Origin of the sequence: Mycobacterium sp. 5-140-3-2 (assembly GCF_035666375.1) — a bacterium.
In the GTDB taxonomy this organism is placed as follows: domain Bacteria; phylum Actinomycetota; class Actinomycetes; order Mycobacteriales; family Mycobacteriaceae; genus Mycobacterium; species Mycobacterium intracellulare.
The window spans coordinates 5,079,507-5,194,249 of record NZ_CP142025.1 but is presented as its reverse complement, the minus strand read 5'-3'; the positions used below and the strand labels follow the sequence as shown (position 1 = coordinate 5,194,249).

The following is a 114,743-nucleotide window of genomic DNA, read 5'->3' as shown; positions in this document are numbered from 1 at the left end:
CGACCGGGCTGCGGACGAGCGTACTCACCTGTGCCGCAAGGTCTTCGACCATCGCCACGCCGCCGGGCCTGCGGGTGCCGTGCGCCACCAGGATCAGTGCCATGGGGATTCGTCCGGATGGTCGATCGCGAGCCGGTAGCCACGCTTGACCACCGTCGCGATGATGTTCTTGTCGCCCAGCGCCGTTCGCAGCCGCAGCACGGCCGTGTCGACGGCGTGGGGATCGTTGCTGTTGCCGGGAAGCACCCGCAACAGGTCGTTGCGCGCGACGACGTCGCCGGGGCGCTCCGCCAGCGCGCGCAGCGTCGCCATTCCCGATCCCGACAGGGACCGCGGCGAACCGTCGACCAGCACGCAGGTCCCGCGGATCTCCATCTCGTGGCCGGCCGCCCGGATGGTGGTCGAGCGAAGGGTCGGGAGCTCCTGGGCGATGTGACGGGCCAACGCCCCCAACCGCATTCGCTCGGGCGACGACGTGGGGACCCCGGCGCGGAGCAGGGGCTGCGCGGTGACCGGGCCCACGCACATCGCGTGCACGTCGCTGCGAAGTGCTTGCAGCAGTTGTTCTTCGACGCCCAACTCGCGGCTGCGCTCCAGCAGCGCCGCGCCCGCGGGCGCCGAGGTGAAGGTCACCGCGTCGAACTGCCGCCGGGCGACCGAGGTGACGAGTTGGTCGAAGTCGCCGCCGGCCGGCGTTGGTTTCCAGCGATATACGTGGATGGGGACCACCTGGGCGCCCGCGGACCGCAACCCGTTGAGGAATTCCGGGAACGGGTCCCAGGTGTCGGCCGCGCCGTGCAGCTGGACCGCGACCCGCTTTCCGGCGATATCCGATTCGAGCAGGTAGCGCAGGACCTCGCTCGACGATTCGGACCTGGGCGACCACTCCTCATGCAGTCCGGCGGCGCGCAAGGCGCCGGTCGCCTTCGGCCCGCGGGCCACGATCCGCGCCCGAGACAGGGACGCCAGCAACTGGGTGGCCAGTCCCCAGCCGTCGGCCGCGGCGACCCAGCCGCGGAAGCCGATGCCGGTGTGCGCCACCAAGATATCGGGAGGCTCGGCGATGACCGCTTCGGTGTGGCGGTGCAGTTCTTCGTCTTCGGGCAGCGCGATGAGGTTGATGGCCGCGGCGCTGGACACCTCCGCGCCGTTGCGGCGCAGCAACGCGCACAGCTCTTCGGCCCGGTTCGCCGACGTCACGGCGATCCGGTAGCCGGTCAGCGGCGCGGAGTCTGGTGGGGCCAGTTGGGGGGCCATATGAAGTGTGTATGCCTGCGACATTTCGGTTGCGTTACCGGGCAATTGCTGTGGCATTGCCCGTGTTGCGAGTCCGCTCACACACGGGCGGCCTCGGCTTCCGCCCGCGCCCCGGAGCGGCCCGGGGCCGTGACGGGACGCCGGACGTAGACCATCCAGGTCATGATCGCCGCGCCGACGTAGGAAGCCAAAAACGCCCAATACGCCGCCGTTTCGGTACCGGTGCTCAGGTAGGACTGCCGCAGCGCCAGGTTGATTGCCACGCCGCCGAACGCGCCGACCGCGGAGCAGATGCCGATCAGCGATCCCGACTGCGCGCGCGCCCAACGACGACGGTCGTCTTCGCTCATGGCCAGCCCGCGACTGCGGGCCTCGTAGACCGTCGGGATCAACTTGAACACCGACCCGTTTCCCATGCCGGACAGGACGAACAGCACCATGAAGCCGGCGACGCAGCCGATCATGCTGACGGAACGTGTTACGGCCTGCTGGTCCTCGAGGGCGCTGATGGTGACCAACAGCGCGGCCGCCAGGGTCATCCCGGCGAGGACGCCAAGCGTGACGCGGCTGCCGCCGATGCGGTCGGCCAGCCGCCCCCCGTAGATGCGCGCCACGGAGCCCAGCAGGGGGCCGACGAAGGCGACCTGGGCGGCGTGCAGCGCGGCGTGCTTGGCGGTTTCCCCGCTTTCCAGGAAGTGGACCTGCAGCACCTGCCCGAAGGCGAAGGAGAACCCGATCCAGGAGCCGAAGGTGGCGATGTAGAGCAGCGAGATGACGTGGGTGTCGCGCTCGAACAGGATCGAGCGCATGGTGCGCAGCTGGGTGCCGTGGTGGACGTTGTCCATGACCAACGCGGCCGCGATCCCCACGGCGACGAGCAAGACCAGGTAGATCGCGCACACCCAGTACGGGGCCTGGTGCCCGGCGGTGGCCAGCACCAGCAGGCCGATCAGCTGGATCACCGCGACGCCGAGGTTGGCGACGCCGGCGTTGACCGCCATCGCGGCGCCCTTGAGGCGCTGCGGGTAGAAGGCGTTGACGTTGGCCAGCGAGGCCGCGTAGTTGCCGCCGCCCAGCCCCGTCAGCGCGGCGCACAGCACGAAGAGCCACAGGGGCAGGCCGGGGTTGGCCAACAGGGCGATCGTGCCCGCCGTCGGGATCACCAGCACGAAGGCCGAGAACGTCGTCCAATTGCGACCGCCGAAGGCGGCGATGCCCAGGGTGTAGGGGATCCGGGCGCAACCACCGACCAGGGTGGCCACCGCGCCCAGCAGCAGCTTGTCGCCCGCGGAGAAACCGTAGACGGCGCCCGGCATGAACAGCGCCATGACGGGCCACAGCGTCCAGATCGAGAAGGCCACGTGGTCACCCGCGATGGTGCCGAGCAGATTGCGCCGGGCGATCTTCTTGTTCCCGGCCTCCCAGGCCGCCGCGTCTTCGGGATTCCAGTCCGCGATGCGATGGCTGCGGCGCGGCGAGATCACCTGGGCACGTTGGCATATGGACGCTGCGCGTGCGTGCATACCGATCCCTCTCTTTGGAAGCAGTTCGGGGTCTGGCCGGCGACGCGCGTGGGCGTCCCGCATGAAGGGGCATGCCCCGCCGTAGGTTTCCGATGCTCACATCTAGGACGCGAGCGGGTCAACCGGAATCGGCCGATATGGGCTGTTAGTTGATTACCAGTTATCTGGTAAGTCCCTGAAGGGTGCCGGCGCGCGCGAATGCCGATCGCCGCCAAGTGATCTCACGCCGGTGCGTCGGACTTTGTGAGCTGTCCTACAGTCGAACGCCGGAATTGCGTTAGCCGAACGGCCAACTCGCGACGCCGGCCCCGGCCACGGCGCCGACCGGGGTACGCGGCCGCGCCCAGTGCAGCCGCACCGACTGGCCGGGCCGCACCTGGGCGACCTTGTCGACGTCCTCGTCGATCACCACACCCACCACCGGATAGCCACCGGTGACGGGGTGGTCCGGACCGAGGATCACCGGTAAACCGTTGGGCGGCACCTGGATTGCGCCACGGGTGGCACCCTCGCTGGGCAGCTGCCGGTCCGGGTGGAGGCATTGCAGGGGACGGCCGACCAACCGCATCCCCACCCGGTCGCTGCGATCGGACGCCACCCAAGCGGTGCGCACCAGCGCGTCGGGGTCGAGGAACCAGTCGTCGCGCGGCCCGGGCACCACGGACAGCTCGACGACGCCGCCGGTGATGGCCGCCACCGGCGCCTGGTCCAACTCGGGGTAGTCCGCGGTGTGCTCGCCGATCGGCAGCCGGTCCCCGGCCCGCAGGGGTGAGGGCCCGATGGCCGACATGACGTCGTAGCTGCGCGAGCCCAGCACCGGCTCCACGCAGATCCCGCCGCGGACCGCGAGGTAGCTTCGCAGCCCCGCCCGCGGGGCGCCCAAAGAGATCACCTGACCGTCGCGCACGTGCTGAATGCTGTTGGTGCCGAACTCGATTCCGTCGACGGTCGGATCGGTGTCGGCGCCCGTCACCGCGATGTCGACGTCGCTGCCCCGGACCCTGGTCGCGAACCCGCCGAACGTCACCTCCACGGTGGCGCGGTCGTCGGGGTTGGCCACCAGCCGATTGGCCAGTTTGTGCGCTCGCCGGTCGGCGGCCCCGGACCGGCTGACGCCGAGGTGGGCCAGTCCCGGCCGGCCGAGGTCTTCGACGACGGCGAACGGCCCGGTGCGCAGGATCTCCAGGACTGCCACGACTGCCTCCTTGAATGGTGCGGCCCGGTTGGGCTAGACGGCCCGGAACTGAACCCACATGCCTTGCATCAGCAACGCAGGGTCCGGGCGCTGCAGGTCCCACAGGACCGCGTCGGTGTGGCCGATGAGTTGCCACCCGCCGGGGGATTGCCGGGGATAGATCGCGCTGAATTCTCCGGCGAGGGCGACGGATCCGGCCGGCACGGCGGTCCGCGGCTCGGGACGCCGGGGCACCCGCAGGCGCGGGTCGCCGTCGACCAGGTACGCGAAACCGGGTGCGAATCCGCTGAATCCGACCCGCCACAGGGTGGCGGTGTGGGCGTCGATCACCTGCGGGATGGTCAGCCCGGTGTGGCCGGCGACCTCGGCGAGGTCGGGGCCGTCGTAGACCACGTCGATCACCACGTCGGCGCCGCGCTCGGACGGGGCCGGTGGCGTGGCGGTGACGCGCATCGCGTGCAGCCTCCGGCGGACGACGCCCTGGCGGCGTGGGCCGTCCAGCTTCACCAGCACGGTGCGGGCGGCCGGCACGACATCGACCACGCCCGCGATCGGCTCGGAGCGCAGCGCGGCGGTCCACGCCAAAACCTCTGCGGCACTGCCACATTGCACCATCAGCGCCCGGTCGCCGTAGTCCAGGACGGTGTTGCCGGCCAGCTCGGTCGGCAGTTCGTGGGCCAGGTCGCCGCTAAGGTCCGTCACGCTCATTACTCGACGGTAACCCCGGGATCGGGGCTCGTGCGAGGGGCGGCGGCGGGATTTTCGAGCACTGCCAGAGCTGCCTTAGCAAACGCTCAAACAGCCAGGATGCGCGCGAGCGGCTAGCCCAGGATTTTGGCGAGCAGCGGGGGCAGTTGGTCGGCGACGAGGGGGTAGCTCAGCGGTGAGGCGAAGGCGATCGCGCCGGCTTGCTCCGCGGTGGTGAAGATGTGGCGGTTCTGCGCGGTGGTCAGTGACCCGGCCACCTCGGGGTCGGCCAGCAGGGCCTTCTGATCGTCGGGGTTGCGGGTCGTCCAGATCACCACGTCGGCCGAATCGAGCACGGACTTGATGTGATCGCGCGGGATGACGGCGCGCTGATCGGTGCCGAACGGTTTGATGGTGTCGGCGATGACCAGCCCCATCTGGTTCAGGAAATCCGTGCGCCAGCCCGCCATGGTGGCCACGACGGTCCCCTGCCACAGCGCGCCGTGCATCAGCAGCGCCTTCTTGCCGGTCCACTGCGGGTTTCTCTTGCCGACGTCGGTGAACTTCTGGTCGACACCGTCGACCAGCGACTTCATCTGGTCCGCCTGGAACACGGCCTGCCCGACGGCGGCGGCCTGCTCCTTCCACGGTTCGAAGAAGGCGTCGCCCCCGGATTGCGCGACGGTCGGGGCGATCGCGGACAGTTTCTGATAGGTGTCGGCGTCGAGGCCGGCGTTGACGGCCACGATCAGGTCCGGTTTCAGCCCAGCGATCTGGTCGACCGGGATGCCGTTGTCCAGGTTCAGCACCACCGGCCGCGCGCCGCCGAGCTTGGGCGCGGACCACGGCCAGACCGCGAACGGCTGGTCACCGAACCAGTTGGTCACCGCGATCGGCACCACACCGACGGCGAGGAGGTCGTCCTGCTCGGTGAAGCCGGCGCTGACGACGCGCTTGGGCGGCTCTTTGATGACGGTCTGACCGAACAGGTGGGTGAGGGTCACCGATCCCGGCGTGGCTCCCGGTGCGGTTTTGTTTGACGAGCACCCCGCCGAAAGCGCCGAGGACCCGGCCAGCGCGGCGACGCCGGAAGCCCCTGCGAGCTGCAAGAATCCCCGTCGATTCCATCCCTGTCGCATCGCGTGAGAGTATCGCGTTCCGCCACCCGGCGGCTCGCGTTGCAGAGTTCTGACAAACGCGCCGGCCCCGTTGCGATTTCTGCGTATCGCCCGCGTAACTGTGCACACCCGGACCGGTAACAGTGCCTCTCTAGCGTCAAGTGGTCACCGCCCGCGCCTACCCACAAGGGAGTCCCACCAGATGACCACGACCCTCAGCCCGGCATCGCAGCCCGCGCCGACGCGCGAGCGTCCTGCCGGACGGCACTGGATCGACGACTGGCGACCCGAAGACCCGGAGTTCTGGGAGGCGACTGGCAAGCCGATCGCCCGCCGCAACCTGATCTTCTCGATCTTCGCCGAGCACGTCGGGTTCAGCGTGTGGATGCTGTGGAGCATCGTCGTGGTGCAGATGACCGCGGGCGCGCACGGGCTGCCCGCCGCGTCCGGCTGGGCGCTGACCCCCAGCCAGGCGCTGTGCCTGGTCGCCGTCCCCAGCGGGGTGGGCGCCTTCCTGCGACTGCCGTACACCTTCGCGGTGCCGATCTTCGGTGGCCGCAACTGGACGACCATCTCGGCGGCGCTGCTGCTGATCCCGTGCCTGCTGCTGGCCTGGGCGGTGAGCCATCCCGGCATCCCGTTCGCGGTCCTGGTGGCGGTCGCGGCGACCGCCGGCTTCGGCGGCGGCAACTTCGCCTCGTCGATGGCCAACATCTCCTTCTTCTACCCGGAGAAGGACAAGGGCTGGGCGCTGGGCCTGAACGCGGCCGGCGGCAACGTCGGCGTCGCCGTTGTGCAGAAGATCATCCCGCCCGTCGTCGTCGCCGGCGGCGGGGTGGCCCTGGCGCGCGCCGGACTGTTCTACGTGCCGCTGGCCGTCGTGGCCGCCGTGTGCGCGTTCGGATTCATGAACAACCTGAGCGAGGCGAAGGCCGACGTGAAGCCGGTGTGGCAGTCGCTGCGCCACCCCGACACCTGGCTCATGTCGCTGCTCTACATCGGCACGTTCGGGTCCTTCATCGGCTACTCGGCCGCCTTCCCGACCCTGCTCAAGACGGTGTTCGGCCGCGGCGACATCGCGCTGACCTGGGCCTTCCTCGGCGCCGGCATCGGGTCGGTGATCCGGCCCCTCGGCGGCAAGCTGGCCGACCGGATAGGCGGCGCGCGCATCACCGCCGCCAGTTTCGCGCTGTTGGCCCTCGGGGCGGCGGCCGCGCTGTGGTCGGTGCGGGCGGTCAACCTGCCGGCGTTCTTCGCCAGCTTCATGTTCTTGTTCGTCGCCACCGGCATCGGCAATGGCTCGACCTACCGGATGATTTCGCGGATCTTCAAGATCAAGGGCGAGCTGGCCGGCGGCGATCCGGACACCATGGTGCGGATGCGGCGCCAGGCCGCCGGCGCGCTGGGCGTCATCTCCGCGGTGGGCGCCTTCGGCGGCTTCATCGTGCCGCTGGCCTACGCCTGGTCGAAGTCGGAGTTCGGCAGCATCGAGCCGGCGCTGCGCTTCTACATCGCGTTCTTCCTCGCCCTGCTGGGCGTCACCTGGTACTGCTACCTGCGCAGGCACAACGCGATAACCCGGGTCGGGATCTAGTTAGGGCTGCTGCTTGCCGCCGTAGTTGGCCCAGGGGCTGTAGTCGGCGATCAGCTCCTCCTGCGGCGGCCGCTGGTCCTCGGGAACGTGTTGCAGGTTGATCCGGATCCGGTACCAGATCGAGCTGGGCCCGCGCATGCCGTCGACGAGGACGTCGACCGGCTGCAGCCGCTCGGCCGCCGCCGGATGGCGGTCGCGCCAGGTGTCCAGCGCCGCCATCGCCTCGTCCTTGGTCTTGGTGCGGGCGATCTCGATCAGGGGCATCGAGGATTGACGCCGGCCGCCGGTGCCCTTGTCGCGCTTGCCCGACCCTTTGGGCGCCCGCTCGGGAGGCCCCATCTCCTCGGCCAGCACCAGCAACCGGTCGAGGTCACCGACCGCGTCGTCCATTCCCTCCCAGGGGTCACCGATCTCGGCGAACCGCGCGGGCACGGTATCGATGGTGAACGCCTCGGGCCGGCACCCGGCGACCTCGTCCCAGTGCAGCGGGGTCGAGACCCGGGCGTCGGGCGTCGCCCGCACCGAATAGGCCGAGGCGACCGTGCGGTCCTTCGCGTTCTGGTTGAAGTCGACGAACACCCCCTCGCGTTCTTCCTTCCACCACCGGCTGGTCGCCGCCTCGGGCACGCGCCGCTCCACCTCCCGGGCGACTGTCTGCGCGGCCAGGCGCACCTGGCGGAACTCCCAGCGCCGGGCGATGCGGGCGTAGATGTGGAAGCCGCGCGACCCCGACGTCTTCGGCCACGGGGTCAGGCCGTAGTCCTCGAGCACCTCGCGCGCCACCAGGGCGACGTCCACGATGCGCCGCCAGGAGACCCCGGGCATCGGATCGAGGTCGACGCGCAGTTCGTCGGGGTGATCGAGGTCGTCGGCGAGCACCGGGTGCGGATTCAGGTCGACGCAGCCCAGGTTGATCGCCCAGGCCAGCCCGGCGGCGTCGCGGATGACGGCCTCCGCCGCGGAAGTGCCTCGCGCGTAACGGAGTTCGGCGACGTCGACCCAGTCCGGCCGTTTCGCCGGCGCGCGCTTCTGGAACACCGCCTCTTCGGTGATGCCCTTGACGAAGCGCTTCAGGATCATGGGGCGCCCGGCCACGCCGCGCAGCGCGCCGTCGGCCACGGACAGGTAATAGCGGACCAGGTCGAGCTTGGTGTAGGGGCCCGATGTTTTGTGGCCGTCCGCGCGGGGGAACACGACCTTGTCCGGATGGGTGACGGTGACCTCTCGCCCGGCCACCTCCAGCAAAACCGGACGGGTCATGGGAGTTCATGTTAATTCGCCAGAATTTCTGGCCGTGCTGAGACGGACGTCACATATGGTGGATTCCATGCCTAACCTCCTCGGCCTGCCCGGCCAGGCCTCCAAAGCGGTAGCAAAACTGCACCAGTACGTCGAGCGCGGCTCCGCCGAACTGCACTACGTGCGCAAAATCTTCGAGTCGGGCGCGTTCCGGATCGAGCCACCGCAGAACTACGCCGCGATGGCGGCCGACATCTACAAGTGGGGCGAGTTCGGCATGCTGCCCGCCCTCAACGCGCGGCGCCATCCCGACCGCGCGGCGTGCATCGACGAAGAGGGCGAATTCTCCTACCGCGAACTCGACGAGGCGGCGCACGCGGTGGCTAACGGGCTGATCGAGAAGGGCGTCAAGGGCGGCGACGGCGTCGCCATCCTGGCCCGCAACACCCGCTGGTTCCTGATCGCCAACTACGGCGCCGCGCGGGTCGGCGCGCGCATCATCCTGCTCAACAGCGAATTCTCGGGTCCGCAGATCAAAGAGGTGTCCGAGCGCGAGGGCGCCAAGCTGATCATCTACGACGACGAGTACACCAAGGCCGTCAGCAAGGCCTCGCCGGAGCTGGGCAAGCTGCGGGCGCTGGGGACCAACCCGGATAGTGACGAGCCGTCCGGCAGCACCGACGAGACGCTGGCCGACCTGATCGAGCGCAGCAGCAAGGAGCCCGCCCCCAAGGCGGCCAGGCACGCCTCGATCATCATCCTCACCAGCGGGACCACCGGCACCCCGAAGGGCGCGAACCGTAGCACCCCGCCGACGCTGGCGCCGGTCGGCGGAATCCTGTCGCACGTCCCGTTCAAGGCCGGCGAGGTGACGTCGCTGCCGGCGCCGATGTTCCACGCGCTGGGGTATCTGCACGGCACGATCGCGATGTTCCTGGGCTCGACGCTGGTGCTGCGCCGCAAGTTCAAGCCGCCGCTGGTGCTGCAGGACATCGAGAAGTACAAGGTGACCGCGATGGTCGTCGTCCCGGTGATGTTGTCGCGGATCCTCGAAGCGGTCGAGAAGATGGACTCCAAGCCTGACCTGTCCAGCCTGAAGATCGTGTTCGTGTCGGGATCGGCGCTGGGGGCCGACCTGGCGGAGCGCTCGCTCAAGGACCTCGGCCCAGTGATCTACAACATGTACGGCTCGACCGAGATCGCCTTTGCGACCATCGCCGAACCCAAGCACCTGCAGTACAACTCGTCGACCGTCGGGCCGGTCGTCAAGGGCGTGCGCGTCAAGATCTACGACGACAACGGCAAGGAGCTGCCGCAGGGCGAGGTCGGCCGCATCTTCGTCGGCAACGCCTTCCCGTTCGAGGGCTACACGGGCGGGGGCAAGAAGCAGATCATCGACGGCCTGTTGTCGTCGGGCGACGTCGGCTACTTCGACGAGAACGGCCTGCTCTACATCAGCGGGCGTGACGACGAGATGATCGTCTCCGGCGGCGAGAACGTCTTCCCGGCCGAGGTCGAGGACCTGATCACCGGGCACCCCGACGTCGTGGAGGCCACCGCGATCGGCGTCGACGACAAGGAGTGGGGCCACCGCCTGCGCGCCTTCGTGGTGAAGAAGGACGGCGCGGACCTCGACGAGGACACCGTCAAGCACTACGTGCGCGATCACCTGGCCCGCTACAAGGTGCCGCGCGAGGTCATCTTCCTCGACGAGCTGCCGCGCAACCCCACCGGCAAGATCCTCAAGCGCGAGCTGCGCGAAATGGAGATCGAATAGGCCTCAGCGGCGTTCTTTGATGGCCCGGGTGATCTGGGCCGTGAGCTTCGGGTCGACCAGGAGCTGGTCGATCAGCGCGGTGAGCACCTCCTGCCCGGTCACGCGCGCGACGCCGAGCCGATCGGCCGCCTCGCGCTGCCAGATGTCGAGGGCCCGGTGAGTGGCGGCCGCCAGGTCGACGGTCCGGCGGGTCCGCTGGGTGCGCCCCGCCTGGTTGGCCGACGGCTCGCTGGCGATGCGCTGGCCGCGGGGCTGCCCGAGGCTGAGGCGCTCGGTCGGCGCGGCGTCTCCGGCGGGGCCGCCCGCCGGGGTGGGGGCGCGAAAGGATCCGGCGCTGGGTCCGTTGGGACTGGGCTTGAAGTTCACTTCGGTGTCTTCCTCCGTGAGTGCGGATCAGTAAATCAGCGCTCGTCGCCTATGTGTCAATACTGATTCTCTCACCGACGCCACCCTAAGTCGCGTCGCCGGGCCGCGGACGGCCCGGGTGGGACGCCGACGGATTTGCGCGCGGCTCCGCGACGCCGGATGCAGGCGAAAGAGCAAATTTCTGCAAATAGCTGACGCCGGTAAAAACGAGGCCAGGATTGCGGTGATCCGACGACTCGTGGACGGTAATCGCGGCGCGAATCAGTGGATCTGACAATGCGCATATTCGGACTTCAGTAAATACGGTAGGCTCGCGCAGTACATCAGTATACGGGCTATTACCTGCAGATATAAGCCGATCGCCGTGCGCCGGCTCAGTATTCGCGGATAAATGAATTGCGTAAATAGGGATTGATCATCGCGCGCTGGATTGGGCGCTATCACGTCATTGTTGCGCAATTCACACCGCGAAAGCCCCGAATTCGCTTGTTTGCTTAGAAATGTCCGGTTAGCGTTTTAAGCATCGATATCAAGTCTTTGAAAGGAGCGCCCTCGATGATCTCGTCAGCATCGTTACGTGGCGCGGCCGTAGGTGTTGTGGGCGCCGGAGCCGTGGCGGGCGCGCTGCTCTTCGGCGGCGCCCCCGTGGCTTCGGCCGCCCCCGGGCCGAGTCACTCCACAAGCTTCGCCAGTGCCGGGCCGCAGAGCGGACCGGGCTTCATTCCCGAGCGCCCCGGCGGTCGTGGATGGGGTGGCCATGATGGTCGGGGACATGGCAATTGGGGTCACGGCGGCTGGGGGCACGGTGGCTGGGTCCATGGGCCCGGCTACTGGAAGCCCCAGCACTGGTGGAACTGGTGGTGGTGACCACCATCTCCGCGCGGTAGCCGGCCATCACCGACACGCCAACCCTCGGGATGGACGGCCCGTGTATGGGGGGAACCATGCCGGCTTGACTCAGTCAGGCCGGCATGGCCCATTTCTGCGCCCGGTTACGGATCGCGCGGCAGGCCCAACAACCGTTCGGCGATGATGTTCAGCTGCACCTCGGACGTCCCGCCGTAGATGGTGGTCGCCCGGCTGGCCAGCAGGTACTCGCCCCATTTGCCGGGCAGTTGGTCGGTGTCGCCGATCGCGGCGTCGGTCCCGAAGGACGAGACCGCGAATTCGGCGTAACCCTGGCCGGTGCGCATCGACAACAACTTGGAGATCGCCGCCGACGGCATCGCGTCCCCGCCGGCCAGCGTCAGCAGCGTGGAACGCAGGTTCAGCACCTTGGCCGCATGGCCCTCGGCAATCAACTGACCGGCGCGGTGCTGCGCGACCTGATCGAACTGCCCGTCACGAACGAACTCGACGAACTGCGACAGCGTGGCCAGGAAGTTCGCCTCGCTGCTGCCGATCGACACCCGCTCCGCGGTCAGCGTGTTGCGGCTTACCTCCCAGCCCCGGTTCACCTCACCGAGCACGCACTCGTCGGGCACGAACACGTCGTCGATGTAGACGGTGTTGAACATCGCGTTGCCGGTGAGCTCGCGCAGCGGCTTGACGTCGACGCCCTCGCTCTTCATGTCCAGCAGGAAGTACGTGATGCCGCTGTGTTTCGGCGCGCTGGGGTCGGTCCGTGCGAGCAGCGCACCCCACTGCGAGAACTGCGCGGCGGTCGTCCAGATCTTCTGGCCGGTGATGCGCCACCCTCCGTCGGTCCGGGTGGCCTTCGTGGACAGGCCGGCCAGATCCGAACCCGCGCCGGGCTCGGAAAACAGCTGACACCAGATCATCTCGCCGCGGAAGGTCGGCGGCAGGAACCGCTGCTTTTGCTCCTCGGTGCCGAACGCCACGATCGACGGGACGATCCAGGTGGCGATGCCGGTCTGGGGCCGCTTGACCCGCCCGGAGGCGAACTCCTGCGCGATGATGATCTGCTCCACCGGCCCGGCCGCCCTGCCCCACGGCTTGGGCAGGTACGGCAGCACCCAGCCGCCCTCGGCGATGGCGACCTTGCGTTGCTCGCGCTCGATCTCCTTGAGCGCCGCCACTTCGGCCCGGATCTCCGCCCGCAGCTTCTCGGTCTCGGGATCGAGGTCGATGTCGACCGCGCGCATCCCGGTGGTGGTCGCTGTGTCGACCACCTTTTGCGGGTAGTCCGAGCTGCGGCCGAAGGAGGCGGCCAACATCAGCGCCCGGCGGTAGTACACGTTCGTGTCGTGCTCCCACGTGAAGCCGATCCCACCGTGCACCTGGATGCAATCCTGCGCGCACCGTTGAGCGGCGGCCGGCGCCAGCGTCGCCGCCACGGCGGCGGCGAACTCAACGTGGGAACCCGCGGTGTCCCAACGGTTTTCGCGGGCCTCGTCGATCGCGCGGGCGGCATCCCACACCGCAGCCGTGGCCCGCTCGGTGTCGGCGATCATCTCGGCGCACTTGTGCTTGATGGCCTGGAATTGGCCGATCGGCCTGCCGAACTGCTCGCGGATCTTGGCGTAGCTCGACGCGGTGTCGGTCGCCCAGCGCGCCACGCCGATGGCTTCGGCGGACAGCAGCGTCGTCATCAGCGCGTGCGCGGTGCCCATGCTCAGGTTCGTCAAGACGACGTCGTCGCCGACCTCCACGGCGTTGGCCCGCACGTCGGCGATGGGCCGCAACGGGTCCAGGCTTTTCACCGGCTCGATCTCGAGCTGGTCGGCGCGCAGCACCACCCACGCCTCGCCGCTGTCGATCGCGACGGGCAGCACCAGCAGCGACGCCTGCGCGGCGGCGGGGACCGCGCGGAGCTCGCCGCGGATCACCAGAGAACTGCCCTGCCGGGTGGCGGTCAGCGCGCAGCAATTCAGGCCGTAGGCGGCGATCTCGGCGCCGGATGCCAGCCCGGCGAGCGCCTTGGCGTCCGGGTCGTGCGCGGAGATCAACGCGCTGGCGATCGCGGACGGCACGAAGGGGCCCGGCACCGCCCCGTAGCCGAATTCCGCGAGCACAATGGCCAACTCGAGAACGCCGAAGCCCTGCCCGCCGACGGATTCCGCCAGATGAACGCCCTGCAGGCCCTGCTCGGCCGCGGCCTGCCAGTACGGCGGCGGGTTGCCGACCTCCGTCTCCATCGCCTCGTGCAGCGTCTCGGACGGGGCGATGCGCGCCACCAGCGCTCGCACGGAATCGGCCAGTTCTTGATGCTCGGGATTTATCGCGATCGGCATTGGTCGCCTTCCGTTGCTGCAGGACGCCGTCTCGGCCAAGTACCTTCCAAGCTAACAACCAGTCGGTTGGTTGACGACATCACCTACCGCCACCGCTTGCCGATCCATCCGGCGATGATGTCGGCCTGCTCGCTGCGGGCCCCGGGGGTGGTGAAGTAGTGATCGGTGTCCACCGAGGCCCGGGTCTTGTCGGCGCCGGCGAGGGCGTCGAAGATGCGTTGCGCGTCAGAGGGAAACACGCCGGTGTCGGCGTCGGCGTTGATCACCAGGGCCGGACACCGGACCCGGGCCAGGTGCGGCTCGGCCCGGGTCTGGGCCACCCGCAGGCTCCACATGCCCAGCCAGCTGCGCAGCGTGCACGCCGCCGCGATGCCGTGCGCCGAGCGGTTCGCCTTGGCCGGGACGCCCGCGTAGCACATGTTGGGCTGCCGTTTGGTCGGCTCGATGCCGGGATCGACCATGCGCGGGTCGGCCCAGGTGCGCATCACCGAAAACGGGCGATCGGAAAACCCCGCCGCGCGAACGCGTTTGAGCTCTCTTTCGGCCCAGTCGGTGATGGCGTGATTGCGCGCGACCTGCGCGCTGCGGTACCGGGCGAGGAACTCCGGGGTGTAGGGCGGCCCATTGCGCCCGTTGAACAGGTCGAGGTCGGCGTCGGTGGCGACGGGATCGTTCTCGTCGACGACGGCGGCGTCCATCCAGGCGGTGAGCACTTCGGGTCGCCCGGGATGGGCGGCGGTGGCCACGTAGCCGTCGGCGGGCGGCAACTCGGTCACCCCGGCCGCCGGGCGCATGCCTTCCAGCGGGGTCACGTTCGGCTCGACGGCCTGGGACTGGTAGGCGGCCATCAACGACCCTCCGCCCGAGTTGCCCAGCAGCACAACGGTATCCACGCCCTGCACCTCGCGCAGCCAGCGCACTCCGACCCCGATGTCCACCAGCGCGTGGTCGAGCAGGAAGCTGCTTTCGAAGCCGCGGAACCTGGTGTTCCAGCCGAGGAATCCGATGCCGCGAGTGGCCATGTAATCGGCGAGATAGTGCTCGGAGAAGTCGATCTGGTAGTGCGCGGCGATCATCGCCACCTTGGGCTTGCGTCCCACCCCCCGGTGATACAAACCCTGGCAGGGGTGCCCGCCGGCGCCGGCGCGCCCGGCCGTAGGCGACGGCAGCCCGACGAATTCGCGGATGACTCCGGCACCGGTACGACGAGTCAATTCAGCGGTCCCCCTCAGTGGCGTAGATGGCCCGGTAATAGATGTTGGCCAGGGTCTGGATGCAGGCCTCGTCGTCGGGTTCCCCGCAACGTGCCGAACCGAGCTGGACGTAGCAGAACTGGTTGAACATCGCCACGATCGCCTCCGCGATCAGCTGCGGGTCGTCGTCGCGGCAACGGCCCTCGGCCTGTGCGCGGCGGACCGATTCAGCGATGAAAGATATTGGTATCGAGCAGATTTCGGCCCAGTACTGGGCGAAGTCGTCGTTGATCATCGCCAGCTGTGACACGCTGATCACCTCGGCTAGCCGGTTGCGGTAGGTGTGCCAGTGCGCGGCGGCCGCCCCGTACGCGCGCTCGCGATCGGTCAACCCGTGCTGGGTCACCGACAGCGCGCGCTGGTTGGCCTCGTCGCGGAAGCGCAGCGCCCATTGGCGCACCATCGCCTCTTTGGACTCGTAGTAGTTGTAGAAGGACGCCGCCGAGCGGCCGGCCTCCGCGGCGATGTCGGCGATGGTCGTGGCCAGGACACCTTTGCGCGCGATGACCGTCCGGGCGGCCAGATCGATCGCGGCCTGCGTCCGCCTGCCGCGATGCGTGGGCAGCTCCGCGGGTGGCCCGCTCCGGTCAGCAGGGGATGCCGCGGTGGACACCTGCGCACCTCCCTGGGCCAAAACTGAATCTGATGTTAGATTCAGATTCGGATCTTGGCCAGGCTCATCGAGCCGGGAACCGAGGGGAGCCGCACGATGATCAAGCCGCACAACACCAACGCGGAATTCGAACTCGGCGGGATCAATCACGTCGCGCTGGTGTGCTCGGACATGGCCAAAACCGTCGACTTCTACAGCAACATCCTGGGCATGCCGCTGATCAAGTCGCTCGATCTGCCCGGCGGGGCGGGCCAGCACTTCTTCTTCGACGCCGGCAACGGCGACTGCGTCGCCTTCTTCTGGTTCGCCGACGCCCCCGACCGGGTGCCGGGCATTTCGTCGCCGGGCGCCATCCCCGGCATCGGCGACATCACCAGCGCGGTCAGCACGATGAACCACCTGGCCTTCCACGTGCCGGCCGAGAAGTTCGACGCCTACCGCCAGCGACTCAAGGACAAAGGGGTGCGGGTCGGGCCGGTGCTCAACCACGACGAGAGCCCCATGCAGGTCTCGGCGACCGTGCATCCCGGCGTCTATGTGCGCTCGTTCTATTTCCAGGATCCCGACGGCATTACCCTCGAGTTCGCCTGTTGGGTGAAGGAATTCGAAAGCGGCGACGCGAAGGCCGTGCCCAAGACCGCCGCGGACCGCCGGCCCCCGGTGGGCGCCGGTCGCTGATCGCGCCGCTGCTCCGCGAGTCGGAGAATGCTAGGTATGACCGACGGCATTTTGACCGACGAACAGATCGCCGCGCTTACCCCCGGGCAGCGCCGCGACCTCATCTCCCGGCTGGAGCGGCCCCTCGGCGAGGTCATCGACCCGGACTTCCTGGACCGCGTGCGCCGCGTCCGGCTGAGTCTGATGATCGGCGGCTCCATCGCGATGGTTCCCTGGCTGGGATACCTGGCGATGACGCTGCCCGAGAAGTACGTCGCCCACAATTGGCCGGTCACCTGGATCGGCTTCGATGTGCTGCTGGTCGCCTTCATGCTGACGACGGCCGCGCTGGGGTATCTGCGCCGCCAGCTGCTGGTCCTCGCCGCGTTCACCACCGGGGTGCTGCTGATCTGCGACGCGTGGTTCGACCTCATGACCGCGGGCCCCAAGGACGTGTGGCTGTCGGTGATCACCGCGCTGCTGATCGAGGTGCCGCTGGCGATCTTCATGATCTTCAGCGCCATGCGCATCCTGCGGCTCACCATGATGCGTTTGTGGCTGCTGCGTCCCGGCATGCGCCTCTGGGAGCTGCCGCTGTTCCCGTGAGGCGGTGCGGGTTTGGCCCGCGCACCGGCTCGAGGGCCGGACAACTGTATCCCGAGTTGCGGGCGTAGCGGGCCGAATCGGCGATAAGTCGTCGCGAATCGACCCCGCCCGGCGTGGCCAGGGCCGTTGAGGGGGAAAAGATTACTGCACCGCCGGCGATCTCGCGGCGGAATTCGAGTCTTGACAAAACCGCGAAATCTTCGCCTGCGTCAGCTAGCGTCCACAGCAGCGACATAGGGGTATGAGCGGCGGGGTAGTTCACCAACACAGGCGAAAGTCCGTCGGACAATTTCAAGCGCGACACACATCGACGATCCTCGAAAAGCCAAGCGCCAACCGTACTTCCAGCACCCCCAGACCGCCCCGCAAACGTCGTCGTCTCACAGCACAAGGACTCGAGGAAATGGTCGCACTCGGAAATATCAACGAATGGCACCCGCCGCACGGCCCGGTCACCATGTGGATGGCCGCACCAGCCGCACGCGAAGCGGCCCGCGCCGCACGGCGAAGCGACCTGGCGCCGAGTTACCAACAGAATCAACACCTCTGGGCCTCCTACCAAGGCAAGGCCATGAACCGCCAGCTGCCCCGTCTGATGATCGTCGCGTGGGACATCCCCGGCACCTGCGACATTGCGGCGATGACGGCGACGATCAACGCCCACGTTCGCCGCCAGGACACCTATCACAACTGGTTCGAGTACGACAACGGCACGTTCGTGCGCCGGGTGATCGACGATCCCGAAGCGATCGAGTTCGTCCCCGTGGCGCTGGGGCACAAGACCGCGGACCAAGTCCGCGCCCATGCCTTGACCACCACCCCGGACACCCTCGAGTGGGGCTGCTTCACCTACGGAATCGTCCAGCACGCCGACTATTTCACGTTCTACGCGAGCGTCGACCACCTGCACATCGACGGCTTGTCGGCCGCCCTCATCTTCCTCGACGTCCACCTGACGTATCAGGAACTCGCGCAGACCGGGCACCAGCCCGCCGGCCTACCGGAGATCCGCAGCTACCGCGACTACGTTGCGCGCCAACGCGAGAAGGCGGCGACGTTGACGCTCTCGTCGCCCGAGATCAAGGACTGGATCGAGTTCGCCCGCCACACCGACGGCGACTGGCCCAGTTTCCCGCTGCCCCTTGGTGACACGTGGTCCAGCACCAGAGGCGACCTGTTGACGGTCGAGTTGATGAATGCCGAGGACACGGAGTCCTTCGACGCCGCCTGCGTGGCGGCCGGCGCCCGGTTCATCGGGGGAGTGCTGGCCTGCACGGGCCTGGCCGAGCACGAATTGACCGGTAAGAAGACCTATCACGGGTTCACGGCCAAGGACACCAGGACACCGGGCGTCGACTCGATGACCGTCGGCTGGTTCGCCAGCCTGATTCCGATCACGGTGCCGACCGCCGGCGAGACGTTCGCCCAGGCCGCCCGGACGGCGCAGAAGTCGTTCGACGACGCTCAGCGCCTCGCCGACGTGCCGGTCGAGCGGGTGCTGGAGCTCGCCACCCCGGACGAACTGGGCATCAAGCTGCCCACGCAGCTGCCGATGATGTTGTCGTTCCTCGACTTCCGCAAGATCCCCCTCAACGGGTTGTGGGCGGAGACGAAATTCGGCACGTACGGCGACAGCCTGTCCCACGGCGGGGTGAACATGTGGATCAACCGCCAGGCCGCGAACACCACGGTGACGATGTCCTTCCCGGACAACGCGATCGCGCGGGAGTCGGTGCTGCGCTACATCGCGACGCTGATCCAGGTGTTCGCGCGTGTCGCCAGGCCCACCGGGGACGAGCCGGTTGTGGTTGCGCCCCAGGTGAACCCGGACGACACATTCGCTCCGGCGCCGGACACGGACGATCACGAAGCGGCGTAGCGATGAGCAACGTGCTGGACCTGGCCGACCAAACACTCTTCCTGGGTGAGCGGGCGACGGGTGCCACCAGTTTGCTGCAGTGCGTCTGGGTGTACGACCGCGCCGTCGACGTCGGTGGGCTGCGTGAGTTCCACCGCCACCTCGGCCGGGGGCGGCTGTCGCGGCGAGTCGAGCGCTCCGCCTTGCCCTTTGGCCGTCATCGCTGGGTGGCGGCCGCCGAGTGCTCCCCCTTGGAGATCGTCGCGCCGCCGCGGGAGCGCGAGGACATCGATGCGTGGCTCGACGAGCAGACCCACAAGCGGCCGGACGCCGAGCGCGGGCCCGGATGGCACTTGGCGATGCTCCCGCTGACCGACGGCGGCGCGGTGGTGAGCCTGGTCACCACGCACTGCCTCACCGATGGCGTCGGGCTGTGCGAGGCCCTGGCCGATGCGGCTCGGGGACGCGGCGACCGGACCCGCTGGCCCGCCGCGGGAGGCCGGCGGCGCTGGCAAGCCCTGCGCGAGGACGCGCGCCAAACCGCGCACGACGCGCTCGATGTCGGCCGCGCCGTCGGCGCCGCGGCCCGGATGCTCCGGCAGGGCCGCGACGGCACCGCGTCCGTCGCCCCGCCACGCGGGAAGCGGCCCGCGCCGCCGGCCGCGCCCGACGACCGCATTTCCCTGCCGATGGAGACGATCTTCGTCAGCGCCGACGACTGGGACGCCCGCGCAACTGCCTTGGGCGGCACCAGCAACGCGCTGCTCGCCGGGTTGGCGGCCCACCTCGCCCAGCGGGTGGGGCGGGTGGCCCCCGACGGCTCGGTCAACATCGGCATGCCCGTCAACGAGCGCGCCCCAAGCGACACGCGCGCCAACGCGGTCACGAACGTCGACGTCACGCTGGGGGCCGCGGCGATCACCACGGACCTGCGCGAGATCCGCGCCGCCATCAAGCGGGCGCTGGTTCGCCATCACGACGAGCCCGACGAGCGGTGGGCGCTGCTGCCCCTCGTCCCGCTGATCCCGAAGCCGGTGTTTCGGCGGTTGCTCAGCGTGGTCACCGGCGGCGCGGCGACCGTGGTGTCGTCCAATCTCGGCGCGCTCGACCCGGCCGCCAACCGGCCGGACGGCACGGACGCCGACTACTTCGCCATGAAGTCGGTGTACCCGGGCGTGACCGCCGCGACGATGCACCGCACCAACGGGGCCCTGGCGTTGCTGTCGGGGCGGGTCCACGGCCGGGTCTTCATCTCGGTCCTCGCCTACGAATTGGGCCGCCACAATTCGAACGAGGGTCTGCGACAAGCGCTTTCCAAGACGCTGAGCGACTTCTCGCTGGCCGCCACAACGGGCTGGCACACGGTCTGCCCCGTGTGAGGCGCTAGGCCTCGGCCCGTGTTTCGGTGAGCCGGTAGAGGTTTGGCTCGGCAAGCTCGTCGAGCAGGGCGGCCAGGTGATCGACGAGCTCATCCGGTTCGAGCCGGACGTCGCCGGCCAGCCAGGCGCTGATGGTCTGCCCGACCCCGCCGACCACGAAGTGCGCTGCGGCCTTGATGCGATCGTTTGCCGGCACCTGAAGCGCGTTGCCGACGTGCTGGCCGGACAGCATCGCGAACAGGGCGCTGGACTCGGCGCGTTTGCGCACCACCACGGGGTCGGCCAGCTGCGTGCTGAACAACAGGCGGCCGACGCGGGCGTCGTCGGTGATGGTCCGCACGATGTTGGCGATGCCCGCGCGGGTCTGCTCGTCGGCGGGCACCGTGGCGACCGCGGCCTGCGTGGTGGCGGCCAGCTCGGCGACCACCCAGTCGAAGACGCAGGAGACGAATTCGTCCTTGTCGGTGAAGCTCTCGTAGAAGTACCGGGCCGCCAGCCCGGCGCGGCGGCACACCCCGCGGACGGTGACCGCCGAGATGTCCGGCCGCTGATCGCCGAGCAGGTCCAGGCCGGCGGCCAGGAGCCGGTTACGGCGGGTGGCCAGGCGTTCGGCGGCCTCCACCCCGCGATACGGCCGCGCGCTGGACGTGTCGCTCATGCGGACCATCTTGACACTAACGCCGCGGCGCGACAATATCAGGAAACAAGCGTTCGCACATTAGCGGCCGCGCTGCGGGAGGATCTGACGATGGCAATTCACCAGTCGGTGCAGGCACCGATCGGGCACGTCGAGCGCGGGGCCACCGATCCGCCGCGCCCCCAGCGGCGCAGGCGCGGGCGGACGCTGGGCATCGACGAGGGCCTGATGGGCGTCGCCCTGCTGGCCGGTCCGGCGAACGTGATCATGCAACTGGCGCAGCCGGGTGTGGGCTACGGCGTCATGGAAAGCCGCGTCGAAAGCGGCCGGGTCGACCTGCACCCGTTCAAGCGGGCCCGCACCACGTTCACCTACCTGGCCGTGGCGACCAACGGCAGCGAGGCCCAGAAGGCCGCCTTCCGCCGGGCCGTGAACAAGGCCCACGCGCAGGTCTACTCGACGCCGGAAAGCCCGGTGTCCTACAACGCCTTTGATCCCGCGCTGCAGCTCTGGGTGGGGGCCTGCCTGTACAAGGGCGGCCTCGACATCTACCGGATGTTCATCGGTGAGCTCGACGGCGAAGACGCCGAGCGCCACTACCGCGAGGGCATGGCGCTGGCCACGACCTTGCAGGTGCCGCCGAAGATGTGGCCGGCCGACCGGGCGGCGTTCGACCGTTACTGGGAAGAGTCGCTGGCCAAGGTGCACATCGACGACGCGGTGCGGGAATACCTGTACCCGATCGCCGCCAACCGCATCCGGGGCGTGAAGCTGCCCGGTCCCATCCAGCGGCTCTCCGAGGGCTTCGCGCTGATGATCACGACGGGCTTCCTGCCGCAACGGTTCCGCGACGAGATGCGGCTGCCCTGGGACGCGACCAAGCAGCGGCGCTTCGACAGGCTGATCGCCGTGCTGGCCACGGTGAACCGGTATCTGCCGCGGTTCATCCGGCAGTTCCCGTTCAACGTCTTGCTGCACGACCTGGACCGCCGGATCAAGAAGGGGCGGCCGCTGGTGTAGCGGCCCGCGGCGGGGCGGTGCCCGCCAAGTTGATAACGACAATCATATTCATTAAGCTCTCCTCAGTCTGGTAAGCCCTCCAGCCCGAGGAGTACCTATGACGGCGCCGATCTTCATGGCCTCGCCGCCCGAAGTGCATTCCGCTTTGCTCAGCAGCGGCCCCGGCCCCGGGCCGCTGCTGGCGGCCGCCGGCGCGTGGTCCGAGCTGAGCGCCGAATACGCTTCGGCCGCAGAACAATTGAGCACCTTGCTGGCGGGGGTGCAGGCGGGGGCGTGGGAGGGACCCAGCGCGGAGTCCTATGTGGCCGCGCACGCCCCGTACCTGGCGTGGCTGACAAAATCCAGCGCCGACAGCGCCGCCGCCGCCACCCAGCACGAGACCGCCGCGGCAGCCTACACTGCCGCGCTGACCGCCATGCCGACGCTGCCCGAACTCGCCACCAACCACGTCGTCCACGGGGCCCTGGTGGCAACGAATTTCTTCGGCGTCAACACGGTTCCGATCGCGGTCAACGAGGCCGACTACGCACGGATGTGGACCCAGGCGGCGACCACGATGTCGACCTACCAGGCGGTGTCCACCGCGGCCGTCGCCGCGACACCGCAAACCGATCCGGCGCCGCCGATCGTGAAATCCGATGCCTCCAGCGATGACTCGGACGACCCGGACCATGACCCCAAGATCGACAATCCGTTCAACGACTTCATCGCCAACATCCTGAAGAACTTGGGCATCAACTGGGACCCGTCCGAGGGCACCGTCAACGGGCTGCCCTACGACGCCTACACGAATGCCGGGCAGCCCATCTTCTGGGTGGTGCGCGCCCTGGAACTGCTGGAGGATTTCGAGCAGTTCGGCTATTACCTGGTGCACAATCCGGCGTTGGCCTTCCAGTACCTGGTGCAACTCATCCTGTTCGACTGGCCGACGCACATCCTCGAGATTTTCATCAGCCAGCCGGAGTTGTTGGCGCCCGCGCTCCTCCTCGCGGCCGCGCCCCTCGGCGCCGTCGGCGGATTCGCCGGGCTGGCCGGCCTCGCCGCCATCCCCCAGCCTGCGGCCCTCCCGGTGGTGGCCGCGCCGCCGCCGCCGACGCCCAGCATCCCGCCCGCCATCGCCATGGCCCCCACCACCCCCGTCGCGCCGGTCGCGGCGCCGGCCTCCGCGCCGGCACCGGCGCCCGCCCCCACGGCGACCACGGTGACCGCCGCTCCGGCCGCACCCGCTGCGGCGCCGGCCGCGGCGGGCTTCTTTCCTCCGTACGTCGTCGGTCCGCCCGGAATGGGAACGGGCTCGGGGATGGGGGCGAGCGCCAGCTTCAGCGCGAAAAGGAAAGCGCCGGAACCGGATAGCGCCGCCGCCGCGGCGGCCGCGGTCGCGCGCACGCGCAAAGCGGCCCGGGCGCGGCGGCGCCGGGGCGCGACGGACCGCGGGTATGGCGACGAGTTCATGGACATGAATGTCGATGTCGACCCGGACTGGGGCGGGTCGCTGGCATCCGATCGGGGTGCCGGCACGCTGGGATTCGCCGGCACCGCCGAGCGTGAGGCGGTCGCCGCGGCGGCCGGGCTGACCCGGCTGGCCGGGGACGAATTCAACGGTGGCCCAACGGCACCGATGATGCCGGGCACCTGGGGCGACGGCGGTGCCGACGAGGCGGGCCGCGACGGCTAGCGCCCCGGCACCCCATCGGCGGGTTCGTCAGGCGTCAGTTGCGTCGATGCGAGTCGCGCGTCCAGCGCTGATGCCGATCGAGTTGCCTTGGGACGGGGATGTTTTCCCATTGACCGAGCACCAGCCAGTCGCGCAGCGCCGCGGCTGAATCGCTGTCGGCGATGGGTCCTATCCACCGCGCCGGGCCGCTGGCCACCCGATCGTTCGTGCAGGGCTGGACCAGGGCCATCACGCCCCCGCCGGTCGGCCGAGAGGCGCAGGTGAGTGGTCCGAGCATGCAGGCGACCGAGACCAACATGGAATGCGGGCAGCGCCGGATGGCGGGGCGCAATTCGTCGATGACCGACAGTCGATCGTCGACGGCGCATGCGGCACAGACGATTACGGTGAACGGGCGATCGGTGCCGCGGCGTGGGGACGTCAAGGCGCCGTGTGCCGTCCGGGGTAGGGCAGGAGCGCCATTTCGCGGGCGTTCTTGATGGCGGCCGCGACCTGTCGTTGTTGTTGGACGGACAGGCCGGTCACCTGGCGGGAACGGATCTTGCCGCGTTCGGAGATGAACACCCGCAGCGTCGCCGTGTCTTTGTAGTCCACCGTGCGCAACCCGAGGCTGTCGAGCAGATTCCTCTTGGGCGAGCGGGCGGCGGGCGCGGTGGCCCGGCGACGCGCGACTTTTCTGGCCATCACCAGCTCGCCTTCCGCACGCCGGGGAGCTGGCCGGCGTGGGCTAGTTCGCGGACCCGGACCCTCGACAGCCCGAACTTGCGGAGGTGGCCGCGGGGTCGGCCGTCGACGGCGTCGCGGTTGCGCACCCGCACCGCGCTGGCGTCGCGGGGCTGGCGCGCCAACTCGTCCTGTGCCGCCGCCCGTCGCTCGGGGGTGCTCGCCGGTGAGCGGATGATCTTTTTGAGTTCGGCGCGGCGTTCGGCGTAGCGGGCCACGATCGCGCGGCGACGCTCGTTCTTGACGATCTTGGATTTCTTGGCCATGGTCAGCGCTCCTCGCGGAAGTCGACGTGGCGGCGGATGACGGGGTCGTATTTGCGCAGGACCAGTCGGTCGGGGTCGTTGCGTCGGTTCTTGCGGGTGATGTAGGTGTAGCCGGTGCCCGCGGTGGACCGAAGTTTCACCAGGAGACGGATCTCGTTGCGCGCCATCAGATTCGCTGCCCTTCGCGGCGCAACCGCGCGACGACCGCCTCGATGCCGTCGCGGTCGATGACCTTGATGCCCTTGGCGCTGACCCGTAGCCGGATCCGGCGGTCCTCCGAGGGCAGGTAGTACGTCTTGAGTTGGATGTTCGGCGACCAGCGCCGACGGGTCCTGCGATGGGAATGCGACACCGCGTTACCGAAACCCGGCCGCCGGCCGGTCACCTGGCAGTGGGCGGACACCTGCACCTCCACATCTCTTATTGAAAATCATTTTCGACAAGGTCCCCCACGGACGGTACCGTAGGAACGGCTTAGATGAAAATGATTATCAATAAGGAGGACGATGCGGACGCCCGTCATCCTGGTCGCCGGCCAGCGGGACACCGACGCCGTTGTGGGCGCGATGCTGCAGACGCCGGGAACGCTGGTCGTCGAGCACCGATTCGACGGTCACGTGGTGCGCCGCACGACGGCGTCGCTGTCCGACGGCGTGTTGACCAGCACCGAGAACGGACTGGAACTCGCGCACGGCTGTGTCTCGTGCACCATCCGCAACGACCTGTTGGTGCTGCTGCGCCGGCTGCACCGCCGCGACGACGTGGACCGGATCGTGGTGCACCTGGCGCCCTGGTTGGAACCCGAACCAATCTGCTTGGCCATCAAGCACGTTCGGGTGCGGGTGGCGCCGGGGTACATCGACGGGCCCGCGGCCCTGGACGTGGCGATCGCCGCCGTGGTGACCTGCGTCGATTCGGCGGCCTGGCTGGACCAGGCGTTGGGGGAGGAGGAACTCGACGACGGCCGCACCCACGCCCAGGTGGTGATCGGACAGGCCGAGTTCGCCGACGTCGTCGTGCTCGACCGCGCCAACCCGTTCGTGGCGGCCGTGCTGCGTCGCCTGTCGCCGCGCGCCCGCGTCCGCGTGGGGGCCGGCGGCATCGAGGACGCACTGAACAACCTGTACCGCGACGCGCGCCGCGGCCGAAGCGACGACCCGCACGGCCCGCTGCTGGCTGGGCAGCCGCCGCTGGAGTCCCGCGGTCCGATCAGCCTGGTGGAATTCAACGCCCGTCGCCCCTTTCATCCGCAGCGCCTGCACGCCGCCCTGGATCTGTTGCTCGACGGCGTGATCAGGACCCGGGGACGGCTGTGGCTGGCCAGCAATCCCGACCGCGCGATGTGGCTGGAATCGGCCGGCCCCGGGCTGCGGGTGAGCTCGGCCGGCAAATGGCTGGCGGCGATGAGCGGGCCGGAGCGCGACGGCGTCGACGCCGAGCGACGCGCGCTGGCCGCGCTCGGCTGGGACGACCGGCACGGTGATCGGCATACCGCGATGGCCATCCTGGTGTGCGGCGCCCGGACCGACGAGGTCCTCGACGCCCTGCGCGGCGCGCTGCTCACCGAGGAGGAGATGCGGAACCCGCGCACCTGGATCGCCTACGACGACCCGTTCGGCGATTGGCACGAGGATCCGTGCGCGGAATTGACCGAGGCCGCCGACAACGTGGCCGGCCACACCCAGCAAGGCAAGGACCCTTCATGAAGCCCGGCGTGCATCCCGACTACCACCCCGTCGTCTTCCAGGACGCCACCACCGGCGCCATGTTCTTGACGCGGTCGACCCGCACCAGCCCGCGGACGGTCGAGTGGCAGACGGCGCGGGGAACCCGGACCTATCCGCTCGTCGTCGTCGACGTCACCGCCGACTCCCACCCGTTCTGGACCGGCAGCCGCCGCATCGTCGACAGCGCGGGACAAGTGGAGAAGTTCCACCGCCGCTACGGTCGCCGGTAGCCCGTACCGCGCCGACGCGCTCCACTACCGTTGCGCGCCAGCCGAAAAGGGGCCGAGTCGCGGCGGCGTACTGTGGGCGGGGTGCGAAGCGAAGGCGATACCTGGGACATCACCACGAGCGTGGGCTCGACCGCGTTGTTCGTCGCGACCGCGCGGGCGCTGGAGGCGCAAAAGCCCGACCCGCTGGCCGTGGATCCGTACGCGGAGATCTTCTGCCGCGCCGTCGGCGGTGCCGCCGCCGACGTCCTCGACGGCAAGGACCCCGACCACCAGCTGAAGACCGCCGACTTCGGCGAAAACTTCGTCAACTTCCAGGGCGCCCGCACCAAGTACTTCGACGACTACTTCCGGCGCGCCGCCGACGCGGGCGTGCGACAGGTGGTGGTCTTGGCGGCGGGCCTGGACTCGCGCGCCTACCGCCTGGACTGGCCGGCCGCGACCACGATCTTCGAGCTCGACCAGCCGCAGGTGCTCGACTTCAAGCGAGAGGTGCTCGCCGGCGTCGGCGCCGAGCCGCGCGCCGAGCGCCGCGAGATCGCCATCGATTTGCGCGAGGACTGGCCGCAAGCCCTGCGCGACAGCGGCTTCGACCCGGCCAAACCCTCGGCGTGGATCGCCGAGGGCCTGCTGATCTATCTCCCGGCGAGCGCCCAGGAGCAGCTGTTCACCGGTATCGACGGGCTGGCCGGTCACGGCAGCCACGTCGCCGTCGAGGACGGCGCCCCGATGAACCCCGAGGACTTCGAGACCGCCGTCGCCGAAGAACGCGCGGCCACCGCGCAGGGCGACCAGCGCGTGTTCTTCCAGCTGGTCTACAACGAGCAGTGCGCGCCGGCCACCGAGTGGTTCGGCAACCGCGGCTGGACCGCGGTCGGCACCCCGTTGGCCGACTACCTGCGCGAGGTCGGCCGCCCGGTGCCGGGGCCGGAGACCGAAGCCGGCCCGATGATCGCGCGCAACACGTTGGTGAGCGCCGTCCGCACCTGAGCCCTCGGGCGGATTTCACGGAAGGCCGGGCGAGTTCGCTCGGGCAGCGACCAACGCCGGAACTTTTTCGGTCCGCCAGCCGACTAGTGGCTGCGTGATCGTTCCACCGGCCTGCGGGTCGGGGCGATCGTCGAGCACAACCCGATCGTCGAGGAGTCCTTGCCATGACCGCGCCGGTGCGGACGATGTCGTGCCTGATCCGCTCGGCCGAGCCGGTGGGCGCCGAGGTGGCGTGCCGAGATTGAAAATGAAAATGATTTTCAGTAAGGTGAGGCCTTGCTGTGAGGCCGCACGGCGTGCGGCTGTGAGTATGCCGAAAATGCGGCTAAACCCTCTCCAGAACGTCCTCATCGGCGGTAGAAGAAGGGCAGTGCAGTGGTGAGTCGGACAGGCCCAAACGCCTCGACAGTTAGCTTATGCAATGCTAACTTCAGGCGGGTCAGGTTAGGGGAGACTACATACATGAAAAGACGCGGCCGTGGAACACGGTGACACCGGCATGCTCACAGTTCAGCCGGCCAATTCGCGCGTGGACACGCGCGTTGACGGCGACGTCGTCAGCCGGTTCGCCACCTGCTGCCGCGCGCTGGGCATCGTCGTCTACCAACGCCAGCGGCCGGCCGACCTGGCCGCCGCGCGTTCGGGTTTCGCCGCGCTGACCCGCATCGCCCACGATCAATGCGACGCGTGGACGGGGCTGGCGGCTGCCGGAGACACGTCCCTGCGGGTGCTCGAGGCGGTGTCGCGCACCGCGGCCTCCGCGGGCGTGCTGCAGCGCCAGGTCGACCTGGCACCCAACTCGCTGGGCTTCCGCTACGACACCGGACTGTATCTACAGTTCCGCGCGACCACTCCCGACGACTTCCACCTTGCCTACGCGGCCGCGCTCGCGACGGCGGGACGGTTTGCTGACGCCGACGCGATCGTCGCGGGCCTGACGACCGAGCGACCGAACTGGCGTGAGGCCCGCTGGGTGTCCGTCGTCATCAACTACCGCGCCGAGCGCTGGTCGGACGTCGTCAAACTGCTGACCCCGATCGTCAACGACACGGACCTGGACGAGGCGTTCTCGCACGCGGCCAAGATCGCGCTCGGCACCGCGCTGGCCCGGCTGGGCATGTTCGCCCCGGCGCTGTCCTATCTGGAGGAGCCCGAGGGGCCGGTCGCGGTGGCGGCCGTCGACGGCGCGCTGGCCAAAGCGCTGGTGCTGCGCGCCCACGTCGACGAGGACGCGGCGAGCGAAGTGCTGCAGGACCTGTACGCGGCCCACCCCGAGAACGAACAGGTCGAACAGGCCCTGACCGACACCAGTTTTGGCATCGTGACCACCACGGCGGCGCGCATCGAAGCCCGCACCGATCCGTGGGATCCCGAAACCGAGCCCAGCGCCGAGGATTTCGTCGACCCCGCCGCCCACGAACGCAAGGCCGTGCTGCTGCACGAGGCCGAACGCCAGCTCGCCGAGTTCATCGGCCTCGAAGAGGTCAAGAACCAGGTGTCGCGGCTGAAGAGCTCGGTCGCCATGGAGCTGGTCCGCAAGCAGCGTGGGCTCGCGGTCGCGCAGCGCGCCCACCACCTGGTCTTCGCCGGCCCGCCCGGAACCGGTAAGACCACCATCGCCCGCGTGGTCGCCAAGATCTATTGCGGCCTGGGGCTTTTGAAGCGGGAGAACATCCGCGAGGTGCACCGCGCCGATCTCATCGGCCAGCACATCGGCGAGACCGAGGCCAAGACCAACGCGATCATCGACAGCGCGCTCGACGGCGTGCTGTTCCTCGACGAGGCCTACGCGCTGGTCGCCACCGGCGCCAAGAACGACTTTGGGCTGGTGGCCATCGACACGCTGCTGGCGCGGATGGAGAACGACCGCGACCGCCTGGTGGTCATCATCGCGGGGTACCGGGCCGACCTGGACAAGTTCCTGGACACCAACGAGGGCTTGCGTTCCCGATTCACCCGCAACATCGACTTCCCTTCCTACGCACCGTCGGAACTGGTCGAGATCGCGAACAAGATGGCCGAGCAGCGCGACAGCATTTTCGAAAAGGCCGCGCTCGACCACATGGAGGAGTTGTTCACGAAGTTGGCGACCGAGTCGACACCCGACGCCAACGGGATTTCGCGACGCAACCTGGACATCGCCGGTAACGGTCGATTCGTGCGAAACATCGTCGAACGCTCCGAAGAAGAACGAGAGTTCCGGCTCGACCATTCGGAACACGCCGGAACCGGCGAATTCAGTGACGAGGAGCTGATGACGATCACCGACGACGACGTCGCAAGGTCGGTTGAGCCGCTGCTGCGCGGCCTCGGGCTGTCGGTGCCGGCATGACGTCCAATCAGCAACCCGACGAACGCCGTTCGTTCTCGTCTCGGACCCCGGTCAACGACAATCCCGACCAGGTCGAGTACCGCCGCGGCTTCGTCACCCGGCACCAGGTGAGCGGCTGGCGTTTCGTGATGCGCCGGATCGCCTCCGGTATCGCGTTGCACGACACCAGGATGCTCGTCGACCCGCTGCGCACGCAGTCGCGCGCGGTGGCGATGGGCGCCGTCCTGCTGGTCACCGGTTTGGCCGGCTGCTTCGTGTTCTCGCTGATCCGTCCGAACGGGACGGCGGGCACCAACGCCGTGCTCGCCGACCGGTCCACCGCCGCGCTGTATGTCCGTGTCGGTGAGGATCTGCATCCGGTGCTCAACCTGACCTCGGCCCGACTGATCACGGGTCGGCCGGTGGACCCGACCATGGTGAAAAGCAGTGAGCTGGACCGGTTTCCGCGCGGCAACCTGATCGGCATCCCCGGTGCGCCGGAACGGATGGTGCAAAACCCCTCGACCGATGCGAACTGGACGGTGTGCGACGCGGTCAGCGAGCCCGGGGGGCACGCCGCACACAGCACCGGTGTCACGGTGATCGCCGGCCGGCCGGACAGCAGCGGCGCCCGCGCCGCCACGCTCCCGCCGCGGCAGGCGATGCTCGCCGACCGTGACGGCACCACGTGGCTGTTGTGGGACGGCAAGCGCAGTCAGATCAACCTCACCGACCAAGCGATCACGAACGCACTTGGCTTGGGGCAGGGCAACTCCGAGATCCCCGCGCCCCGCCCGATCGCCCTGGGCCTGTTCAACGCGATTCCCGAAGCCCCGCCGCTGACCGCGCCCGGCATCCCGAACGCCGGTGCGCCGGCGCCCTTTACCGTGCCGGCACCGATCGGTGGGGTCGTGGTGTCCTACACCCTGGACCAGAGCTCCTCCGGGGCGCCGCGCTACTACGCGGTGTTGCCGGACGGCCTGCAGCAGATCTCGCCGGTGCTCGCCGCGATCCTGCGGAACACGAATTCCTATGGGCTGGACCAACCGCCGCGGCTGGGCGCCGACGCGGTGGCCAAGCTGCCGGTGTCGCGGATGCTGGACACCGCGCGGTACCCCGACCAGCAGGTCGGGGTGGTGGATGCGGCCAAATCGCCCGTCATGTGCGCCTATTGGAGCAAGCCCGCCAAGGCCGCCAGCAGCTCGGTGAACCTGCTGACGGGCTCGGCCCTGCCGGTCGCCGAATCGATACGCACCGTCGACCTGGTGGGCGGCGGCTCGCCGGCCACCGCCGCCCGCGTCGCCCTGGCGCCGGGCACCGGCTACTTCACCCAGACCGTCGGCGGCGGGCCGAACTCGCCGGGCGCCGGGTCGCTGTTCTGGGTCTCTGACACCGGTGTCCGCTACGGCATCGACAACGAGGCCGAGCACTCGGCCGCCGGGCAGAACAAAACCGTTGAGGCCCTTGGCCTTACCGGGTCGCCGGTCCCGATCCCGTGGTCGGTGCTGTCGCTGTTCGCGAGCGGCCCGACATTATCGCGCGCCGACGCGCTGCTGGCACACGACGGGCTGACGCCCGACCAGAAGCCCGGCCGCGTCACTGCCGCTGCTAGGGAAGCCGAGGGAGCCCCCCGATGAGCCGACTGATCTTCGAAGCGCGCCGCCGGCTGGCGCCGCCGGTGACCCGCAAGGGCACCATCGCCATCGAGGCCCCGCCCGAGCTGCCGCGGGTGATCCCGCCGTCGTTCCTGCGCCGCGCGATGCCGTACGTGCTGGTGATCCTGATCGTCGGCATGATCGTCGCGCTGTTCGCGACCGGAATGCGGTTGATCTCCCCGCAGACGCTGTTCTTCCCGTTCGTGCTGCTGCTCGCCGCGACGGCGATGTACCGCGGCAACGACAACAAGACGCGCACCGAGGAGGTCGACGCCGAACGCGCCGACTACCTGCGCTACCTGTCGGTGGTCCGGGACAACATCCGCACCCAGGCCGCCGCGCAGAGCGCCGCCGCGCAGTGGTCCCACCCGGAGCCCGCGGCGCTGGCCGCCGTGCCCGGATCGCGCCGTCAGTGGGAGCGCGACCCGCACGATCCCGACTTCCTGGTGCTGCGGGCCGGACGCCACCACGTGCCCCTGGCGACCGCGCTGCGGGTCAACGACACCGCGGACGAAATCGACCTGGAACCGGTGTCGCACAGCGCATTACGCAGCCTGCTCGACACCCACCGCACGGTGCGTGACGTGCCGACCGGGATCGACCTGGCCAAGGTCTCGCGAATCACCGTGCTGGGCTCCGAGGACGAGGCGCGCTCGGCGATGCGGGCCTGGGTGGCCCAGGCGGTCACCTGGCACGACCCGACCGTGCTCGGGGTCGCGCTGGTCACCCCCGACCTCGAGAGCCCGGACTGGTCGTGGCTGAAGTGGTTGCCGCACATTGACATTCCCGGTGAGCTCGACGGCGTCGGGCCGGCCCGCTTGATGGCCACCAACGTCGACGAACTGGTCGCCAAGCTGGGGTCCGCGCTAGTCGACCGCCCGGCGTTCACCGGCGAACCCGCCGACGCGCTGCGGCACCTGCTGATTATCGTCGACGACCCGGACTACGACCTGAACGCCTCGACGCTGGCGATGGGCCGCGCGGGCGTCACCGTCGTGCACCGCGGCGCCACCGCCCCGCACCGCGAACAGTATTCGGACCCCGAGAAGCCGATCCTGCGCATCACCGCGGCGGACGGCGCGGGCGCCCGGACCCACTCCATCGAGCGTTGGCAGACCGGCGGCTGGCAGCCGTACATCGACGACGCCGACCAACTGGGCGCCGACGAGGCCGCCCACCTGGCGCGCCAGCTGTCGCGCTGGGACTCCAACCCGACCCACACGGGGTTGCGTTCGGCGGCCACCCGGGGCGCCACGTTCACCACGATGCTGGGCATCCCGGACGCGTCGCAACTGGATGTGCCGACGCTGTGGGCGCCGCGGCGTCGCGAGGACGAGCTGCGCGTTCCGATCGGGGTCACCGCGACCGGTGAGCCGCTGATGTTCGACCTCAAGGACGAGGCCGAGGGCGGGATGGGCCCGCACGGTCTGATGATCGGTATGACGGGATCGGGTAAGTCCCAGACCCTGATGTCGATCCTGTTGTCGCTGTTGACGACTCATTCCGCGGACCGGTTGATCGTCATCTACGCCGACTTCAAGGGTGAGGCGGGGGCCGACAGCTTCCGCCACTTCCCGCAGGTTGTCGCGGTGATCTCCAACATGGCCGAAAAGAAGTCGCTGGCCGACCGATTCGCCGACACGCTGCGCGGCGAGGTGGCCCGCCGGGAGACGCTGCTGCGCGAGGCCGGCCGCCGGGTGCAGGGCAGCGCGTTCAACTCGGTGGTCGAGTACGAGAACGCCATCGCCGCCGGGCACGACCTGGCGCCGATCCCGACGCTGTTCGTGGTGGCCGACGAGTTCACGTTGATGCTGGCCGACCACCCGGAGTACGCGGAGCTGTTCGATTACGTTGCCCGCAAAGGCCGTTCGTTCCGCATCCACATCCTGTTCGCGTCGCAGACGCTGGATGTCGGCAAGATCAAGGACATCGACAAGAACACCTCCTACCGCATCGGGTTGAAGGTGGCCAGTCCCAGCGTGTCCCGCCAGATCATCGGGGTGGAGGACGCCTACCACATCGAATCCGGCAAGGAGCACAAGGGCGTGGGCTTCTTGGTGCCCGCGCCGGGCGCGACCCCGATCAAGTTCCGCAGCACCTATGTCGACGGCATCTACGATCCGCCGCAGAAGGCCAAATCGCTTGTGGTGCCGTCTATCCCGGAGCCCAAGGTGTTCACGGCCGGGCGGGTCGAGCCCGATCAGGACACCGTGATCACCAGCCCCGACGAGGTCGAACTGACCGGGCCGCCGCGCAAGCTCATCGCCACCATCGGCGACCAGCTGGCCGGGTACGGGCCGCGCGCGCCGCAGTTGTGGCTGCCGCCGCTGGACGAGCCGATCCCGGTGAGCGCGATGCTGGCCCGGGCCGGTGTGCCGCCGCGGCAGTGGCAGTGGCCGCTGGGTGAGATCGACAAGCCGTTCGAGATGCGCCGCGACCCGCTGATCTTCGATGCCGCGTCGTCGGCCGGGAACATGGTCATCCACGGTGGCCCCAAGTCGGGGAAGTCGACTGCGCTGCAGACGTTCATGTTGTCGGCGGCCAGCCTGCACTCGCCGCGCGAGGTCACGTTCTACTGCCTGGACTACGGCGGCGGAAAGCTCCGTGCGATGGAGGGCCTGGCGCACGTCGGCAGCGTCGCCTCGGCGCTGGAGCCCGAACGGATCCGTCGCACCTTCGGCGAGCTCGAGCAGCTGCTGTTGTCGCGGCAGCGCCGGGAGGCGTTCCGGGACTCCCGCGGTGGGGTCCCCGACGACGGGTTCGGCGAGGTGTTCCTGCTCATCGACAACCTCTACGCGTTCGGCCGTGACAACACCGACCAGTTCAACACGCGAAACCCGTTGCTGGCCAAGGTCACCGAGTTGGTCAACATCGGGCTGGCGTACGGCATCCACGTCGTGGTCACCACGCCCAGCTGGCTGGAGGTGCCGCTGTCGATGCGGGACGGCCTGGGGTTGAGGCTCGAGCTCAAGCTGCACGATCCGCGGGACAGCAACGTGCGGGTGGTGGGCGCCCTGCGCCGGCCCGCCGAAGCGGTGCCGCACGACCAGCCGGGTCGCGGATTGACCATGGCCGCAGAGCATTTCCTGTTCGCCACCCCGGAGCTGGACCAGATCGCCGCGATCAACGACCGTTACCCGGGCATGGCGGCGCCCCCGGTGCGGCTGCTGCCCACCAACCTCGCCCCGGATGCCGTCGGGTCGCTGTACCGCGGGCCCGAGCAGGTGGTCATCGGCCAGCGCGAGGAGGACCTCGCGCCGGTGGTGGTCGACTTCGCCGACAACCCGCTGCTGATGGTGTTCGGTGACAGCAAGTCGGGGAAGACGACGCTGCTGCGCCACCTCATCCGCACGGTCCGCGAACACTCCACGCCGGACCAGGTCGCCTTCACGGTGCTGGATCGACGGCTGCACCTCGTCGACGAACCGTTGTTCGCCGACAACGAGTACACGGCCAACATCGACCGCATCATCCCAGCGATGCTGGGGCTGGCCAACCTGATCGAGTCGCGCCGGCCGCCGGCCGGCCTGTCGCCGGCCGAGCTGTCGCGCTGGACGTTCGCGGGCCAGACGCACTACCTGATCATCGACGACGTCGACCAGATTCCGGATTCGCCGGCGATGAGCGGCCCCTACGTCGGGCAGCGCCCGTGGTCTCCGCTGATCGGGTTGCTGTCGCAGGCAGCCGATTTGGGGATCCGGGTGATCGTCACCGCGCGGGCCACCGGTTCGGGACACGCGTTGATGACCAACCCGCTGCTGCGCCGCTTCAACGACCTGCAGGCCACCACGTTGATGCTGGCGGGCAATCCGCAAGACAGCGGCAAGATCCGCGGCCAACGATTCGGCCGCTTGCCGGCCGGGCGGGCGATCCTGTTGGGCGACAGCGATGGTCCGACGTACGTGCAGTTGATCAACCCCTTGATCGGGGAATCCGTAATGGCAAGTGAAGCGCAACGGGAGGAGTAGAGATGACGCTGCGAGTGGTTCCCGAAGGACTGGCCGCCACCAGCGCCGCGGTGGAGGCGCTGACGGCACGGCTGGCCGCCGCACACGCGGCGGCGGCCCCGGCGATCACGGCGGTGGTCCCGCCGGCGGTCGATCCGGTGTCGCTGCAGACGGCCATGGGATTCAGCGCTCAGGGCCAGGAGCACTCGGCCATGGCGGCCCAGGGCGTCGAGGAGCTGGGCCGCGCCGGTCTCGGCGTCGGGGAAGCCGGCGCAAGCTATCTCGCGGGTGACACCGCGGCCGCTGCGACGTTCGGGATCGCGGGCGCCTGACGATGACTGCCCCCCTCGCCCCCATCTGGATGGCGTCGCCACCAGAGGTGCATTCGGCGTTGCTGAGCGCCGGTCCGGGACCGGGGCCGCTGTTGGCGGCCGCCGGTGCGTGGACCTCGCTCAGCGCCCAATACGCCACGGCGGCCGGGGAACTCAGTGCGCTGCTGGGGGAGGCGCAGGCGGGCGCGTGGGAAGGGCCGAGCGCCGAGCAGTATGTGGCGGCCCACCTGCCGTACCTGGCCTGGCTGCAGCAGGCCAGCGCCGACAGCGCGGGCGCCGCGGCGCAACAAGAGGTCGCGGCGACGGCGTACACGGCGGCGTTGGCGGCGATGCCGACACTGGGGGAGCTCGCCACCAACCACGCCGTGCACGCGGTGTTGGTGGGGACGAATTTCTTTGGCATCAACACCATTCCGATCGCGGTCAACGAAGCCGACTACGCGCGGATGTGGGTTCAGGCGGCCACCACCATGGGCACCTACCAGGCCGTCTCGGGTTCGGCGCTGGCCGCGGCGCCCCGCACCATGGCCGCGCCGACCATCGTCAATCCCGGGAGCGAGACCAACAACCTCACGTCCAACGCCGCACAGAACACCGGGGACTGGTGGCAGAACTTCATCCAGCAGTTGTCGAAGTTCCTGCAGGACTTCTTCCAGAACATCCAGCAGATGCTGCAGGACTTCTTCTCGAACCTGCCGGCGTTCCTGGCGGCCAACGGACCGCTGCTGTTCTTCATCGCCTACCAGGTGTTCTTCAACGCCGTCGGCTGGCCGACCTGGGGCGCGATCCTGACCGCACCGTTCCTGATTCCGCTGCTGCTGGGGATCGGCCTCAGCTCCCTGCTCACCACGCCGGCCGAGGCCGCGCCGGAGGCGGCGGCCCCGGCCGCGGTGGCCCCCGTGCTGGCGTCGAACAAGCCGTCCATGCTGCCGGCGGTCGCCATGGCGCCGACGGTGGCGACTCCCGCCGCCGCCCCAGCCACCACAGTCGCGGCCGGCACCGGCGCGCCGGCGGCCCCGGCGCCGGCGGCGGCGGCCGGAAACTTGGCCTACGTGGTCGCCTACGGCGCTGACCCGGACACCGGCGTCGGTCCCACCCTGACCGGGCGCGGCGGGGCCAAGGCGCCCGCGGCGACGATCCCGGCGGCCGGCGCGGCGGCACCGGCCCGCGCCGAGGCGCGGGCTCGGCGCAGGCGGCGAGCCGCGCTGCACGACCACGCCGACGAATTCGCGGACATGGAATCCGATTTCGGTGTGCCCCCGGACTACGGCGACGAGGAAGAGCTGGCTGCCGCGGTGGCTTCGGCCCAGGGGGCCGGACCGCTCGGGTTCGCCGGAACCAAGCAGAGGCAGAAGGCGTTTCAGGCGGCGGGATTGACCAAGCTGGCCGACGACGACTTCGGCGGCGGCCCACGGATGCCGATGGTGCCCGGCACGTGGGAGCAGGACGCCGTCAACGGTAGGGGCCCAGCCGAACCGGGGAAGGGGGGATAAGGCAGTCAGCCACATCCAGGTGAACTACTCCAAACCCCAACGGACGCAATAGAAAGGAATCACCATGAGTATGTTGGACGCTCATATCCCGCAGTTGGTTGCCTCGCAGTCGGCGTTCAGCGCCAAGGCCGCGTTGCTGCGCAGCACGATCAGCCAGGCCGAGCAGGAAGCGATGTCGGCGCAGGCCTTCCACCAGGGCGAGTCCTCGGCGGCGTTCCAGGCCGCGCACGCGCGGTTCGTGGAGGTCGCCGCACGGGTCAACACGCTGCTGGATATCGCCCAGGCCAACCTCGGCGACGCCGCCGGCACCTACGTGGCCGCGGACGCGGCGGCCGCCTCCGGTTACACCGCGTTCTGATCCAGCCACCCTTAGACGCCACCAAACCGCGAAAGGACTTCTGATGTCGCAGATCATGTACAACTACCCGGCGATGTTGAGCCACGCCGCCGACATGTCGGGCTACGCCGGCACGATGCAGGGGCTCGGCGCCGACATCTCCGCCGAACAGGCCACGCTGTCCAACGCCTGGCAGGGTGACACCGGTATGACCTACCAGGTGTGGCAGGCCCAGTGGAACCAGGCCATGGAAAGCCTGGTGCGCGCGTACCAGTCGATGGCCAGCACCCACGAGGCCAACACCATGTCGATGCTGGCCCGCGACCAGGCCGAAGCCGCCAAGTGGGGCGGCTAGTTCGTGGCTGAACGAGCCTGATGGAACCAGCTCCCAACGCCGTCGAGCTGACGGTCGACCACGCGTGGTTCATCGCGGAAACGATTGGGGCGGGAAGCTTCCCGTGGGTATTGGCAATCACCTGCCCCTATCGTGATGCCGCGGAACGCAACGCGTTCCTCGACCGTCAGAAGGCGGAGCTCACCCAGATGGGCCTGGTATCGGAAGGCGGGCTCATCAACCCCGCGGTTGCCGAGTGGATCAAAGTGGTGTGTTTTCCCGAGCGGTGGCTCGACCTGCGCTACGTCGGCCCCGCCAAGGACGCCGGTGCGGCCGGCGGCGCCGGCGAGCTACTGCGCGGCATCGTCGCGCAGCGCGCCGGGGCCGGCGGCCGGCCGTCGAGGACGGTGGTCGCGTTGCGCAGCGCGCAGCTGATCACGTTCACCGCCATGGACATCGACGATCCACGCGCCCTGGTTCCGGTCCTGTGCGTCGGGCTCGCCCAGCGGCAACCGGCTCGGTTCGACGAGTTCAGCATGCCGACCCGGGTGGGCGCCCGCGCCGACGAGCGGCTGCGTTCCGGTGCGCCACTCGCCGAAGTCCTTGACTATCTGGGTATCCCGCAATCTGCGCGTCCTGTGGTGGAGTCGGTGTTCAACGGGTCGCGAAGCTACGTCGAGATCGTCGCCGGCTGCCACCGCGACGGCCGACACTCCACCACCGAGGTGGGGATGAGCATTGTCGACGCAAGCGAGGGCCGGGTCCTGGTCAGCCCGTCCCGCGCGTTCGACGGCGAGTGGGTTTCGACCTTCGCGCCCGGCACCCCGTTCGCGATCGCCGTCGCGATCGAACAATTGACCGCCCAATTGCCCGACGCCGGATGGTTCGCCGAACACCGGCTAGCACGAGACTTTTCGAATTCAACACTGTCCGTCCAACACTGAAAGAAATAGAGAAGAGAGCACGATGTTCCAGGAACGGCCGCAACATTCTTCGAGGGTCCGGTGACGTCCGGAACCGTCATGCCGATCGTCCGCGTGGCAATTCTCGCGGACAGCAGGTTGACGGAAATGGCCCTGCCCGCCGAGCTGCCGCTGCGCGAAATCCTGCCCGCGGTCCAGCGTTTGGTGGTCCCGGCCACCGCGAACGGCGACGCGGAGGATGCCTCCGGCTCGCGCGGCGCCGCCGAGGTCGGTGGCGCGACCCAACTGAGCCTGGCGCCCATCGGTGGCGCGCCGTTCAGTCTGGATGCGAGCCTGGACACGGTCGGCGTCGTCGACGGTGACCTGCTCGCGCTGCAGCCGGTGCCGGCCGGCCCGGCCGCACCCGGAATCGTCGAGGACATCGCCGACGCCGCGATGATTTTCTCCACCTCTCGGCTCAAGCCTTGGGGCACAACGCATATCCAGCGTGGCGCGCTGGCCGCGGCGATCGCCGTGGCCTTCCTGGCGACCGGCCTGTCGGTCACCTACCGCGTCGCCACCGGCGCGCTGTCCGGGCTGGTTGCGGTCAGCGCGGTGGCGGCGCTGACCGCGATCGTCGGCCTGCTCGTCACGGCGCGCTCGGCGCGCACCGGCACGGCGCTGTCGATCGCCGCGCTGGTGCCCATCGCCGCCGCGCTGGTGCTGGCGGTGCCGGGCAGGTTCGGCCCGGCGCAGGTGATGCTGGCCGCGGCCGGGGTCACCGCGTGGTCGCTGATCGCCTTGATGGTGCCCAGCGCCGAACGGGAACGTATCGCCGGATTCTTCACCGCGACGGCGGTGCTGGGCGCGGCGGTGCTGCTGGCCGCCGGAGCCGAATTGCTGTGGCACGTCAAGCTGGTCGCCATCGGCTGCGGGCTGATCGTGGCCGCGCTGCTGGTCACCATCGAGGCGGCGCAAATGTCCGCGCTGTGGGCCCGTTTCCCGCTGCCGGTCATCCCGGCGCCCGGGGATCCCACGCCGTCGGCGCCCTCGCTGCAGGTGCTCGAGGACCTGCCCCGCCGGGTCCGGATCAGCGACGCCCACCAGAGCGGATTCATCGCCGCCGCGGTGTTGCTCAGCGTCCTGGGCTCGGTCGCGATCGCGCTGCGCCCGGAGACGCTGAGCGGCGCGGGTTGGTACGTGGTCGGGGCGACCGCCGCGGCATCGGTGCTGCGCGCCCGGGTGTGGGATTCGGCCGCCTGCAAGGCGTGGCTGCTCGCCCAGCCCTTCCTGGCCGCCGGCGTGCTGCTGGTGATCTACACGGCGACGGGACGCTACGGCGCCGCCCTCGGTGCGGCCGTGGTGCTCCTGGCGCTCGTGGCGGTGTGGATCGTGCTGGCGTTGAACCCGGGAATCGCTGAGCCGGAGAGCTATTCGCTTCCGGTGCGCCGGCTGGTGGGCTTCGCCGCGGCGGGACTCGATGCCTCGCTGATCCCCGTCATGGCGTTCGTGGTCGGGTTGTTCAGCCTGGTGCTCAATCGATGATTCGATCGGCATCAGCCTGCTTCGCGGCGGTGTTGGCCCTGTTGCCGGCCACCGCGACGTGGACGAGTCCGCCGGCTTTCGCGATCAGCCCGCCGACCGTCGATCCCGGCGTCCCCCCACCGAGCGGGGCGCCGGGGCCGGTGCAGCCGATGGAGCAGCGCGGACCGTGCGTGACGTCCGGGGTCATCCCGGGCAGCGATCCGGGCGCCCCCACGCCCAGCCAGTCGGCGCTGAATCTGCCTGCGGCATGGCAGTTCTCGCGTGGCGACGGTCAGCTGGTCGCCGTCCTCGACACCGGGGTGCGGCCGGGCCCGCGACTGCCCAATGTCGAGCCGGGCGGCGACTTCGTCGAGGCCACCGACGGCCTGACCGACTGCGACGGACACGGCACGCTGGTCGCCGGGATCATCGCCGGCCAGCCGTCGCCGGACGACGGGTTCTCGGGCGTGGCCCCCGCGGCGCGGGTGGTGTCGATCAGGACGTCGTCGGCCAGGTTCTCCCCCCGCACGCCGGGCGGCGACCCGCTGATGGCGCGGGTGTCGACCGAGGTCACGACCCTCGCCCGGGCCATCGTGCACGCGGCCGACCTCGGCGCCCGGGTCATCGACGTCGGCTCGGCCACCTGCCTGCCCGTCGACCGCCCCGTCGACCAGGCCGCCCTCGGCGCCGCCGTGCGCTACGCGGCGGTGGACAAGGACGCGGTGATCGTGGCCGCCGCGGGCAACAGCGGACCGACCGGATCGTTCGCCGGTGGGACGTTGTGCGAATCCAACCCGCTCACCGACCTGAGCCGTCCGAACGATCCGCGCAACTGGGCCGGCGTCACCTCCGTGTCCATCCCGTCGTTGTGGCAGCCCTACGTGCTTTCGGTGGCGTCGCTGACCCCGGAGGGCCAGCCGTCGAAATTCACCGTGGCGGGCCCGTGGGTGGGTGTCGCGGCGCCGGGCGAGCGCATCGTGTCGGTGGGCAACGGTGACGGCGCGGGCCTGGCGAACGGCCTGCCCGACGACCATCAGCAACTGGTCGCCCTCACGGGCACCAGCTACGCGGCCGGTTACGTCGCCGGCGTCGCGGCGCTGGTGCGCAGCAAGTATCCCGATCTGTCCGCCACCGCGGTGACGCATCGCATCACCGCGACCGCGCACAACGGCGCCCGCGACCCGTCCAACGTGGTCGGCGCCGGCAGCGTGGACCCGGTGGCCGCGCTGACCTGGCAGTTGCCCGCCGGCGACCAGCCGAGCGGGGCGGCGGCCAAGCAGGTCGCTCTGCCTCCGGCCCCGGCGCCCGAGAACACCACACCGCGGACCGTCGCGGTGGTCGGCACCGCCGTGCTGGCCGTGCTGGTCGCCGTGGCCGGCGCGGTCACCACCATCGCCGCACGCCGTCGAAAGGACCCCACCCCGTGAAGATGTCGATACCTACCCCCGGGAGCGGGCGAATCACGTTGGCGCTCTTGGCCATTGTGCCCGCGGTTATGGCCTACCCGTGGCGATCGCCACGAGACTACTGGCTGCTCGGCATCGCGGCGGCCGTCGTGATCGTGCTGTTCGGCTGGTGGGGTGGCCTGTATTTCACCACCTTGGTGCGCCGCCGCCTGGCGATCATCGGGCGCGCCAACGCGTTCACCCCGCAGCCCCCCGCCACGGCGACCACCGCCCTGGTCCGGGTGGGCGCACCGGAGGACGACTCCGATGTGCTGCCGCTGCCGCTGATCGCCGGCTACCTGGACCGCTACGGCATCCGGGCGGACAAGATCCGGATCACCAGCCGGGACAACGCCTCCGACGCGTCGCGGCGCGAGACCTGGATCGGGCTCACCGTGTCGGCGCCGGAGAACCTGGCCGCGCTGCGGGCCCGCTCGCCGCGGATCCCGCTGCAGGAGACCGCCCAGGTCGCGGCGCGGCGCCTGGCCGACCACCTCCGCGAGATCGGATGGGAAGCGACCGCCGTCGCACCCGACGACGTTCCCCGGCTGTTGACGTCCAACCCCCGCGAGCGGTGGCGCGGCGTGCAGCGCGGCGCATCGGATTACATTGCGGCATACCAGATCCGGGTGGATGAGGCCTTGCCGGAGACGTTGGACGCCATCCGGTCACATGCGGCCCGCGAGACCTGCACCGCGTTGGAGATCGCCGGCGACAAGGCCCACCCCACCGTCGCGGTGGCGTGCGCGTTCCAGACCGACACCCCGCCGGAGCGCACGGCGCCGCTGGACGGGCTGACCCCGCAGCGCGGGAACCACCTGCCCGCACTGACGGCGCTGGACCTGTTGTCGACGGCGCGGCTGGACGGACACACGACCGCGCCCGCGGGCCTGCTCGCCCAGCTGCACTGGCCCACCCTGGTCGGCGGGGCCCATCGGGCGTCGTCGGCCGGCGGCCCGGAAACCAACTCGGCAACCACCGAGACCACCGACACCCTCGAGGCCGCTAGAACATGACCTCCTGCAGGAACGCGGTCATCCGGCGCAGGTAGTCCAACTGGCTCACGTGCAACACGTGGCTGCCCGGAAACCAGTGCAGCGCACAGTGATCCCAGTGCCGCCATAGCTTGACGGCGTGGTCCGGCGGCGCCATCCGGTCGCCGAGGCCGGTGATGATCATCCGGCGGTCCCGGCCGACCAGCGGCGGGTAACTGAGCGGGCAGTGGTACGCCATGCCGGCGCTCAACGCCTCGTGGCTGATATCGGAGAGGCGCAGGCCCATCCGCACCAGCTTGTTGGCCGGGAACCATTCGTCGAACAGCGTCGCGGGAGTGACGACCGGGCAGTTGGGGATGGCGGCCTCGAGCCGATCGTCGGCGGAGGCCACCAGCGCCGAGGTGTAGCCACCCAGCGAGATGCCGGTGAGCGCGATCCGGTCGACACCGGTGTGGCGCAGGTAGTCGATGATGGAACGAAAGTCGTGCACGGCCTGGGCCATCGCCTCGGCGAAACCGCTGAGACCGCCGGCGAAATAGCCGAAACCGCTGAAGGGCGAGAACTTTTCGGCCCGCTTGCCGTGAAAGGGCAGCGTGTACATCAACACGTCGTAGCCCGCCCGGTAGTACCAGGGCAGCGAGAAGAACCGCCCGTTGGCCAGATACCACGACCCCATGAAGCCGTGGATGACGCACAGCGTGGGCCGCGGCCCGTCGTCGTGGCGCCAGTGCTGCGCGCGCACCATGTTGTTGGATCCCCACGCGCTCCAGCGCGCGCGCATCGCGGGGTTGATCGCGGTGAAGCTGCTGGGGAACGCGATGTTGTCGACCGTGCCGCGCGCGACCCACTCCGCCAGCGGGCTGGCGCGACGCGAGGTCACCCGCGGCAACTCGGTGGGCGCCGGAAAGGACCGCGCGGGATCTCCCGCCGCCCCCAGCTCGGCGTAGAAGTCGAGGTTGCTCCGCTCGGTCGAGGCATCGGATTGCCGCAGGGCGCCCGCGACCACGAACGGTGTCACCGTGGTGGTGAGCAGCGAGGCCACCCAGGTGCGCAGGGCCAGATCACCGAGGGCCGATGCCTCGACTACCATTCGCTGACGGGGCGACAACGCCGAGTGGGGGGTAATCCGCCGGCGCCGGCCGGCACATCGGCGCCGGGAACGTCTGGAACGGGGACCGGCGGGTCGATCGGATCCATGTCGGGCGCCACGAACGCCGATGGTAGCCGGACGGGCTCGCGCTTCCAGGATGTTCGACCGGTTTCGGTCGCTACGGTCTTATCCGGGGACCACGGCGGTGATGCCGGTGCACCATAGGGGTAATACGGTTTGCTATCAGCCGGCTAGCGACGGCGCGTTGATCAGGAGGACCGACATGTGGGACCCGGACGTCTACCTGGCCTTTGCCGATCACCGCGGCCGGCCCTTCTACGATCTGCTGTCGCGGGTGGGCGCCGAGCGGGCGCGCCGCGTCGTCGATCTCGGTTGCGGGCCCGGACACCTGACGACATACCTGGGCCGGCGCTGGCCGGACGCGGTGATCGAGGCGATGGACAGCTCCCCGGAGATGGTGGCCGCCGCCAAGGAGCGCGGCATCGACGCCGTCACCGGCGACCTGCGCGACTGGAAGCCCCAGCCCGACACCGACGTGGTGGTCAGCAACGCGGCCCTGCACTGGGTGCCCGAGCATGCCGACCTGTTGCTGCGGTGGGCGGGCGAGCTGGCGCCCGGATCGTGGATCGGGGTGCAGATGCCGGGCAACTTCGAGTCCCCGTCCTACGCGGCGGTGCGGGCGCTGGCCCGCCGTGAGCCGTATGCGAAGTTGTTGCGCGACATACCGTTTCGCGTCGGTGCGGTGGTGCAGCCGCCCGCGCACTATGCCAACCTGCTGCTGGACGCGGGATGCCGGGTCGATGTCTGGGAGACCACGTATCTGCATCAGCTGACCGGCGAGCATCCGGTGCTGGAGTGGATCACCGGCACGGCGCTGGTCCCGGTGCGCGAGCGGCTCGACGACGACACCTGGCAGCAGTTCCGCGAGGAGTTGATTCCGCTGCTGTCCGACGCCTATCCGGCGCGCTCAGACGGCTCGACGATCTTCCCGTTCCGGCGGGTCTTCGTCGTCGCCGTGGTGGGCGGCGCGGGCCGCGCGTAGCGGGTCGCCACCATCGGACCAGCCGCGACTATCGCTGCGCGGGCTTGCCTTCTTCGATGCCCCGGTCGGCGGCGATGGCCGACCGCGGGGTCGGCTTGGCGCCGTGATGGATCTGCAGGTACGTCTCGGTGTACCGCGCGGCGATGCGGGTGCCGGCGAACTCCGAGGGGATGACGTCGCCGGTGCGCTGGCGCCAATCATGCAGCAGGACAGCGAGATCGGCCGCGACGTCCTCGACGTCCGCGCCGTCGTCGGCCAGCAGGTTGGTGGTTTCGGTGGGATCGGCGCGCAGATCGTAGAGCTCCCGCTCGGGCCGCGGCGCCGTGACGAGCGGGGCCACGGCCACCCCCGACGGGCTTTCCTCGATGTCCCAGGGCAGATCCAGCAGCGGCCGCGACGCGTAGTTCTCGATGTAGCTGTAGTCCTTGGTGCGGATCGCGCGAATCGGATCGAACGAGTCGTGATAGGTCTTCATCGTGTACACCTCGTCGCGCACCGGCGCGGCGGGCGGGTCCGGCTCCAGCAGGACACCCGCGTGCGACACACCGTCGACGTCGGCGGGGGCGTCGATTCCCAACAGCCCCAACAGCGTTGGCACCAGGTCGACGGCGCTGAACAGCTCGTCGTAGACGCGGGGCGTCACACCCCGGTCAGTGGGTGGCCGGATGATCATGCCGATGCCGGTTCCCGCGTCGTACAGCGTGGATTTCGCGCGGGGGAACGCCGGGCCGTGGTCGGTGAAGAACACCACCCAGGTGGTGGCGTCTAATCCCGTGTCCGCCAGCGTGTCCAGCAACCGTCCGACGGCGGCGTCTGCCGCGCTGATGGCCCCGTAGAAGGCGGCCAGGTCGCCACGCACCTCGGGGGTGTCGGGCAGGTAGTCGGGCAGCTCGACGTCGGCGCCCTCGGCCGGGGTGTATCGGTCCTCGGGGTAGGGGCGGTGCGTCTCGAAAAACCCGGCGGTCAACAAAAAGGGTTGTCCCACCAGGCCATCGGCGCTTTGCCGCAACCATTCGTCGGCCTTGTCGGCGACGTAGTCGCAGTAGGAGTTCGATACGTCGAACTCGTCGAAACCCAGCCGCTTAGGGTAGGACGTCTCGTGCTGCATGCCGAAAAGCGCTGAATACCAACCCGATTCGGACAGGATTTGGGGGAGTGTGCGGATTCCGCTGCGGTATTCCCAGCCGTGGTGCGCCAGGCCGATGAGGCCGTTGGATTGCGGATAGCGTCCGGTGAACAGCGACCCGCGCGACGGCGAGCACAGCGGCGCGGTGGCGTGCGCCCGGGTGAACAGGATGCCCTCGGCCGCAAGGCGGTCCATTCGCGGGCTCGACACGTCCGGGTGCCCGTAGACGCCGAGGTAGCGGCCCAGGTCGTGCCAGTGCACGATCAGCACGTTGTCCTTGCCCGGCGTCAATTGCGTCACCTCTCACCTTGCCCCGCGACCGGCGACGATACCGCAACGTGCTGCGGCGATCCCCGCCGCGTCGGCTCGTCAGGCGGACGGGAGGCGCCCCCACCGGTTCTCGCAGACGAACTCCGACAGCGGCCGCGCCACGGCCCAGCCGTCCAGTTCGAGGGCCGGGCGATCGGGGAATTCGGGCACCGGCCCCAGGCACAGGATGGCCACCGGCTCCGCCCCGTCCGGCATGTCGAGCAGCGAGGCCAACCGTTGCGGATCGAAGAGCGACACCCAGCCCATGCCGAGCCCTTCGGATCGCGCTGCCAGCCACAGGTTCTGGATGGCGCACGACACCGACGCCAGGTCCATCTGCGGCAGGGTGCGCCGCCCGAACACGTGCTTGTCGCGGTCGTCGCCCAGCGCCACCACCAACAGTTCGGCGCAATCGAGGATGCCCTCCACCTTGAGCGCCAGGAATTCGTCGCCCCGCTCGCCCAGCGCGGCGGCCGTGCGCGGGCGTTCCTCGTCGACGAGTGCGTGGATGCGGCGCCGCAGCGCATCGTCGGTGATCCGGATGAAGCGCCACGGCTGCATCAGCCCGACGCTGGGCGCGGCGTGCGCGGCCTGCAGCAGGCGTGCCAGCAGCTCCTCGTCCACCACCGCGCCGGGAACGAACCGGCGCATGTCACGGCGTTCGGAGATGACGCGATAGACGGCGCGCCGCTCCTGCGGGCTGAATGCCTGATCGGTCACGTCAGCCATCGTAGGAAATCCGCATTAGCGTGGACGTGTCCCGAAGGGAGTGTCCCGTGAAGCCTTCCGATGTCCTCGAGCAACTGGCCGCCGATCCCGCCGCCGGCCGCGGCTATGGCGAGCCCTACCAGACCCCCGACGGCACCACCGTCATCGTGGTCGCCAAACCGCTGGGGGTCTTCGCCATCCGCGACGGCCGGGCCACCTGGACGCCGGCCGTGGACGCGAATCGCATCGCCCTGATCGGGGTGGTCACCGGCCTGCTGGCCGGGGTGATCGGCAGCCTGGCGGTGCTGCGGCAGCCGCCGTGGCCGCGGATCACGATCAGGGACTATAGGTAACGCCAACCGCGCGGAAGACGTATTCCGGCGGCATGTCGAACGCCAGCGACCGCCGCGGCAGGGTGTCGAGCACCTCGGCCGGGATGGCGACCTTGTAGTGCAGCGACAACTCGCCGCTGAACTTTTGGTCGACCGCGGAGACATCGACGTCGACCTGCAGGCCCGTCGACGAGATCTCCACGTTCGCGGCGCCGGTCTGCGGCGCGTCCCAGCGCACGCTGACGGTCGGGCCGGCCAGCCGGGGCAGCATCGACAGCGTTGCCAGCACCCGCTCCGAGGTGAAGGCCAGCGACCCCGTGTAGCTGGCGACGCCGTGCGGCAACCGCACCCCGGGGATGGTGCCGCTGAAACGCCGGGTCACCGCGACGTAATCGGCAAGGTAGATAAGGCCTTCCGATTCGACCTGGGCGTGCAGCTCGTCGGGCAGCTTGCCGATGCCGAACAACCTGCGGACAAAGACGGCCATACCGCCAGTATGACCGCGCGGCGCGACTCCGTGGGGCGGGCGCACGGCCGCCGCCGCGGCCGTGCTGGTATCGGTGGGTGATGACCCGCCCGAGGACGCCGTTGGCCGCCGGGATCGCCGCGCTGGCCGCGGCGGTGTACGCGCTCATGTGGGTGGGCTACCGCCAGCACTGGGCGTGGCTGTACCGCGTGGACTGGTCCCTGCTGGACGGGGCGCGGGCGCTGGCGATCAAGCACCCGTCGTGGCTGCGGTTCGCCGAATCGGTGTCGTTCGTGCTGGGACCGGGCGCGCTGGCCGTGCTGGGGATCTCCGTGACGGTGCTCGCCCTGGTGATGCGCCAACTGCGGGCCGCGCTGGTGCTGGTGCTGGCGTGCGCGCCGTGCAACGAGTTCGCGACGGCGGCGGCCAAGGCGCTGGCCGACCGCCCGCGGCCGCCGACCATGCTGGTCCCGGCGGCCGCCACCTCGTTTCCGTCCGGTCATGCGCTCGAGGCGACCGCCGGGCTGCTCGCGATGCTGTCGTTCGCGCTGCCGATGATGAACGTGGCGGTGCAGCGCATCGCGGTCGCCGCGGTGGCGGTGGCGCTGCCGGCGGTCGGCCTCTCCCGGGTGGCGCTGAACGTGCATTACCCGTCCGACGTACTGGCCGGCTGGTCGCTGGGATACCTGTATTTCCTGGTGTGCCTCTGGGTTTTTCGTCCCCCCGCCCCGACCGTCCGAGCTAAAGCCCTGCGGCGGTGGGCATTTGGTCACGGCGCGGTGACCTAACCGGGGCTAAAGCTTTACTTGACCGCGAGGATGCGCGGGTCTGACGATGGAGTGCATGCACCGACTGCTCACGTCACTGTGCGCTGCGGCGTGCGTGATTTTCGCCTCGGTGGTGCTCGCGCCGATCGGCGCGGCTGCCGGCGCTCCCTGGTTCGCGAACGCGGTCGGCAATGCGACACAGGTGGTTTCGGTGGTGAGCACCGGCGGCTCGAACGCGACTATGGAGGTCTTCCAGCGCACCGGCACCGGCTGGCAGTCGCTGCGTTCCGGCATTCCCACCCACGTCGGTTCGGCGGGGATGGCGCCGCAGGCCAAGAGCGGCGTCCCGGCCACTCCGATGGGCGTCTACACCCTGGACTCCGCCTTCGGCACCGCGCCGAATCCCGGCACCGGGCTGCCCTACACCCAGATCACCGGGGGAAACTACTGGTGGAGCGGCGACGACCACAGCGCCACCTTCAACTCGATGCAGGTGTGCCAGAAGGCCCAGTGCCCGTTCAACACGGCCGAGAGCGAGAACCTGCAGATTCCGCAGTACAAGCACGCGGTCGTGATGGGCGTCAACAAGAACAAGACCCCGGGCGGGGGCGCCGCGTTCTTCTTCCACACCACCGACGGCAAGCCCACCGAGGGGTGCGTGGCCGTCGACGACGCTCAGCTGGTGTCGATCATGAAGTGGCTGCGGCCCGGCGCCGTCATCGCCATCACGAAGTAGCGCCTCAGTCGGTGGCGATGGCGCGACCGGGTTTGAGCGTGAAGTTCATGCCCTCCAAAGACATTGTGGCGTCATAGGTTCGGTCGTAACCGGTGCCGCTGATCTTCCACCCGGCCTCGGTGCGGCGGTAGGTGTCGCGGTAGAAGGCCGCCCCGATCAACATGAAGTTCAGGTCGGACACCATGACCCGGTCCTGCAGATACCAACTGCCCGTTGCGGTGTCGCCGGTGACGGTGATGTCCGGATGGGTCACCCGGTGCTCGGTGATGACGTTCGCGGGCAGCGACGTTCGCATGTACTCCACCAACTCGGCGCGGTTGGTGAAGTGCAGCTCGTTGCCGATCGACGGCCCGTAATCGGCCTTGATGTCCTCGGCCAGGGTGTCGGCGAAGTCATCCCAATGCTTGGTGTCCAGCGCGCGCAGATACCGGTATTTGACTTGCTTGATCGCTTCGATATCGGCGAGATCGTCGAGGGTCATCAGGTCATTGCAGCACACGCTGGTGCGCCGTCCGCGTTCGCATCGAAGAGCCGGCGGGTCACGTGTCGTGGTGGGCGAGGTAGGAGGTGACCATGTCGATCAGGGCACGCCGTTCCAGGCTCCAATCGATGGCCGTGCCCGTGACCATCTGCGCCAGCACCACACCGCGCAGCGTGGCCCAAATGACCTCGGCCACACCGGCATGCGCGGGTTCGGTGGTGATCAACCGCCCCAGCTGGCCGATCGCGGCGTTCATGTCGAGCAGGTGACGCCGCGACGACGGGTCCGGGCCGCCGCGGGTCTCGCGCAGGATTTCGAAGGCGGCCATCGACGTCGGGCTGCTGTAGCAGCCCCACGCGGTGTCGACGACGACCTCGATGCGGTCCCGCAGCGGCAGCTCGCTGACGTCGGCCGACGACAGGCTGTCCACCAGGCGGGCCACGCCGTCGTCCACGACGGCCATCAGCAGGCCGTTGCGGTCCCCGAAGTGGTACTGGATGACCCCCCAGGTCACGCCGGCGCGTTCGGCCACGTGCTTGGCGGTGGCGGCGGAAAACCCCTCCTCCACGATGCAGCGGACCGTCTCATCGATGATCTTCGCCCGGGTGTCATCGCCGCGCTTGCGGGGCGCGGTGGTACGCCGAGTGGGCCCGACGGGGCGACCGGGCGGCTGGCCGGCAACGATGGACATTGTTGACTTTATAACATAGCCGAGTCTATTTTTGGGGCGTGAGCAGCCCCTCGCGATACGCGCAACTGTCCCGTGACGAACTCGTCGTCCTGGTTCCCGAACTGCTGCTGATCGGACAGCTGATCGACCGGTCCGGGATGGCCTGGTGCATCTCCTCGTTCGGCCGCGACGAGATGGTCCAGATCGCCATCGAGGAATGGGCGGGCGCCAGCCCGATCTACACCCGGCGCATGCAGAAAGCGCTGAACTACGAGGGCGACGACGTGCCCACGATTTTCAAGGGCCTGCAGCTCGATATCGGTGCGCCACCGCAATTCATGGATTTCCGCTACACCGTCCACGACCGTTGGCACGGCGAATTCCAGCTGGACCACTGCGGCGCCCTGCTCGACGTGGAGCCGATGGGCGAACAGTACGTCTTCGGGATGTGCCACACCATCGAGGACCCGACCTTTGACGCCACCGCGATCGCGACCAACCCGCGCGCGCAGGTGCGCCCCATCCACCGCCCGCCGCGAACGCCGGCGGACCGCCATCCGCACTGCGCATGGACCGTCATCATCGACGAGTCCTACCCCGAGGCGCAGGCCATCCCGGCCCTGGAGGTCGTCAGCCAAACCCGCGCCGCGACATGGGAACTCGACCCCATCGATCGCTCGGACGAGGGGCAGGCGGACTACTCGGGCCCGTTGCTGTCCGACTTCGACTTCGCCGCCTTCTCGCATTCGGCGCTGGTCCGGATGGCCGACGAGGTGTGCCTGCAGATGCACCTGCTGTACCTGTCGTTCGCGATCGCGGTGGCCGCGCGTGCCGCCGGCGACGACGAATCCCTCGGCGTGTGCACCCGCGGCCTGATCGGCATCGCGGGCGTGGCCGCCGAACGCATTCACCGCGCGCTGAAGCTTCCGGGCGGGGCCGAAGGCGTCCTGCGGGTGCTCGAGCTGCACCCGCTGCTGAACCCCGCGGGCTACGTTGTCGCCGAGACGGAGTCGAACCGGCTGCACGTCCGCCCGTCGCCGGCGCACGACGACCGTGCCTGGATCTCGTTGTGCTCCCCGGAATCCGTGCAGCCGCTGCAGGCGATCGCCACCGCGGTGGATCCGCGCATCGAGGTTCGAGTTAGCGGAACCGCCACCGACTGGACCGCCGAACTGGTTGAAACCGACTCGCCCACCGAGGAACTGCCAGAGGTTTCGGTGGTCCGGGTCAGCGGCGGATCGACCTTCCAGTTCGAGCCCAGGCGTTCGCTGCCGCTGACGGTGTTGTAACGAAAAGCTACTTGTCAAGGGGTTTTCGGTACCGCTTCGGTGACGCAAGCGCATCGAGCGGATACCAATGACATTGCGAAGCATCGGCTTTGGGCGTGTCCGAGGCTATGGTTAACGCTGGCCACCGACCCCTATAGACGAAGGTTTTCGCTCTATGTACGACCCACTTGGGTTGTCGATCGGGACCACGAACCTGGTCGCTGCGCGTAATGGAAGCCCACCGGTTAACCGCCGCTGCGTGCTCACCCTTTATCCGCACTGTGCACCGAAAATTGGTGTGCCCGAAGAGAATCCGCCGCTAGCCGAACCCGGCGTGCCGATGAGAAACTTCGTCGAGCGCATCGGGGACTCGGTCGCGCTGGTGTCGCCCGACGGTTCCGCGCATGATCCGGAGCTGCTGACGGTGGAGGCCCTGGACGCGATGGTGCTCGCCGCCGGCGCCGATGCGGCGGCTTCGGAGATCTCCATCGCCGTTCCCGCGCACTGGAAACCGAGCACGGTGCAAGCGCTGCGCGACGCCCTGCGGACGCACGTGGGGTTCGTCCGAAGCGGAATGGCGCCCCGCCTGGTCTCGGACGCGATCGCGTCGCTGACCGCGGTGAAATCCGAGCTCGGCCTGCCCGACGAGGGCATCGTCGGGCTGCTCGACTTCGGCGGCAGCGGCACGTCGGCCACCCTGGTGAACATCGCCGGTGACTTCGAACTCGTCAGCGCCACCATGCGCTACACCGCGTTGTCCGGCGACGAGATCGACCAGGAATTGCAGCTGCGCGCCTTCGAGGAGCTGGGCCACGGCAGCGGCCTGGACCCCGGCAGCACCGCCGGTGTCGGGCAGCTCGGCGAACTCAGGGAACAGTGCCGCGCGGCCAAGGAACGCCTTTCGGTCGACATGGCCACCGACATCGTCGCCGAGCTGGGCGGGCGCAGTTGCAGCCTGACGGTGACGCAGGACGACCTCGAAGAGCTGATCCAGGATCGGCTGACCGGCTTCATCTATGCCTTCGACGACATGCTGGTGCGCTACCGCAAGAGCTGGTCGGACCTCGCGGCGGTGGTCACGGTCGGTGGCGGGGCACGCATTCCGCTTGTGACCGAACGACTTTCGATGCACGGGCGCACGCCGATCCTGACGCCGTCGCAGCCGGCCTTCGCGGCGGCCTGCGGGGCGCTGATCCTGGCCTCCCGCGGGGGCGAGCTGGATCTGCGAACCCGCACGTCGATCGGGCTGCTCGCGACGGCCGACGCCGCCGGCGACGTCGTGGACCTGGGCGCCGGCGACGTGCTGGTGATCGACGACGAGGCGCTCACGGATCGCGAACTGGCGTGGTCGCAGACCGACGACCCCGGCGACCTGCGGATGCGATTCGGCGGCGAAACCTACGACGAAGACGGTCCGGCCGGCTGGTCGATGCGGCTCAACGTCATCGACCCACCCCGGGAACGGCGACCCTGGCGGCGCCTCCGGATCTCCCAGCTGATCATCGGGATGTCCGCGGTGGTCGCCATGACCGCGGTCGGCGGCGTGGCCTACACGCTGACCGGGATCGAGAACCGTCAGGCCCCGCCGGCGCCGTCGGTCGCGCCGCCGCCCGCGCCATCCGTCAAGCCCGCGGCGCCGGCTCCGGCCGCACCGCCGCCGCCCACCGCCGTGCCCCCACCCCCGCCGCCGAGCGCGCAACCCGTCCCAAGTCCTGCGCCGCCGCCGCCCGAACCCCCGCCGTCGCCGCCACCGCCACCGCCTCCGGTCGTGGTGACCACGGCACCGCCGGCGCCGGTCTACACCCCGCGGCACACGGCGCCACCGACGACGACCGCGCCGCCGCAGCCGACGGTCACCACCACGGCCCCGCCGTCACCGACGGCCACGACGACGTCGCCGCCTCCGCCCACGAGTGAGGAGCCCGTCACCACCAGCACCACGACCACGGTGCCCATGACGACGGAGTGGATCCACGTCCCGCTGCTGCCGGTGCCGATACCGATCCAGGTTCCGCAGAAGCAGGCCCCGGCGACCCCCCAGTACCCGCAGTACTCGCCGCAGTACCCGTCGAACGAGTATCCGCAGTACCAGCCGTATCCGGGGAATGAGTATCCGCAGTATCCGGGAAGTTCGCAGAATCCCTACTGGGGCCCGGGTTATTAGCGTCGGTCCTGCTTAGGCGGTCCATCTGCGCGGCCATGCGCGCGCGGGTAACGTTTGTGTCACCAAGTTCGGATGGGGTCTCCCCGTCATGCCCTCGCTCGGGGGGCGTTCGAAAGACCTTGGAGGCGTTACGTGGACATCGTGCTTGGGGTGTCGATAGCTCCCGGGACGGTCCGCCTGGTAGCGATCGAAGGCCAAGACGCCGACGGTGTGACCGTCGAACAAGAAGAGTTCGAGGTGGGCGCCGCCGGCAATGCGGTCGATCGGGTGATCGACGCGATCGGCGGCACCCGCGAAGGAGTGGTCGAGGGCGGCCACCGGTTGAGCTCCACCGGGGTCACCTGGACGAACCCCGCCGACGTCGCCGCGCTGCGGGCGGCCATCAACGCCAGCGATCTCGGCGACGTGATGATGGTCGCGCCCTTGCTGGCTGCGGCCGCGCTGGCGCAGACGGTCGGCGACGCGCTGGCCTACGAGCGCATCGCGATGCTGTTCGTGGAGACCGCCAGCGCGACGCTGGCCGTGGTCGAGGTCGGCGACGGTTCCATCGTCGACCTGCACCGGCGCCGGATCACCGGCACCGCGGCGCCCGCCGAGCTGGCGACGATGGTCGCCGGTCTGGACGCGGGCGGGTCCGCGGCGGACGGCGTGTTCATCGTCGGCTGCGGCGCCGACATCGTTGCGCTGAAACCCGCGATCGAGGCGGCCACCTCGCTGCGGGTGACCGGACCCGAGGAGCCGGACATGGCGCTGGCCCGCGGGGCCGCGCTGGCCTCGGCGAACGCGCCGCTGTTCGCGTCGTCGACCGCGGCCCTGGCCTACGCCCTGGACCCGGGCACCGGGGAATTCGGCCCTTTGGCCGTCGGTCCGAGCCACCTCGACCTGTGGGGCGACGCCGGCACGGGCACCGGTTTCCGCGCGTACAGCGCCCTGGCCGACGACGCCGAGGAAGACGAAGACCAGCGGCCTCCGCGCCGGAGCCGCGCCATGCTGCTCGCCGGCAGCGCCCTGGCCGGCATCGCCGCCGTGATCGCCGGGGTCGTGCTGGTGACGCTGACGGCGGATCAGCCGACGGGTGAGGGGCACAACGCCGGCGTCAGCGTTGCCACCCCCGGCATCCAGCTGCCGGCCGCGCCGCCCAGCACCCCGCCCCAAGCGCAGCCGCCCGCTCCGAGCACGTCCCCGCCGGCGCCCGCGCCCACCGCCGAGGTGGCCGCCCCCGCGCCCGCGCCCGCCCCGATCGCGCAGCAACCCGCGCCGCAGACCACGGCCACGTCGGCGCCCCCGGCGCCCGTCCGTCGCGCCCCGACCCGCCAAACGCCGCAGTACGTGCCCCAACCGGTAGAGCAGGCGGCCCCCCCGCCGGCCGCGCCTGCCCCCGCGCCCCCGCCGGTCGCACCGCCGCCGCCGCCACCGGCCGCGCCGCCGCCGCCCAGGCCCGCGCCGGTGACCATGTACCTGCACTTCCCGTTCGTCACCGTGCCGATCCCGATCACCCCGCCGGCGCCGCCCCCGGCCCCCTAGCACGTGGCACACGCGCGGAGTTGAGCGCACACTGGCAATGACGGCACGCGCTGGCGAGGAGGTCGGATGGGCGAGCACGGTGGGTTCGGATTCGACCCGGACGAATTCGATCGCATGATCCGCGAAGGCAGCGAAGGGCTGCGCGACGTGTTCGAGCGCGTCAGCAGGTTCGTCGCCGCTCCCGGTGGCAGGTCGGGCTGGTCGACGATCTTCGAGGACATGTCGCGGCGACCCCGCCCCCGCGCCCGAGACCGCCGGCGAGGCCGGCGAGGGCGTGTGGGCCATCTACACCGTGGACGACGGCGGCGGCGCGCGCGTCGAACAGGTCTACGCGACCGAGCTCGACGCCCTGCGCGCGAACAAGGACAACCTCGACCCGAAACGCAAGGTGCGGTTCCTGCCCTATGGCATCGCGGTCAGCGTCCTCGACGACGACTCCGAAGAGACTGCGTAGCAGTCGTTTTCGGCTCAGCCCTGGGTGACGACGTTCGAGTCGCCGGAGTTGCTGATCTTCGGCGTGCCCGAGTGGTAGGTCACCTTGTTGTTGAAGCCCGACGCGGTGATGGCGTCGGCGGCCTCGATGGTGACCGCGTTTTGCACCCCGGAGACCGAGAGGCTGGCGCAATGCCCGGTGATCGTCACCGTGTTGGACACGCCGCTGACGCTGACGATGTTGTCGTTGCACGCGATGGTCCGGCTCTCGTTGATGCCCGCGACGCTGAGCCGGGCGCCGCGCGGCGGGGCGGGTGAGGTCGACGGCGCTGCTCGCCGCGAGGCCGACGGGGCGGGACTCGTCGAGACGCTCGGCGGCGAGGTGATGAATGACTTCACGCCGGAAATCTGGTGTGCGGCAAAGGCGGCGATGCCTCCCGCGAGTGCGATCACACCGATCACGATGACGGTGCCAAGGATCCACCACACGCGGTTGCCCGAGGGGCTCGGCGGCGGCGGTCCGGTGACCGGGCCGCCGTAGGTCCACGCCGGCGGCGGTGGCGGGGCGCCCGGGGTCGGCGGCGGATGGGCCTGGCCGGCGGACGCGGAGCTGCCCTGCTCTGAGGCCCACGCCGACTCGGCGAGCGGGCGCTCGAGTTCCCGGATCCGCTCTTCCGGGTCATCGTTTGCTGCCATGCATTGAATATGCCATTCGCTTCTGCGTTTTCGGCCCGTTCGGTAGTTTTGGGGATCGTGCCCGATTTGCCGAACCGCCAGGTGTTGTTGCGTCGTCGCCCGTCGGGGCTCGTCCGGCCCGACGACACGGAAATGGTCACCGCGCCCGCGCCCGAACCCGCCGAGGGGGAGGCGCTGCTGCGCACCACCTACGTCGGCATCGACGCGGCCGCCCGCACCTGGCTCGACGACCAGCCCAGCTACCTTCCGCCGGTGCAGCTGGGTGAGGTCATCCGCGCGGCCGGCATCGGCGAGGTGGTCGCGTCGCGGTGTGACGCGTTCGCCGTCGGCGACGTCGTCACGACGCTGACCGGGTTTCAGGAATACGTGATCATCCGCGACGACCTGTTCAGCACGCCGATCCCGGGCGAGGACGACCAGCTGGCGATCATGTCGGTGTACGGGCCGACCGGCGCCACCGCCTATTTCGGGATGACCGACATCGGCCGACCGCAGCCCGGGGAGACGGTGGTGGTGTCGGCGGCCGCGGGGGCCACCGGATCGGTGGCCGGGCAAATCGCCAAGATCGCCGGCGCCCGGGTGGTGGGCATCGCGGGCGGCCCGCAGAAATGCCGGGCGGTGGTGGAGGACTTCGGGTTCGACGCGTGCATCGACTACAAGAACGACGACATCGTCGCGGCGCTCAAAAAGCATTGCCCGCAACGGGTGGACGTCTACTTCGACAACGTGGGCGGGCCCATCCTCAACGCCGTGCTGGGCCGGCTGGCCCCCCGCGCGCGGGTGGTGCTGTGCGGCGTCATCTCCAGCTACCTGACCGGCGACCACCCGGGGCCGGCGAACTACGTGAACCTGTTGTCCAAGACCGCGCTGATGCAGGGCTTCAACGCGCTGGACCAGTGGGGCCGCTTCGACGAGGCGTTCGCCGCGCTGCGCGGCTGGGAGGCCGAGGGCCGACTTCACCACCGGCAGACCATCTTTGAGGGCATCGAGTCGTGTGTCGACGCCCTCAACGGCCTGTTCACCGGCGTCAACGTCGGCAAGACGCTGGTCAAAATCAGCGAACCCGGCGCGCGCTGAGGCCGCGGGATGCGCCGCACCCCCACCGCGTGGTGTTATAACACCGTTTGCGAGAGTTGCCTGGGGAGAGCGCGCCGGGCTTGACGTGCCGGCTTTCAACGATGGGTGGTTTGTAGATGGATCGTCGCAGCATGATGTTGATCTCGGGGCTCGGCATGCTGGGGGCTGCGATGCGCTTGCCGGGTGCCTGGGCCACCCCGCCGGCGCCGCAGGCGCCGCCGGCCGCCGGCGGCGGGCCCTACATCTTCGCCGACGAGTTCGACGGGCCGGCCGGCTCGCCTCCCGATCCCGGCAAGTGGACGATTCAGACCTGGCAGGACGACGTGTTCCCGCCCGTGGAGGGGATCTACCGCGACGATCGCCAAAACGTGTTCCAGGACGGCAATTCCAACCTCGTCCTGTGCGCAACCCACGATCTGATGAGCAACACCTACTACAGCGGCAAGCTGCGCGGCAACTTCCGCAGCATGATCAACCAGACCTGGGAGGCGCGGATCAAGCTGGACTGCTTGTTCCCCGGCCTGTGGCCGTCCTTCTGGGGTGTCAACGAGGACCCGCTGCCCGACGGCGAGGTCGACATCTTCGAGTGGTACGGCAACGGCGACTGGGCCCCCGGCACCACGGTCCACGCGGCGTCCAACGGGAAGACCTGGGAGGGCAGGTCGATTCCCGGTCTGGTCGACGGCAACTGGCACACGTGGCGAATGCACTGGGGCGAAGAGGGATTCGAGTTCTTCCGGGACGGGGCGCAGTACTACAAGGTGCCCAACAAGCCCATCCACGTCGCCGGCGGCGCGCCCGACGACTTCCGGTGGCCGTTCAACAACCCCGGCTACTGGATGACCCCGATGTTCACGCTCGCCGTAGGCGGGGTGGGCGCCGGTGACCCCGCCGCGGGTGTCTTCCCGGCGTCCATGCTGGTGGACTACCTGCGCATCTGGTAGCGGTCATTTCGTGGCTTTGAGCACCTGAACCAGGTTGAACTGCCACCGCTCGACCAGCCGGAAGCCCAGGTCGTGCGGCACCGCGAACGCCGGGGTCGGCCCGTAGCGGGGGCCCGGCGGCAGCGCGGCGCCCCGCTCGTGCGCCGGCTGTGACGGGTCGGCCTGGGTGATGATCCAGACCACGCCGCAGTGGCTCAACGGCTTGGCGACGACCTCGGGGATGAGGTTGGTGTCGAAGACGTCGTTGCGGTCGGTCGCGCGCTGCCACAGCGTCAGGTCGACCAGCTTGCGATAGGCATCCGGGCGAGCCGCCAGCAACGGGCGCATGGGGGCCGGCATGAACGTCACCGTGTCGTTCACCAGCAGACAATCGCCCGGCGCGGCCCGCGCGGTGATCAGGTCGGCCACCTGGCTGTAGTCCATCCCGTATTTGGCGTACGGGTTGCGCTGCGCCCGAACATAATTCGGCGCCGCCGCCACGGCGAACAGGCCGACCAGCGCCGCGGTGACCCAGGGCCTGGCGGCCACCGCGCCGCCGCAGACCCCCAGGATCAGCGCCATCGCGGGCGCGGTGAACGACAGGTAGCGCGGCGTGTAGATCGAGTGCACCAGCACCGAATAGGTCAGGATCGCGGCGGTGGGAATGGCCAGCCACCCCGCCGCGAGCACCAACAGCTGCCGCTCCGATGGCGCCAGCCGCGCGGACCCGCTGAGCCACAACACAATCGCCGCACACATCAGCAGCGCCGCCAGGATGGCGAACGGGGGGCTTCGCTCGAAATACTGTTGCATCACCACGTCTTCGATGGTGCGGTGACCGATCGGGGCGACCCAGCTGATCTGGTGCGCCTGGCCGGCCACCGTCAACAGGAACGGCAACACCGCACCCACCGCCACGGCCGAGGCAGTGGCGAAGCGCGCCAACACGGTTCGGCCGCGGTGGAAGACGACGACGAAGACGACGTACGCCCCCAGCAGCAGCGCGATATACGCGTCGAGCACGATCGAGAGGGCCAGCGCGACACCGTAACCCAGCCACAACCGCCGGGTGTCGCGGCGCGCGGCGTGGACGAGCAGGACCGTCAGCCACACCGCGGCCATCATCGACAGGGCATAGGGCCGCGCCTCGATGCCCGCCCACGTGGTGCGGGGCAGGATCGCGCAGAACGTGCCGGAGGCGATCGCGACTGTCCGCGACGAGAACTGCTTGCCCAGCACCACCACGCCGGCGGCCGCGCCCCCCGCCGCCAGGCCACTCGGCGCGCGCGACCAGAACTCGGTGGCCGGAAAGACCTGAAACCACCCGTGCATGAGCAGGTAGTACAGGCCGTGGACGGCATCGACATTGCCCAGCATGTGCCACATCTGGGCCAGCGAACGGCTGTAGGAGGCCGAGATGGTCGCGGCCTCGTCGTACCAGAAGGAGGGCCGGGCGGCCCCGGCCATGCTCACCGCGACGGCCAGCGCCGCGACGAGCAACGGGTCCAGCGCGGCCGCCACGGCAGGCCGGCGGCTGCCGAGCACGCCGGGGCTGAACACATCGCTATGGTGCCAGAACGGCCCGGGAGGATCGGCCGACCGGGCCCCTGATTCGAACGTATGATCGATCAATGGGACGGCTCGCATCGATCGGGTACAACGGCCAACCGGTCCGTGACCCGTTTCGCGCGGTCCGCCCGCCCATCGCCGTCCTGGTCGACCTGACGGTGCTGTTCCCGCGTGAGCCGCACCGCTCGGGGCGCTATCAGCCCAACGGGCTGCAGCTGCACAAGGTCGTCGAGGGCCGGCTGAGCTGCTGGGCCCTGTGCGAGCAGGGCGACTGGTGGGGCCTGGTGACCTATCCCGTCGCCTACGGATCCCGGCGCAAGACCGTGACGCACTGGGTGCCGGCCTGGACGCTGCGCCGCAAAGCCTGACCGCACCGCGCAATGCGATGATTGCTGCCCGTGGACGCAAGTTGGGCCTCGGTCCTGAGCAAGCTCGTCGCGCTGGCGGCCGTCATTGCGCTGTCACCGATCACGGTCATCCCCGCGGTGCTCGTGCTGCACGCGCCCCGGGCGCGCCCGGCCAGTCTCGCCTTCCTCGGCGGCTGGCTGGTGGGGCTGGTCGCCTTCACGGCGGCGTTCGTCGCCGGCTCGGAGGCGCTCAGCGGCTTCCATGCGACCCCGCCGAAATGGGCGTCCTGGGTGCGCCTGGTCTTCGGGGTGGCGCTCCTCGCGCTCGCGGCGTTCCACTGGTTCACCCGGCACCGCCACCGCAGCATGCCGCGGTGGATGCGGTCGTTTTCCACGCTCTCCCCGGCGCGCGCCGGGGTGGTGGGGGCGGTCCTGGTGCCGCTGCGGCCCGAGGTGCTCATCCTGTGCGCGGCGGCGGGTTTGGCCGTCGGCAACAGCAGCCTGAGCGCCGGCGGCGAGTTGGTCGCGGCCGCGATCTTCGTCGTCGTCGCCGCGTCGACGGTGGCGATCCCGATCCTGGCCTATGCCGGCTCGGGTGACCGCTTCGAGGGAACGCTGGAACGTCTCAAGGCCTGGATGGAGGCCAACCACGACGCGATGCTGGCCGTGATCCTGTTCCTGATCGGGTTGATCGTGCTCTACAACGGGATTCGCGCGCTGGCCTGACCCGCGTTCGGCCGACTCCGGCGCGTTTCGGCGTCACTTCGGCACGGCAATGGGAGGATGCCGCCCATGGCAGGAAGCTGGGGCACGGTGCTGACCGGGCTCGTTCCGCTCGGACTGGTCATCTCGCTGTCGCCGCTCACGGTCATCCCGGCGGTGCTGGTGCTGCAGGCGCCGCGGCCGCGGCCGAGCAGCCTGGCGTTCCTGGGCGGTTGGCTGCTCAGCCTGGCCGCGCTGACGGCGCTGGCCGTCGCGGCCTCCGGGCTGCTCGGCGGCTTGGACAAGGCGCCGCCGCGGTGGTCGTCGTGGCTGCGCGTGGTGCTGGGCGCGGCGCTGATCGCGTTCGGCGTTTACCGGTGGCTCCGCCGAAACGACCAATCCGAGTCGCCGGCGTGGATGCGCTCGTTCGCCAACATCACCCCGGCCCGCGCCGGGATCACCGGCGCGGTGCTAGCCCTCGTGCGCCCGGACGTGGCGCTCATCTGCGTCCCGGCCGGATTGGGGATCGGCACCAGCGGGCTCGGCGTCGCCGGCGACTGGGCGGCCGCCGCGTTCTTCGTCGCCATCGCGGCCTCAAGCGTCGCGATCCCGATCCTGGCCTACGTGGCCGCCGGCAGCCGCCTCGACGACACGTTGGCGCGCCTCAAGGACTGGATGGACCGCAACAACGCCGCCCTGCTCGCGGCCGTCTTGGTGGTGATCGGCGCGATGGTGCTCTACCACGGGATTCACGCCCTGTAGCCGCCGTCGGCCAGGCCGGCGTCGGCTTCGAGCCTGTTGGTCGCCCCAAAGGCCAACTCGCGGAACAACTCCCGACCGTAGCCGGTGAGCATGCCCAGATAGCCGCGGGCCGCCCATTGCTGCGCGTGCCGCTCTTCGTGGTGCAGCACCCGGTCCAGGTCCAGCCGGGTGCAGCGCGGCGCGCCGTGCCCGTCAAGGCACCAGGTGTGCCCGGAGGCGACGACCCGGCACAGCTGCTCTGCCGGGTCGTCGAGCCGGCCCAGGTTCACCATGAAGATATCGCCCCACGTGGTGCCGCCCCGCTGGCTGAACAGCCGCTGGATCCAGTTGCCGCCCAACCCCATCAGCATGCCGTTGGGGGTGGTGACCAGGCGCCCCCCGTTGCGGTGCACGAACGGGACGTCGCGGGTGTAGCTCCAGCCGTTTGCCTGCTGCCGCAAGCGGATTCGGGTCACCTCGGCGGCGCAGTGAGGGGTGGCCGGGAAGTCGGTGGGTCGCTTGCCCGCCGCGCCGTAATCGCTGCCGGCGTTCAGGATGTAGGTCATCAGCGCCGCCGCGCGAGCGTCGCCCCCGCCGGCGCTGGGCGGCAGCAGGAAGAAGGATTGGCCGGCCGGGTCCTTGATCTCTTGCATCCTCGCGAGGACCACGAAGCTGGCGCGCGTGATGTCGTGGCGCCGGCTGATCTCGGCGAGCGCGTGCGGGGGCACGCCGCGGCGCTCGGCGTTCTCCCGCCATCTCGTGCAATAGCCCTGTGCGTCCATGTCTTTCCGATCGATTGTCACCCATGGTTAGGGTGGAGCGAATGAACAGGCGGCCCTGGCGACGCGCGCGCGGCGTCAAACAGATCACCCGAGGACTCGGCACGCTGGATCGCGAGCTGTTCGACGCGATCGCCGAGACGGACACCCCGCTGCTGGACACGGTCATGCCGCGGTTGACGCGCGCGGCCGACCATTCGAAGCTGTGGCTGGCCATCGGCGCGGCCCTGCTGGCCACCGGCAGGCACAGCGCGCAGCGCGGCGCGACCCGCGGGCTGGTGACGCTGGCCGCCACCAGCCTGGTCACCAACCAGTTCGCCAAGCGCATCCGGCGGCGCCCGCGTCCCGGCTACGACTTGGTGCCCCTCGTCCGGCAGGTCCGCCGCCGCCCGACGTCGAATTCCCTGCCGTCGGGGCATTCGGCCAGCGCGGCCGCGTTCGCCGTCGGGGTCGGCCTGGAGAACCCGCCGCTGGGCTTCGGGCTGGCGCTGCTGGCCGGGCTGGTGGGCCTGTCGAGGGTGGCGACCGGCGCGCATTACCCGGGCGACGTCGTCGCCGGGTTCGGGATCGGGTCCGGCCTGGCCGTGCTGGGTGGCCGCCTCGTGCCGCCGATCGTCGAAACCGCCCTTCCGCGAACGGAACCGCTGCGCGTCGAGACGCCGCCGCGGCCGGACGGCGCCGGCGTGGTCCTGGTCATCAACCCGGAGTCGGGCAGCGGCACCGGGGCCCGCGTGCTCGACGAGGTGCGCGCCGAGCTGCCGAAGGTGGACATCCGCGAGCTGGGTCCCGACGACGACCCCGTCGAGGTCTTGCGTGGCGCGGCCGCCGGCGCCGAGGTGCTCGCGGTGGGCGGTGGCGACGGCACGGTGGCGGCCGCGGCCGGGGTGGCCATCGACGCCGGGCTCCCGCTGGCGGTCTTCCCCGCCGGCACGTTCAACCACTTCGCCAAGGACATCGGCTGCGACACCGTGGCCAAGACCGTCGACGCGATTCGGCGCGGCAGCGTGGCGTGCGTGGACCTGGTGTGCCTCAACGACTCTCAGATGGTGCTCAACACCGCCAGCATCGGCGCCTACCCGGCGTTCGTGCGGCGGCGCGAAAAGCTCGAGAAGCGCATCGGCAAGCCGCTGGCGGGTCTTTACGCGATGCTGCGCACGCTGCGCAAGGAAGAGCCGGTGCGCATCTGTTACGACAACAAGACCCTGCTGACTTCGCTGTTCTTCCTGGGCAATTCGCTGTACCTGCCCACCGGTTTCGCGCCGGCGCGGCGGACCCGCATGGACGACGGCCTGATCGATGTTCGCATCCTCGAGGCGGGCCGGCCATGGGCCAGGACCCGGATCCTGACCGCGCTGGCGCTGGGCCGGCTGGAACGCAGCCCGCTCTACCACGAGTTACAGGTGCCCGAATTCAGCTTCAGCGCCGTCGACGGCCCCACGACCGTTGCCCGCGACGGCGAGGTCGGGGACAAATACGACCAGGCCCGCTTCACCGCGAAATACCGGATCCTTCCGGTGTTTCGTCCGCTTCCCGACGCGCGGCCCCCTCGGTGAGATCGCGCACCCGCGCGTAGCGGGCGGGCACCTCGGGCGAGGGTTCGGCGGTGTATTCGTGCGTCGGCGGCGGCTCCCACGCAGGCGGCCGGGGCGAGCCGCTCAGCGCCCAGGCCGCCTGCCGCGCCGCGCCCGCCGCGACGTACTGCGCCGGGGCGGGCGCCAGCACCGGCATGCCGAACACTGCCGGCGCTATCTCGCGCAGCGCCCTGGATTGCGCGCCGCCGCCGACCAGCAGGATGCGGCGCGCGACGACACCGCGCGCGGCCAGATGCGCGACGCCGTCGGCGAGCGAGCACAGCAGTCCCTCCACCGCGGCCCTGGCCAGGTTGGCCGCGTTCGCGTTGGAGACCCGCAGGCCGTGCAATGCCCCGGTTGCGTTGGGCCGGTTGGGTGTTCGCTCACCTTCGAGGTAGGGAACCATGACCACACCTTCGCTGCCCGGGGGCGCCGACAGCGCGAGCGTCGACAGCTCGTCGTGATCGACCCGCAGCATCGCGGCCGCGGCGTCGAGCACCCGCGCGCCGTTGAGCGTGCACACCAGCGGAAGGTAGCGCCCGGTGCCGTCGGCGAATCCGGCGACATACCCCGCGTCGTCGCGGACCGGATCCGCGGTGACCGCGGCCACCACCCCCGACGTGCCGATCGAGACGATCACGTCGCCCTCTTGGGCGCCGAGGCCCAGCGTCGCGGCGGCGTTGTCGCCCAGACCCGCACCGAATAGTGTTGTGCCACTGCTTGTCCCGTCGGATGGGCCCAGCACGGTGGGCAGCCGCGGACGTCGGCCGCGCAGCGCCAGTTCCAGCAGATCGAGGCGGTAGTCGCCAGTGGCGGCGTCGTAGTAGCCGGTGCCGCTGGCGTCGCTGCGATCGGTCGTCAGCCCCGCGATGTCGGCGTCACCGCGCAACCGCCACGTCAGCCAGTCGTGGGGCAGGCAGACCGCCGCGGTGCGGTCCGCGTGGCGCGGCTCGTGGTCGGCGAGCCAGCGCAACTTCGCCACGGTAATCGCGGCCAGCGGCACGACGCCGACGGCTTGGGCCCACGCGCGCGCCCCGCCCAGCTCGCGCACGAGGGCGTGCGCGGCGTCGGCCGAGCGCACGTCGTTCCACAGCAGCGCGGGCCGCACCACCGCGCCGGTTTCGTCCAGGCACACCATGCCGTGCTGCTGCGCGCCGACGGCCACAGCATCGACGCCATCCAGCCCGCCCGCGTTCGCAATGGCCTCTCGCGCGGCGGATTCCCAAGCGCGCGGGTCGATTTCGGTCCCGCTCGGGTGGCCGGCCTGGCCCTCGCGGACCACCGCTCCGGTCTCGGCGTCGCACACCAGCACCTTGCAGGATTGCGTCGAGGAGTCGATCCCGGCGACCAGCGTCATGACGCGTCGTCCCCGACCAGGGCCCGCAGCGTGGCGCGCGCGCCGCGGCGGTGCAGGCAGTCCAGGGTCCACCGGTAGGCGTCGCGGAAGCGCGGGGCGTCGATGAGGTCGCCGAACACCGGGCGGTTGGCCAGAAACGCGTCCTGGTCGTCGCGTTGCGAGCGGGCGAGCGGCACCAACGTGTCGGACAGCCGGTCGATCACCTCGATCGGTTGGCCCTGTTCGTCGACGCCCTCGGCGTAGCGGGCCCAGCTCGCGACGATCGCCGCGGACAGCCGCACCGGACCGCCGGTGCGCAGATTGTCGTGCACGACCGGCAGCAGCCATTTCGGGATGCGGTCCGAGGAGTCGGTGCACAGCCGGGCGACGGTGTCGCGCGCGTAGGCGTTGGCGAACCGGGGGAGTAGTTGGTTGCGGAACTCGGTCAGCCCCGGGATTCGTGTCAGCGTCGGCATGGCCTCCGAATCCAGGTAGCGGGCCAGGAATTCGGCGATCACCGGATCCTGGGCGGCCTCGTGCACCAGGCGGTATCCGGCCAGGTATCCGAAGTAGCACAGGCCCTGATGGCCGGCATTGAGCAACCGCAATTTCATTGCCTCGTACGGCGCGACGTCGTCGACCAGCTGCACACCGGCCTGGTCCAGGGGCGGGCGCCCGTCGGCGAAGTCGTCCTCGATCGCCCACATGGCGAACGGCTCGGCCACCACGGGCCGGGCGTCGCGCACGCCGTATTCGGCCTCCAGCCGCTCGGCCACGTCCGGCGTGGTCACGGGCGTGATCCGGTCGACCATCGAGTTGGGAAAGCGTGTCTTCTGGTTCATCCACTGTGCGAGTTCGGGATTGGTGCGCTGTGCGTAGGACGTGAATGCGCGCCGCGCCGTGTCCCCGTTGCCGACGATGTTGTCGCAGGACACGACGGTGGGGGAGGGCAGGCCGCGCGCCCGGCGCCGGTCGCACGCCTCGGTCACCAACCCGAACACCGCGCTCAGGGGCGGCTGGTAGCCGCCCTCGGTGATGGTGAGTGAGATGATCCGGGTTGCCGGGGCGGCGAGCAGTTCGATGACCGCGTCGGGATCCTCAGGCGCATAACGGAAGTCGACGATGGAGCCGATGACCCGCGGTTCCCGCGTGCCGTCGGGGTGTTCGAGGGTCAGCGTGTACAGGTGGTCCTGGTCGCGCAGCGCGTCGCGCATCTGTTGGTCGCCCGGCAGCACGCCGACACCGCAGATGCCCCAGTCCCGCGCGAGCCCGGCGTTGAGCAGCCGGTCGATGTACATAGCCTGGTGGGCGCGGTGAAAGCCGCCGACACCGAAATGCGCTATGCCGATGCCGATTTGGCTGCGGTCATAGGTCGGGACGGGGATGTCGAGACCGGTCAGGTTCCGTGCGTTCAGCTTCACTCGAGTGTCACCTTAGCGCGGAGTCCGCTGCGGCTAGCTGATTGCTAGGCGTTGGGGCAGAGGTCGCGCAGGGCGAAGATCACCACGTCGGCGGCCTGGCGGCCGTTGATCCCGCCGGAGCCCTGGTCGGCATCGGAGCGCTGCAGCGCCAGCAGCTCCAGCTGCTGCGGCGAAGCGCCCCACGAAAGCTGCTGACACAGATCCGCGCCCATCTGCAACAGCGCGTCGTCGCCGCCGTCGACGGCGTGGATCCCGGCGTTGTGCAGGTCGTTGAGGAAGGCGGCCTGGTCGGCCCGCGCCGGGCCGGCCCAGGCAATTCCCGAGATCAGAAGTGGACCCAACGTCAGCGCCGCTCCGATGAACCGGCCGTGCAGCCTGCGTGCCGCCATCCCACGTTCTCCTTGTGTCTTTGCGCGATGCGGATGATGCACCTTTACACAAAAGTGCATGGACCGCCGCGCGGGAGATCCGGAGGATGAATAGTCGGCGAAGACTGGCCGCGCGGCTGCGCGCGCGGTGTGCGAGGACTCAGCTCGGCGTGGCTAGCTTGGGCACAGATCGCGCATGGCGAAGACGACGATGTCGCCGGCCTGCTGGGGGCTGAGGCCGCCGGCTCCCTGTCGTTCGTCGGAGCGCTGCAGCGCCAGGCCCTCGAGCTGCGCGGGCGGGGCGCCCCAGGAAATTTGCTGGCAGATGTTCAGGCCCGCCTCCAGGAGTGCGGCGTCGCCGCCGGTCACGGCGTGGATCCCGTCCTTGTGCATGTCATTGAGAAAGCTGGCCGCGTCGGCCTGCGCGGGGCTGGCCCAGACGAGGCCGGCGAGAAGCGGGGCACCGAACAGCGCCGAGGCGATGAAACCGCCAGCTAGACGACGTGGTGACATATGCCCTTCCCCTCTGTCTGTCAACGGTTGCTCTCACGGTGTTCACTTCTATGTAACCTCCTGGACAGACTTTGTGCATCAAAAATTCCCTGTGAATGACCTGCGGGTAAATAAAGTCCGCGGGATTCGAAGTCGGCGGCCGACCCCGGGAGAAGCCCCAGAACGCATGCGTGTCGGCGCAGGTCAGCGATGTCCGTCGGCGGTGTTCCGATTCGTGACAGCGTTGTGACGTCACCATTTGGAAACGGCGCGGTGCGGCGTGGCTCGTGTCGCGTGTCGGCTGCTGACAATTGGCCCGGTCGTGAAGGACGGCCTCGGTACGGCTAGGCGGGCCTGCTGCACTGATTGATTGCGGAAATAGCTGAGCGTGAATGAAGGAGAGTTGGCGCTGATGGCGATCGTCGATCGGTTCAACATGAAAGTAGTTGCCGGCGCTGGGTTGTGCGGAGCAGCTATAGCGTTGAGCCCCGACGCGGCGGCCGCCCCGCTGATAACGGGCGGCCACGCGTGCATCCAGGGGCAAGCGGGCGACGCGGCGCCGGCCGCCGGAGGTCCCGTGGCCGCGGGCGCGCCGGCGGACATGTGCGCGGCGCCGCTCACTGACATGTCCGGCGTGCCCATGGCCGTGCCCGGACCGGTGCCGCTCGGTGCTCCGGTGCCGATCGTGCCGCCACTGCCGCTCGCGCCGCCCGTGCCGGTCGTGCCGCCGGTGCCGGTGGTGCCCGCCGGTGCGCCGCTGATCGCCCTGGGCGGCCCGGTGGCGGGTGCTCCCTTGGAGGCGGCCGCTCCGATCATCGACATGGCCGGGGTGAAGGACGCGCCGACCGGCCCGGCGCCCACCGGCGGGCCGACGTCCGGTCAGCCGATTCGCCCGGGCCCCGCGAGCTGAGCCCGAATGTGTGCGGGCCCGCTGGTTCCTACCAGCGGGCCCGTTCCGTTGCGTGCCCCAACAATCGAAGCTCCGCACCCGGCTTGCATGTGGGTGCGGAGCTTCGTTTGCGAGGGCGCCGCTTGACGCAGCTCGGTCTGACTGAGGCGCTAGTCCTGGACGATCACCGGGTCGCCGACGTTGACGTGGTTGTAGTACCACTCGGCGTCATCGGGGCTCAGGCTGATGCAGCCGTGGCTGACGTTCTCGAGCCCCAGTGATTGGACGGCCCAAGGGGCCGAGTGCACGAATAGTCCGCGGTTGGTGATGCGGACGGCGTAGTTGACCGTGAGCAGGTAACCGTTGGGGTCGTCGACAGGGATGCCGACGCTGCTCGAATCCATGGTCACCGCAGGCTCTTTGGAGAGCACGGTGTACGAGCCGACCGGCGTCGCGTATTCCGGCCTGCCGAGCGAGGCCGGCATCACGCCCTGCTCCCCGAAGTGCGGCCGATGATGCGGCGCCGGGAGTTGGGTCGGCGGTCCCGCCTCGACTCCGTCGATGCTCACGGTGAACGTGTGCTGCGAGATGCTGGCCACGCCGATGACCGAGGGGCCCGTTTTGATCTCCGAGGTCGCCTGGCCCACCGTCAGCGCAATTGTGCTGTGCGCCGGCCAGTATCGGTCGGGCACCCACTGGACGACCTTGTTGTCGAGCCATTCGAACTTGCCCGTCATCGAGGGCGTCGACTTGACCTCAACCGCCCGCTCGGCGGCGCGCCGGTCGGTGACCGGAGCACGGAACGTCACCACCACGGGATGCGCCACGCCCACGACCTCGCCGCGCGTCGGTGAAACCGATGCGATGGCCGGGCCATGCGACAGGTTGGCCGACGCGAGGCTCACACCGGCCGGCGCTACGACCATCCCGGCAGCGACCCCGACGACCCCAAGAACACACCGAACACCGGTCCGCATGGCCTCAATTCCCTTTTAACTGACATCGTTGCAATAGGGATGATAAATGGCGTCTGACCTGCGAAACCGCAAGGGCACGTGGATATTTGGGCACGCAACGGTCACGTTTTGGATACGGACGTTTAGTTCGGCGGCCTGGCGACGAGACGGGCGACCGGGGCAATTGTGAAGCCGCGAGACGCGCGCCCCGCCCCGCTGGCAGAGTCAATTCAAATTCGGCTCTTACCAGCGGAGTGTCCGTGTTTTAATCGCCGAGTGGCAGACCCGATCAAGTACCAGGGTGGCGAGCCCGAGCAATGGCTGGGGACACTCGGCGACATCTCTTTCTCGCAGCATTGGGTAGCAACGCCGGCCGGCGTGCACCCGATAAAGGGCACGGTGTGGACCGTGACCGACATGTCGCACTATTCGGAAAGCATCTCCACCGCCGGCATTGTCCTCTGCATCATCTTCGTCTGGTTTTGCCTGCTGGGACTGCTCTTCCTGCTGATGAAGGACCGCAGATACACGGGCTATATCCAGGTCACCGTTCAGGGCGACGGGTTCTTCCACTCGACACTGCTTCCCGCTGCGGGACCTCAGGCGACGATCAGTGTCACCCAGCAAGTGAATTACGCGCGGACGCTGGCTGCCGCAGCCTGAGCTGTCATCGTGGAGCCGATGACGGGAATCGAACCCGCGTATTCAGCTTGGGAAGCTGATGTTCTGCCATTGAACTACATCGGCACAGTCGCCTCAGAAGGCTAGCATCCATCACCGGGCCGGCAGGCGCGCCCGGGCGGCCTGACCTCCCCCGACAACCCGGCCCAGGAGCGCGACCACGAAATCTAAGACGCCTATCTAACTATTCTCATAACGCTCAGATTTATTATTTCGTTATCGCAACGTAATGTGCTCCGGGTGGGTCGACACGAATTAGCCAGGAAGCGACGTAGACCGTCAGTGGCCCTGGCTGCGGTGCTCGCCCCCGCGGCGGTGTTCTTCGCGGTGTCCGCCGATGTCCATCCATTTGCACCGCACAACCAGGCCAAACCCGTGATCAGCGAGCCCGCCCCCTGTTGCGTGCAAATCGTGACAGCCGCGTCGAAGCGGCCCGCTAAAGGGCTGGTTGACGGCGAGCCCGCCGCGGCATCGCGCTACCACACGCGATCGCGCTTCCTGCCCGCCGGCGTCGCGCCGGAGCAGGGCCTTCAGGTCCGCACGATCTTGGTCGAGCGCAGCATCAGCGCGGAGTTCCCCCAGATCCACGAGATCGGTGGGGTGCGGCCGGATTCGCTGCCCTGGCATCCCCGGGGGTTGGCGCTCGACGTCATGATCCCCAACCCTGGCAGCGCCGAGGGCATCGCGCTGGGCGACTCGATCGTCGCCTACGTGATGCAGAACGCCACCCGGTTCGGGATCCAGGACGCGATCTGGCGGGGCGTCTACTACACACCCGGCGGAGCGCAGGCCAGCCGGCTCGGCCACTACGACCACGTGCACGTCACGACCACCGGCGGCGGATATCCGACCGGCGACGAGGTCTATCTCCGCTGAACCCGCTGCGCAGCAGATAGGCTCGTCGCGTGCTGCTCTCCGATCGCGACCTCAGGGCCGAAATCAGCGCCAGCCGGTTGGGCATCGACCCCTTCGACGACGCCCTGGTGCAGCCGTCCAGCATCGACGTTCGCCTCGACTGCATGTTCCGGGTGTTCAACAACACCCGCTACACCCACATCGACCCGGCCAAGCAGCAGGACGAGCTGACCACCCTTGTCGAGCCCGTCGAGGGGGAGCCGTTCGTGCTGCATCCCGGCGAGTTCGTGCTCGGCTCGACGCTGGAGCTCATCACGTTGCCCGAGGACCTCGCGGGACGGCTGGAGGGCAAGTCGTCGCTGGGCCGCCTCGGCCTGCTGACGCATTCGACCGCCGGCTTCATCGATCCCGGCTTCAGCGGTCACATCACCCTCGAACTGTCCAACGTCGCGAACCTGCCGATCACGCTGTGGCCGGGCATGAAGATCGGTCAGCTGTGCATCTTGCGGTTGACCAGCCCGGCCGAACACCCTTACGGCAGTTCGAGAGTGGGCTCGAAGTACCAGGGCCAGCGAGGACCCACGCCGTCGCGCTCCTATCAGAACTTCATATCGTCTACATAGGTTCTGCGGGGCCCGCTCGCCCCCGTTCTGCGCGATACTTAGTTAGCCATGGTTTTTACCTCCGCCTGGCCGTGGTTCACCGCAATGCCTTTGGAGGGGTTTGTTTTGGATATCGTGCTCGGGGTGTCGATGGCACCGTCGTCGATCCAAATGGTTGTCCTGCAAGGCGAATACGCCGACGGCGCCACGGTAGAAGAGGACGCGATCGACGTCACCGGCGCCGACGACGCGGCGACCGTGAGCGCGTCCGACCGGGTGATCTCGGCGATCTTGGGCACCCGTGAGGGTGCCGCCGATGCCGGCCTCGAGCTGTCGTCCATCGGGGTGACGTGGACCGATCAGTTCGAAGCTGCCGCCCTGCGCGACGCGCTGACCGCTCACCGGCTCGACAACGTGATGCTGGTCTCGGCGTTTCTTGCCGCGGCGGCGCTCGCGCAAAACGTCGGCGGCGCAATGGGTTACGAACGCACCGCCGTACTCCTGGTGGAGCCCGATACCGCCACGCTGGCCGTCGTGGAGACCTCCGACGGCTCCATCCCCGATGTGTACAAGCAGCAGATCCATGCCGAGTCCTACGGCGCCGCCGCCGAGCAGCTCAGCGGAATGGTCGCCGGGCTGGAGAAGCTGGAATACCGCCCGGACGGGCTGTTCGTGGTGGGCTCGGGCGTCGATGTCGCCCCGTTGAAGCCGGCGCTGCAGACGACGACGGCGCTCGACGTGAGCGTGGCCGAGGAGCCGGAGACGGCGCTGGCCCGCGGCGCGGCGCTGGCGTCGGCGAATGCCCCGCTGTTTGCCTCCTCGACCGCCGCGCTGGCCTATGCGCAGGACCCCGGCACCGGCGCCGTCGACCAGCACTCCCTGCCCGAGTACCTCTATGTCCCGTTCGGTCCCGACGCCGGCGACGACGAGCTCGCCTACAGCGCGGTGGCCGATGAGGACGCCGACTCGCCGACCGTGGTCATCGAACGGCTCTTCCTTCCCGAAGAGAGTCAGCCGCAGCGGCGGCCGGCGCTGCTGATCGGCAGCGGGCTGGCGGTGGCTGGCATCAGCGCGGTGTTGGCGCTCGAGATCGCGCTCGCGATCGGGATCCGCACGACGGGCACCGTCGCGTTGCAGCCCACCCCGAACCAGCACCTGATCGTTCCCACCGAGCAGGCGCCGGCGCCGGTGCAGGCGTCCGCGCCGGAGGCGAAGATCAGCCTGCCGGCCCCGGTGGCGGCCCCCAAGCCGTTGAATCCCCCGGTCGCGGCCCCGCTGCCCGCGCCTCCGCCGCCGGAAGCCCCTCCCGTACCGGCGGCGCCGCCGGTGGTCCCCGTTCCCGTCGTGGTTCCGCCCCTGCCAGTCCCGGTGCCGGTGCGCATCCCTGTTCCCAACCCGGTGGTAAGGCCGCCGCTGTTCGAGGCACCGCCGCGCGTGTCAATCCCTCAACCGGCGCGGCCGCAACCGCCGGTGCAAATTCCTCAGCCGCCGACGCCCCCGAAGGTGGGCGGCACCGTTCCGCAGTCGCCGCCGCATCAAACGCCTCCCGGTGAAGGCACCCCGCCCAAGCCGGGCGCTCCGGGTAACTCCGGTGGCGGTCACGTGCCGACGCCGGGTTCGGGGGGTTCCGGTGGTGGGCATGTCCCGACGCCGGGTTCGGGTGGTTCCGGTGGCGGCCACGTGCCGACACCCGGTTCGGGTGGTTCCGGTGGCGGCCACGTCCCGACGCCCGGGTCGGGCGGCTCCGGCGGAGGCCACGTGCCGACGCCCGGGTCGGGCGGTTCCGGTGGCGGCCATGTCCCGACGCCCGGGTCGGGTGGTTCCGGCGGTGGTCACGTGCCGACGCCCGGATCAGGTGGTTCCGGTGGTGGCCATGTCCCGACGCCGGGTTCGGGTGGTTCCGGTGGTGGCCATGTCCCGACGCCGGGTTCGGGTGGTTCCGGTGGTGGCCATGTCCCGACCCCGGGTTCGGGTGGCGGCCATGTCCCGACGCCCGGTTCGGGTGGCGGCGTACCGAAGCCTGGTGGGGGCGGCCCGGGCGGACTCGGCGGCGGCCACGCTCCTGCGCCCGGCGGCGGACTTGGCGGCGGTCACGCTCCTGCGCCCGGCGGCGGACTTGGCGGCGGGCACGCTCCTGCGCCCGGCGGCGGATTTGGCGGTGGCCACGCTGCGCCGGCGCCTAAAGGCGGCGGTGGCTTCGGCGGCGGGCATAGCGGCGGTGGCCTGGGCGGCTTCGGCGGCGGCCACAGCGGCGGCGGCCTGGGCGGTTTCGGCGGCGGTCACGGTGGCGGCGGTGGCTTCGGCGGCGGTCACGGTGGCGGTGGCGGCGGCCACAAATAGCCTCGGTTTGCCGAGCCTCCTCCCACCAAGCGGCGCATGGGGCACAGCTTCGGCGGTCACGGCCACCGATAACTCAGCAGGCTAGGGTGGCGTCGCGAACCCCCATGCGGCGCCGGCGCGGCTGTGCTGGCGCAGCACAGCAACCAAGCGTCTGGCGATTTGGAGGAGCGGTGGAGGTCGTACTCGGTGTGTCGATGGCACCGGAGACAGTCCGCATGGTGCTCGTCGAAGGCGCTGCCGCGGGCGGGGTGACCGTCGATCAGGACGGCTTCGACGTCGTCGGCGACCCGACCCCAGCTGCCGCCGCGGATCACGTCGTCGCGGCCATTCTCGGCACCCGCGACAGCGCGGCCCTGGGCGGTTACCAGCTCAAATCGAGCGGAGTGAGCTGGACCGACCCGGCCGAGGCGGCGGCCCTGCGAGATGTGTTGGCGGCGCGCAGGATCGAGAACGTGATGCTGGTCTCGGCGGTGATGGCCGCCGCGGCGCTGGCGCAGGCGATGGGCAGCGCGACCAACTGGGCCCGCACGGCGTTGCTGCTCGTCGAACCCACCAGCGCGACCCTCGCGGTCGTCGACACCTCCAACGGGACCGTCACCGACGTGCACCGGCACCCGCTGCCCGGCCGCGACGACGTCGCGCTGGCGAAGCTGACGGCGATGGTCTCGGGCGCCGAATCAATGCGGGCGCGGCCTGACGGGCTGTTCCTCGTCGGCTCGGACGTGGACATCCCGTTGATCAAGCCAACGCTCGAGGCCGCCACGTCGCTCTCGGTGACCACGCCTGAGGAACCCGAGATGGCCCTGGCCCGGGGTGCCTCGCTGGCCGCGGCGAACGCACGGTTGGGCGCGCCGCGGACGATCACGATGCCGTCCGCGCGGATTTCCTCGACCGAGGCGACCGGGTCCGCCCACAACCCCGACGCGCGGGCCGCCCGGTCACGCGAGCGGCACAGCCGAAAGCCGGCGGCCACCGTCGCGCTCGTGATGACCATTTTCGTCACCGGCTTCGTCGCGTTGGCGCTCGCGCTCGTCTTCGGCCGCGATCCGGACACGGGCCAACCACCGGAGGTCAGCACGAACGTCGTCGCTCCGCAGGCCCCGTCGCCCCCGAACACCGGCCCGCCCCCGCCGCCGCCCCCTGCGCCGGCGCCGCCCGAAGCCCCGACGCCCGAAGCGCCCCAGGCACCTGCGCCGTCCCCGCCGCAATCCGGCGACCACCCACACTGGGACGACTGGCTGCATCGCCATTTGGGGCCCGATTTTCCGGTCCCCTAGCCCCGCCGCGGACGGGTCCCGGCCCACCCCCCGGCCGCCGAACACGCGTAAAATCGGGGCACTAGGGGAATAACGGTGGGGACTCAGCGATGTCACGCGCCATCATTTCGTGCGACGGCGACGCCCTCACCGCGAATGACTAGCAACCGACTATTGGAGGAGCTTTGGACACCGTACTTGGTGTGTCGATGGCGCCGACCGCAGTCCGGATGGTGCTGGTCGAGGGGGAAAACGGCGACGGTGCGACCGTCGATGAAGACAATTTCGACGTGACGACGTCCACTGACGCAGCAACTGTCACCGCCTCGGACCAGGTAGTCTCCGCCATCTTGGGGACGCGTCAGGGCGCGGCGGAGGGTGGCTACCAACTGGCGTCGACCGGGGTCACCTTCACCGACCCCGTCGAGGCGGCCGCGCTGCGCGACAAGCTCGCCGCCCACAAGGTCGAAAATGTGATGCTGGTCTCGGCCTTCCTGGCCGCGGCCGCGCTGGCCCAAGCGGTCGGCCACCGAACCAACTACGCGCAGACCGCGCTGCTCTACATCGAGCCCGACACCGCAACGCTGGCGATCGTCGACAGCGCCGACGGATCCATCGCCGACGTCCGGCGCCAAGTCCTTCCCGAAGACGACGAGGCGGCCGTCGCCGAGCTGACGCGGCTGGTCTCCGGCGCGGAGAACATGGAAAGCCGCCCGGACGCCGTGTTCGTCGTCGGCTCCGGCATCGACATCCCGCTGATCAAGCCCGCGCTGGAGGCGGCGACCACCCTGCCGTTGACGGCGGCCGAGGAACCGGAAACGGCGCTGGCCCGCGGCGCCGCGCTGGCGTCGGCGCATGCCCCGCTGTTCGCGTCGTCCACCGCGGCCCTGGCGTACGCGCAGGATCCCGGCACCGGCGCGATCAATCCGCTGGCCGTGGCGCCCGGCTACTTCGACGCACCCGGCGACGCCGGGGTGGATGCCCTGGCGTACAGCGCCGTGCCCGACGACCCCGACGACTTCTTCACCGGCTCGCAGACCGCCGCGACCGAGCTCGTCGGCGCGGACTATCGCGGGCGCAACTTCAGGTTGGTGGGCAGCGCCGTGGCGGCGGTCTTCGTCATCGGCGTGGTGGCGCTGGTCGTCTCACTGGCCATCGCCATCCGCCCGACGGCGAATGTGCGGCCCAGCCCGAATGAGAACGTCGTGGTCGCGCCCACTCGGCCCGCCCCGGCGCCCGCGGCCCCGGCTCCGGCGCCTGCCCAGGCGCCGGCGGCTCCCGCGCCCGCCCCGGAGGCGCCGGCGCCCGTTCCAGAGGCTCCCGCGCCGGCTCCGGCCGCTCCGGCTCCGGCCCCGGTGGCGCCCGCGCCGATTCCGGTTCCGGCGGCCCCGCCGCCCGCTCCGCCGCCGGTCGCGCCCGTTCCGGTGCCGATCCCGCTGCCGATCCCAGGCATCGGCGGTCCGCCCGGTGGCGGGTGGGGCCCCGGTCACGGCGGAGGCCACGGGGACCACGACGACGGCTTCCCCGGTGGCCCGCGCGGCGGCTTCGGCGGCGGGCCGCGCGGCGGTTTCGGCGGTGGCCACGGTCACGGCGGATTCGGCGGGGGTGGCCCACGCATCAACATCCCGGGCATCCCGGGGATTTAATAGGCCGGCGGAGCGGCGGCCACCCGTCATCTTCCGTTTGCCTCCCGCTTAGCCCGGCGACGCGGTTAGCTCATCGGGGTCGCTTACACCAGTGGTATGCGATGCACCGTGTTCGGCACGGGATACCTCGGTGCCACCCACGCGGTCGGGATGGCGGCGCTCGGACACGACGTCCTCGGGATCGACATCGACCCGGGCAAGGTGGCCAAGCTCGCCGGGGGTGACATCCCCTTTTACGAGCCAGGCTTGCGAAAGTTGTTGAACGAGAACCTGGCTGCGGGTCGGCTGCGGTTCACCACCGACTACGACGCGGCCGCCGACTTCGCCGACCTGCACTTCCTGGGCGTGGGCACACCGCAGAAGAAGGGCGAATACGGCGCCGATCTGCGCCACGTCTATGCCGTGATCGACGAGTTGGTGCCCCGGTTGACCAGTTCGGCGGTGTTGGTGGGCAAATCGACGGTCCCGGTGGGCACCGCGGCCGAGTTGAACCAACGCGCCGCCGCGCTGGCGCCGCGCGGGGTGGACGTCGAAATCGCCTGGAATCCGGAGTTTCTGCGCGAGGGCTACGCGGTGCAGGACACCCTGCGCCCGGACCGCATTGTGCTTGGGGTCCACCAGGATTCGGTGCGCGCCGAGGCCGCGGTTCGTGAGCTGTACGGTCCGCTGCTGGACGCGGGGGTGCCGTTCCTGGTGACGGATCTGCAAACCGCGGAGTTGGTCAAGGTCTCCGCCAATGCCTTTCTGGCGACGAAGATCTCGTTCATCAACGCCATTTCCGAGGTGTGCGAGGCGGCCGGCGCAGACGTCAGCCTGCTGGCGGATGCGCTCGGATACGATCCCCGCATCGGACGCCAATTCCTCAACGCCGGTTTGGGTTTCGGCGGTGGCTGCCTGCCAAAGGACATCCGGGCATTCATGGCGCGCGCCGGGGAACTCGGGGCCGACCAGGCGCTGACGTTTCTGCGTGAGGTGGACAGCATCAACATGCGTCGCCGCACCCGGATGGTGGAACTGGCCAGCGCGGCGTGCGGCGGGTCGCTGCTGGGCGCCAACGTCGCGGTGCTCGGCGCGGCGTTCAAGCCCGAATCCGACGACGTGCGCGACTCGCCCGCCCTCAACGTGGCGGGGCAACTGCAGCTCAACGGCGCCGCGGTCAACGTCTATGACCCCAAGGCGCTGGACAACGCGCAGCGCCTGTTCCCGACCCTGAACTATGCGGTCTCGGTCGAAGAGGCCTGCGAGCGCGCGGATGCCGTGCTGGTGCTCACCGAGTGGCGGCAATTCGTCGAGCTCGATCCCGACGACCTGGCCGACGGGGTGCGCGCCCGCGTCATCGTCGACGGCCGCAACTGCCTGGACACCGCCCGGTGGCAGCGGGCGGGCTGGCGGGTGTATCGGCTCGGCGCGCCGCGACCGTAGGGACATAAGAGCGGGCTTTCCTTCAGTCCGATTTCAACCGCTCTCGCGGGATCGGATCGTCGTTACCCTCAAAAGTCCGACACCGTAGGTGTCTACCAAGGCCTTTCACAACTGGTGCGTGGCTTCATCGACGGGCTTCCCGGCGAGCACCGGTTCGGTGCCACGCTGGCATTCGAACGCAGCGCCGAGAAGATCGGCGAGCTGGTTCGCGGTAAGCCGTTGGCGGCAATCCATCCGGTGGTTCGGGTGCACCCCGAGACCAACGAGCGCGTGGTGTATGTCAACCAGTTCTTCACCAAGGAGATCGTCGACCTGTCCCCGCGGGAGAGTCGTCACGTCCTGGACCTGTTGTTCGAGCAGATCTCTCGCCCGGAGTATTCGGTTCGATTCAAGTGGGAGCCGGGAAGCGTTGCGTTCTGGGACAATCGGGCCACGTTGCATCTCGCGCCGCGCGACTTCGAGCATCTCGATCACGAGCGCGTGCTGCATCGGATCACGCTGGTCGGCGACATCCCGGTCGGCCCGGACGGGCGCCCATCGGAGCCGTTGGAGGGCCAGTTCTTCGGGGCCGCCTGACAGGGCGTGGACCCGACCTCACGGGCTCCGGTGCGACCACAGCAGGCCGAGCAGCCCGAACGCCGCCACCGCGGTGGTGGTCAGCGCTACCGGCCACAACGCCCCGCCCACCTGGGCGACCACCGAGGTGAGCAGCAACGGGATGAGCCCGCCGATGATGGTGGAACTCTGGCCGGACAACGACATTCCGGTGTAGCGGACCCGGGCCGGGAAGGACTCGGCGAGGTATTTGGGCAATGCGCCCCACACGACCCACATCGGCGCGCCGATCAAGGTCTCGGTGATCAGCAGCGCCGCCACCGTCGACGAGGCGGAGAGAACCGCCAGCAGCCCCGCCGTCGGCAACACGAGCAATCCGAGTAGGCCCGCGCGGACCACCCGCGGCGCGCCGACCCGATCGGCGAGCCAGCCGCCCAGCAGCGTCAGCACCCAGAACACGGTGACGTGCACGGCGGAGATGCCCAGCAGCACCGAAGAGGCCGGCAGGGCAAGGCTTTTGGTGCCGTAGCCGGTGAGGAAGACGGTCTCGACGAAGAACGGGACGGTCACGCCGCCCAAATAGACCCCGAAGCAGACCAGCATGGTGCGGCCGTGCTGACGCACCGCCTCGCGCAACGGGAAACGCGACAGTTCGCCGCTGCGGTGCAGCGCGGTGAACTCCGGCGATTCCATCACCCGCAGCCGGATGAACAGGCCGACCACGCTCAGCGCGATCCCGAACAGGAACGGCACCCGCCAACCCCAAGTCACGAAACTGTGCTCGCTCAGCAACGAGGCCAGGATGAACAGCGAGCCGGTGGCCAACCCCTGGCCCAGGGTCGCCCCGGTCTGCACCAGCGATCCCCAGAAACCGCTGCGGTGTGGCGTGCTGGTCTCGGTGACCACCAGGACCGCGCCGGCCCATTCGCCGCCGAGCCCCACCCCCTGAAGAAACCGCAACAACACCAGCAGCGCGGGCGCCGACCATCCTATCGCGCTATAGCTGGGCAGCAACCCGATCAGAAACGACGGTATGCCCATGATCAAAAGCGTTGCCACCAGCATCTTCTTGCGTCCGAGGCGATCACCCAAGTGCCCGAAGACGACCCCGCCCAGCGGGCGGGCGACGAACCCCACCGCGAAAGTGCCAAGTGCGGCAAGCACTCCGGCCGTGGCCGAAGCGCGCGGGAAGAACAGCGGACCGAAGACCAAGGTGGCCGCGAAGCCGTAGAGGAAGAAGTCGTACCACTCCAGCACGCTGCCCGCGAGACTGGCCAGCGCCACCCGGCGCATGCCCGGGACTGGCGCCGCCTCTTCGAGCGGGGTCGCCGCCCGGCTGCTTTCCTGTTCTGCGATCGTCATCGAGGTCTCCGAATGGTCGGCCGGTCAAGCTCCGCGCACCCGCGCCGGCGATCGAAATGACCGGCGCGAGTGGGGCATCGCGGCGAGTACGACCGTCCGGAGCCCCTGCCAAGTTCAGCGCCATCGGGCGCGATTGACGACGGTTGAAATCAGCTTGAAAGCAACTGATTACGCGGCACAACCCGATTTCGGAGGAACCCGGCGCCCGCCATCCAGCGCCACAGCCATGAAATATGTTGCGGCTCTGCGCTATTGGCCGGGCCGGGCGTGCAGCATGGCTCGGGGGTATTCCCCGCCATCTCGAGAAAGGTCGATCCGAACGTGCTCGAACCCGGCCGACCGGAGCGCGTCGGCCACCGGCGCAGCGTCGGAGAGTGCGCGAAACGGCAACGCGGCGGCGACGTCGTCGGCGTAATGGTGGCTCGCCACATGCGGGTTCAGCGAGACGTCGGCGATCAGCGTCGCGTCCGGGGCCAACACCCGCCGCCACTCCGCGAAGGCCTTCTCCGGTTCGAGCAAGGTCCAGATGAAGTGCCGCGCCGTCAGCGCGTCGAAGCTGGCGTCGGGGAACGGCAGCTTTTCGGTGACACCCTCCACGAACTCGACAGTCGCGGCGGTGGCGGCGGCCTTGGCGCGGGCCCGGGCCAACATCGCCTCGGAGGCATCCACGCCGGTCACCCGGTGGCCGAGCTCGCTCAGCAACAACGCGACAAAGCCCGTGCCCGTGGCGATATCGAGCACCCGCGAACGCTCCGGGATTGCGCTCAGCGCCGCCGTCCACAGTCGACGTTCCGGCTCCGAGGAGATACCGTGCGCGGCCCGCTGGTCATATTCCGAACCCTCGCGCTCCCAAAACGCGCGGATCGCCGCGTGCGCGTCCGGGAGGCCCGCGCTGTCAGCAAGCACGGCACCTGGTCCATCGCCTCGTCATCGACGACAGTCTGCAGGGCGCGGGATCCCCACGGCAAGGCGAGCGGGCGCGGCCCACGCGAGTAGCCTGACCGGCGTGGACTATGCCGGCGCATTCCTCGACGAGAACCGGGCTTTCGCGGAGCTGTTCGACGGTGCCGACGAGTCCACGCCGGTGCCCACCTGCCCGGAGTGGACCCTGCGGCAGCTGTTCCGCCACGTCGGGCGCGGCGACCGCTGGGCGGCCCAGATCGTGCGCGACCGGCTCGAGAGCTACCTCGACCCCCGCACCGTGGAGGGCGGCAAGCCGCCGCCCGACCCCGCCGACGCGATCTCCTGGCTCCACGGCGGCGCCCAGCGGCTGGTGGACGCCGTCGAGCTGACCGGGGTGGAGACGCCGGTCTGGACGTTCCTCGGGCCGCGCCCGGCGAACTGGTGGATCCGGCGCCGGCTGCACGAGGTGGCCGTGCACCGGGCCGACGCCGCGATCGCGCTGGGCACCGATTTCGCCCTCGAGCCCGACATCGCGGCCGACGGAATCACCGAATGGCTGGAGCGGGTCGCGATCCAGGCGGGCGGCCAGGGGGCGCCGCTTCCCCTCGAGGACGGGACCACCCTGCACCTGCATGCCACCGACCCCGGCCTCGGCGAGGCCGGGGAGTGGACGGCCGCCGTCGATCAGGGCCGGGTCACGTGGTCGCACGAGCACGGCAAGGGCAGCGTGGCGCTGCGCGGCGGCGCCACCGAGCTGCTGCTGGCGATTTTGCGCCGGCGCCCGCTGGCCGACACGGGCGTCCAACTGTTCGGGGACGAAGCCGTGTGGGAGCGCTGGTTGGACCGTACGCCGCTCTAGCCGCGGCGCCGCACGGTAATTTGCACACCATGACCACATCGGAGATCGCCACCGTTCTGGCATGGCACGATGCCCTCAACGCCGCGGACATCGAGACCTTGGCCTCCCTGTCCAGCGACGACATCGAGATGGGCGACGCGCACGGGGCCGCACAGGGTCACGAGGCGCTGCGCAGCTGGGCCGCCTCGCACCGGCCGGCGACCGAGCTCGGCCGCATGTATGTGCACGACGGTGTCGTCGCCGTCGAACTCAAACCCGGCAGCACCGGCGATCCGGGGGCCGCCAGCGACGCCGCGCTGACGTTCCGGGTGGTGCGCGACCACGTCACCTCCGTGTTCCGGCACGACAGCCTCGCGTCGGCGCTGGCGGCCACCGAGCTCACCGAATCCGACGCCGTCGACTAGGACCACAGGCACAGGAGCTATCCATGCGCGGAATCATCTTGGCCGGCGGGTCGGGCACCCGCCTGCATCCGATCACCACGGGCATCAGCAAGCAGTTGCTGCCGGTCTACGACAAACCGATGGTCTACTACCCGCTGTCCACCCTGATGATGGCCGGAATCCGTGACATCCTGGTGATCACCACCCCGCATGACGCGCCGGGATTTCAGCGGCTCCTGGGCGACGGCTCGCAATTCGGCGTCAACATCACCTACGTGACACAGGACCGGCCCGACGGTCTGGCTCAGGCGTTCGTTTTGGGCGCCGACCACATCGGCAACGAGTCGGTGGCTTTGGTGTTGGGAGACAACATCTTCTACGGACCGGGACTGGGCACCAGCTTGCGCCGATTCCAAACCATAAGCGGGGGAGCGGTTTTCGCGTACTGGGTGGCCAACCCGTCGGCCTACGGTGTGGTCGAATTCAGCGACGACGGCCTGGCGCTGTCCTTGGAAGAGAAACCCAAGACACCGAAATCCAACTACGCGGTGCCGGGTTTGTACTTCTACGACAACGACGTGATCGAAATCGCCAAGGGGCTCAAGAAATCGGCGCGCGGCGAGTACGAGATCACCGAGGTCAACCAGATCTATCTCAACCGGGGCCGGCTCTCGGTCGAGGTGATGGCCCGCGGCACGGCCTGGCTGGACACGGGCACGTTCGACTCGCTGCTGGACGCCAGCGACTTCGTCCGCACGCTGGAACGACGCCAGGGCCTCAAGGTCAGCGTGCCCGAGGAGGTGGCGTGGCAGCAGGGCTGGATCACCGATGAACAATTGGCGCAGCGCGCGCACAGCCTGCTCAAGTCCGGGTATGGCTCCTATCTGCTGAACCTGTTGGAGCGGAGCCGGTTTCACTAGGCCGGTAGCGGCGGCCCGTCCCCCGCAAGCGGGAGGTGCCCCCGGCGCGCGGCTTCAACCTATGGTGGCGACCCGCTGCGCCCGGCTTCGCCGCGCTTGCGATCGCCACGGCCCCGCTCGCGACCGCCGCTAGGCTTCGCCAGCACCGCCGCGATCCCCGTGGTCAGCGGCACCGACAGCGCCAACGCCATCCCGCCCACCGCCGAGCGGGCGATCTCGATGGCCACGCTCTCCCCGGTCAGCACGTCCGTCAGCGAGCGGTTGGCGACGCTGAACAGCAACAGCAGCGGCAGCGAACTGCCCGCGTAGGCCAGCACCAGCGTGTAGACCGTGCTGGCGATGTGATCGCGCCCCACCCGGATGGCGCCCACGAAGATCGCTCGCCGCGAGCCCCCGAGGCGGGCGAGCTCGAACACCGTCGAGGACTGGGTCACCGTCACATCGTTGAGCACACCCAGCGACCCGATGATGAAACCGGCCAGCAGCAGGCCACCGATCGACACGTTGCCCAGGTACGCGCTGACGGTGGTGTTCTGCTCGTCCGACAGACCGGTGAGATGCGCCAATTGTATTGCCGCCCAAGATAATCCGGCTGCGAGCAGCAGGGCCGACAGGGTGCCCAGCAGCGCGGCACTGGTCCGCAGGCTGACCCCGTGGGCCAGATAGATGACCGCGTAGAGGATCGCCGCCGACGCCACCAGCGCCACCGGCACCGCGGGGGCGCCGTCCCGCAGGGCCGGCAGCAGAAACATGACCAGCACCACGAACGCGACCAGGATGCCCACCAGCGCGAGCAGCCCGCGCCAGCGCGCCACGGCCACGATCACCACCGCGAACGCGATCGCCAAACCGACCAGCGCCCAACCCCGTTCGAAGTCGTAGAACGCGTAGCTGGTGGCGCCCTGGTCGTCGACCTGGCGCACGACCCGAATGCGGTCGCCCACCGCAAATTTCGGTTGACCCGGCCCAGGGGAGGACTCGAGCAGGGTGGTGGCGCCCGCGTTCGGCCCGGAATCGACGGCGACCTGGGTCAACACGCAGCGCCCGGCGCCGGGCGCTGCGGGCTGGGGCGGGCCGGTGAGGACCTGACTGACCGACGGGCTGCCGCAGTCGCCCAACCCACTGGACAGCACGTGCCCGGCCTGCGTGCTCACCGCGCCGCCGGACGCGTTCTGCAGCGGCATCGGGATGTCGACGCGCTGCCGACTAGGCCACAACAGGATCGCGCCGACGGCCACCGCCACTCCGATCGCGACCAGCAGCCCGACGACGATCCTGGCGGGCAACGGATCGATGCCGGACGGGCCCGGCGGCAGGCTGTGCGAGTGGGAGTGCGTCACCCGGTCGAGCGTAGAGGCGTTTTCCTGGGTGCTTACTGGCGATAGGCGACGAGGAAGTTGCCCAGCCGCTCGATGGCCGCCGCCAGATCGCGGGCCCACGGCAGGGTCACGATGCGCAGGTGATCCGGTGCGGGCCAATTGAAGCCGGTGCCCTGGGTGACCAGAATCTTCTCCTGCAGCAGCAAATCGAGGACGAGCTGCTCGTCGTCGTCGATGTCGTAGACCTCGGGGTCCAGCCGCGGGAAGGCGTAGAGAGCGCCGTCCGGCTTGACGCAGGACACCCCCGGAATCTCGTTGAGCTTGGTCCAGGCGACGTCGCGCTGCTCGAGCAGCCGGCCGCCGGGCAGGACGAGGTCGTCGATGCTCTGGTAGCCGCCCAGGGCGACCTGGATCGCGTGCTGCGCCGGGACATTGGGGCACAGGCGCATGTTGGCCAGCAGGTTGATCCCCTCGATGAAGCTGCCGGCGTGGTCCTTGGGCCCGGTAATCGCCAGCCAGCCGGCCCGATACCCGGCCACCCGGTAGGCCTTGGACAGCCCGTTGAACGTCAGGCACAACATGTCCGGCGCCAGCGAGGCCAGGTTGATGTGCTTGGCGTCGCCGTAGAGGATCTTGTCGTAGATCTCGTCGGCGAGCAGCAGCAGCTCGTGCTTGCGCGCCAATTCGACGATCTGCGTGAGCACTTCGCTGGTGTACACCGCGCCGGTCGGGTTGTTCGGGTTGATCACCACCAGCGCCTTGGTGCGGTCGGTGATCTTGGACTCCATGTCGGCGATGTCGGGCTGCCAGCCCTGCGTCTCGTCGCACAGGTAGTGCACCGGGGTGCCGCCCGCCAGCGACGTCGACGCCGTCCACAGCGGGTAGTCGGGTGACGGGATCAGCACCTCGTCACCGTTGTCGAGCAGGGCCTGCAGCGTCATCGTGATCAGCTCGGAGACCCCGTTGCCCAGGTAGACGTCGTCGACGTCGAAGCGGGGGAATCCGTCGACCAACTCGTAGCGGGTGACCACCGCGCGGCGGGCCGGCAGGATGCCCTGCGAGTCGGAGTAACCCTGCGCGTACGGGAGGGCCTGGATCATGTCGCGCATGATCACGTCGGGCGCCTCGAAGCCGAACGGCGCCGGGTTGCCGATGTTGAGCTTGAGGATGCGATGACCCTCGGCCTCCAGCCGCGCGGCCTGCTGATGTACCGGGCCGCGGATCTCGTACAGGACGTCCTGGAGCTTCGACGACTGCGCGAAAGTGCGCTGCTGCCGGTGATGGGCCGACGGGTGCGGTGGCAGCTGATGAGGCAGCTGGTGGGTGGTCACATCACCAATGGTGCCATCACTGTCCACTGAAATTTGCTGTCAAGCGCAAAAATCGCAGGTCAGCGCTTGCCCGGGGGTCGCGCCCCGCGGGCGATGCCCAGGCCTTTGACCGGCGGCTGCGACGGTGCGTCGTCGCCGTCGGCCTGCTTTGCCGGCTCCGCTTTCGGTGCCGGCTCGGCCGGCGCCTGTTCGGCGGGCTCGGCTTCTGCTTTCGGCGCCTCGGCTTTCGGGGCCGCCTTCTTGGCGCCGGGTCGCTTGGCGCCCGCGGCCAGGCCCAGGCCCTTCACGGGCGTGGCGGCGGGTGCCTTGGCCTCGGGTTCGGCTTCCGGTGCCACTTCCGCCTCGGGTGCTTCGGCCTTGGGGGCCTCGGCCTTCGGGGCCGCCTTCTTGGCGCCGGGTCGCTTGGCGCCCGCGGCCAGGCCCAGGCCCTTCACGGGCGCGGCGGGCGCCTTGGCCTCGGTCTCGGCCTCGGGCGCGGCCGCTTCGGCAGGTGCCTCGGCCTTGGCCGGTGCCGCCTTCTTGGCCCCGGGTTTCTTGGCGCCGCCGGCGATGCCCAGCCCCTTGACCGGGGCGGCCGCTTCGGCCTTGCCTTCGCTGCCTTCGGTGGCGGGCGCGGCTTTCTTGGCCCCGGGTTTCTTGGCGGCGCCGGCGATCCCGAGCCCCTTGACGGGAGCGGCGGGTGCGGCCGCGGCCTTCGGGGCCGCCTCGGCGGGAGCCTCCTCGGCCTCTTCGGCGGGTGCGGTCGCCGTGGCCGTCGCGGCCTTGGGCGCCGCGGCCGCCCGCTTTTCGGCTTCCTTGGCGGCCGTGCCCTTTTCGGGCAGCGTCGCCTTGTCGTATTCGAGGGACGCGAGCAGGATCTGGGCGACGTCGAGCACCTCGACACCGCTGCGCCCGGCCTCCTCCTGCCGGTCGTTGACGCCGTCGGTGACCATCACCCGGCAGAACGGGCACGCGGTGGCGATGGTGGTGGCCCCGGTGGCCAGCGCCTCGTCGACACGCTCGTGGTTGATCCGCTTGCCGATGTGCTCTTCCATCCACATCCGCGCGCCGCCGGCGCCGCAGCAGAAGCTGCGCTCGGCGTGCCGCGGCATCTCGGTCAGGTTCGCCCCGGAGGTCCCGATCAGCTCACGCGGCGCCTCGTAGACCTTGTTGTGCCGGCCCAGGTAGCAGGGGTCGTGGTAGGTGATGTCCTGGGATACCGGCGTCACCGGCACCAGCCTGTTGTCCCGGACCAGCCGGTTGAGCAGCTGGGTGTGGTGCAGCACCGAGTAGTTCGCGCCGAGCTGGCGGTACTCGCGGCCCAGGGTGTTGAAGCAGTGCGGGCAGGTCACCACGATCTTGCGGTCGACGGTCTCGGTGCCCTCGAACAGCCCGTCCAGGGTTTCGACGGCTTGCGCGGCCAGCTGCTGGAACAGGAACTCGTTGCCCGAGCGGCGCGCGGAGTCGCCGTTGCAGGACTCGCCGGTGCCGAGCACCAGGTACTTCACCCCGGCGATGGCCAGCAGCTCGGCGACGGCCTTGGTGGTCTTCTTGGCCTTGTCGTCGTAGGCGCCGGCGCACCCGACCCAGAACAGGTACTCGTAGCCGTTGAAGCTGTCGACGTCCTCGCCGTAGACCGGCACGTCGAAGTCGACCTCGTCGATCCAGTTGGTGCGGTCCGACGCGTTCTGGCCCCACGGGTTGCCCTTGGTTTCCAGGTTCTTGAACAGCACCGACAGTTCCGAGGGGAACTCGGACTCCATCATCACCTGGTAGCGGCGCATGTCGATGATGTGATCGACGTGCTCGATGTCCACCGGGCACTGCTCGACGCAGGCGCCGCAGGACACGCAGGACCACAGCACGTCGGGGTCGATGACGCCGCCCTGCTCCTCGGTGCCGACCAGCGGGCGGGTGGCCTGCTCCGGACCGGAACCCATGACGCGGCCGAAGCCCGACTCGGGAACGTGGTGTGCCTCGGCGTGCTCTTCGCCGGACAACTCCTCGCCGAGCCCGCCCGCCGGCGTGCTCTCCAGCGGGCTCTCCTTGTCACCCAGGATGTAGGGCGCCTTGGCCATCCAGTGGTCGCGCAGGTCCATGATGACGAGCTTGGGGGACAGCGGCTTGCCGGTGTTCCACGCCGGGCACTGCGACTGGCAGCGCCCGCACTCGGTACAGGTGGCGAAGTCCAGCATGGCCTTCCAGCTGAAGTCCTCGACCTTGCCGCGCCCGAATGTCGCGTCGTCCGGCGGGTTTTCGAAGTCGATCGGCTTGCCGTCGTGCTCGAGCGGCAGCAGCGGGCCGAGACCGTCGGGCAGCCGCTTGAAGATGACATTGATCGGCGCAGTGAAGATGTGCATGTGCTTGGAGTGCAGCACGATGATCAGGAACGCCAGCATGACCGCGATGTGCAGCAGCAGGGCCACCGTTTCGATGATCTCGTTGGCGGGCTGCCCCAGCGGCCGCAGGATCGCGCCGAACAGTTGCGACAGGAAGGCCCCGTTGCCGTAGGGCAGCGTGCCGTTGTTGACCGCGGATCCGCGCACCAGCACGTAGGTCCACACGACGTTGAAGATCATGAACAGCACCAGCCAGGCGCCGCCGGTGTGCGAGCCGTAGAACCGGGATGAGCGGCCGATCTCCTTCGGGCTGCGCATCAACCGGATGACGGCGAAGGTGGCGATGCCGAGGAAGACGGCCGTGGCGAAGAAGTCCTGCAGGAAGCCCAGCGCGTCCCACCGCCCGATGAACGGGATGTGGAAGTTGTCCTGGAACAACAGCCCGTAGGCCTCGATGTAGACCGTGAGGAGGATGAAGAAGCCCCACATGGTGAAGAAGTGGGCCAGGCCGGGGATCGACCACTTCAACAGCTTGCGCTGCCCGAAGACCTCGGAGAGCTCGGCCCAGATTCGTTTGCCGGGTTCGTCGGTGTGCCCCGGGGCCGGCTTGCCGGACGTGATCAGCTTGAACAGCCACAGGACCCGTCGTGCGGCGAGCGCGGCCACGACCAGCGTCATGCCCATGCCCACGACCAGCCTGATGAGCATCTGCGTTGTCACAGAAGGTCTCCCCAATGCATAGATAATTCGGCCTGTGCTTTATTTGCCTGCTTAAGCCCCGCTCATAGTTACATCTTCGCGGCTTTCGGCGCGAGAAAGGCTGCCCTAACTTCGGGTTCGTCGGTGCCTCTGGCCTGCTAGTTGATACCCGCTCGCCTGGTGTGACGTTTGTCGGAGTGACCAGCGCCACCAAATTTCGTTAAATGACCCTTTTCGGAGCCCTTTTCCGGCCAGACGCAATCGTTCGCGTCAGCGCCCGAATGGGGGTTGGAAGATCGGCGGCAGGGGTCGCACCCGGGTGGTCGTCGTCGGCGCCGCGGACGTGGTGGTCGCCTGCGATGTCGTGGTGGGCGGCGCGGTGGTGGTCGTCGTGGTGCTCGGCGGGGGTGTCGTCGTCGTGGTCGACGGCTCCGGCGGCGGTGTCGTGGTGGTCGTGGTGGCCGGCGCCTCGCTGGACGGTGGCGGCGGAGCCGGAACGACGGTGACGGTGGTGCTGTCGTTCGGCCCGGTGATGGTCACCGTTTGTGGCGGTGGCGGTGGGTTGGGCGAGGACGTCGGGGGGGCCGGGGTGGACTTCGTCATCAACAGGCCGATCGCCAGCGCCGCGGCCACCAGCACCGCCACCCCCGCCCCAACGACGGTCAACACCAGCGCCGTGCGCTTGTACCAGGGCAGCCCGCCCTGCTCGGCGTACTCGAATTCCCGTGCCTCGCTGGCATATTCGCCGGTTGCGTCGCGGCCGGTATAGGGCACCGGCTCGTCGGAGTCGGCGTCTTGCGACCACGCCAGGGCGTCATCCACATCGGTGGCCTGGGCGGCCCACGCGGCCTGGGTGGCCCCGATTCCCGCGGTGCCGACCATTTCGGTCGGCGTCTCCACGGCGGCGGCCGCGGTGGTTTCGGCGCCCCCCGCTGCGTACTGCGCACCGAGCGCCGCGGCGCCGAGTGCGGCGAGTGACGCCGGCTGCGCCGCGCTGCGGAACGGAACCCCGAAGCGCTGCGACAACCGCGCGGTGATCAGCGGGATGCTTGCGCCCCCGCCGACGATCGCCACGGCGCGCAGGTTGGTGTTCGGAATTCCGTTGCGCCGCAACGTATCTTGCAGCGAGGTGACAAACCGGTCCAGCGGTGGGGAGATCAGTTGCTCGAACTCGGTGCGGGTCAGTTGGGTGGACTCCCCGGACGCCCCCGCGACGGTGCTCACCGCGGCGGTCGACAGTTGTTCCTTGGCGCGCCGGCAGGCGGCCAGCAGGCGGGTCTGCGATCCCATCCGCGCGCCGCCGCCCAGGACGGCGGTGCTGACATCGGAGGCCAGCAGGTGATCGACGATGAGCTGATCGATCGCGTCGCCGGAGAAGTCGGTGTGCCGCATGGCCGGGGCGACGGGCGCAAAGCCGGCATTGGCGTCCAGCACCGTGACGGTGGTGCCGCCGGCACCGAAGTCGCACAGCGCGACGACGCCGTCGGCGGGAAACCCCGGCGTGCCGCGCAGGGCCGCCACCGCGGCCGTGGCGTCGGAAACCAGCATCGGCGCGACCCCACCACGCGCGAGATCCGACTGGGCGAAGAACTCGTCGCGCAGCGCCGCGAACTGTTCGTCGGACCAGTAGGCGGGGACCGCGATGCTGATCGGTGTCCCGTAGCCGACCGTGCGGGCCATCGCCTCGATCGCCTCGACCGTCAGCGCCGCGCCCAGGTACTTGGTGCCGTCGGCCGCCACCAGCGGTGCCCGGTCGCCGACCCGCTCGACGAACCCGCGCAGCACCAGGCCGGGTGCGGTCAGGTTCGGATTCTCTTCCGGCAGGCCGACTTCGGTGGGACGGTGCTCGAACAGGGTGACCACCGAGCTGCGGGTGACCGGGGCGCTGCCGGCGCGGGCCGCCACCAGGTTGGCCACCCCGATCGATAGCCCGAGCGACTGGCTCATGTCCGCACCCCTGTGTCAGTAGTCCCGTGGATTGCAGCGAGTCTAGGGCGCCGCCGGCGCCGCGTCGCCGAGCGTGATCGGCCTGCCGCCGACTCGCTAACGCAGGCCCGGCGGAACCGTGATGACCGTCGGCACCTGCGGAATGGTGATCACCGGCGGCAGCTGCGGCAGATGGTGGCGATGCGTGGGCTGCTGCGTTTGTTGCCCGGTGGGCTGCTGCTGCGTCGGCTGCTGGGCCGGCGGCTGCTCTTCGGCGCTGCTGCTGGACTCAGTGGTGGTCGTGGTCGTCGTGGTCGACGGCGTCGTTGTTGTCGTTGTCGTGGTGGTGCTCGTCGTCGACTTGGGGACGTGGTTGACGGATTGGTCGTCGTGAATGAGCTCGATGATCCCGAAGACGATCAGGCCGATCAGGATGACGACGGAAATCAACCAGGCGATGAGCATCGCGGGCCTGCGGTACCAGGGCGTGGGCTCGGGTTCCTGGTCGAACGGGTCGAAGCCCTGGGGTTGCTCGAACCCGTGGGGCGGCTGGGGCGGGAAGTTCGGTGGCGGGACTTCACCGGTCGGCGGCTCGCTCATGCCGAAATCGGCATGCTGGGTCGGCCGATTGTGGAAGTCATCGCGTGGACCGTTGGATGCCACGGCACCGATGGTACTGACCGCACCTGCCAGCCTGCTGATGCCAACCCCTAAGGGGCGGTCGCGTCGCTCAGAAGGAGGGGTGCGGGTTCCCACACAGAGCGTGCACTCAGGGTCCACAGCCTACCGCCAGACTGTGGCGCTCAACACACCCGCCACACCATTTCCGGACGAATGATATTGCAGTACAGCACAGTTCGACCGCCCCATCGCTTTTGACTTACCAACATATTCGTGACAGTCTCTTTTCCCGAATCGATGTGGAGGTCGAACGGCAAGCCCACATCAACTGCGGCGCCTCCCGGGCTGGGCAGGCCGGCGAGTGAGCCGCCAGCGACCAACACGTACCCGCCGTCACAGCAGCGACGCCCGGTATGACATCGGGTCCTGGCGCCGCGGCGAGCGGCCATGCAATCCGAGCGCAGGGTAGGGAGGCGATCACGATGCCCGGCCGGCCCGCCCATGCGCCCCGGGTTCGTCGTCTCTGCTACAACGATCGGCCCTGCTAATGGCCGCCGATCCCACAGACCGCGAATGGTGGTCAGAAGCCGGCGACGACGCCCCGACCGCGGCGAGCCAGCACCGTCGCGCGGCGGAGTCGCCCGATGGGACCGACCCGGCCAAGTGCACAGATGCGGCCCACGAGGGAGCGTCGCAGCGTGCAGTCGGTGCCGTCGCGGAGGCGGGAAGCCAACTGACGAGCGCCGTGGTCGTCATCGCGCTCGTCTCGGCGATCTCGGGCTTGCTCTACGGCTACAACACCGGTGTCATCTCCTGGGCCCTATTGCAGCTCACCGAGGAGTTCAACCTCACCGCGGCCTGGAAGCAGGTGGTCGCCGCCAGCATCCTGCTCGGCGCCATCGTCGGGGCCTTGGCGTGCAGCTGGCTATCCGACCGGTTCGGCCGGCGCGGCACGCTGTTGATGCTGTCGGTGCTGTTCATCGTCGGCGCGCTGTGGTGTGCCGACGCGCCGGATGTCGTAGTGCTGTCGCTGGGAAGGCTGGTCCTGGGCTTCGCCGTCGGCGGGGCGACCCAGACGGCCCCGATGTATGTCGCCGAGCTCTCGCCGTCGGCCTACCGAGGGCGGTTGGTGCTGTGCTTCCAGATCGCCATCGGGGTGGGCATCCTCGCCGCTAACCTCATCGGGGTCTTCGACTCGGTCTCCTGGCGGGGGCCGACCGGAATCGCGTGCGTACCCGCCGCGATCATGCTGTGGCTGTTGCTGCGCCTCCCGGAAAGTCCGCGCTGGCTGGTCAAGCAAGGTGATCGAAACGCCGCGCGAGCCGTGTTGGAGCGGGTCCGGCCCGACGGCTACGACGTGGGCGCCGAGCTGGACGAAGCGACCGAACTCGCGCGCATGGAACGCAAGGCCAGCACCCGCGGGTGGAGCGGGCTGCGCGACTCCTGGGTGCGCCCGGCCCTGGTCCTGGGTTGTGGCATCGCGGTGTTCACCCAGCTCAGCGGCATCGAGATGATCATCTACTATGCGCCGACCATCCTGACTGACGACGGCGTGTACCGGTCCGTGGCTCTGCTGGTGTCGGTGATGTTGGGTGCGACGTACGTGATCGCCCAACTAGTGGGGCTGGCCATTATCGACCGGGTCGGCCGGCGCCGGCTCACCCTCATCATGGTGCCGGGCGCGGCGATCAGCCTGTTCGCGCTCGGCCTGATCTTCGTCACCGCCGACAGCGGCCACGATGTGATCGCCTACATCATGATTTCCCTGATCGCCTTCATGGTGTTCAATGCCGGCGGCCTGCAGCTGATGGGATGGCTGACCGGCTCGGAGACCTATCCGCTGGCGGTGCGACCGGAGGGCACCGCCGTGCATTCGGCGACGCTGTGGGGGACCAACCTGCTCATCACGCTGACGCTGCTGTCGCTCATCAATGCGATCGGGGTCGGACCCTCGATGTGGCTCTACGCGTTGTTCAACGTGGCGGCGTGGATCTTCGTATTCTTCCGCATGCCCGACCTCACCGGTAAAAGCCTGGAAGAAATCGAAAAGAACCTGGCGGAGGGGAAATTCCGACCGTCTGACTTCGCACGCTGACGAATACGCTTGCGCGGCACGTCTTTTCGGGCAGCAGTGCGGCGCGGTCACACGCCAGCCATTGACCGGCCCCGAAGGATCCGTTCGATCCGGTCGAGCAGCTCGCTCGGGTTGTCGTGGGCGCCGTTGTTCCAGGCCGCGAGGGCGTCGAGGAGGTTGCTCGGTTGAACACTCAGATACATCCCGAGCATCACCGTCGCGGTCGCCTCGCCGCTGACATCGGCTGGCTGGTAGGCGACTTCGACTTGCAACCGCTCGGTACCGGCCGCCACGCTCGGGACGAGCTTTGGCTCGATCGAACGGACATGCTCACGCCGGATGTCGGTCAACTCACTGCCGCGCTCTGCGATCCGCACGGTCAACGCCGCGGGGGTGATACGGAGAAGGGATCGGCGCCAGATCCAGAGGGAGACTCCCACCAATAAGGCAGAGATGGCCAGCAGAATGACCCCGCCGTACCACAGCCACGCCGGATTACCGGGTGCACATCCTGCGCCAATCATGGCGAACGCGATTAGGGGGAACAGCAAGGTCGCCATGTATGGGTTGCTCTCGTACCACGGAAGATAGCGGCAGACAATCTCCTGCCCGGTCCGCCTGACCCCGGCGCCGAAAATTCGGCGGCCGCTCCCATAAATGATGCCGACGCCGACCGCAGCGGCGCCGACAGGCAGATACCAAGCCGACCCAACCAGCACATTTATGCCCGCCAATAGGCACAGCGCGCCGCCGAAGGAATAGCGCAGCACGCGCCACCAACGGCCTTTTGCTTCGCCGCCGGCCATCAGTGACCGCCTCGTGTGGTCACTGTCGATTGCCCCGAAGGATCCCTTCGACCCGATCCAGTAGCTCGCACGGGTTTTCGTGGGCGCCGTCTTTCCAGGCGATTAGTGCGTTAAGAAGGTTAATCGGCTGGATGGTCAACTGCAGGCCGAGCAGCACAGTCTTGGACTCGCTGCTCAAACCCGTTGCGCGGTAGCTGATTGCGACTTGCAGCGACTGGCCGCTCACACCATTCGGGACGATCTTGGGCTCGATCGACACGACACACTCACGGCTTATTTCGGTCAACTCTTCTTTCGGCGCAGTCAGGCGCACCGTCAACACCGAGGGCGAAATGCACAGAAGGCACCGGCGCCACATACATACCGCGCTGGAAACGAAGATGGGCGTCAGAACCAGCAGAAGGATTCCGATGAACCGAAGCCACGCGGGATTGCCGGGTGCACTGCCCGCGCCGATACCTGCGACAGCGAGCAATGGGAACAGCACGTTCAAGACGTACACATTTCCCTCGTACCACGGGATGTATCTACAAATAATCTCGTCGCCCGCCCGGGTGACTCCCGCCCGAAAAATTCGGCGTCTTCCGAGGATGAACATGAGTGCCGCGCAGAATGCGATCAGGGACAGGTACCACTGAACTCCGACCGAAGTTGCTACCGCCGCAAGAAGGAGTAGAGCCGCGCCAAAGATGTACCGCAGTCCCCGCCGCCACTGGCCGCTCGTCTCGCCGTTGATCATCAGTGACGGTCTCGTGTTGCGGTGACGGGCGCCGGACCTGCCGGCGCGGCACCCAGTTGTACAGACAGCCAGACGTTTTCCCGCCGCACGGGTGAATCATCTAGCGCGGTCACCGTAAGTTGCGCAATCAGTGTCTCCTGTTCAGCCGAGATGATCCGCGATCGTGACACACTGTCGATGGCGCCGAGCTCATGGATAATCTTCATCGCCAGCAACCCCTGAATTCCGATGGATTCAGCTGCCGGGCCGAGTTCACGGCGCACCTCGTGACATCCCGGAGTCGACTGCAGCTGCTGCTCCACCAGCATCGCGAAAACTTCGGCGGGGTCCAAAGCGGCCTCGACACGATGCATCGTCAACACCGCGTTAGCGCCGAATGTGTCGATGCACGGGTCGGCGCGACAAACCCATACCCGGGCTCCGACTGCGGAATCGAACGGTTCCCAGCCCTGTGGTACCCCGACCTCCACGACAAGCCCGGCGAATCGGTCGACCGGGGATACTGCAACGCCGTGCTTCTCTATGAACTCATCAAATCGCATCGTCGCCGACCTACCCGAATCCGAAAACCGATTCCACGCCGTGCACCGCACTCCCGACCGCATCCGCGACCGGATGCCAGACTTCTCCGACCACCTTCGATCCACCCCAAGCGGCGATAGCTCCCACGCCCGCGCCCACCACCAGGCCAAGGGCCGTCCCCGCCCCCGGAATGACCGAACCGATCGCTGCACCAGCAGCCGCGTCTCCTGCCAATGTGCCCAGGCCCAGCCCTAACACGGTTCCGACAGACTCCCGGGTGACGGCCTCGGAAACCGAGTTGCCGTCATGGATGTCGGACATGACGGCGGGCACCGCGCTGGCCGCAGCGACCACCCCGCCGACGCGGGAGAAGCCTTTCAGCTCGATGCCGCCGATCTTCGGATCCTCGAACCATCTCAACAAGCCCGGATCAGCCTTGCCGGGACCCGTACCGGGGGACTCGGCGATCAATCTGGTCGTCGCCCCGCGCACACCGTCGGCGGTACCGCCGGCGATCGCGCCCGCGGCGCCGGTCAGCACCTCGCCCTTCGTCGGGGCCAACGCGGGACCGCCGCCGGGCTGCTCGGCCGCGCCGCCGCTGGGCTGCTCGGCCGCTCCCTGGGCGGGCCCGGCCTGGGGGGCCGTGAGGTCGTATCCGTCCGCGTGCAGGGTCCCCATTGCGTTCTGGAACGAGTTGGCGTAGCCGTTGCGGGTGGATTGCAGCTGGCCCAGCGCTGCTTTGGTGTCGCGGATGGCGTCGTCTTCGCGGCCGCTGATAAACGCATCCAGCGCGTGTCGGTCTTCCGCGGTCAGTGTGGGATCTTTTTCCAGCTCCACCGCTTGGCCGATGAAGCCGTCCAGCTGCTGCAACTGACTTTCTAGGGCCGCGATCTGCCCGGCCGCCGTCTTTTGCGCCTCGGCCAGATTGGCAGCGATGTTTTCCAGGTCCGCACCGATCTTGGGCAGCTGCAAGGACTGCGCCCCAAGGGATTTCGTCACGCGCTGCACTTCGGCGGAGCCGTTGATCGGATGATCCCCATTCTGATGGTTCCACGCGGCGTCGAAGCGGCTACGGGCCTGGTCGAACGCATTGGTGGCCTCGGCGGTGCATCGGCCCGCCTTGAGAAACGCCTCCGCCAGCTGAGCAATCTGAAACGGGCTACCGGCCTGCAGGCTCTGATTGATCGCCCACGGGTCGCCACCGGCTTCGGCGATCAGCGCCGCGACGCTGATGTAGCGCAGTTGCATGGAGTCGTGAGGTCTTCTTGGTTAGGCCGGGACTGAGCGAGCACCGGTAGCTGGTCGGCGACATCACGCGGCAGACCGATCCCCCCGCCACGCCGTCGACAAGGTTACCGCCCTAGAACGTGTTGACCTTGTCGATGCTGACGAACATGCCGTGCTTGGTCTGGTCGTTGGTGAAGCGGGTGCCGTCGACGTTGGCGATGATCGTCCAGCCCTGGGCGGCGTAGGTCTGGTAATCGATCTTGACGGTCGGGATGGCTCCGAGGTTGCCCAGCACCCACTGCACCTTGCCGCCGGTGGTGACGCTGACGCCGTTGGCGTGCTCACCGTCCTGCAGCGGGGAGTTGGTGAAGGGCGCCTCGCAGCCGACGGTGTCCTTGTTGATCTGGCAGCGCGTCACGCCGGATTTGGTCTCGATGAAGACGTAGCCGTTCTGGTCGGGCGGCAGGGGGATGGCGCCGGCCGGATTCGTGGGGCCCGTCGGCGCGGCCGGAGCCGTCGGGGCCGGAGCGGCGGTGGCCGACGGCGGCGACGGCGTGGATCGCGGCGTGGGGAAGGACGGTTCGCCCGCGCCCGCCCCGGGCGAAGCCACCGGCCGGCCGCCGATGACGGAGCTGCAGCCGGACACCAGCCCGGAGCCGGCGAACAGGGCTACGAGCAGCAGCGAACCACCGGCCAGGCTCCGCCGCGCATTATCCGAAAACCGCACCCGCCGCTCCCCAGACGATTCGAATGGCGGCACTCAGGTTACCCACCCTCCGACGACAGTCGCTGCACTCGAGTGCCTATCGATGCGGCGCCGATGGTGAAGCTTTACCGCCGCGTGACCGACTCGCGGGGCGACTGTGCGCCGCCACCGCTGGCCCCGGGAACAACACGGGACCGCGGGCCGTTAACATGATCGACAAGTTGAGTGAACCAGGCTCAAGACTGGGTTGACAGCCTATCGCCCTCAGGGGCAGGCTTGAGCGGGGTTCACTCAGCATAGTGGCACCAGACAAGCTCTACACAATCAGGAGGAATCACTATGGCTCGTGCGGTCGGTATCGACCTCGGGACCACCAACTCCGTCGTCGCAGTCCTCGAGGGCGGTGACCCCGTCGTCGTCGCCAACTCCGAGGGCTCGCGGACCACCCCGTCCATCGTCGCGTTCGCGCGCAACGGCGAGGTGCTCGTCGGCCAGCCCGCCAAGAACCAGGCGGTCACCAACGTCGACCGGACCATCCGTTCGGTCAAGCGGCACATGGGCACCGACTGGTCCATCGAGATCGATGACAAGAAATACACCGCCCAGGAGATCAGCGCCCGTGTGCTGATGAAGCTGAAGCGCGACGCCGAGGCATACCTGGGCGAGGACGTCACCGACGCGGTGGTCACCGTGCCGGCGTACTTCAACGACGCCCAGCGTCAGGCGACGAAGGAAGCCGGCCAGATCGCCGGCCTGAACGTCCTGCGCATCGTCAACGAGCCGACCGCCGCCGCACTGGCCTACGGCCTGGACAAGGGCGAGAAGGAGCAGACCATCCTGGTCTTCGACCTCGGTGGCGGCACGTTCGACGTGTCGTTGCTCGAGATCGGCGAGGGCGTGGTCGAGGTCCGCGCCACCAGCGGTGACAACCACCTCGGTGGGGACGACTGGGACGACCGTGTCGTCGACTGGCTCGTCGACAAGTTCAAGGGCACCAGCGGAATTGACCTGACCAAGGACAAGATGGCGATGCAGCGGCTGCGTGAGGCCGCGGAGAAGGCCAAGATCGAACTCTCGAGTTCGCAGAGCACCTCGATCAACCTGCCTTACATCACCGTCGACGCGGACAAGAACCCGCTGTTCCTCGACGAGCAGCTCACGCGCGCCGAATTCCAGCGCATCACACAGGATCTGCTGGACCGCACCCGTCAGCCCTTCCAGTCCGTGATCAAGGACGCCGGCATCTCGGTCTCCGAGATCGACCACGTGGTCCTGGTGGGTGGTTCCACCCGGATGCCCGCGGTGACCGAACTGGTCAAGGAGCTCACCGGCGGCAAGGAGCCCAACAAGGGTGTCAACCCCGACGAGGTGGTGGCCGTGGGTGCCGCTCTTCAGGCTGGCGTGTTGAAGGGCGAGGTGAAAGACGTTCTGCTGCTTGACGTTACGCCGCTGAGCTTGGGTATCGAGACCAAGGGTGGCGTGATGACCAAGCTCATCGAGCGCAACACCACCATCCCGACCAAGCGGTCGGAGACCTTCACCACGGCCGATGACAACCAGCCGTCCGTGCAGATCCAGGTGTACCAGGGTGAGCGCGAAATCGCTTCGCACAACAAGCTGCTCGGCTCCTTCGAGCTGACCGGCATCCCGCCGGCGCCCCGCGGCGTCCCGCAGATCGAGGTCACCTTCGACATCGACGCCAACGGCATCGTGCACGTCACGGCCAAGGACAAGGGCACCGGCAAGGAGAACACGATCAAAATCCAGGAGGGCTCCGGCCTGTCCAAGGAGGAGATCGACCGGATGATCAAGGACGCCGAGGCGCACGCCGAGGAGGACCGCCAGCGTCGCGAGGAGGCCGACGTCCGCAACCAGGCCGAATCGCTGGTCTACCAGACGGAGAAGTTCGTCAAGGACCAGCGCGAAGCCGAGGGCGGGTCGAAGGTTCCCGAGGACACGCTGTCCAAGGTCGACGCCGCGATCGCCGAGGCCAAGACGGCCCTGGGCGGCACCGACATCACCGCGATCAAGTCGGCGATGGAGAAGCTGGGCCAGGAGTCGCAGGCGCTCGGGCAGGCCATCTACGAGGCCACCCAGGCCGCGGGCGAACAGGCCGACGCGACCGGTGGCGGGCAGGCTGGCTCCGCTGACGACGTCGTGGACGCGGAGGTGGTCGACGACGACCGGGAGTCCAAGTGACAGAAGGAAACCCACAGGAACAGGTGACCGTCACCGACAAGCGGCGAATCGATCCTGAGACCGGTGAAGTACGGCAGGCCCCTCCCGGCGATACGCCGGGAGGGCCGGCCCCGGCCGACGAGCCGGCGGTTCAGGGCGAGGGCAAGCTCGCCGAGCTGACCGCCGATCTGCAACGCGTGCAGGCCGACTTCGCGAACTACCGCAAGCGGGCGCTGCGCGACCAGCAGGCCGCGGCGGACCGGGCCAAGGCCGCCGTCGTCAACCAATTGCTGGGCGTGCTCGACGATCTCGACCGGGCGCGCAAGCACGGCGACCTCGAGTCGGGCCCGCTGAAGGCGGTGGCCGACAAGCTGGAGGGCGCGCTGACCGGGCTCGGCCTGACGGCGTTCGGCGAGGAGGGCGAGGACTTCGACCCGGTGCTGCACGAAGCCGTCCAGCACGAGGGCGACGGATCTCGACCGGTGATCGGCACCGTCATGCGGCAGGGCTACAAGCTCGGCGATCAAATCCTGCGCCACGCCATGGTCGGCGTCGTCGACACGGTCGACGACGAAGGCGACGAATCGGCCTCGGCCGGTGAGGCTGAGGAAACCGCGCCGGTCGAATCGGACGATAACGCCGGCACGTCCGGTGACTAGACCACACAATCAGCACAACGCAACGCCACAGGTGAGGGGGTGACGCGACATGGCCCAGCGTGAATGGGTCGAAAAAGACTTCTACAAGGAGCTGGGCGTCTCCTCTGACGCCAGTCCCGAAGAGATCAAACGCGCCTACCGCAAACTGGCGCGCGATCTGCACCCGGACGCCAACCCGGACAATCCCGCCGCCGGTGAACGATTCAAAGCCGTGTCGGAGGCGCACAACGTGTTGTCCGATCCGGCCAAGCGCAAGGAATACGACGAAACCCGAAGGCTGTTCGCCGGCGGCGGTTTTGGCGGGCGCCGGTTCGATACCGGCGGCTTCGGTGGCTTCAACGTCGGCGGCGACGGGGCGGAGTTCAACCTCAACGATCTGTTCGACGCCGCCGGCCGCAGCGGCGGCACCAACATCGGCGACCTGTTCGGCGGATTGTTCGGGCGCGGCGCCGGCGGCCGGCCCAGCCGGCCGCGCCGCGGCAACGACCTCGAGACCGAAACCCAGCTGGAATTCGTCGAGGCCGCCAAGGGTGTGGCGATGCCGCTGCGGCTGACCAGCCCGGCGCCGTGCACCAACTGCCATGGCAGCGGGGCGCGGCCGGGCACCAGCCCGAAGGTGTGTCCCACCTGCAACGGCTCCGGCGTGATCAACCGCAACCAGGGCGCGTTCGGTTTCTCCGAGCCCTGCACCGATTGCCGGGGCAGCGGCTCGATCATCGAGCACCCCTGCGAGGAGTGCAAGGGCACCGGGGTCACCACCCGGACCCGCACCATCAACGTGCGCATCCCGCCCGGCGTCGAGGACGGACAGCGCATCCGGCTGCCCGGCCAGGGTGAGGCCGGTCTGCGCGGCGCGCCTTCGGGCGACCTGTACGTGACGGTGCACGTGCGCCCGGACAAGGTGTTCGGCCGCGACGGCGACGACCTGACCGTCACCGTTCCCGTCAGCTTCACCGAATTGGCCTTGGGCTCAACCATTTCGGTGCCCACGCTGGACGGCAAAGTCGGTGTCCGGGTGCCCAAGGGCACGTCCGACGGCCGCATCCTGCGGGTGCGCGGACGCGGTGTGCCCAAGCGCAGCGGCGGCAACGGGGACCTGCTGGTCACCGTAAAGGTCGCCGTGCCACCGAATCTGGAGGGCGCGGCCCAGGAGGCGCTGGAGGCATACGCCGCCGCCGAGCGCTCCAGCGGGTTTGACCCCCGGGCAGGATGGGCGGGTAATCGCTGATGGCCAAGGGCTCGAGTAATTCACGAAATGAGGATGCCCGAACGTTCCTGATCTCGGTCGCCGCCGAGCTGGCCGGCATGCACGCCCAAACCCTGCGCACCTACGACCGCCTCGGCCTGGTCAGCCCGCGCCGCACTTCCGGTGGGGGACGCCGCTATTCGGAGCACGACGTCGACCTGCTGCGTGAGGTGCAGCGGCTCTCGCAGGACGAGGGGGTCAACCTCGCCGGCATCAAGCGGATCATCGAGCTGACCAACCAGGTCGAGGCCCTGCAGGCGCGGATCAAAGAGTTGAACGAGGAATTGGCGCAGCTGCGCGCCAGCCAGCGCCGCGACGTGGCGGTGGTGCCCAAGAGCACCGCGCTGGTGGTGTGGCAGCCGCGCCGGGGGCGTTAATCGTCGGGAAGTTTGTCTTGCGCCCCAAGGGTTCCTGTCTCCGGAGCACACAACATTCGCAAAAGCGCTAGCGCTTTTCGCATGCTCCTGGTGATCAGCAGACAGCGACTGCAGTGACCCAGGTGGTCACTGTGATCGCACCCGGATCGAAAACTGCGTCACCACCGGCTCACCCGGCGCAGCGCAGCGATAGCCGCCGCGGCGCAGCGCGTCGGTCGGTGCGGCCATCGGCTCGAAACAGATGATGGCCTTGGACGGATCGTCGACCGGCGGCGCGAAGATCTGCGCCGCCGAATAGCCCCGCTCGAAATGCACCTCGATGCGGCGTCCGCCCCCGGACACCGCGAACACCGCGCCCTCGGTGACGTCGTCGTAGGCATCGTCGAAGGCCTTGTCGCGCAACGCCTCTTCACCTGCCGGCTGCGGCTCGGACTCGCCGGTGGGCAGCCCCCTGTCGTCGAGACTCAGGTGCCGCAGCGCCGGCGTCTCGACGACCCAGTCACCGCGGGCCACGCCCGGCACCTGCAGGTAGGGATGAAACCCGAAGCACAGCGGCACCGCCGAGTCGCCGGTGGCGGCGACGGTGCTCCGCACCGTAAGGGTGCGATCGGCCAGTCGCGCGGTCACTGTCAGCACATGCGGGTACGGGAAGCTGGCCAGCAGTCGTGGACCGGCACCGAAATCCACCAGAGCGGTCAGCTCGTTCGGGGACTCGTCCGTCACCCGCCAACCGGGATAGGCGGCCAGGACGCCGTGGATCGGCAACCCGTTGGGGTCGGCGCGCACCCCGTTCTCACCCGGCGTCAGGTCCACCGTCGCGCCCTGCGCGGTATAGGTGTTCGCGCCCAACCGGTTTGCCCACGGATACAGGATCGGGATGCCCATCGTCTTGCCGTCGCTGACATAGGCGTCCAGACCGCGACGTTGGCCGAGCAACTCCGCGCCGGCATCGCGCAGCGACGTGCCGATCATCCCCGCGTCCGGAACGAACTGGGCAACCAGCGGCGACGAAGGATCGCGCAGGGTGACGACGTGCATGGCTACCTCCAGAGCGGATCGTGCTGAATGCGTTCGGGCGGAGCGCCTTTGGCGAGCAGCGCGGACTTGGTGGCGCTGACCATCGCCGGCCCGCCGCAGATCAGGATCTGACGGTCGCCCCAGCCGCCGTACTTGGTCACCACGTCGGGCAGCCGGCCGATCTGGTGCACGTGCAGGCCCCGCGGCGGCGTGACGTCGGGATAGTCGGCGGCCCACGCCGGGTCGGCGCTGTACTCCGAGACCGGCGACACCGACAGCCACGGGTTGTGCGACGCGACCTGCCACAGGGTGGGCAGGTCGTAGAGTTCGCAGCGGTAGCGCGCGCCGAAGAACAGATGTATCCGCGGGTTGACCGCGTAGCGGGACAGGTCCATGATGAGCGCCCGCAGCGGCGCCAGGCCCGTGCTGCCGGCGACCATCAGCACGTCGCCGCCGTCTCGGTCGACGCCCAGGCCGCCGTGTGGGCTGGACAGCCGCCACCGGTCGCCGATGCGGGTTTCGTTGACGATCGCGGTGCTGACCAGGCCGCCGGGCACCAGGCGCACGTGGAACTCGATCCCGCCGCCGGGATCGGCGGGAATGGCGGGGCTCAGATATCGCCAGCGGCGCGGGCATTGCGGCACATGGGCGTTGACGTATTGCCCGGGGTGGTAGTGCATCGGCTGGTCGAGCTGGAGCCGAACGACCGCCAGGTCCCGCGACACCCGCAGGTGTTCGATGACGGTGCCGTCCCACCAGGCGGGTCCCTCCTCGGCGTCCGCGGCGCCGCTCATCACCCCGGTGATCAGGTTCAGCGACTGCCTGGCCGCGTCGTCGACCGCGCCGGTCCAGGCCGCACCCAGATGCGAGCGCAGCGTCGCCAGCAATGCGCGGCCCAGGGTGTCGTAATGGTGCGGCAGCACACCGTATTTGCGGTGGTCCCGCCCGAGCTGGGCTAAAAACGCCACCGGCTCCCGCGCGCGCCGCGCGACCAGTTCGCCGTACACCCAGTGCATCGCGTGGCCGAAAGCGGCGCGCTGGGCGCTCATTTCGGGTGGGAAGAGATCGCGCACCGAGGCGTCGAGGGCGAACCAATGGGTGTAGAAGCGGTGCACCAGCTCGCCGGAATCACCCTGGGAGCCCGAGTGGCCCGCGCCGTCCGGTTCGAAGGCGTCGCGCAGCACGGCCAGCGCTTGGACGTCCTCGAGGCTCACGGGCCCCGATTCTAGGCTCGGATTCCGTGGATTCAGCCCTGCCGGACGACGTTGGCGGTCCCGGCGCTGACGATCTTGGGTGAACCCCAGTGGTAGACAACGACGTTGCCGGCTCCGGATGCGCTCAGCGCGTCCGTGCTGTCGACCGCGACGCGATTGTCGTTGCCGGAGACGGTGACGCTGGTGCAGTGGCCGGTGAGGGTGATCGTGTTGTTCTTTCCGCTCACCGACAGGTAGCCGGCGTGGCAGGGCAGCGTCTTCGTCGTACCGGCGCCGCTCACCTGCAGCGTCCCGGCGTCGGGCACCTCACTGGACTGGCTGCCGTGGGCGAGGTCGGTATGCAGGCCGACCGAGACAAGGCCCACGACCGCCACTCCGGCGAGGGCGGCCAGCCATAAGCTCCTGCCCCGGCGCGGGGTTCGGGCGGGGTCGGCGGCCTGGTCGGGGTGTTGCATCGTCTGCGTCATCGCTACGGGGGTACCCCGTACGGCGTAGTGCCCAAAACTCGGTAGAGTTGAGCGGAACAGACTCAACATTGACGACGTTGAACAAGCAGACAAGCATTTTTGCCAGCTCCCTTTCGACCCGAATGGAGGCGTCGTGGACTCTTTCAACCCGACCACCAAGACCCAGGCGGCGCTGACCTCGGCGCTGCAGGCGGCCTCGGCCGCCGGTAACCCGGAGATCCGGCCCGCCCACCTGCTGATGGCGTTGCTGACCCAGGCGGACGGCATCGCCGCGCCGCTGCTGGAGGCCGTGGGGGTCGCGCCCGCCACCATCCGCGCCGAAGCCGAGCGCCTGCTCGAGCGGCTGCCGCAGGCCAGCGGCGCCAGCTCGCAGCCGCAGCTCTCGCGCGAGTCGCTGGCCGCCATCACCACCGCCCAGCAACTGGCCACCGAGATGGACGACGAATACGTCTCCACCGAACACCTGATGGTCGGCCTTGCCACCGGCGACTCCGACGTCGCCAAGCTGCTCACCGGGCACGGCGCGTCGCCGCAGGCGTTGCGGGAGGCGTTCGTCAAGGTCCGCGGCAGCGCCCGGGTCACCAGCGCCGACCCCGAGGCCACCTATCAGGCGCTGGAGAAGTACTCGACCGACCTGACCGCGCGCGCCCGCGAGGGCAAGCTCGACCCGGTTATCGGGCGTGACAACGAGATTCGCCGCGTCGTGCAGGTGTTGAGCCGGCGCACCAAGAACAACCCGGTGCTGATCGGCGAGCCCGGCGTCGGCAAGACCGCGATCGTGGAGGGTCTGGCCCAGCGCATCGTCGCCGGCGACGTGCCGGAGAGCCTGCGCGACAAGACCGTCATCAGCCTGGACCTCGGCTCGATGGTCGCCGGCGCGAAGTATCGCGGCGAGTTCGAGGAACGCCTCAAGGCCGTCCTCGACGACATCAAGAACTCCGCCGGGCAGATCATCACCTTCATCGACGAGCTGCACACCATCGTCGGCGCCGGCGCAACCGGCGAGGGGGCGATGGACGCCGGCAACATGATCAAGCCGATGCTGGCCCGCGGCGAGCTGCGCCTGGTCGGCGCCACCACGCTCGACGAGTACCGCAAGTACATCGAGAAGGACGCCGCGCTGGAGCGCCGCTTCCAGCAGGTGCTGGTCGGGGAGCCGTCGGTGGAGGACACCGTCGGCATCCTGCGCGGGCTCAAGGACCGCTACGAGGTGCACCACGGCGTGCGCATCACCGACTCGGCCCTGGTGGCCGCGGCGACGCTGTCCGACCGCTACATCACCGCGCGCTTCCTGCCGGACAAGGCCATCGACCTGGTCGACGAGGCCGCCAGCCGGCTGAAGATGGAGATCGACTCGCGGCCCGTCGAGATCGACGAGGTCGAGCGCCTGGTGCGCCGCCTCGAGATCGAGGAGATGGCGCTGGCCAAAGAAGAGGACGAGGCGTCCAAGGAGCGGCTGGAGAAGCTGCGCTCCGAGCTGGCCGACCAGAAGGAGAAGCTCGCCGAGCTCACCACGCGCTGGCAGAACGAGAAGAATGCGATCGACGTGGTGCGCGAGCTCAAGGAACAGCTCGAGGCGCTGCGCGGGGAGTCCGAGCGCGCCGAGCGCGACGGCGACCTGGCCAAGGCCGCCGAGCTGCGCTACGGCCGCATCCCCGAGGTCGAGAAGAAACTCGACGCCGCGCTTCCGCAGGCCGAGGCCCGCGAGAACGTGATGCTCAAGGAGGAGGTCGGCCCCGACGACATCGCCGACGTGGTGTCGGCATGGACGGGCATCCCGGCCGGACGGATGCTCGAGGGCGAGACCGCCAAACTGCTGCGCATGGAAGACGAGCTGGGCAAGCGCGTCATCGGGCAGCGCAAGGCGGTGACGGCGGTGTCCGACGCCGTGCGGCGCGCCCGCGCCGGCGTCGCCGACCCCAACCGGCCGACCGGTTCGTTCATGTTCCTGGGCCCGACCGGTGTCGGTAAGACCGAGCTGGCCAAGGCGCTGGCGGAGTTCCTGTTCGACGACGAGCGCGCGATGGTCCGCATCGACATGAGCGAGTACGGCGAGAAGCACTCGGTGGCCCGGCTGGTCGGCGCCCCTCCCGGCTACATCGGCTACGACCAGGGCGGTCAGCTGACCGAGGCGGTGCGGCGGCGTCCGTACACGGTGATCCTGTTCGACGAGATCGAGAAGGCGCACCCGGACGTGTTCGACGTGCTGTTGCAGGTGCTCGACGAGGGCCGGCTCACCGACGGGCAGGGCCGCACGGTCGACTTCCGCAACACCATCCTGATCCTGACGTCCAACCTGGGCTCGGGTGGCACCGAGGAGCAGGTGATGGCCGCGGTGCGCTCGGCGTTCAAGCCGGAGTTCATCAACCGGCTCGACGACGTCATCGTCTTCGCCGGCCTGGAGCCCGGTGAGCTGGTGGCCATCGTCGACATCCAGCTGGCGCAGCTGCAGAAGCGGCTGGCGCAGCGCCGCCTCACCCTCGAGGTGTCGCTGCCGGCCAAGCAGTGGCTGGCGCATCGGGGATTCGACCCGGTCTACGGCGCGCGGCCGCTGCGCCGGCTGGTGCAACAGGCCATCGGCGACCAGCTGGCCAAGCTGTTGCTGGCCGGCGACGTGCACGACGGCGACACCGTGCCGGTGAACGTCAGCCCCGACGGCGACTCCCTGATCCTGGGCTGAGCCGCGCTCGAACGTCGACTTGTTGTGGTGCTTTCCCCCGAAACCGCCCAACAAGTCGACGTTCGGCGTTTGGACGCGCATTGGTAGCGTCCCACCGACGGCAGATCGGAGGCCAACATGGCGTGGGACTTCAGCACCGAGCCGGATTTCCAGGCGAAGCTCGACTGGGTCGAGGATTTTTGCCGCGAGGAGATCGAGCCGCTGGACTTCGTGTTCCCCTACGCGGTGCGCTCGCCCGATCCCCGGGTGAAGGCCTACGTGCGCGGTCTGCAGCAGCAGATCAAGGACCAGGGGCTGTGGGCGATCTTCCTCGACGAGGAGTTGGGTGGCCCCGGTTTCGGTCAGCTCAAGCTGGCGTTACTGAACGAGGTCATCGGCCGCTACTCCCAGGCCCCGCAGATGTTCGGCGCCGCCGCACCCGACACCGGCAACATGGAGATGCTCGCCGCGTTCGGCACCGAGGAGCAGAAGAAGCGGTGGCTTGAGCCGCTGCTCAACCAGGACATGTTCTCGGCGTATTCGATGACCGAGCCACAGGGCGGATCCGACCCCAGCCTGTTCAAGACCCACGCCGTGCGCGACGGCGACGAGTGGGTCATCAACGGCGAGAAGTGGTTCACCTCGGCGGGACGGGTGGCCGACATCCTCTTCGTGATGTGCACCAACGGCATGTTCGTCGTGCCGCGCCGCACCCCGGGCGTCGAGATCCAGCCGGAGCCGCGCAACCACAACCACATCATCTACAACGACGTCCGGGTTCCGCTCGACCACCTGCTCGGCCCCGAGGACGGCGCCAAGACGCTGGCCCAGCGTCGGCTCGGCGGCGGCCGCATCCACCACGCGATGCGCACCATCGCCCAGTGCCGGCTCGCGTTCGACATGATGTGCGAGCGGGCGCTGTCGCGGGAGTCGCACGGCAAGGTCATCGCGGAGCATCAGATGGTGCAGGAGAAGATCGCCGACTCCTACGCCGCGATCCGCATGCTGCGGCTGCTGGTGCTCGAAACGGCGTGGAAGATCGACAATTCCAGCACCAAGGAGGCCCGCACCGACATCGCGACGGTCAAGTTCACGATGGCCAAGGTGCTGCGCGACGTGTCGTACAACGCCCTGCACATCCTCGGGTCGCTCGGCACCACCGATCTGACGCCGCTGCAGGCGATGTATGCGAGCGCGCCGACGATGGGGCTGGCCGACGGCGCCGACGAGGTCCACAAGGCCACCGTCGCCCGGCGCCTGCTGCGCGACTACAGCCCGCAGCAGCATCCGTACTGGCCGACGGAGTACTTCCCGGCCAAGCGGGAGGCGGCGTGGGCGAAATTCGAGCCGAAGTTCCAGGCAGAGCCCGAACTGCGGGCCGCGGCCGAGGACTCCAAGAAGTACTTCGCCCGCCGGCGCTGACGCCCGCCCGGGCCGCACTGCATCCTGTGATTGGGTTGTGACCTGGTCGCCTTCTGTGTTCCGGGCCAATAGCAGATACGCTGTTTTGGATGGTCCCCCTCTGGTTCACGCTCTCCGCGCTGTGCTTTGTCGGCGCGGGGGTGCTGCTGTACGTCGATGTCGACCGTCGGCGCGGACGCAGCAGGCGCCGTAAGTCGTGGGCGCGGTCGCACGGATTCGACTACGAGCGGGAATCGGCCGACATCCTCAAGCGCTGGAAGCGCGGCGTGATGTCGACGGTGGGTGACGTGACCGCGCAGAACGTGGTGCTGGGCCAGATCCGAGGCGAGGCGGTCTACATTTTCGACCTCGAAGAGGTCGCCACGGTGATCGCGCTGCACCGCAAGGTTGGCACCAACGTCGTGGTGGACCTGCGGCTCAAGGGGCTCAAAGAGCCACGGGAGAGCGACATTTGGCTGCTGGGCGCGATCGGGCCGCGGATGGTGTACTCCACCAACCTGGACGCCGCCCGCCGGGCCTGCGACCGCCGCATGGTCACCTTCGCCCACACCGCGCCGGATTCCGCCGAGATCATGTGGAACGAGCAGAACTGGACGCTGGTCGCCATGCCGATCACCAGCACCCGCACCGAGTGGGACGAGGGTCTGCGCACCGTGCGGCAGTTCAACGACCTGTTGCGAGTGCTGCCGCCGCTGCCGGAGGAGACCCCGCAGGAGTCCGGGGCACCGGCGGGACCGCGCAACGCGTCGCCGAGCCGCCCGTTGGCGCCGGCGGGCCGCGCCGAGTTGCCGCCCCGGCGCGCGCAGCAGGATGTGGCCGGCCTGCTCGGGCCCGACGCCGCGCCGGGCCGCCGCGCGGCCGAGCCGGTGCGCCGCGACCAGCCGCGACCGGAGCCGCGCCCCGATACGCTGCGCCGCCCGCCCCCGACCGGGCGCAACGGCCACCAGGCCACCAACTATCAGCGCTGACGGCGGGTAGCCGGGAGGCCGGTGGGGCCGCCGTCACTAGGATGGCGCTCATGCCCCGCCCCGTCGCCCTGATCACCGGGCCCACCTCCGGGATCGGCGCCGGGTACGCGCGACGCTTCGCCCGCGACGGCTACGACCTGGTGCTGGTCGCCCGCGACGCCGATCGGTTGAACCGGCTGGCGGACGAATTGAAGAGCACCGCAGGCGACGTCGAGGTTCTCCCCGCCGACTTGGGCGATGCGGCCGACCGGCAACGGGTGTCCGATCGCCTCGCCGCCGGAGTGCGCGTCCTGGTGAACAACGCCGGCTTCGCGACGTCCGGCGACTTCTGGTCCACCGACCCCGCCGTGCTGCAATCCCAGCTCGACGTCAACGTCACCGCGGTCATGCACCTGACCCGGGCGGCGCTGCCGGGCATGCTGGACGCGGGCGCCGGCACGGTCATCAACATCGCCAGCGTCGCCGGGCTGGTGCCCGGGCGGGGCTCGACGTATTCGGCGTCCAAGGCGTGGGTGATCTCGTTCAGCGAGGGCTTGTCCGTCGGGCTGCAGGGCACCGGGGTTTCGGTGCACGCCGTGTGCCCGGGCTACGTGCGCACCGAATTTCACGCCCGCGCCGGCATCGACATGTCCAAGTCGCCGTCGTTCATGTGGCTCGAGGTCGACGATGTGGTCAGCCAGAGCCTCGCCGACATCGCCCGCGGCAAGGTGATCAGCATCCCGGGTCTGCAGTACAAGGCGATCATCGCCGCCGAGCGGATGATCCCGCGGACCCTGATGCGGGCGGTCACCAAACGAGTCGGTGGTGGCCGTGGCCGAACCTGAGCGCGAGGAGCTGGCCGAACTGGTGCGCCGCCTGGCGGTGGTGCACGGCCGGGTCACGCTGTCGTCCGGCAAGGAGGCCGACTACTACGTCGACCTGCGCCGGGCGACCCTGCACCATCGTGCGTCGGCGCTGATCGGCAAGCTGATGCGCGAGCTGACCAGCGACTGGGACTACGCGGTGGTGGGCGGGCTGACCCTGGGCGCCGACCCGGTGGCCACCGCCATCATGCACGCGCCGGGCCGGCCCATCGACGCTTTCGTTGTGCGCAAGTCCGCCAAAGCCCATGGGCTGCAACGACTTATCGAAGGCTCCGAGGTCTCCGGGCAGCGGGTGCTGGTGGTCGAGGACACCAGCACCACCGGCAACTCGGCGCTCACCGCGGTGCGCGCCGTGCAGGACGCGGGCGGCGAGGTGCTGGGAGTGGCCACCGTGGTGGACCGCGCCACCGGCGCCGCCGAGGCCATCGAGGCCGAGGGGCTGCCGTACCGCAGCGTGCTGGGACTGGCCGAGCTGGGGCTGGGCTAGGTGCCGGCTTTTTCGATGCACCGATTGCCACACCCGCCGCAGCGGTCCCTGGCCGGGGCGATGTGCGTGGTGCCCGCCTCCCAGCGACAACGGCGTCGAGGCGCGCAGGCGCCCGACTTGTCGCTCGGAGGTGGGCAATTCGCAACTCCCTTCCGGCGGGGACTGCTGTGCCGCATGTGGCCCGCGTGGCCGATGCGTTCTGGTCCGACCCCGGGGCGCTAATTCAATGCGGACCATCCTTGCGATCGCCGCGTGCCTGGCGCTCTGCCTGGCCGGTTGCTCATCGACCAACCCCGCCACCGCGCCCTACGGGGCCCAGGGCGCGCGGCTCGGCGAATCGCTGGCGCTGCTGGGCTGGAACATGTCCGTGTCGAACCTGCGCTGGGATGGCGACTATGTGCTGGTGGACGTCGACGCGAGTCCCGCCTCGACCAAGGACCCGCACGCCAAACCCGAGGACATCCGCTTCGGCCTGTACGGCGCGCTGGCCCACCCCATGGAGGCCGACGGCCTGGGCAGCTGCGAGAACGCGAAGACCGGCGTGCACGACATTCGCGCGCCGCTGTCCGCGCCGCCCGACCGGCTCACCGGCACGGTTTGCCTTGGGCCGCTGAAGGATCGGAGTCAGGTCCGCGGCATCTACGGCTACTCGCCGCGCGACCGCATCCCGAACAGCTCGTCGGCCTATCCGGTCGCCTTCCCGGTCGGCCTCCTGCCGACCAACCCCAACGACAGCGGCGGGCTGGCGGTCAAGACCGCCAGCCTGACGGCGTGGCGGGCCGACGGCAAACCGGTGACCAAGGCGCAGCTGGGTGATCCGGGGGCGTTCACCGGCAACGGCTACATGCTGCTCGGGTTGGAGGCCACCGCCATCGCGGCCCGCTACCGCGACGAGTCCGCCAAGCGCGGCGGCCCGATGATGTTGCTGGCCTCGCCGACGCTGCCCGCCCCGGGACTCAACCCCGCCTGCGCGACCTACGGCTCGTCGGTGCTGATCCTGCCCGACGCGTCGCTGGACGCTGTGCACGTCAACGCCTCGCTGTGCACCCAAGGAGAGATCAACGACGCGCTGCTCTACGCGACCCTGGCCATCGACGGCACGCACGCCGGGGTGTGGACCCAGCGATGAGCGGACCCGGGCCCACCGAATGGTCCGCGACCCCGCCCGCCGGCGTCGGGCCCTGGCCGGGCGAACCACCCGACGACCCGCGGTATGACCCGATCCTGTTGCGCGAGGGCGACACCCGCAACGTCGTCGACGCCTACCGGTACTGGACCCGGGAAGCCATCGTCGCCGACATCGACCGGCGACGGCATCCGCTGCACGTGGCGATCGAGAACTTCGGTCACGACGCCAACATCGGTTCGGTGGTGCGCACCGCCAACGCCTTCGCCGTGCACACCGTGCACATCGTGGGGCGGCGGCGGTGGAATCGCCGCGGCGCCATGGTGACCGACCGCTATCAGCGGCTGTGCCACCACGACAGCACCGCCGAGCTGTTCGACTTCGCGGCGGACGCCGGCCTGACCGTCGTCGCCGTCGACAACGTCCCGGGCGCGGCGCGGCTCGAGGAGACCGCGCTGCCGCGCGAGTGCCTGCTGGTGTTCGGTCAGGAGGGGCCCGGCATCACCGACGACACCCGCAGCGGCGCGACCCTGACGGTGTCGATCGCCCAGTTCGGCTCGACGCGCAGCATCAACGCCGGCGTCGCCGCGGGGATCGCCATGCACACCTGGGTGGAGCAGCACGCCGACCTGTCCCGCGCCTGGTGACACCCGCCGGGCGCGTTGAGTGTGAACCGGCGGCGTTGATTGTGCGCTGACGGCGGGCCAGCTCGGCGTGTCGCCGCCGCACATGCACACCGAAAGCCCTGCGTTCACACTCGACGCCGCGCGCTCACACGCATGGGGCAGGATCGGCAGGTATGGATCAGCTATGGGCCAACCGGGCGGCCAGCTGCGAAGCCGCTGTCACACAACGGCACCTGAAGCGGCTGTGGGGTCTACCCGCCACACAGCTCGGGGTGGTGGCCTGGCCGGCGCAGCGCAAAGACCGGCTGTTCGGGACCTGGCACTACTGGTGGCAGGCGCATCTGCTGGACTGCCTCATCGACGCCCAGCAGCGTGATCCCCAGCCCCACCGGCACACCGAGATCAACCGGCAGGTCCGTTCGCACCGGCTGCGCAACAACTTCTCGTGGATCAACAACTACTACGACGACATGGCCTGGCTGGCGCTGGCGCTCGAACGTGCCGCGCGCATCGCCGGCGTCGAGCGCCGAAAAGCGTTGCCCAAGCTGGCGAACCAATTCCTGACGGCGTGGTCGCCCGAGGACGGCGGCGGCATCCCCTGGCGCAAGCAGGACAAGTTCTTCAACGCCCCCGCCAACGGCCCCGCGGGGATCTTCCTCGCCCGGTACGGCGATCACCTGAAACGTGCCGAGCAGATGGCGAATTGGATCGAGGCGACGCTCATCGACCCCGAGACGCACCTGGTGTTCGACGGCATCAAGGCGGGGTCGCTGGTGCGCGCGCAGTACACGTACTGCCAGGGCGTGGTGCTGGGGCTCGAGACCGAGCTGGCCGCCCGCGCCGGGGTGGAGGTGAGGGCCCGGCACGCCGCGCGGGTGCATCGGCTGGTCGCGGCGGTGCGCGAGCACATGGCCCCGGCGGGCGTGCTGGTCGGCACCGGCGGCGGCGACGGCGGCCTGTTCGCCGGTGTGACCGCCCGCTACCTGGCGCTGGTGGCGACCACGCTGCCGGGGGATTCGCCGGAGGACGCGATGGCCCGCGACACCGCCCGCCAGATCGTGCTGGCCAGCGGGAAGTCGGCGTGGGACTACCGCCAGACGGTGGACGGGCTGCCGGTGTTCGGCCCGTTCTGGGATCGCGACGCCCAGGTGCCCACCGCGGACGGCAAAGAGGCGGAGTTCGTCGAGGGCGCGGTGATGGCCTCCGAGGTCGCCGAGCGGGACCTGTCGGTGCAGCTGTCGGGGTGGATGCTCATGGAGGCCGCCTGTAACGTCTCCGCCGAATCGTCGCACGAGGACAGGAGCGCCCTGTGAAGAAAGTCCACCCCGACGCGGAGTCGGCGCTGCACGGCCTGCTGAAGGACGGCATCACCATCGCCGCCGGCGGCTTCGGCCTGTGCGGCATCCCGGAGAAGCTGATCCGGGCCCTGGTGGACAGCGGCATCAAGGATCTCACCATCGTCGGAAACAACGCCGGCGTAGACGATTTCGGCATGGGCCTGCT

General features: G+C 69.3%; 106 protein-coding genes, 1 tRNA gene and 2 pseudogenes (2 of these 109 cut by a window edge). 62 read left to right on the top strand and 47 right to left on the bottom strand.

Going from position 1 to position 114,743, the window contains the following annotated elements; translation table 11 throughout:
• The 6 genes from P6281_RS24380 to P6281_RS24355 all read right to left on the bottom strand — a co-directional run.
• A protein-coding gene (locus P6281_RS24380) for a sirohydrochlorin chelatase (RefSeq protein WP_065508356.1) crosses the window boundary here: on the bottom strand, window positions 1–103 show its start. It extends 659 nt beyond the left edge of the window; only the first 103 of its 762 coding nucleotides appear in the window; it begins with the start codon at window positions 101–103; the stop codon falls past the left edge of the window.
• Window positions 94–1,245 (bottom strand): uroporphyrinogen-III synthase, encoded by a 1,152-nt coding sequence (locus tag P6281_RS24375; RefSeq protein WP_026071138.1) that lies wholly within the window; start codon window positions 1,243–1,245, stop codon window positions 94–96. The genes P6281_RS24380 and P6281_RS24375 overlap by 10 nt, the downstream gene beginning before the upstream one ends.
• 89 nt (window positions 1,246–1,334) lie before the next feature.
• Window positions 1,335–2,780, bottom strand: coding sequence for an MFS transporter (locus P6281_RS24370; protein WP_050989399.1), 1,446 nt, complete (start codon window positions 2,778–2,780; stop codon window positions 1,335–1,337).
• A gap of 277 nt (window positions 2,781–3,057) precedes the next feature.
• A complete protein-coding gene (locus tag P6281_RS24365) occupies window positions 3,058–3,975 on the bottom strand; it encodes a 5-oxoprolinase/urea amidolyase family protein (RefSeq protein ID WP_008261737.1) in 918 nt (305 codons plus the stop codon).
• Between the two features lie 33 nt (window positions 3,976–4,008).
• Window positions 4,009–4,683, bottom strand: a complete 675-nt coding sequence (locus P6281_RS24360; protein ID WP_008261736.1) for a 5-oxoprolinase subunit B family protein — start codon at window positions 4,681–4,683, stop codon at window positions 4,009–4,011.
• Between the two features lie 113 nt (window positions 4,684–4,796).
• Window positions 4,797–5,801 carry an ABC transporter substrate-binding protein gene (locus P6281_RS24355; protein WP_036429554.1) on the bottom strand — a complete coding sequence of 335 codons (1,005 nt, stop codon included), beginning with the start codon at window positions 5,799–5,801 and terminating at the stop codon, window positions 4,797–4,799.
• Window positions 5,802–5,982: 181 nt separating this feature from the next.
• Here P6281_RS24355 and P6281_RS24350 point away from each other — a divergent pair, with 181 nt between their 5' ends.
• The gene (locus P6281_RS24350) at window positions 5,983–7,374 is read left to right on the top strand and encodes a NarK family nitrate/nitrite MFS transporter (protein ID WP_008261734.1); all 1,392 of its coding nucleotides are present in this window, start codon (window positions 5,983–5,985) and stop codon (window positions 7,372–7,374) included.
• On the opposite strand, the gene P6281_RS24345 is transcribed toward P6281_RS24350, so the two are convergent.
• Window positions 7,375–8,634, bottom strand: a complete 1,260-nt coding sequence (locus P6281_RS24345) for a DNA polymerase domain-containing protein (RefSeq protein WP_008261733.1) — start codon at window positions 8,632–8,634, stop codon at window positions 7,375–7,377.
• Window positions 8,635–8,701: 67 nt separating this feature from the next.
• Here P6281_RS24345 and fadD2 point away from each other — a divergent pair, with 67 nt between their 5' ends.
• Complete coding sequence (gene fadD2 / locus P6281_RS24340; protein ID WP_008261732.1) at window positions 8,702–10,390, top strand: long-chain-fatty-acid--CoA ligase FadD2; 1,689 nt, start codon at window positions 8,702–8,704, stop codon at window positions 10,388–10,390.
• Between the two features lie 3 nt (window positions 10,391–10,393).
• Here fadD2 and P6281_RS24335 read toward each other — a convergent pair whose 3' ends face one another.
• The 4 genes from P6281_RS24335 to P6281_RS24320 all read right to left on the bottom strand — a co-directional run bounded on the left by P6281_RS24335 (window position 10,394) and on the right by P6281_RS24320 (window position 15,816).
• On the bottom strand, window positions 10,394–10,756 hold the full coding sequence (locus P6281_RS24335) for a hypothetical protein (protein WP_008261730.1): 363 nt from the start codon (window positions 10,754–10,756) through the stop codon (window positions 10,394–10,396).
• Between the two features lie 992 nt (window positions 10,757–11,748).
• Entirely contained in the window at window positions 11,749–13,950 is a 2,202-nt protein-coding gene (locus P6281_RS24330; protein ID WP_003874014.1) for an acyl-CoA dehydrogenase, read from the bottom strand.
• A gap of 83 nt (window positions 13,951–14,033) precedes the next feature.
• Window positions 14,034–15,164 (bottom strand): alpha/beta hydrolase, encoded by a 1,131-nt coding sequence (locus P6281_RS24325; RefSeq protein WP_036429553.1) that lies wholly within the window; start codon window positions 15,162–15,164, stop codon window positions 14,034–14,036.
• A 1-nt stretch (window position 15,165) separates the two neighbouring features.
• Window positions 15,166–15,816, bottom strand: a complete 651-nt coding sequence (locus P6281_RS24320) for a TetR/AcrR family transcriptional regulator (protein ID WP_003874012.1) — start codon at window positions 15,814–15,816, stop codon at window positions 15,166–15,168.
• Between the two features lie 96 nt (window positions 15,817–15,912).
• Here P6281_RS24320 and P6281_RS24315 point away from each other — a divergent pair, with 96 nt between their 5' ends.
• The 4 genes from P6281_RS24315 to P6281_RS24300 all read left to right on the top strand — a co-directional run bounded on the left by P6281_RS24315 (window position 15,913) and on the right by P6281_RS24300 (window position 20,316).
• Window positions 15,913–16,494, top strand: coding sequence for a VOC family protein (locus P6281_RS24315; RefSeq protein WP_008261724.1), 582 nt, complete (start codon window positions 15,913–15,915; stop codon window positions 16,492–16,494).
• A 36-nt stretch (window positions 16,495–16,530) separates the two neighbouring features.
• Window positions 16,531–17,079, top strand: a complete 549-nt coding sequence (locus P6281_RS24310) for a hypothetical protein (protein ID WP_003874010.1) — start codon at window positions 16,531–16,533, stop codon at window positions 17,077–17,079.
• A 403-nt stretch (window positions 17,080–17,482) separates the two neighbouring features.
• A complete protein-coding gene (locus P6281_RS24305) occupies window positions 17,483–18,958 on the top strand; it encodes a condensation domain-containing protein (protein ID WP_008261722.1) in 1,476 nt (491 codons plus the stop codon).
• A gap of 2 nt (window positions 18,959–18,960) precedes the next feature.
• Window positions 18,961–20,316 carry a hypothetical protein gene (locus P6281_RS24300; protein WP_008261721.1) on the top strand — a complete coding sequence of 452 codons (1,356 nt, stop codon included), beginning with the start codon at window positions 18,961–18,963 and terminating at the stop codon, window positions 20,314–20,316.
• A gap of 4 nt (window positions 20,317–20,320) precedes the next feature.
• On the opposite strand, the gene P6281_RS24295 is transcribed toward P6281_RS24300, so the two are convergent.
• The gene (locus tag P6281_RS24295; protein WP_015632553.1) at window positions 20,321–20,983 is read right to left on the bottom strand and encodes a TetR/AcrR family transcriptional regulator; all 663 of its coding nucleotides are present in this window, start codon (window positions 20,981–20,983) and stop codon (window positions 20,321–20,323) included.
• An 81-nt stretch (window positions 20,984–21,064) separates the two neighbouring features.
• Here P6281_RS24295 and P6281_RS24290 point away from each other — a divergent pair, with 81 nt between their 5' ends.
• Together P6281_RS24290 and P6281_RS24285 are read left to right on the top strand one after the other, a co-directional pair.
• On the top strand, window positions 21,065–21,973 hold the full coding sequence (locus P6281_RS24290; protein WP_008261717.1) for an oxygenase MpaB family protein: 909 nt from the start codon (window positions 21,065–21,067) through the stop codon (window positions 21,971–21,973).
• A gap of 97 nt (window positions 21,974–22,070) precedes the next feature.
• On the top strand, window positions 22,071–23,648 hold the full coding sequence (locus P6281_RS24285; protein WP_008261715.1) for a PPE family protein: 1,578 nt from the start codon (window positions 22,071–22,073) through the stop codon (window positions 23,646–23,648).
• Between the two features lie 34 nt (window positions 23,649–23,682).
• Here the strand turns inward: P6281_RS24285 and P6281_RS24280 are convergent, their stop codons facing one another.
• From P6281_RS24280 to rpmB, 5 genes are read right to left on the bottom strand one after another with little or no spacing between them, the layout of a single operon-like run.
• Window positions 23,683–24,072, bottom strand: coding sequence for a hypothetical protein (locus P6281_RS24280; protein ID WP_008261713.1), 390 nt, complete (start codon window positions 24,070–24,072; stop codon window positions 23,683–23,685).
• Window positions 24,069–24,332 carry a 30S ribosomal protein S18 gene (rpsR, locus tag P6281_RS24275; protein ID WP_008261704.1) on the bottom strand — a complete coding sequence of 88 codons (264 nt, stop codon included), beginning with the start codon at window positions 24,330–24,332 and terminating at the stop codon, window positions 24,069–24,071. The genes P6281_RS24280 and rpsR overlap by 4 nt, the downstream gene beginning before the upstream one ends.
• Window positions 24,332–24,637, bottom strand: coding sequence for a 30S ribosomal protein S14 (gene rpsN / locus P6281_RS24270; protein WP_008261701.1), 306 nt, complete (start codon window positions 24,635–24,637; stop codon window positions 24,332–24,334). Before rpsN ends, rpsR begins: the two co-directional genes overlap by 1 nt.
• A 2-nt stretch (window positions 24,638–24,639) precedes the next feature.
• Window positions 24,640–24,804, bottom strand: coding sequence for a 50S ribosomal protein L33 (gene rpmG, locus P6281_RS24265; protein WP_008261699.1), 165 nt, complete (start codon window positions 24,802–24,804; stop codon window positions 24,640–24,642).
• Window positions 24,804–25,040, bottom strand: a complete 237-nt coding sequence (gene rpmB, locus P6281_RS24260) for a 50S ribosomal protein L28 (protein WP_008261697.1) — start codon at window positions 25,038–25,040, stop codon at window positions 24,804–24,806. Before rpmB ends, rpmG begins: the two co-directional genes overlap by 1 nt.
• A gap of 103 nt (window positions 25,041–25,143) precedes the next feature.
• On the opposite strand from rpmB, the gene mrf reads away from it, so the two are divergent.
• From mrf to eccE, 14 genes are all read left to right on the top strand, one after another.
• A complete protein-coding gene (gene mrf / locus P6281_RS24255; protein ID WP_008261696.1) occupies window positions 25,144–26,343 on the top strand; it encodes a ribosome hibernation factor-recruiting GTPase MRF in 1,200 nt (399 codons plus the stop codon).
• Window positions 26,340–26,594: a type B 50S ribosomal protein L31 gene (locus P6281_RS24250; RefSeq protein WP_008261694.1), complete on the top strand. Its 255-nt coding sequence runs from the start codon at window positions 26,340–26,342 to the stop codon at window positions 26,592–26,594. The genes mrf and P6281_RS24250 overlap by 4 nt, the downstream gene beginning before the upstream one ends.
• Window positions 26,595–26,675: 81 nt before the next feature.
• On the top strand, window positions 26,676–27,581 hold the full coding sequence (locus tag P6281_RS24245; protein ID WP_008261692.1) for a class I SAM-dependent methyltransferase: 906 nt from the start codon (window positions 26,676–26,678) through the stop codon (window positions 27,579–27,581).
• 478 nt (window positions 27,582–28,059) lie between these two features.
• Window positions 28,060–29,913 (top strand): type VII secretion system ESX-3 AAA family ATPase EccA3, encoded by a 1,854-nt coding sequence (eccA3, locus tag P6281_RS24240; RefSeq protein WP_008261690.1) that lies wholly within the window; start codon window positions 28,060–28,062, stop codon window positions 29,911–29,913.
• Window positions 29,910–31,529: a type VII secretion protein EccB gene (eccB, locus tag P6281_RS24235; protein ID WP_008261687.1), complete on the top strand. Its 1,620-nt coding sequence runs from the start codon at window positions 29,910–29,912 to the stop codon at window positions 31,527–31,529. Before eccA3 ends, eccB begins: the two co-directional genes overlap by 4 nt.
• The gene (locus tag P6281_RS24230) at window positions 31,526–35,515 is read left to right on the top strand and encodes a type VII secretion protein EccC (protein ID WP_008261679.1); all 3,990 of its coding nucleotides are present in this window, start codon (window positions 31,526–31,528) and stop codon (window positions 35,513–35,515) included. The genes eccB and P6281_RS24230 overlap by 4 nt, the downstream gene beginning before the upstream one ends.
• A 2-nt stretch (window positions 35,516–35,517) precedes the next feature.
• Window positions 35,518–35,826 carry a PE family protein gene (locus P6281_RS24225; protein WP_008261668.1) on the top strand — a complete coding sequence of 103 codons (309 nt, stop codon included), beginning with the start codon at window positions 35,518–35,520 and terminating at the stop codon, window positions 35,824–35,826.
• A gap of 2 nt (window positions 35,827–35,828) precedes the next feature.
• The gene (locus P6281_RS24220) at window positions 35,829–37,319 is read left to right on the top strand and encodes a PPE family protein (protein WP_036429551.1); all 1,491 of its coding nucleotides are present in this window, start codon (window positions 35,829–35,831) and stop codon (window positions 37,317–37,319) included.
• A 64-nt stretch (window positions 37,320–37,383) separates the two neighbouring features.
• A complete protein-coding gene (gene esxG / locus P6281_RS24215; protein ID WP_008261664.1) occupies window positions 37,384–37,677 on the top strand; it encodes a type VII secretion system protein EsxG in 294 nt (97 codons plus the stop codon).
• A gap of 43 nt (window positions 37,678–37,720) precedes the next feature.
• The gene (locus P6281_RS24210) at window positions 37,721–38,011 is read left to right on the top strand and encodes a WXG100 family type VII secretion target (protein ID WP_008261663.1); all 291 of its coding nucleotides are present in this window, start codon (window positions 37,721–37,723) and stop codon (window positions 38,009–38,011) included.
• Window positions 38,012–38,031: 20 nt separating this feature from the next.
• Window positions 38,032–38,934 carry an ESX secretion-associated protein EspG gene (locus tag P6281_RS24205; protein WP_008261661.1) on the top strand — a complete coding sequence of 301 codons (903 nt, stop codon included), beginning with the start codon at window positions 38,032–38,034 and terminating at the stop codon, window positions 38,932–38,934.
• 78 nt (window positions 38,935–39,012) lie between these two features.
• Entirely contained in the window at window positions 39,013–40,437 is a 1,425-nt protein-coding gene (gene eccD, locus P6281_RS24200; protein ID WP_095763903.1) for a type VII secretion integral membrane protein EccD, read from the top strand.
• Complete coding sequence (gene mycP / locus P6281_RS24195) at window positions 40,434–41,843, top strand: type VII secretion-associated serine protease mycosin (RefSeq protein WP_202376761.1); 1,410 nt, start codon at window positions 40,434–40,436, stop codon at window positions 41,841–41,843. Before eccD ends, mycP begins: the two co-directional genes overlap by 4 nt.
• Before the next feature lie 2 nt (window positions 41,844–41,845).
• Window positions 41,846–42,877: a type VII secretion protein EccE gene (gene eccE / locus P6281_RS24190; RefSeq protein ID WP_041785830.1), complete on the top strand. Its 1,032-nt coding sequence runs from the start codon at window positions 41,846–41,848 to the stop codon at window positions 42,875–42,877.
• On the opposite strand, the pseudogene P6281_RS24185 reads toward eccE, so the two are convergent.
• A pseudogene (locus tag P6281_RS24185) lies at window positions 42,867–44,053 on the bottom strand (alpha/beta hydrolase family protein). The gene eccE and the pseudogene P6281_RS24185 overlap by 11 nt on opposite strands.
• Before the next feature lie 176 nt (window positions 44,054–44,229).
• On the opposite strand from P6281_RS24185, the gene P6281_RS24180 reads away from it, so the two are divergent.
• Entirely contained in the window at window positions 44,230–45,009 is a 780-nt protein-coding gene (locus P6281_RS24180) for a trans-aconitate 2-methyltransferase (protein WP_009955670.1), read from the top strand.
• 28 nt (window positions 45,010–45,037) lie between these two features.
• Here P6281_RS24180 and P6281_RS24175 read toward each other — a convergent pair whose 3' ends face one another.
• Window positions 45,038–46,435, bottom strand: coding sequence for a sulfatase family protein (locus P6281_RS24175; protein ID WP_014381358.1), 1,398 nt, complete (start codon window positions 46,433–46,435; stop codon window positions 45,038–45,040).
• 69 nt (window positions 46,436–46,504) lie between these two features.
• The gene (gene bluB, locus P6281_RS24170) at window positions 46,505–47,173 is read right to left on the bottom strand and encodes a 5,6-dimethylbenzimidazole synthase (RefSeq protein WP_014381357.1); all 669 of its coding nucleotides are present in this window, start codon (window positions 47,171–47,173) and stop codon (window positions 46,505–46,507) included.
• A gap of 47 nt (window positions 47,174–47,220) precedes the next feature.
• Between bluB and P6281_RS24165 the strand changes: the two genes are divergently transcribed.
• Window positions 47,221–47,505 carry a hypothetical protein gene (locus P6281_RS24165; protein WP_014381356.1) on the top strand — a complete coding sequence of 95 codons (285 nt, stop codon included), beginning with the start codon at window positions 47,221–47,223 and terminating at the stop codon, window positions 47,503–47,505.
• On the opposite strand, the gene P6281_RS24160 is transcribed toward P6281_RS24165, so the two are convergent.
• Entirely contained in the window at window positions 47,489–47,971 is a 483-nt protein-coding gene (locus tag P6281_RS24160) for a hypothetical protein (protein ID WP_009955665.1), read from the bottom strand. The genes P6281_RS24165 and P6281_RS24160 overlap by 17 nt on opposite strands.
• Before the next feature lie 80 nt (window positions 47,972–48,051).
• On the opposite strand from P6281_RS24160, the gene P6281_RS24155 reads away from it, so the two are divergent.
• Entirely contained in the window at window positions 48,052–48,738 is a 687-nt protein-coding gene (locus P6281_RS24155; RefSeq protein ID WP_201359332.1) for a phosphatase PAP2 family protein, read from the top strand.
• A 55-nt stretch (window positions 48,739–48,793) separates the two neighbouring features.
• On the top strand, window positions 48,794–49,453 hold the full coding sequence (locus P6281_RS24150) for a L,D-transpeptidase family protein (protein ID WP_009955662.1): 660 nt from the start codon (window positions 48,794–48,796) through the stop codon (window positions 49,451–49,453).
• A 4-nt stretch (window positions 49,454–49,457) separates the two neighbouring features.
• Here the strand turns inward: P6281_RS24150 and P6281_RS24145 are convergent, their stop codons facing one another.
• Together P6281_RS24145 and P6281_RS24140 are read right to left on the bottom strand one after the other, a co-directional pair.
• Window positions 49,458–49,934 (bottom strand): nuclear transport factor 2 family protein, encoded by a 477-nt coding sequence (locus P6281_RS24145; RefSeq protein ID WP_014383424.1) that lies wholly within the window; start codon window positions 49,932–49,934, stop codon window positions 49,458–49,460.
• Window positions 49,935–49,992: 58 nt separating this feature from the next.
• Entirely contained in the window at window positions 49,993–50,625 is a 633-nt protein-coding gene (locus tag P6281_RS24140; protein WP_014381353.1) for a TetR/AcrR family transcriptional regulator, read from the bottom strand.
• A 38-nt stretch (window positions 50,626–50,663) separates the two neighbouring features.
• On the opposite strand from P6281_RS24140, the gene P6281_RS24135 reads away from it, so the two are divergent.
• The 4 genes and pseudogenes from P6281_RS24135 (at window position 50,664) to P6281_RS24120 (ending at window position 56,014) form a co-directional block, all read left to right on the top strand.
• Window positions 50,664–51,893, top strand: coding sequence for a hypothetical protein (locus tag P6281_RS24135; protein WP_009955659.1), 1,230 nt, complete (start codon window positions 50,664–50,666; stop codon window positions 51,891–51,893).
• A gap of 154 nt (window positions 51,894–52,047) precedes the next feature.
• Window positions 52,048–54,036 carry an Hsp70 family protein gene (locus tag P6281_RS24130; RefSeq protein ID WP_324738543.1) on the top strand — a complete coding sequence of 663 codons (1,989 nt, stop codon included), beginning with the start codon at window positions 52,048–52,050 and terminating at the stop codon, window positions 54,034–54,036.
• 132 nt (window positions 54,037–54,168) lie between these two features.
• Complete coding sequence (locus P6281_RS24125) at window positions 54,169–55,560, top strand: DUF7159 family protein (RefSeq protein ID WP_008261628.1); 1,392 nt, start codon at window positions 54,169–54,171, stop codon at window positions 55,558–55,560.
• Window positions 55,561–55,626: 66 nt separating this feature from the next.
• Window positions 55,627–56,014: pseudogene (locus tag P6281_RS24120) on the top strand (hypothetical protein).
• 14 nt (window positions 56,015–56,028) lie between these two features.
• Here the strand turns inward: P6281_RS24120 and P6281_RS24115 are convergent.
• Window positions 56,029–56,688 (bottom strand): DUF3060 domain-containing protein, encoded by a 660-nt coding sequence (locus P6281_RS24115; protein WP_008261624.1) that lies wholly within the window; start codon window positions 56,686–56,688, stop codon window positions 56,029–56,031.
• A 57-nt stretch (window positions 56,689–56,745) separates the two neighbouring features.
• On the opposite strand from P6281_RS24115, the gene P6281_RS24110 reads away from it, so the two are divergent.
• Both P6281_RS24110 and P6281_RS24105 read left to right on the top strand, forming a co-directional pair.
• The gene (locus P6281_RS24110) at window positions 56,746–57,765 is read left to right on the top strand and encodes an NADP-dependent oxidoreductase (protein ID WP_008261621.1); all 1,020 of its coding nucleotides are present in this window, start codon (window positions 56,746–56,748) and stop codon (window positions 57,763–57,765) included.
• 116 nt (window positions 57,766–57,881) lie between these two features.
• Complete coding sequence (locus tag P6281_RS24105; RefSeq protein WP_009956078.1) at window positions 57,882–58,709, top strand: glycoside hydrolase family 16 protein; 828 nt, start codon at window positions 57,882–57,884, stop codon at window positions 58,707–58,709.
• 3 nt (window positions 58,710–58,712) lie between these two features.
• Here the strand turns inward: P6281_RS24105 and P6281_RS24100 are convergent, their stop codons facing one another.
• The gene (locus P6281_RS24100) at window positions 58,713–60,248 is read right to left on the bottom strand and encodes a glycosyltransferase family 39 protein (protein ID WP_036429635.1); all 1,536 of its coding nucleotides are present in this window, start codon (window positions 60,246–60,248) and stop codon (window positions 58,713–58,715) included.
• A gap of 71 nt (window positions 60,249–60,319) precedes the next feature.
• Between P6281_RS24100 and P6281_RS24095 the strand changes: the two genes are divergently transcribed.
• The 3 genes from P6281_RS24095 (at window position 60,320) to P6281_RS24085 (ending at window position 62,068) form a co-directional block, all read left to right on the top strand.
• Window positions 60,320–60,625 (top strand): hypothetical protein, encoded by a 306-nt coding sequence (locus P6281_RS24095; protein ID WP_008261617.1) that lies wholly within the window; start codon window positions 60,320–60,322, stop codon window positions 60,623–60,625.
• Window positions 60,626–60,655: 30 nt separating this feature from the next.
• Entirely contained in the window at window positions 60,656–61,330 is a 675-nt protein-coding gene (locus tag P6281_RS24090) for a GAP family protein (RefSeq protein ID WP_008261616.1), read from the top strand.
• Window positions 61,331–61,396: 66 nt separating this feature from the next.
• A complete protein-coding gene (locus P6281_RS24085) occupies window positions 61,397–62,068 on the top strand; it encodes a GAP family protein (protein ID WP_008261614.1) in 672 nt (223 codons plus the stop codon).
• Here P6281_RS24085 and P6281_RS24080 read toward each other — a convergent pair.
• Complete coding sequence (locus tag P6281_RS24080) at window positions 62,056–62,829, bottom strand: hypothetical protein (protein WP_008261612.1); 774 nt, start codon at window positions 62,827–62,829, stop codon at window positions 62,056–62,058. The two genes, P6281_RS24085 and P6281_RS24080, sit on opposite strands and share 13 nt — an antisense overlap.
• Window positions 62,830–62,870: 41 nt before the next feature.
• Between P6281_RS24080 and P6281_RS24075 the strand changes: the two genes are divergently transcribed.
• Window positions 62,871–64,379: a bifunctional phosphatase PAP2/diacylglycerol kinase family protein gene (locus tag P6281_RS24075; RefSeq protein ID WP_008261610.1), complete on the top strand. Its 1,509-nt coding sequence runs from the start codon at window positions 62,871–62,873 to the stop codon at window positions 64,377–64,379.
• On the opposite strand, the gene P6281_RS24070 is transcribed toward P6281_RS24075, so the two are convergent.
• The 4 genes from P6281_RS24070 to P6281_RS24055 form a co-directional block, all read right to left on the bottom strand.
• Window positions 64,315–65,754: an FGGY family carbohydrate kinase gene (locus tag P6281_RS24070; RefSeq protein WP_008261608.1), complete on the bottom strand. Its 1,440-nt coding sequence runs from the start codon at window positions 65,752–65,754 to the stop codon at window positions 64,315–64,317. The genes P6281_RS24075 and P6281_RS24070 overlap by 65 nt on opposite strands.
• Window positions 65,751–67,154, bottom strand: coding sequence for a mannitol dehydrogenase family protein (locus P6281_RS24065; RefSeq protein WP_014385954.1), 1,404 nt, complete (start codon window positions 67,152–67,154; stop codon window positions 65,751–65,753). Before P6281_RS24065 ends, P6281_RS24070 begins: the two co-directional genes overlap by 4 nt.
• 44 nt (window positions 67,155–67,198) lie before the next feature.
• Window positions 67,199–67,543 carry a DUF732 domain-containing protein gene (locus P6281_RS24060; RefSeq protein WP_008261604.1) on the bottom strand — a complete coding sequence of 115 codons (345 nt, stop codon included), beginning with the start codon at window positions 67,541–67,543 and terminating at the stop codon, window positions 67,199–67,201.
• Window positions 67,544–67,696: 153 nt separating this feature from the next.
• Complete coding sequence (locus P6281_RS24055) at window positions 67,697–68,035, bottom strand: DUF732 domain-containing protein (protein ID WP_008261601.1); 339 nt, start codon at window positions 68,033–68,035, stop codon at window positions 67,697–67,699.
• A gap of 391 nt (window positions 68,036–68,426) precedes the next feature.
• Between P6281_RS24055 and P6281_RS24050 the strand changes: the two genes are divergently transcribed.
• Complete coding sequence (locus tag P6281_RS24050) at window positions 68,427–68,924, top strand: hypothetical protein (protein WP_036389690.1); 498 nt, start codon at window positions 68,427–68,429, stop codon at window positions 68,922–68,924.
• Between the two features lie 149 nt (window positions 68,925–69,073).
• Here the strand turns inward: P6281_RS24050 and P6281_RS24045 are convergent, their stop codons facing one another.
• Window positions 69,074–69,880 (bottom strand): L,D-transpeptidase, encoded by an 807-nt coding sequence (locus P6281_RS24045; protein WP_095662984.1) that lies wholly within the window; start codon window positions 69,878–69,880, stop codon window positions 69,074–69,076.
• A gap of 255 nt (window positions 69,881–70,135) precedes the next feature.
• On the opposite strand from P6281_RS24045, the gene P6281_RS24040 reads away from it, so the two are divergent.
• Complete coding sequence (locus tag P6281_RS24040; protein ID WP_008261595.1) at window positions 70,136–70,522, top strand: hypothetical protein; 387 nt, start codon at window positions 70,136–70,138, stop codon at window positions 70,520–70,522.
• Between the two features lie 10 nt (window positions 70,523–70,532).
• Here P6281_RS24040 and P6281_RS24035 read toward each other — a convergent pair.
• Window positions 70,533–70,606 (bottom strand) — tRNA-Gly (locus tag P6281_RS24035).
• A gap of 174 nt (window positions 70,607–70,780) precedes the next feature.
• Between P6281_RS24035 and P6281_RS24030 the strand changes: the two genes are divergently transcribed.
• The 7 genes from P6281_RS24030 (at window position 70,781) to P6281_RS24000 (ending at window position 79,237) form a co-directional block, all read left to right on the top strand.
• Window positions 70,781–71,416 (top strand): hypothetical protein, encoded by a 636-nt coding sequence (locus tag P6281_RS24030; protein ID WP_179300167.1) that lies wholly within the window; start codon window positions 70,781–70,783, stop codon window positions 71,414–71,416.
• 29 nt (window positions 71,417–71,445) lie between these two features.
• A complete protein-coding gene (dcd, locus tag P6281_RS24025) occupies window positions 71,446–72,018 on the top strand; it encodes a dCTP deaminase (protein ID WP_008261591.1) in 573 nt (190 codons plus the stop codon).
• A 48-nt stretch (window positions 72,019–72,066) separates the two neighbouring features.
• The gene (locus tag P6281_RS24020; protein ID WP_050989398.1) at window positions 72,067–74,337 is read left to right on the top strand and encodes a DUF7159 family protein; all 2,271 of its coding nucleotides are present in this window, start codon (window positions 72,067–72,069) and stop codon (window positions 74,335–74,337) included.
• A 170-nt stretch (window positions 74,338–74,507) separates the two neighbouring features.
• Window positions 74,508–75,614 (top strand): DUF7159 family protein, encoded by a 1,107-nt coding sequence (locus P6281_RS24015; protein ID WP_008261587.1) that lies wholly within the window; start codon window positions 74,508–74,510, stop codon window positions 75,612–75,614.
• 164 nt (window positions 75,615–75,778) lie between these two features.
• The gene (locus P6281_RS24010) at window positions 75,779–77,239 is read left to right on the top strand and encodes a DUF7159 family protein (RefSeq protein WP_420029192.1); all 1,461 of its coding nucleotides are present in this window, start codon (window positions 75,779–75,781) and stop codon (window positions 77,237–77,239) included.
• Between the two features lie 96 nt (window positions 77,240–77,335).
• The gene (locus P6281_RS24005; RefSeq protein ID WP_008261583.1) at window positions 77,336–78,661 is read left to right on the top strand and encodes a UDP-glucose dehydrogenase family protein; all 1,326 of its coding nucleotides are present in this window, start codon (window positions 77,336–77,338) and stop codon (window positions 78,659–78,661) included.
• Between the two features lie 114 nt (window positions 78,662–78,775).
• Window positions 78,776–79,237: a TauD/TfdA dioxygenase family protein gene (locus P6281_RS24000; RefSeq protein ID WP_324738542.1), complete on the top strand. Its 462-nt coding sequence runs from the start codon at window positions 78,776–78,778 to the stop codon at window positions 79,235–79,237.
• Window positions 79,238–79,255: 18 nt separating this feature from the next.
• Here P6281_RS24000 and P6281_RS23995 read toward each other — a convergent pair whose 3' ends face one another.
• Both P6281_RS23995 and P6281_RS23990 read right to left on the bottom strand, forming a co-directional pair.
• The gene (locus P6281_RS23995) at window positions 79,256–80,578 is read right to left on the bottom strand and encodes an MFS transporter (protein WP_008261578.1); all 1,323 of its coding nucleotides are present in this window, start codon (window positions 80,576–80,578) and stop codon (window positions 79,256–79,258) included.
• A 249-nt stretch (window positions 80,579–80,827) separates the two neighbouring features.
• Complete coding sequence (locus P6281_RS23990) at window positions 80,828–81,484, bottom strand: class I SAM-dependent methyltransferase (RefSeq protein ID WP_008261576.1); 657 nt, start codon at window positions 81,482–81,484, stop codon at window positions 80,828–80,830.
• Window positions 81,485–81,584: 100 nt separating this feature from the next.
• On the opposite strand from P6281_RS23990, the gene P6281_RS23985 reads away from it, so the two are divergent.
• The 3 genes from P6281_RS23985 to rfbA are packed head-to-tail and all read left to right on the top strand — an operon-like array spanning window position 81,585 to window position 83,643.
• Complete coding sequence (locus P6281_RS23985; RefSeq protein WP_008261574.1) at window positions 81,585–82,340, top strand: maleylpyruvate isomerase family mycothiol-dependent enzyme; 756 nt, start codon at window positions 81,585–81,587, stop codon at window positions 82,338–82,340.
• Between the two features lie 29 nt (window positions 82,341–82,369).
• Window positions 82,370–82,744: a nuclear transport factor 2 family protein gene (locus tag P6281_RS23980; protein ID WP_008261571.1), complete on the top strand. Its 375-nt coding sequence runs from the start codon at window positions 82,370–82,372 to the stop codon at window positions 82,742–82,744.
• Window positions 82,745–82,767: 23 nt separating this feature from the next.
• Complete coding sequence (gene rfbA / locus P6281_RS23975; protein WP_008261569.1) at window positions 82,768–83,643, top strand: glucose-1-phosphate thymidylyltransferase RfbA; 876 nt, start codon at window positions 82,768–82,770, stop codon at window positions 83,641–83,643.
• Window positions 83,644–83,702: 59 nt separating this feature from the next.
• Here rfbA and P6281_RS23970 read toward each other — a convergent pair whose 3' ends face one another.
• The 5 genes from P6281_RS23970 to P6281_RS23950 form a co-directional block, all read right to left on the bottom strand.
• Complete coding sequence (locus P6281_RS23970; protein WP_008261568.1) at window positions 83,703–84,983, bottom strand: YibE/F family protein; 1,281 nt, start codon at window positions 84,981–84,983, stop codon at window positions 83,703–83,705.
• A 32-nt stretch (window positions 84,984–85,015) separates the two neighbouring features.
• Window positions 85,016–86,320, bottom strand: a complete 1,305-nt coding sequence (locus P6281_RS23965; protein WP_008261567.1) for a pyridoxal phosphate-dependent aminotransferase — start codon at window positions 86,318–86,320, stop codon at window positions 85,016–85,018.
• A gap of 32 nt (window positions 86,321–86,352) precedes the next feature.
• Complete coding sequence (locus P6281_RS23960) at window positions 86,353–89,331, bottom strand: (Fe-S)-binding protein (RefSeq protein ID WP_095662983.1); 2,979 nt, start codon at window positions 89,329–89,331, stop codon at window positions 86,353–86,355.
• A 249-nt stretch (window positions 89,332–89,580) separates the two neighbouring features.
• A complete protein-coding gene (locus tag P6281_RS23955; RefSeq protein WP_008261565.1) occupies window positions 89,581–91,257 on the bottom strand; it encodes an Hsp70 family protein in 1,677 nt (558 codons plus the stop codon).
• Window positions 91,258–91,353: 96 nt separating this feature from the next.
• Window positions 91,354–91,899: a hypothetical protein gene (locus tag P6281_RS23950; protein ID WP_014381310.1), complete on the bottom strand. Its 546-nt coding sequence runs from the start codon at window positions 91,897–91,899 to the stop codon at window positions 91,354–91,356.
• Between the two features lie 505 nt (window positions 91,900–92,404).
• Between P6281_RS23950 and P6281_RS23945 the strand changes: the two genes are divergently transcribed.
• A complete protein-coding gene (locus P6281_RS23945; protein WP_324738541.1) occupies window positions 92,405–93,952 on the top strand; it encodes a sugar porter family MFS transporter in 1,548 nt (515 codons plus the stop codon).
• A 47-nt stretch (window positions 93,953–93,999) separates the two neighbouring features.
• Here P6281_RS23945 and P6281_RS23940 read toward each other — a convergent pair whose 3' ends face one another.
• The 5 genes from P6281_RS23940 to P6281_RS23920 form a co-directional block, all read right to left on the bottom strand.
• Window positions 94,000–94,737: a hypothetical protein gene (locus tag P6281_RS23940; protein ID WP_014385939.1), complete on the bottom strand. Its 738-nt coding sequence runs from the start codon at window positions 94,735–94,737 to the stop codon at window positions 94,000–94,002.
• 19 nt (window positions 94,738–94,756) lie between these two features.
• Window positions 94,757–95,476, bottom strand: a complete 720-nt coding sequence (locus tag P6281_RS23935; RefSeq protein ID WP_014943047.1) for a hypothetical protein — start codon at window positions 95,474–95,476, stop codon at window positions 94,757–94,759.
• The gene (locus P6281_RS23930) at window positions 95,476–96,018 is read right to left on the bottom strand and encodes an LpqN/LpqT family lipoprotein (RefSeq protein WP_041785263.1); all 543 of its coding nucleotides are present in this window, start codon (window positions 96,016–96,018) and stop codon (window positions 95,476–95,478) included. Before P6281_RS23930 ends, P6281_RS23935 begins: the two co-directional genes overlap by 1 nt.
• Before the next feature lie 10 nt (window positions 96,019–96,028).
• Window positions 96,029–97,246 (bottom strand): putative alpha/beta hydrolase, encoded by a 1,218-nt coding sequence (locus P6281_RS23925; RefSeq protein WP_014385936.1) that lies wholly within the window; start codon window positions 97,244–97,246, stop codon window positions 96,029–96,031.
• Between the two features lie 112 nt (window positions 97,247–97,358).
• Window positions 97,359–97,952, bottom strand: coding sequence for a hypothetical protein (locus P6281_RS23920; RefSeq protein ID WP_014385935.1), 594 nt, complete (start codon window positions 97,950–97,952; stop codon window positions 97,359–97,361).
• A 318-nt stretch (window positions 97,953–98,270) separates the two neighbouring features.
• Between P6281_RS23920 and dnaK the strand changes: the two genes are divergently transcribed.
• Genes dnaK through P6281_RS23900 form a run of 4 tightly spaced genes read left to right on the top strand, consistent with a single transcriptional unit; the run spans window position 98,271 to window position 102,391 of the window.
• Entirely contained in the window at window positions 98,271–100,130 is a 1,860-nt protein-coding gene (dnaK, locus tag P6281_RS23915; RefSeq protein WP_014385934.1) for a molecular chaperone DnaK, read from the top strand.
• On the top strand, window positions 100,127–100,768 hold the full coding sequence (grpE, locus tag P6281_RS23910; RefSeq protein WP_014943046.1) for a nucleotide exchange factor GrpE: 642 nt from the start codon (window positions 100,127–100,129) through the stop codon (window positions 100,766–100,768). The genes dnaK and grpE overlap by 4 nt, the downstream gene beginning before the upstream one ends.
• Window positions 100,769–100,817: 49 nt before the next feature.
• On the top strand, window positions 100,818–101,996 hold the full coding sequence (gene dnaJ / locus P6281_RS23905) for a molecular chaperone DnaJ (RefSeq protein WP_008261532.1): 1,179 nt from the start codon (window positions 100,818–100,820) through the stop codon (window positions 101,994–101,996).
• Window positions 101,996–102,391, top strand: a complete 396-nt coding sequence (locus tag P6281_RS23900) for a heat shock protein transcriptional repressor HspR (RefSeq protein ID WP_008261523.1) — start codon at window positions 101,996–101,998, stop codon at window positions 102,389–102,391. The genes dnaJ and P6281_RS23900 overlap by 1 nt, the downstream gene beginning before the upstream one ends.
• Before the next feature lie 126 nt (window positions 102,392–102,517).
• Here P6281_RS23900 and P6281_RS23895 read toward each other — a convergent pair whose 3' ends face one another.
• The 3 genes from P6281_RS23895 to P6281_RS23885 are packed head-to-tail and all read right to left on the bottom strand — an operon-like array spanning window position 102,518 to window position 105,089.
• Window positions 102,518–103,429: an aldose 1-epimerase gene (locus tag P6281_RS23895; RefSeq protein ID WP_324738540.1), complete on the bottom strand. Its 912-nt coding sequence runs from the start codon at window positions 103,427–103,429 to the stop codon at window positions 102,518–102,520.
• Between the two features lie 2 nt (window positions 103,430–103,431).
• Window positions 103,432–104,622, bottom strand: coding sequence for an FAD-binding oxidoreductase (locus tag P6281_RS23890; protein WP_065507900.1), 1,191 nt, complete (start codon window positions 104,620–104,622; stop codon window positions 103,432–103,434).
• A 32-nt stretch (window positions 104,623–104,654) separates the two neighbouring features.
• Window positions 104,655–105,089, bottom strand: a complete 435-nt coding sequence (locus P6281_RS23885) for a DUF3060 domain-containing protein (protein WP_371286286.1) — start codon at window positions 105,087–105,089, stop codon at window positions 104,655–104,657.
• A gap of 133 nt (window positions 105,090–105,222) precedes the next feature.
• Between P6281_RS23885 and clpB the strand changes: the two genes are divergently transcribed.
• The 9 genes from clpB to P6281_RS23840 form a co-directional block, all read left to right on the top strand.
• The gene (gene clpB / locus P6281_RS23880) at window positions 105,223–107,769 is read left to right on the top strand and encodes an ATP-dependent chaperone ClpB (RefSeq protein ID WP_008261516.1); all 2,547 of its coding nucleotides are present in this window, start codon (window positions 105,223–105,225) and stop codon (window positions 107,767–107,769) included.
• Window positions 107,770–107,886: 117 nt separating this feature from the next.
• Entirely contained in the window at window positions 107,887–109,170 is a 1,284-nt protein-coding gene (locus tag P6281_RS23875; protein WP_009954035.1) for an acyl-CoA dehydrogenase family protein, read from the top strand.
• 89 nt (window positions 109,171–109,259) lie between these two features.
• A complete protein-coding gene (gene ttfA / locus P6281_RS23870; protein WP_014385929.1) occupies window positions 109,260–110,138 on the top strand; it encodes a trehalose monomycolate transport factor TtfA in 879 nt (292 codons plus the stop codon).
• Between the two features lie 50 nt (window positions 110,139–110,188).
• Complete coding sequence (locus P6281_RS23865) at window positions 110,189–110,962, top strand: SDR family NAD(P)-dependent oxidoreductase (RefSeq protein ID WP_026071156.1); 774 nt, start codon at window positions 110,189–110,191, stop codon at window positions 110,960–110,962.
• Window positions 110,949–111,488: an orotate phosphoribosyltransferase gene (gene pyrE, locus P6281_RS23860; protein ID WP_008261506.1), complete on the top strand. Its 540-nt coding sequence runs from the start codon at window positions 110,949–110,951 to the stop codon at window positions 111,486–111,488. Before P6281_RS23865 ends, pyrE begins: the two co-directional genes overlap by 14 nt.
• A gap of 226 nt (window positions 111,489–111,714) precedes the next feature.
• A complete protein-coding gene (locus tag P6281_RS23855; RefSeq protein WP_014383411.1) occupies window positions 111,715–112,617 on the top strand; it encodes a hypothetical protein in 903 nt (300 codons plus the stop codon).
• A complete protein-coding gene (locus P6281_RS23850) occupies window positions 112,614–113,261 on the top strand; it encodes a TrmH family RNA methyltransferase (protein ID WP_014381302.1) in 648 nt (215 codons plus the stop codon). Before P6281_RS23855 ends, P6281_RS23850 begins: the two co-directional genes overlap by 4 nt.
• Window positions 113,262–113,413: 152 nt before the next feature.
• Entirely contained in the window at window positions 113,414–114,553 is a 1,140-nt protein-coding gene (locus P6281_RS23845) for a glycoside hydrolase family 76 protein (RefSeq protein ID WP_009957191.1), read from the top strand.
• A protein-coding gene (locus P6281_RS23840) for a 3-oxoacid CoA-transferase (protein WP_009957192.1) crosses the window boundary here: on the top strand, window positions 114,550–114,743 show its start. 1,156 nt of this gene lie beyond the right edge of the window; only the first 194 of its 1,350 coding nucleotides appear in the window; the start codon lies at window positions 114,550–114,552; its stop codon lies beyond the right edge, outside the window. Before P6281_RS23845 ends, P6281_RS23840 begins: the two co-directional genes overlap by 4 nt.

Coding starts and splice junctions, on each gene's coding strand:
- P6281_RS24370 (WP_050989399.1), bottom strand. CDS start 2,780: ATGCACGCACGCGCAGCGTCCATATGCCAACGTGCCCAGGTGATCTCG.
- P6281_RS24360 (WP_008261736.1), bottom strand. CDS start 4,683: ATGAGCGTGACGGACCTTAGCGGCGACCTGGCCCACGAACTGCCGACC.
- P6281_RS24355 (WP_036429554.1), bottom strand. CDS start 5,801: ATGCGACAGGGATGGAATCGACGGGGATTCTTGCAGCTCGCAGGGGCT.
- P6281_RS24350 (WP_008261734.1), top strand. CDS start 5,983: ATGACCACGACCCTCAGCCCGGCATCGCAGCCCGCGCCGACGCGCGAG.
- P6281_RS24345 (WP_008261733.1), bottom strand. CDS start 8,634: ATGACCCGTCCGGTTTTGCTGGAGGTGGCCGGGCGAGAGGTCACCGTC.
- fadD2 (WP_008261732.1), top strand. CDS start 8,702: ATGCCTAACCTCCTCGGCCTGCCCGGCCAGGCCTCCAAAGCGGTAGCA.
- P6281_RS24330 (WP_003874014.1), bottom strand. CDS start 13,950: ATGCCGATCGCGATAAATCCCGAGCATCAAGAACTGGCCGATTCCGTG.
- P6281_RS24315 (WP_008261724.1), top strand. CDS start 15,913: ATGATCAAGCCGCACAACACCAACGCGGAATTCGAACTCGGCGGGATC.
- P6281_RS24310 (WP_003874010.1), top strand. CDS start 16,531: ATGACCGACGGCATTTTGACCGACGAACAGATCGCCGCGCTTACCCCC.
- P6281_RS24305 (WP_008261722.1), top strand. CDS start 17,483: ATGGTCGCACTCGGAAATATCAACGAATGGCACCCGCCGCACGGCCCG.
- P6281_RS24300 (WP_008261721.1), top strand. CDS start 18,961: ATGAGCAACGTGCTGGACCTGGCCGACCAAACACTCTTCCTGGGTGAG.
- P6281_RS24295 (WP_015632553.1), bottom strand. CDS start 20,983: ATGGTCCGCATGAGCGACACGTCCAGCGCGCGGCCGTATCGCGGGGTG.
- P6281_RS24290 (WP_008261717.1), top strand. CDS start 21,065: ATGGCAATTCACCAGTCGGTGCAGGCACCGATCGGGCACGTCGAGCGC.
- P6281_RS24285 (WP_008261715.1), top strand. CDS start 22,071: ATGACGGCGCCGATCTTCATGGCCTCGCCGCCCGAAGTGCATTCCGCT.
- rpsR (WP_008261704.1), bottom strand. CDS start 24,332: ATGGCCAGAAAAGTCGCGCGTCGCCGGGCCACCGCGCCCGCCGCCCGC.
- rpsN (WP_008261701.1), bottom strand. CDS start 24,637: ATGGCCAAGAAATCCAAGATCGTCAAGAACGAGCGTCGCCGCGCGATC.
- rpmG (WP_008261699.1), bottom strand. CDS start 24,804: ATGGCGCGCAACGAGATCCGTCTCCTGGTGAAACTTCGGTCCACCGCG.
- mrf (WP_008261696.1), top strand. CDS start 25,144: ATGCGGACGCCCGTCATCCTGGTCGCCGGCCAGCGGGACACCGACGCC.
- P6281_RS24250 (WP_008261694.1), top strand. CDS start 26,340: ATGAAGCCCGGCGTGCATCCCGACTACCACCCCGTCGTCTTCCAGGAC.
- eccB (WP_008261687.1), top strand. CDS start 29,910: ATGACGTCCAATCAGCAACCCGACGAACGCCGTTCGTTCTCGTCTCGG.
- P6281_RS24230 (WP_008261679.1), top strand. CDS start 31,526: ATGAGCCGACTGATCTTCGAAGCGCGCCGCCGGCTGGCGCCGCCGGTG.
- P6281_RS24225 (WP_008261668.1), top strand. CDS start 35,518: ATGACGCTGCGAGTGGTTCCCGAAGGACTGGCCGCCACCAGCGCCGCG.
- P6281_RS24220 (WP_036429551.1), top strand. CDS start 35,829: ATGACTGCCCCCCTCGCCCCCATCTGGATGGCGTCGCCACCAGAGGTG.
- esxG (WP_008261664.1), top strand. CDS start 37,384: ATGAGTATGTTGGACGCTCATATCCCGCAGTTGGTTGCCTCGCAGTCG.
- P6281_RS24210 (WP_008261663.1), top strand. CDS start 37,721: ATGTCGCAGATCATGTACAACTACCCGGCGATGTTGAGCCACGCCGCC.
- P6281_RS24205 (WP_008261661.1), top strand. CDS start 38,032: ATGGAACCAGCTCCCAACGCCGTCGAGCTGACGGTCGACCACGCGTGG.
- eccD (WP_095763903.1), top strand. CDS start 39,013: ATGCCGATCGTCCGCGTGGCAATTCTCGCGGACAGCAGGTTGACGGAA.
- mycP (WP_202376761.1), top strand. CDS start 40,434: ATGATTCGATCGGCATCAGCCTGCTTCGCGGCGGTGTTGGCCCTGTTG.
- eccE (WP_041785830.1), top strand. CDS start 41,846: ATGTCGATACCTACCCCCGGGAGCGGGCGAATCACGTTGGCGCTCTTG.
- P6281_RS24180 (WP_009955670.1), top strand. CDS start 44,230: ATGTGGGACCCGGACGTCTACCTGGCCTTTGCCGATCACCGCGGCCGG.
- bluB (WP_014381357.1), bottom strand. CDS start 47,173: ATGGCTGACGTGACCGATCAGGCATTCAGCCCGCAGGAGCGGCGCGCC.
- P6281_RS24160 (WP_009955665.1), bottom strand. CDS start 47,971: ATGGCCGTCTTTGTCCGCAGGTTGTTCGGCATCGGCAAGCTGCCCGAC.
- P6281_RS24155 (WP_201359332.1), top strand. CDS start 48,052: ATGACCCGCCCGAGGACGCCGTTGGCCGCCGGGATCGCCGCGCTGGCC.
- P6281_RS24150 (WP_009955662.1), top strand. CDS start 48,794: ATGCACCGACTGCTCACGTCACTGTGCGCTGCGGCGTGCGTGATTTTC.
- P6281_RS24145 (WP_014383424.1), bottom strand. CDS start 49,934: ATGACCCTCGACGATCTCGCCGATATCGAAGCGATCAAGCAAGTCAAA.
- P6281_RS24140 (WP_014381353.1), bottom strand. CDS start 50,625: ATGTCCATCGTTGCCGGCCAGCCGCCCGGTCGCCCCGTCGGGCCCACT.
- P6281_RS24130 (WP_324738543.1), top strand. CDS start 52,048: ATGTACGACCCACTTGGGTTGTCGATCGGGACCACGAACCTGGTCGCT.
- P6281_RS24115 (WP_008261624.1), bottom strand. CDS start 56,688: ATGGCAGCAAACGATGACCCGGAAGAGCGGATCCGGGAACTCGAGCGC.
- P6281_RS24105 (WP_009956078.1), top strand. CDS start 57,882: ATGGATCGTCGCAGCATGATGTTGATCTCGGGGCTCGGCATGCTGGGG.
- P6281_RS24095 (WP_008261617.1), top strand. CDS start 60,320: ATGGGACGGCTCGCATCGATCGGGTACAACGGCCAACCGGTCCGTGAC.
- P6281_RS24085 (WP_008261614.1), top strand. CDS start 61,397: ATGGCAGGAAGCTGGGGCACGGTGCTGACCGGGCTCGTTCCGCTCGGA.
- P6281_RS24080 (WP_008261612.1), bottom strand. CDS start 62,829: ATGGACGCACAGGGCTATTGCACGAGATGGCGGGAGAACGCCGAGCGC.
- P6281_RS24075 (WP_008261610.1), top strand. CDS start 62,871: ATGAACAGGCGGCCCTGGCGACGCGCGCGCGGCGTCAAACAGATCACC.
- P6281_RS24070 (WP_008261608.1), bottom strand. CDS start 65,754: ATGACGCTGGTCGCCGGGATCGACTCCTCGACGCAATCCTGCAAGGTG.
- P6281_RS24060 (WP_008261604.1), bottom strand. CDS start 67,543: ATGGCGGCACGCAGGCTGCACGGCCGGTTCATCGGAGCGGCGCTGACG.
- P6281_RS24055 (WP_008261601.1), bottom strand. CDS start 68,035: ATGTCACCACGTCGTCTAGCTGGCGGTTTCATCGCCTCGGCGCTGTTC.
- P6281_RS24050 (WP_036389690.1), top strand. CDS start 68,427: ATGGCGATCGTCGATCGGTTCAACATGAAAGTAGTTGCCGGCGCTGGG.
- P6281_RS24045 (WP_095662984.1), bottom strand. CDS start 69,880: ATGCGGACCGGTGTTCGGTGTGTTCTTGGGGTCGTCGGGGTCGCTGCC.
- P6281_RS24020 (WP_050989398.1), top strand. CDS start 72,067: ATGGTTTTTACCTCCGCCTGGCCGTGGTTCACCGCAATGCCTTTGGAG.
- P6281_RS24005 (WP_008261583.1), top strand. CDS start 77,336: ATGCGATGCACCGTGTTCGGCACGGGATACCTCGGTGCCACCCACGCG.
- P6281_RS23995 (WP_008261578.1), bottom strand. CDS start 80,578: ATGACGATCGCAGAACAGGAAAGCAGCCGGGCGGCGACCCCGCTCGAA.
- P6281_RS23980 (WP_008261571.1), top strand. CDS start 82,370: ATGACCACATCGGAGATCGCCACCGTTCTGGCATGGCACGATGCCCTC.
- rfbA (WP_008261569.1), top strand. CDS start 82,768: ATGCGCGGAATCATCTTGGCCGGCGGGTCGGGCACCCGCCTGCATCCG.
- P6281_RS23955 (WP_008261565.1), bottom strand. CDS start 91,257: ATGAGCCAGTCGCTCGGGCTATCGATCGGGGTGGCCAACCTGGTGGCG.
- P6281_RS23945 (WP_324738541.1), top strand. CDS start 92,405: ATGGCCGCCGATCCCACAGACCGCGAATGGTGGTCAGAAGCCGGCGAC.
- P6281_RS23940 (WP_014385939.1), bottom strand. CDS start 94,737: ATGGCCGGCGGCGAAGCAAAAGGCCGTTGGTGGCGCGTGCTGCGCTAT.
- P6281_RS23935 (WP_014943047.1), bottom strand. CDS start 95,476: ATGATCAACGGCGAGACGAGCGGCCAGTGGCGGCGGGGACTGCGGTAC.
- P6281_RS23930 (WP_041785263.1), bottom strand. CDS start 96,018: ATGCGATTTGATGAGTTCATAGAGAAGCACGGCGTTGCAGTATCCCCG.
- P6281_RS23925 (WP_014385936.1), bottom strand. CDS start 97,246: ATGCAACTGCGCTACATCAGCGTCGCGGCGCTGATCGCCGAAGCCGGT.
- dnaK (WP_014385934.1), top strand. CDS start 98,271: ATGGCTCGTGCGGTCGGTATCGACCTCGGGACCACCAACTCCGTCGTC.
- dnaJ (WP_008261532.1), top strand. CDS start 100,818: ATGGCCCAGCGTGAATGGGTCGAAAAAGACTTCTACAAGGAGCTGGGC.
- P6281_RS23900 (WP_008261523.1), top strand. CDS start 101,996: ATGGCCAAGGGCTCGAGTAATTCACGAAATGAGGATGCCCGAACGTTC.
- P6281_RS23895 (WP_324738540.1), bottom strand. CDS start 103,429: ATGCACGTCGTCACCCTGCGCGATCCTTCGTCGCCGCTGGTTGCCCAG.
- P6281_RS23885 (WP_371286286.1), bottom strand. CDS start 105,089: ATGACGCAGACGATGCAACACCCCGACCAGGCCGCCGACCCCGCCCGA.
- P6281_RS23875 (WP_009954035.1), top strand. CDS start 107,887: ATGGCGTGGGACTTCAGCACCGAGCCGGATTTCCAGGCGAAGCTCGAC.
- ttfA (WP_014385929.1), top strand. CDS start 109,260: ATGGTCCCCCTCTGGTTCACGCTCTCCGCGCTGTGCTTTGTCGGCGCG.
- P6281_RS23865 (WP_026071156.1), top strand. CDS start 110,189: ATGCCCCGCCCCGTCGCCCTGATCACCGGGCCCACCTCCGGGATCGGC.
- P6281_RS23855 (WP_014383411.1), top strand. CDS start 111,715: ATGCGGACCATCCTTGCGATCGCCGCGTGCCTGGCGCTCTGCCTGGCC.
- P6281_RS23850 (WP_014381302.1), top strand. CDS start 112,614: ATGAGCGGACCCGGGCCCACCGAATGGTCCGCGACCCCGCCCGCCGGC.
- P6281_RS23845 (WP_009957191.1), top strand. CDS start 113,414: ATGGATCAGCTATGGGCCAACCGGGCGGCCAGCTGCGAAGCCGCTGTC.